This is a genomic window from Stenotrophomonas maltophilia group sp. Smal12, from assembly GCF_037079935.1.
Lineage (GTDB): Bacteria > Pseudomonadota > Gammaproteobacteria > Xanthomonadales > Xanthomonadaceae > Stenotrophomonas > Stenotrophomonas sepilia.
Genome location: NZ_JBAWUK010000004.1, coordinates 1 through 115,343 on the forward strand (window position 1 = coordinate 1; position 115,343 = coordinate 115,343).

Here is a 115,343-nt window from a genome sequence, read left to right on the forward strand (position 1 = left end):
ACCGGTTTTTTGTGGGTAGTTATTTTTGGTTTTTGGCCGAGGGGGGCGACCCGCGGGGTGTTGCTTGTGTTTTTGTGGAGGACATGGTTGTGTTTTAGGGGGCGCCGGTTGACAAAAAATTTTTTTTTGCCCGGCCGCCCGTTGAGGGGGGGGGGAAGGCCAACGTGGGGTTTGGGGCGGCGGGGGGGCGGTATAATTTTTTTGCGCGGAACCCCCGGGGCACCCGCCCCCCCGGGGGCCCCACTACCAGGCATCGCTTTGACCGGTGCCGACCAAGGCCGGCATCCACCGATGGCGGCTTTGCTATCCTTTCACCCCACGCCAGGGAGCTTCCCCGATGCCATCGCTGTCGCCCCGCCGCCCACTGGTGCTGCTGGCCCTGTTCGTCGTGATGGCGGCGATCTTCCTGATCGACACCGTCACCGATTACGCGGTTGCCGCCGCCTGCTTCTACGCGGCGGTTATCCTGGCCGCATCGCGCGTGCTGGGCGCACGCGGGTTGATCACGCTTGCCCTGGCCTGCATCGCGCTGACCGGGCTGAGCTTCTTCCTGACCCGCTTCGGCACCTACCGCATCGGCCTGGTCAATTCGGTCATTGGCATGCTGGTGATCGGTATCACCACCTACCTTGCCCTGAACATGGAAGCGGCCAAGGCCGCCGTGCAGGAAGCACAGGGCCGCCTGCTGCGGGTAGCGCGCGCCTCCACCGTGGGCGAGCTGACCACCTCCATCGCGCATGAAGTAAACCAGCCGCTGGCGGCCATCGCCAGCAGCGCCGAAGCCTGCCAGCGTTGGCTCGCGCAGGATCCACCCAACGTGGACAAGGCGCGGCAGACCGTGGCCCGCATCCTGGCCGATGCACATCGTGCCGGTGACGTGATCGCCCGCATCCGCGGCCTGACCCAGGGCGCGGCACCGCAGCGACGCGCCTTCGATCTGAACGAAGCGGTGGAGGAAATGCTGGCGCTGTCGCGCAGCGAGCTGGACCGGCATGGCGTGGCCGTGGCACTGCTGCTGGACACCGAGCTGCCACCGGTGCAGGCCGATCGCGTGCAGGTGCAGCAGGTGATCGGCAACCTGATCCTCAATGCGGTGGACGCGATGGAGACCGTGCCCACCGCCGACCGACGCTTGTCCCTGCTGACCCGGCGCAACGGCCAGCGGATCAGCCTCAGTGTGCGTGACCGCGGCGTCGGCCTGCCCGCCGACCATCCCGAACGCGTCTTCGATGCCTTCTGGACCACCAAGTCGCACGGTCTGGGGCTGGGTCTCAGCCTGAGCCGCTCGATGATCGAAGCCAACGACGGCCAGATCCGTGCCGAACGACCGGCAGGCGGCGGTGCCTGCTTTGTGTTCGACCTGCCCATTGCCACGGACGCCCACTATGCGTAAGCCGACTGCCGCCAACCCCGATCCGGCACCCATCGTCTATGTGGTCGACGACGATCCGTCGGTGCGCGCGGCACTGGAAGACCTGCTGGCCTCGATGGGCCTGCAGGTGCGGGCCTTCGCCTCCACCCAGGCCTTCCTCGAACACGCGCTGGAAGACGCACCGGCATGTCTCGTGCTGGACGTGCGCATGCCCGGCCAGAGCGGTCTTGAATTCCATCGCACGATGGGCAGCCACGGCCTGCAGCTTCCGGTGGTGTTCATCACCGGCCACGGCGACATCGCGATGGGTGTCAACGCGATCAAGGAAGGCGCCATCGAATTCCTGACCAAGCCCTTCCGTGACCAGGAGCTGCTCGATGCCATCCACAAGGGCATCGAGATCGACCGCCAGCGCCGCCGCGAGGACAAGGCGCTCGGCGCGCTGCAGCTGCGTTGGCACACCCTCAATGCCGGTGAGCGCGAGGTGGTCGATGGCGTGGTGCGCGGCCGCCTCAACAAGCAGATCGCCGCTGATCTCGGCGTCAGCGAGATCACGGTGAAGGTGCGCCGTGCGCAGGTGATGCGCAAGATGGGCGCACGCACCCTGGTTGACCTGGTGCGCATGTACGACCGCCTGCAGGCGGGTACGCCATGAACGTCCACGTCGCGCTGCTGCGCGCGGTCAATGTCGGCGGCACCGGCAAGCTGCCGATGCGCGAACTGGTGGCAATGTGCGAGGACGCAGGCTTCGCCGATGTCCGCACGTACATCGCCAGCGGCAACGTGGTGTTGCGCAGCTCGCTCGACGAAACAGGCGTGCGCCAGGCCCTCGGCCAGCGGCTCCAGGCCTATGCCGGCAAGCCGGTGGGCGTGCTGGTGCGCTCGGCCAACGAGATTGCCGGTGTGGTGGCACGCAACCCGTTTGCGCAGGCGGCCGGCAACCGTGTGGTCGCCCTGTTCCTCGACGGCAGCCTGCCTGCCGATCCGCTGGACGGCGTGACCGGCCGGCGCGACGAACAGCTTGCACTCGGCACGCGCGAGATCTTCATCCACTACGGTGCCGGCATGGCCGACTCGCGCTTGCGGGTGCCCTATGCCCAGCACGGCACCGCCCGCAATATGAACACAATCGGCAAGCTTGCAGTGATGGCCGCAGCGCTTACCTGGCCTGCCAGCAATCCGCGTGCTGGCCGGAGGCGGTAGCGTCGACCCTCAGGCACTGCGCTGCGCTCGCGCTCCGTGAAGGCTGAAGCAGTGGGCGGACCCAACGGATCACGCCCGCTGCAAGCGGCGCTTCAATCGCGTATCCAGCAGTCCCACGCCCAGCAGCACCAGGCTGGTCAGCCATCCGGCGGCCAGCAGGTGCACGTGCGCTAGCATCAGCCCCAGCACCAGCAGCGCCACCGCGCCCAGCAGATGCGAGCGCGGCGCGTGCCCATAGACCACGCGTTTGTACAGGGCACTGCCCAGCAGATAGATCAGCGGGCCTGCCACCATCACGCTGGCGTAAACCGTGGTGATGGCCACCCCCGGATGGTCCATGACCAGATCATTGCCCACCGCGGTGGCGATGATTCCGGCAATCAGCAGTGCATGCACGTAGTGGAAGTTGGCGCCCATCCGTCCGGGGTCTTCGGCGTGGGTGACGGCCTCAGTGGCATCGTGGCTGGAGATGCCGAAGTACAGCCACCACATGGCAATCGTGCCGGCGAAGGTGGCCAGCACCGCCGATACCACCTCAAGGTCCCAGTGCTCGACGTCGCTGAGCAAGCCACCGGTGGCCAGCAACGTCTCACCCAGTGCGACGATGACGAACAGCTGGCAGCGTTCGGCCAGGTGCCCCCCCTCGATGGTCCAGTCGCGGGTGTGCGAACGACCCATGCCCGGGAACGCGAAGCCGAACATCGGCGAGATGTATTCGCAGGCCACCGCCACCGCCCACAATGCCAGGCGGAGGTTGCCCTCGGCCGCCGCGCCGGCCAGCCAGAAGCAGGCCGACACGCTGACCCAGGCCAGCATGCGGCGGAAGTTCGGTGCCAACGGATGGCTCCGGCCGACCTCCAGCAGCACGAACGCGGTGCGTCCGACCTGCATCGTGGCGTACGCCCCGGCGAAGATCCAAGCACGATCGGCAAACGCCTCGGGAATGGACGAGGAGATCAACAACGCCAGCAGCATGGTGGCGAACAGCAGGCCGCGGATGCGCGGCGCCTCCGGGTCGAACCAGTTGCTGACCCAGCACGCGTACTGCCAGCCGAGCCAGACCGCGAACCACAGCACCAGCGTCTGCAGTACACCGGCCAGGTCCAGGTGGTGCAGCAGATGGTGGCTGAGCTGGGTGACCGCGAATACGTAGACCAGATCGAAGAACAGTTCTTCGTAGGTCACGCGGGCATGGTGGCCGTCGCGGTGGCGCAGCGCGGGCAAGCGCAGTCGGGTACGCATGGAACTCCTTCAGCGCGCCAAGCGCCAGTACAGGAAACCGGCCAGCAACGCCGGCGCGGCAAACACCAGCAACAGGATCGGCAACTCCTCGCGTACCGCGTAACCGGCCTTGCTGACCCCCACCCACATGTTGGCCACGGCCACCAGCAGCCAGGTAGCGATGAAGGCGATCAGCGCCGTGGGCAGCTGCGAGGTGCCCACGCTCCAGAGACGGCCAAACAGCAGGAACACGCCCAGCAGGAGCACGCCCAGCAGGAGCACGCCGCCGAGCATCACCATGAGCACATGCATGGTCCACCTCCTTGAGCCTGGGAACAGGCTAGCCCCGGCCGATTGTGCGCAACAGCCCGTGGAGATGGATTCACAGTCCAGAGCAAGCGAACAATCCCGGCATCGGCTGCGGCGAACCTTATGGCAGCCATGAGTTATTCGCGAAACGGGCCGTCCAGGGTACGTGCTAGCTTCATCCGACCCTATCCAGACCCCTCTCCGCCATGCGCCGTTGCCTGACGACCCTTGCCCTGACTGCCACACTTGCCTTTGATGTCACTGCCGCCGACACACCGCTGCCACAGCTGCAGGCCTACACCGTAGACCCATCCTGGCTGCAGCCGATGGCGCCGCTGCAGATCGCCGACCATACCTGGCAGATCGGCACTGAGGACCTGACCGCGCTACTGGTGCAAACCGCCGACGGCGCGGTGCTGCTCGACGGCGGCATGCCGCAGATGGCCAGCCACCTCATCAGCAACATGAAGGTGCGCGACGTGGCGCCGCAGGACCTGCGCTTGATCCTGCTCAGCCATGCGCATGCCGACCATGCGGGCCCGGTGGCAGAACTGAAGCGCCGTACCGGTGCGATGGTGGTAGCCAACGCCGAATCAGCGGTGCTGCTGGCGCGCGGCGGCAGCAACGACCTGCACTTTGGCGACAGCATCACCTTTCCGCCGGCCAGCACCGACCGCATCATCATGGATGGCGAAGTGGTCACGGTGGGTGGCATCGAGTTCACCGCCCACTTCATGCCCGGGCACACCCCGGGCAGCACCGCCTGGACCTGGACCGATACGCGCGATGGCAAGCCGGTGCGCATCGCCTATGCCGACAGCCTGAGCGCGCCGGGCTACCAGCTGCAGGGCAATGTCCGCTATCCCCGCCTGGTCGAGGACTACCGACGCAGCTTCGCTACGGTGCGCGGCCTGCCCTGCGACCTGTTGCTGACCCCGCATCCGGGCGCCAGCAACTGGAACTATGCTGCTGGCAGCAACGCCAGCGAGAAGGTACTGAGCTGCAAAGCCTACGCGGATGCGGCAGAGAAGAAGTTCGACGCGCAGCTGGCCAAGGAAACGGCCACGGCACGCTGATCCTGTAGAGCCGAGCCCATGCTCGGCTTGCCGGCCGACAACAGCCGAGCGTAGGCTCGGCTATCCACAGGACGCGTCGAAGAGTGCCGGTCAGGACAACCGGCACCCGCCGTCCATCAGCCACCCTGCCCGTGCTGGGCAAACGGCTCGGTGCTGCCGTCGTTGCGCACCAGCTCGACGGTGTACGGCTGCACGTAGCCATCCGGCATTTCCATGCCCGGCGAACCGGTCGGCATGCCGGGCAGTACCAGCCCACGCGCGGCCGGGCGTTCGGCCAGCAGGCGCTTGATGTCCTCGGCCGGGATGTGGCCCTCGACCACATACCCGCCGATCTCGGCGGTATGGCAGGAGGCCTTGCCGACCGGCACGCCCAGGCGAACCTTGATCGGATTCATGTCATCGGTGTCGCGCACCTCGACCTGGAAGCCGGCGGCCTTCAGGTGGTCGACCCAGATGCCACAGCAGCTACAGCTGGCAATCTTGTGCACGATGGCCACCGGCAAGACCGGATCGACCTTGGCCGGGCCGGCCTGGATCGGTGCCACCGGTGCTGCGCTGGCGATCGGTGCGGCGGCGGATTCTTCGGCGGCACGTGCACAGGCAGTCGTGGTCAGCACGGTGCCCAGCAGCAGGCCGAGGGAGAGAGTACGGTTCATTGAGTAATTCCTTTGCAGAGGCGGACAACGCGGCCCGCCGCCCGCGCATCGAAGGCGCAGGCAGAGGCGAGAAAAAGTCGAACAGTCATGGCAGGCGCTTGAGCGCCTGCAGGACATCACACGATGGGGGGACGCAACGGGTCCGGCATCGGCGGCGATGCGCGTTGCTGGGAGCGCGCGGCTACAGGCGCCTCGCGCCACGGCGAGGCGGGCGTTCCGCTCAACGTGGCCAGCATGCCAAGGCAGGCCGGCGGGCATTCGCACTCACCGCTCTGGCAGGCCGCCCGGGCCGCATCATCGCAACAGCCGGCTGCCGCCAGCGCAGCCGCGTGCGGTGCAGCGCAGTGATCCTGGTTGCCCGACCCGCCGTACGAAGACGAGGCAAGCGCCAGCGCCGGTGCATTCAGCACCAGGGCAACGAGCAGCATCCATCGCAGCAGCAGGTCAGGCAGGTTCACCCGCCGATGATAGCCGATGCGCGTCACGCAATCGCCGCCGCCATCGCCCGCATCCGCACCGGGATCGACTTCGCTGCGGGTGTGCCGCTGATCCGGTCGTAGTAGTCCAGCGGCAGCAACGGATTCAGTTCCGGGTAGTAACCGGCCAGCGCGCCGCGCGGCATCGGGTAGTCCAGCACCGTCAGGCCCTCCATGCGGCGCTGCACGCCATCGCCGCTGATCGTCTCCAGGCTGACCAGCGCCTCCTTCTCCAGCCCGCGCGCCAGCCGGTCCTCGATGTTCATGAACAGCACCATGCGATCGTTGTACACGCCGCGATAGCGATCGTTGTAGCTGTAGATGGTGGTGTTGTACTGATCATGCGAGCGCACGGTGGCCAACCGCAACATGTCCGGATCGTGCACCGGATCGTCCACGTCCAGGCCGGGCATCACCAGGATGTTGGCCTTGCCGTTGGGCGTGGGCCACACCCGGCGGCGCGGCGGAATGTCCAGGTGGAAGCCATGCGTCTGCTGGATGCGCTCGTTGAAGCCGGCGTAGATCTCCGGGTACACGGCAGCGATCAGCGCGCGGATGGAGGCATAGTCGTGCATGCAGCGCATCCAGTCGACCTTGCTGTGCGGCAGTGTGGCCATCGCCATGCGGCAGACGATCTCGACCTCGGGCAACACATCGGCACTGACCGGCTCGAGCACGCCGCGTGAGGCGGTCACGTTCGACATCGCGTCTTCGATGGTGACGAACTGCTCGCCGGCCGGCGTGACGATGCGCTCCGAGCGCGCCACCACCGGCAGGATCAGCGCATCGCGGCCATGAACCAGATGACCTCGATTGAGCTTGGTGGCGATGCCCACGGTCAGGTCCAGCCCACGCATCGCCTCGTACGCACGCGGCGTATCGGGCACCGCATGAATGAAGTTGCCCCCCAGGCCGATGAAAACCCTGGCGCTGCCCGTCAGCATCGCCTCGATCGACTCGACCACGTGGTGACCATGCTCACGCGGCGGATCGAAGCCGAACACCTGCTGCACGCGGTCCAGGTAGGCCGGCCTGGGCTTCTCGTCGATGCCGACGGTGCGGTCGCCCTGCACATTGGAATGTCCGCGGATCGGACCGATGCCGGCACCGGGCTTGCCGAAGTTGCCGCGCAACATCAGCAGGTTGGCCACCTGCTGCAGCAGGCGCGAGCCATACTGGTGCTGGGTCAGCCCCATGCCGTAGCAGATCACGGTGGCGTTGGAGCGGATGTAGATCTCTGCGCATCGGCGGATCTGCGCCTCCGAGATGCCGGACACCTGCACGATCTGGTCCCAGTCCTGCGCCATCACGTCTTCGCGCAGCGCCTCCAGGCCCACCGTGTGTTCCGACAGGAAATCATGGTCGAGCACGCGCTCGCCCTGTGCCTCACGCTCGAACATCACCTTCATCATGCCCTTGATCAGGGCCAGGTCGCCGCCGATGCGGATGTGCACGAACTCGCTGGTGATCGCGGTCGAGCCGAACGTGGCCATCTGCACCACGTCCTGCGGCTCGGCAAAGCGGATCAGCGCGCGCTCGGGCATGGGATTGACCGCCACGATCGGGATGCCGCGTTTGCGTGCTTCGACCAGGTTGCTCATCATCCGCGGCGAATTGGTGCCGGTGTTCTGGCCAATCACGAAGATGGCCTCGGCGTGCTCGAAATCCTGCAGCACGATGGTGCCCTTGCCCACCCCGATGGCCGGCGGCAGCCCGCGGCTGGTCGGCTCGTGGCACATGTTCGAGCAGTCCGGGAAATTATTGGTGCCGAACTCGCGCACGAAGATCGAATACAGGAACGCCGCTTCGTTGGGCGTGCGCCCGGAGGTGTAGAACTCGGCCTGGTGAGGACTGTCCAGCGCCTGCAGGTGGTGACCGATCAGTGCGAAGGCATCTTCCCAGCTGCACGGCACATAGTGGTCGGTGGCTGCGTCGTAGCGCATCGGCTCGGTCAGCCGGCCCTGCATCTCCAGCCAGTAGTCGGTCTGCGCCATCAGTTCGGTCACGGTGTGCCGGGCGAACAACTCGCGGCCGGCCCGGAACTCCGTAGCTTCCCAGGCCAGTGCCTTCGCGCCGTTCTCGCAGAACTCCAGCTTCCTGCGTTCGTCGGCATCGGGGAACGCACAGCTGGGGCACTTGAAGCCACCGGGCTGGTTCATCGCCAGCAGCGCCTTCGACCCCTTGCCGATCACACTCTGCTGCAGCAGCACCTTGGCGGTGGCACCAGCGGCACCCCAGCCTCCGGCCGGCTGGTTGTAGGGCTTGTAACGTGGCGGCTTCTGCTCGGACATGTTCGGGAACCTGACGGAAGGAACGCAGCAACGAACGGCACAACGCGGTCCGGCGGTGCATTCAGTGGCACGGCCAGCCGCACAGTCAAGCACGGCCCACGGCGCTTCGCAGAGGGCACAGGCTGATTTCAGCACAACCTGCCATGGCAACGGTTACAGCCGCGTCTGCGCGCGACCACTGCGCTATCCTCGAAACCGCAGGCGGTGGCCCGCCCGCGTTTCTCCCTTGTCCGGACGCGCTGCATGCCTGATTCGATCCCGCCGCACACCCCGCCTGCCGGCACCGCCCAACGCCCGTTGCAGCGCTGGCGCGGCGGCACGCAACAGCAGCGGGTCGACGTGGTGGCCGAGGAAGTGCCGGTGGCGCTGCGCTACAACGATGCCGCCTTTGCCGTGATGATGGCCACACCCTGTGATCTGGAGGACTTCGCACTCGGATTTTCGCTCAGCGAAGGCCTGATCAGCGCGCCCTCGCAGCTGCTGTCGATCGATATCCACCCACAGCTGGAAGGCATCGAGCTGCAGATGACCGTGGACGAGGCTGCGCCCGGCGCAAACCTCGACCCCGACAAGGGGCGCCTGCTGCCCGGCCGTGGTGGCTGTGGCCTGTGCGGCACGCGCCAGCTGGAAGAAGTGCTGCGCCCACTGCCGCAGATCCGCGAGCGCCGCAGCTATTCCGCCACCGCCCTGCAGCGGGCGTTGGCCACCTTGGCGCAGCACCAGCCGATGAATGCGGCAAGCGGCTCGATCCACGCCGCGGCCTGGGCCGACGCCAGTGGGCGCATCGGCTGGGTACGCGAGGACGTCGGCCGCCACAATGCACTGGACAAGCTGATCGGTGCGCTGCACCACAACGAACACGCCATCGAAGGCGGCCTGCTGGTGATTTCGAGCCGGGCCAGCTACGAAATGGTCAGCAAGGCGGTGCGCGCCGGCGCCAGCGTGCTGGCGGCAGTGTCGGCGCCGACCGCGCTGGCGATCGACCTGGCCCGCAGTGCCGGCCTGTGCCTGGTCGGGTTCGCGCGGGAGAGCGGGTTCAATGTGTATACCCATCCGGACCGGTTGCAGGCGGACGACCGGTAATCTCCGCTGCGTAGGGTCGACTATCACTCGTGGCGCGAAGTTTCCGGGCATCTGAAGGACGAGCAGTCGATTAACTGTGGACTCTACCGCAACGGCTTCCGGGCCCCTCGCCCAGCCAAGGCGAAATCGTCGTAGTCCGATAGCCAGCAATCGGCGCGCCGCGCACCATCGAGGACACTCATCATGGTCCTTTCTGGAGTTCCCCATGTCGGCTGCCCGGCAACCACGTTCACTGCTGTCGGTTTCCCTTGATGTTTCCGTGCACCGTACGTTGGCAGGTGCGCCGGCTTCCGGAAGTCGCGGAACCAAGGTAACGGATGCCCTGCCTCCCCCCACGATCCGTGCAGAAGGTCCGGCGCTCTGGCAGGCAAGGCGTGAAGAGGCCCACCTGTGGATCCTGCCCGTCCCCACCGCGCTACCCGGATCGATGCGATGCGTGACGGGCGAAGCAGGACGCATTGCCGCGGTTGCGCACACCATTCTGGGCCGGCCGAAGGTGGACATCACCGGCAGATCGGAGGGCTCGGGACTGAGCGTTGTTCACACTGGCCCGTGCGGTGTCTGAAGCCGAAACCATCCACCACAATCCCGACAACCTGACCCTGAAGGATGTTCTGCCGGCGGACGTCCATGCAGAATGGCAAGCGGCATTGAATGAGTGCGGAATCGATCCAATCGAACTGGAACGCCTGCGTCCCCACTTCGCGGCCAGAGCGCTGCGCAAGGCCGTCATGGCCAGGCATCGGCTGGATTCGCCGAAGGCATTCTGCAAGGAGCTGCGCAGGATAGGACGCGCGGGTGGAGCGCGCTACTTCGTGCCGCGCACTGAACTGGCTATCGACATCGCGGCAGCTGACGACTGCGGTAAACCGCATCCTGCACTGGATGACACGACACGGTTTGCGGTGCAGGTCGAACGACTCCGTCGCCTTCACGATACCGCCCGTGTTCAGTCCAAGGCCTGGGCGCAGGGCGATGCCCTTGGCATGTGTGGGCATGACGTGCCTATGGATATGCACGTGACAGCGACTGGCAGCAACGAGCTGGACACGCTTCGACGCGAGGCCTGGCTCAGCGCAGTGGAAACCGTAACCGCGGGAAGATCAACCACGCTTGCGATGCTCGATATTGCAGATGCGTTCGACGGGAACGGCTACATCAGAGCGCTGCGCGAACGCGGTTTCAGCTTCCAGCCGGCGTAGCCACTGAGCTGCGGGCCTGAGTCCGGGCAGCACTCTGCTGCCCGGAGCAATTGCACTCAGCGCAGCGCGACCTTCGGGAAGTCCACCGGCACGTCGAACGCCACGTTGACGTAGTTGGTGAACAGGTTGAGCGCCACATGCGCGAGGATCTCCACGATCTGCTCATCATCGAAGCCAGCCGCGCGCAGCGCCTGCACGTCGCCGTCGGCGATCTGCGCACGCTGCTCGACCACCTTCAACGCGAAGTCGAGCGCCGCCGCAGTGGCCGGGTCGCTGGACTGGCCGATCTGCGCGGCCGCCATCTGCTCGCTGCTGGCACCAGCCTTGCGGCCCAGCGCGGTGTGCGCGGCCAGGCAGTACTCGCAGGCATTGCGGTTGGCAATGGCCACGGCGATCTGCTCGCCCAGCAGCGGCGACAGGCGACCGCCGCCCAGCGCGCCGAACGAACCCCACATGCTCTGCAGGGCGGCCGGCGAGTTGGCCACGGCGCGGAACATGGCCGGGGTGGCGCCGAAAGCGGCGTGGACCTGGCCCAGCAGGGCCTGGCGGTCGGCGGTGGTGTTGGCGGCATCGATCAGGGGGACACGGGACATGGTGGATCTCCTTGGGAAAGCGCCCGGGATTGGACGACCCGCTCATCCTAGGTAGACTCGCCGGACGCATCAGTCGTAATTCGCCATACATGTTGTCCATACGTCCATGAGCATGCCCGCCGCCGCCCCTGCGCCAGATCGACTCTCCTGCCTGCTGGAACGCTTCCGGGTGCAGGCGGCGCTGTTCTACAGTGGCCCGCTGTGCGGGCGGCATGTCTTCGAGCCGCAGCCCGGTCGTGCGTTCCTGCACATCCTGCGCCAGGGTGAAATGGAAGTCCGCCATCCCGACGGCGATATCGCGCTGCCCCGGCTGAAGATCGACACACCCAGCCTGCTGCTGTACCCGCAGCCGCTGCACCATGTGTTCTTCAACGCGCCGCTGGATGGCCCGGATTTCACCTGCGCCACGCTGGATTTCGATGGCGGTGCGCGCAATCCGATCGTGCAGTCGCTGCCACCGGTGATGGTAGTACCGCTGGCGGCCATCGGCGAACTGGATGACACCCTGCAGCTGCTGTTTGCCGAGGCCGATCGCCAGCGCTGCGGTTCACGGCTGCTGACCAATCGCCTGTTCGAGGTGGCGCTGATCCAGATCCTGCGCTGGGTGGTCGACCACCCGGATGCAGCGGGCGTCAGTCACGGACTGATGCGCGGGCTGTCCGACGCGAGGCTGGCACGCACGCTGGTGGCGATGCACCAGGCACCGCAGGACGAATGGACGCTGCCCCGGATGGCCGCGACCGCCGGCATGTCGCGCAGCGCATTCGCGGCAGTGTTCAAGGAGGTGATGCAGGCGACGCCGGCCGCTTATCTGCTGGACTGGCGGCTGAGCCTGGCCTGCGCGCAGCTGCGGGCCGGCGTGGCGGTCAAGCAGGTAGCGGTCGAGGTGGGGTTTGCCGATACCGCGTCGTTGTCGAAGGCGTTCCGCAAGCGGCTGGGGGCATCGCCCAGGGCGTGGCTGGCCGCGAGCGCCACGCAGGCTCGGTAAATGGGTGAGGGGTGGAGTCGGCCGCTGGTCGACTATCGCGCGACGCGCGGGATTTTCGTTGTCTGACCGAAGGGCAGCCGACCAGCGGTCGGCTCTACCACGGGCGATCGAAGCGGCATTTCCGTGGCCTGACCGAAGGGCTGCCGACCCGCGGTCGGCTCTACCACGGGCGATGTCGGCGCGCCGGCTGGCCGCTCAACTGGACGTGCCGTCAGACTTTGCCAGCAGCCCGGCGACGCGCTCGGCCACCTGGGCACGTACGCCTTCATCCAGCTGCCCTTCGTACATCGCCTCGTAGATCCACAGGCCGTCGGCCGCCAGGCGCGCCACGAAATTGTCGAGCGTCGTCGGATCCACATTCCCGGCCTCCGGCGCGGACGGTGCCCAGCGCTGAACCGCCGGGCCCCAGGGACGCTCGCCCGCCTCCGGGTCGGCCGATTCGAGCATGAACATCAGTTCGGCACGGGTGGCGCTCTGGGCCGACACGCGCACGAAGGTCTGGTAACGCTCCAGCGCCGAGGCTTCGTCCGCACGCTTGCCCAGCAGCGTTTCCATGGACGCCTCCCAGGCCTGCGCCAGGTACTCGTCGATCCCGCGCAGCAGCGCCTCGCGCGAGGGAAAGTGGTACAGCAGGCCGCCGCGGGTCAGCCTGGCCTCGGCCGCCACCGACTCGAAGGTCACCGCACGCACGCCGTCACGATTGATCACGTTGACGGCGGCGTCGAGGATGCGGTCGCGCTTGCTGGTTCTCATGGCGTCATTTTACGCGATCGGCCGCGCCCTCACGGCTGCCGGCCCGGCCACGCAGCAGGTGCGCCAGGATCGTCGCGCCCAGCGCCAGTACCGCCGTGATCACCAGCAGCACGCTCTGGTAGCCACGGTCATATGCCGCCGCAGCCAGTGCGAACCAATCACCCTGCCCGCTCTCGCGCGCGGCATGCAGCGCTTGGGTGAAACCCTCGCGGGCAAGCGCGGGCATATCGGCCGAGACCGGCAGGAACACGCTGTACATCGCCGCGCTCAGGCTGCCCAGCATCGCCACCGCCAGCAGGCCACCTAACTCGTAGGACACTTCTTCCACGGAAGACGCCATGCCCGCGCGGTGCGTCGGCACGTTGTTGAGGATGGCCGTGGACGCCACCGAGATGGCCGAACCCATGCCGAAGCCGGTGATCGCCATGCCGGCGATCACCCAACCGAGGCCGTGCGGGAAGCCGAACGCCACCAGGCCGACGCCCAGCGCGCCCGTAGCCAGGCCACCGCAGATCAATGGGCGCAGGCCCACCCGGTGCAGGATGCTGCCGCCCAGCAGCGCACTGGGCAGGCTGCCCAGCGCCGCCACCGACACCAGCAGGCCCGCCTGTAGCGGCGTGAAACCTGCCACCAGCTGGAAGCGCTGCGTGGTGACCAGCTGCAGGCCGGCCATCGCGAACAGGGTGAACACCGCCGAAAGCGTGCCGGCCAGGAACGCCGGATTACGGAAGATAGCGAAGTCCAGCAGCGGGTACGGCAGCTGCTGCTGGCGGCGTGCGAACGCTGCGCCGCTGGTGACAGCCAACAGCAGCGCGCCCGCGCCCAGCGCATACGACGGCGGCGTAGCGATCAGCGACTTGATCGCCAGCACCAGGCCGGACAGTGCCGCCAATGCCAGCAGCGACGAAACCAGATCCCACGGCCGCGAGATGTCGCGCTGTCCTTCCGGCGCCAGCAACAGCGTGGCCACGAAGGCGACCACCGCCACCGGCACGTTGATCAGGAACACCGAGCCCCACCAGAAATGCTGCAGCAGCCAGCCGCCAATGATCGGGCCGAGCGCCGCACCGACGATGGCCACCGAACCCCAAATGGCGATGGCGATGTTGCGTTCGCGCTCTTCGTGGAAGCTTAGGCCGATCAGCGCCAGCGTCGCAGGCATCATCGCGGCCGCGCCGACCGCCAGCAACGCGCGTGCGGCAATCAGCTGCGCTGCGCTGGCTGCGAACGCCGCTGCCAGCGAGGCGACGCCGAACACCACCAGGCCGATCAGGAACATGCGGCGGTGGCCGATGCGGTCGCCCAGCGTGCCCGCCCCCAGCAGCAGGCCGGCCATCACCAGTGGATAGGCATTGATGATCCACAGCGCCTGGCCGGCGCTGGCCGAGAGTTCCCCAGTCAGTGTGGGCAGTGCGGTGTAGAGCACCGAGTTATCCAGCGTGACCAGCAGCAGGCCGGCGGCGACGGTGAACAACAGTGCCCAGCGACGGGCACGCGACAGGGCCGGAGCGCCGGCCAAGGGCTGGGACAGAGCCATGGGAGAACCTGATGGGATGAAGTACTACCGTAACTATACAGGATGTCCGGTATAGTTACAGAAACTGTACCACCGGTTCAGATTGGGGTCCGGCCAATGTTCATGTTGCCGCGCCGCGCCTGCCGAGTGTGGCCGGTGTCAGGGATCATCACCGGCAGTGTTCCGGCAGCGCGGCGATGGCTGATACCACGGCCGCCTGCATGCCCTGCCCTACGGCCATGTCCAGCTCCCCACCTGTATTCCCATGCTGGCGCCGCAGTTCGTCCTCGCACAGCCCGCGCACCCGCGCCCGGGCATTGGCGCGCAGGCTGCTGCACCGCCAATCGGTGCCACCCAGCGGCAACACCGAATACACCACGCTGTTGCAGGCATTGCCGGCCCGCTGCTGCAACGACACCCCACCAAAATCCCGTGGTTCGCTGCTGCGCTGCGGGTCGAAATAGCTGTCCGGGAACGTGCGCGCGTACTGCTCGATGTCCACCGCCAGGCTGCGCCCACCGGCCAGCGGCATCTGCAGCGGCTGGCCGCACGGCGTCGCATCAGCGCGATGCTGGATGTACTGGTAGATCGGCCGGTCCAGCGTTGGATCCTGCTGGGTCACCGCACTGACCGCCGCCAGCACCGGCAACGACGCACGATTGGCCATGCGCGCCAGCAGCCCGGCCTGCGTCGGCTGGCAGCGGTCGCGCACTGTTGCCGCGAGCAGGAACAGCACGTCATTGCGAAACGCGTGGTCATCGCCCAGGCGCTGTTCGATGCGCTGGCGGGCATCGGACGCCGGTGCCGGGAACGCGACTTCCGGCGGCGCAGCGGGTGCAGCCCGCCGCTGCCACCACACCAGCAGCACAACCGCGCCCAGCAGCACCCCGGCAGCCAGGACCCAGCGCCGCCGCATCAGTTGTGGATCGCCGTCAGCGTTGCCGCGGCGGCATCGTAGGACGCGCTGGCAATGTCCGCATCGAAGCGCTTCACCCGCAGGCGGCCGGCCAACCGGTACGGATCCCACAGATCGCCCAGCGCGATCGGCGTCGCCAGGGTCACGTGGATGATCTGGTTCGGCGGCGGTGGCGGCACGTGGATGCAGGCCCCGTAGAACGGCACGAACAGCAGTTCATCCACCAGGCCGGCGTCGTTGGTGCCGAGCGGTACCACGTAGCCATCCAGGTCCACCGCGCGGCCATCGGCAGCATCGACCACGCGCGAGGAGCCGAACTGCTTGGCGCGATCGGGGCTGGAATGGTCGATCTCCTGCCCCGGCGGCGTGCCCGAGCCGGTGTCGTCGATCAGCCCGCCCACGCCGTCCATCCCATTGCGTGACAGGCCGATCTGCGGGGGCGGGCGCTGATAGGTGACTTCGTCGGGCCGCAACGCGTCCCAACGGTCGATCGGGGCTTCGGCCGTGGCGGAGGGCGCCGGCTTGTCCTGCGGCACGACCGCCACGGCATCGCCGCCCGGCGACGTACAGCCCGCCAGCCACAGGCATCCCAGCATGAGCAAAAGGGGGCTACGGTTCATACGGCCTCAGCTCCGCATCGCGCATGGTGTACGCCGAGCCGGCCAGATCGTCATCCAGCCGTTCGGCACGCAGGGTGCCGGCCAGGAAGAACGGCGAGTACATGTCCGGCATCTCGATCGGGCGCGGCAGCACCACGTGCACGATCTGGTTCGGCGGCGGCGGCGGCACGTGGATGCAGGCGCCGTAGTACGGCACGAACAGGAATTCGGTCAGCTGCCCGTCCTGCGCATTGGCCAGCGGTACCACGTAGCCTGGCAGGCGCACCGGTCGCTGCAGGACCGTGTCCACCGTGCGGAAGGTGCCGAACTGCGGCATGCGCCGGTTGCCGTTGTGCTCGACCTCCGGGCCCTCGCCCCGCTCCAGCGCGGCCAGCTCATCCTTCGGCATCATCTGCAACCAGTCCAGCTCCTGCTCCGCAGCGCCTGCAGGGTCCTCGCGGTCGACCACCGGCGCGGGTGGCAAGGCCTGTAAGCCCGTATCCACCGGCCGCTCGCAGGCTGCCAGCGCCAGCACCATCGGCAATGACAGCATCCAGCGCATGCTCAGCCTCCCGGTGAAAGGCCATCGGCCAAGGTGCGCCGGTAGGCCAGCAATGCCGGCACCAGCCCAGCCACCGCACTGATCGCCAGCACCCCCGCCACCCACGCCAGCTCGCGGCCATCCGGCCAGACATGGGTGATCGACAGGCCGAAGGTGGCCAGTACCCAGCCGCGCCCGGCAATGCTGGCGACCACCAGCAGCGACAGGGCCAGCACGCACGCCACCGCACTGGTCGCCACCGCTTCCACCACCAGCAGGCCGGCGATGTAACCCGGCCGTGCCCCGGTGGCACGCAGGATGGCCATCTCACGCCGCCGCTCCTGCAGGGTCGAGACCAGCAGCGCCACCAGCGAAACCATGCCCAGCAGCACCACCATCGCACTGATCAGCTGCAACGCCCGCTCGGCGGTACCCAGCGACTGCCATAGCTGCTGCAGCGTCACGCCGGGCAGGATCGCCAGCATCGCCTCGTCCGGGTACTCGTTGATCCTGCGCTGCACCGAGAACGTCGCGATGCGCGAGTTCAGGCCCAGCATGAAGGCGGTGATGCTGGTCGGGGTCAGATCCAGATGACGCGCCTGCTCGGCGCTGACGCTCTGGCTGCGCAGCTGCACGCCCGAGCGCCAGTCGACATGGATCGCCTCGATGGCCGCCAGCGAGACCAGCAGCGACGAGTCGACCGGCGTGCCGGTGCGCTGCAGGATGCCGGCGACACGGAATGGCTTGTCGGCGTGCCTGGCCAGGGTGACTGCGCCGGTGCCGTGCGCCAGCACGATCTCATCACCGAGGACGACCTTCTGTGCCTGTGCCACCTCGGCACCGATCACCACGTCATACAGGTCGTCGAACGGCCGTCCGCTCGCAAATGCAAGCACGTGCCCGGCGCCGTACCGGTAGTGCTCGAAATAGGCATCGCTGGTACCGACCACGCGGTAGCCTCGCCAGGAATCGCCCAGCGAAAGCGGCACCGCCCACTTCACCTGCGGCATTGCGGACAGCGCCTGGTAGGAATGCCAGGACACGTTGTTGGTCGGGTCGCCGATATGGAACACCGAGTACAGCAGCAGGTTCACCGGCCCCGAACGCGCACCGACGATCAGGTCGGTACCGGACACGGTGCTGGCGAAGCCTTCGTGCGCCTGCGTGCGGACGCGCTCGACGCCCAGCAGCAGCACCACGCTGAGGGTGATGACCAGCACGGTCAGGCCCACGCTCAACGCACGGCTGCGCAGGCTGGCCCAGGCAAGCTCAAGCATGGCCGGCACCTGCCTGGTTGATCTGAGACAGGGCAATCGTGCGGTCGAACAACGGCTGCAGGCTGTGGTCATGGCTGACCACCAGCACCGTGGTGCCGGCCGCCTGGCACTGCGCCGACATCAGCTGCAGGAACGCGGTGGCCGCTTCACGGTCAAGCGCAGAGGTGGGCTCATCGGCCAGCAGCAACGCCGGGCGGCCGATCAGGGCGCGTGCCGCCGCCACGCGCTGCTGCTGGCCAACGCTGAGTGTGCCTGCGCGCCGCGGCATCAGCGCCGGGTCCAGCTGCAGGGCCTGCAGCAGGCGGGCGATCTCGGCATCCAACGGCCCACTGATGCGCGCGCTGCGCAGGCGCGAAAAGCGCAGGCCCAGCGCGATGTTGTCGCGCACGCTGAGGAACGGCAACAGATTGAACTGCTGGAAGATCACGCCCAGCTGGTCGGCGCGGAAGCGGTCGCGTGCGGCGCCACGCATCGTCTGCAGCGCGTGGCCGGCGACCTCGACGCTGCCCTTGCCGGGCAGCAGCACGCCCGCCAGCAGGCCCAGCAGCGTGCTTTTCCCACTGCCACTGATCCCGCGCAGCAGCACGCTGCTGCCCTGCTCGATCCACAGCCGCGGCACATCCAGCACCAGGCGCCGGCCATAGCCGAACTGCACGCCATCCAGCGCGATCACCGGTCGCAGGCTCACGGTGCCAGCACCACGCGCAGGTTGTCCGCAGTCAACACGCTGCGGTTCTGGCCGCGAGCCGTGGCGCTGTTGACGATCACTTCGTGCAGGCCCGGGAACAGTACGGGCAGGCGCACGACCATGGCCCGCAGCTCGGCCGGCCTGGCGCAGTGATACTGCAGCGTTGCGCTGAACCCCGCGTGCCGGTGCTGGCCTGGCGGCGGCGCGGCAGCCGACGCATCGAAGCCCTCGGCCTTGGCATCGTTCCCGGAAAGGCGGCAGTCCGCCGCGGTAGGCAGGGTGACCCAGCTGCCCCCCTTCAACAGCGCAGTCGCTCGCGCCAGCGCGGCCTGCTCTACCGCATTGGCCGGCGGCCGCTCGAAATCAAGGATGCCGATGCCGGGGGCCTGCAGGGCGAACTCCAGTGTCTGCTGGTCAAGCGCAACATCGACGGTGGCCTGGCCGTGCACATGCGCACCCAACTGGCGGACGTCATGGGCCTGCGCGGTGCTGGCCGTCAGCAGCAGGAAAAGAGCAGCAGAACGCTTCATGGGGATCCTCCTGTTGTTACTATGTAACCTTATGGACCATACCCCCACGACGCCCGCAAGGGCCCTTGCCCAGCCGCCACGTTCGGCACGCTGGCACCCCCGCTTCGATCTTGCCGGGGCCTGGCTGTCCCTGGCCTGCGCCGCCCACTGCATCGTCCTGCCCCTGCTGCTGGCCTTCGTGCCGGCCACGATGATGGCGCTGCGCTCGTTCCAGCATCCCGGCCATGGCGCCATGACATGGCTGCTGATGATGTCGCGCTGGGAGTGGCTGTTCGCGCTGCTGGCCTCCTCGCTGGCCTTGGCGAGTACCTTGGCCGGGGTGTATCGGCATCGGTACTGGTGCCCCCTGCGGTTGGCGTGCGTCGGCGCCATCCTGCTGTTGTCGGCCTCGCTGTACCTGCCGTTGAAGGAATCGCTGCTCTGGCACGGCGTGGCGACAGCCAGCGGTGGCGTGCTGCTGGCATGCGCGCATATCGGAAACCGGCGCGCGCTGCACAACCGCCGGTAGTGCCGGCCGCTGGCCGGCAGCGGCGGTGATCCAGCAGATGGGGAAGCCGGCCAGCGGCCGGCTCTACCGATCTTTATTCATCGAACGGGCGCTGGCCGAGCGTCTGTGTGACATGGTCGACGAAGCATGTGATGCGCGCGGCCAGCGCGGTGTTGCGGTAGTACACCGCGTTGATCGGCTGCCGCACCTCCTGCGTCTGCCTGGCCAACAGCTGCACCAGTCGGCCCTCGCGCCGGTCCTGGCCGGTCAGGAAGTCGGACAGGCAGGCGATGCCCAGCCCGGCCACCGCCATCTGCCGCAGTGTCTCGCCACTGGATGAAGCGATGGCCGGCGCGATCACGAAAGGCCCGCCATCGGCATCCTGCAGCGGCCATTCGTTCAAGGAGCTGGGCTGGGTGAAACCCAGCAGGTCGTGCTCGCGCAGTTGCTCCGCGCGCGTAGGCGTGCCGTGCCGTCGCAGGTACTCGGGGCTGGCCAGCACGCGGATGCGACTGTGGCCGATCGGCCGCGCATGCAGGGTCGAATCGCGCAAGACGCCGATGCGGAACGCCACATCGGTGCGCTTTTCGATCAGGTCGGTGATGCCCTCGTTGGAATTCAACTCCAGCTCCACCTGCGGGTAGCGCTCGCGGAAGCCCTCCAGCAGCGGCACGATCACGTGCAGCATGAACGGCGTGGCCGCGTCCACGCGCAGGCGCCCGACCGGCTGCAGCCGCCGCGCCGCCATCTGTTCCTCGGCCTCGTCAACCGTGGCCAGGATCGTGCGCGCGTACTCCAGGAACGCCGCGCCTTCCTCGGTCAATTCCAGCCGGCGCGTGGTCCGCCGCAGCAGCGTGGTCTGCAGCTTGTCCTCCAACCGCGCCAGGGTGCGGCTGGTGGCCGAGATGGTCAGCTCCAGCGCCTCGGCCGCCGCCGTGATCGAGCCACCATCGACCACCGCCACGAAGGCCTTCAGCTCATCCAGGGTGGTTTTCATTATTTACCTCGCTGCAAAAGCATTTCCCGTATACACGGCTTAATCAACAAATGTAAAGCGCCCACACTTCGCCCTGTCCCGAGCCCGCCGGCTCTCAACGAAGTCCCTGGAGTCCATCATGAGCGTTCCTTCCTTTGGCGTCGGCACCTTCCGCCTGACCGGCCAGACCGTCATCAACTCGGTGCGCAACGCCCTCGACGTCGGCTACCGTGCGGTCGACACGGCGCAGATCTACGGCAACGAAGCCGAGGTCGGCCAGGCCATCGCCGAATCCGGCGTCCGGCGCGACCAGCTGTTCCTGACCACCAAGATCTGGGTGGACAACTACGCCGTCGACAAGCTGATCCCGAGCCTGCGCGACAGCCTGGCCAAGCTGCGCACCGACTACGTCGACCTGCTGCTGATCCACTGGCCGGCGCCGGGCAATGGCGTTGAACTGCGCGAGTACATGACCGCGCTGGCCGAAGCCAAGACGCTGGGCCTGACCCGCCAGATCGGTGTGTCCAACTTCAACATCGAACTGACCCGGCAGGCCATCGAGGTGGTCGGCGCCGGCGAGATCGCCACCAACCAGATCGAACTGAGCCCCTACCTGCAGAACCCGGCACTGACTGCTTTCCTGCAGGATCAGGGCATCACCGTGACCTCCTACATGACCCTGGCCTACGGCAAGGTGCTGAAGGACCCGGTGCTGGCCGCCATCGCCGACAAGCACCAGGCCACCGTAGCCCAGGTCGCGCTGGCGTGGGCGCTGCAACGGGGCTACGCGGTCATCCCGTCCTCGACCAAGCGCGAGAACCTGGCCAGCAACCTGCTCGCCCAGGACCTGCGCCTGGATGCCGACGACATGGCCGCGATCGCCGCGCTTGACCGCAACGGCCGCGAAGTCGATCCGCCGGGCCTGGCCCCGGCCTGGGACTGAGGAGCCTCGCCATGGGGAGTGCGTTGGCGCGGCTGCAGGCCGGGGGTTTCAGCATCGGCATCGAAGCACCGCTGGACAATGACTGGACGCCGCTGGGCGAACAGGCGCGACGCGCCGCGCGACGCCTGCCCGGCCAACCGGACCTGCAGCGCCATGCGGAGCTGGCACGGCTGGCCGACCGCCTCGGCTTCCGTGCGCTGTGGGTACGCGACGTGCCGGTGTACGACCCGGCCTTCGGCGATGCGGCCCAGGTGTTCGAGGTGTTCAGCTACCTCGGCTACCTGGCCGGCATCACCGAGCAGATCCTGCTGGGCACCGGTGCGGTGGTGCTGCCGATCCGCGAGCCGCTGCTGACCCTGAAGTCGGCGCGCAGCGTGCAGCGGCTCAGCGGCGACCGCCTGCTGCTGGGCGTGGCCAGTGGCGACCGCCCGGTGGAGTACCCGCTGTTCGGCCGCGACTTCGACAGCCGTGGCAGCCGCTTCCGCGAGCAGATCGCACTGTTGCGCGAAGGCGCCGCCGCGCACCTGCCGCAGGGCCTGGATGTGCTGCCCGCGGATGGCCCGGCCCTCCCGCTGTTCGTGGCCGGCCTGGCCCAGCAGCAACCGGCGTGGATCGGCCAGCACATGGACGGCTGCCTGGCCTACCCGGGCCCGCCACAGGACCATGCGCAACGCGTGGCGGCCTGGCGCGCCGTGGCCGGCAACAAACCGTATGCCAGCTTCATCCATCTGGACCTGGTGCCCGATGCCGATGCCCCTCTGCAGCGCTGGCGCTTCGGCCTGCGCGGCGGCCGCAACGCCCTGCTGGCCGAGCTGCATGCCATGCAGGCCGCCGGTGTCGACCACATCGGCCTGCAGTTCCGCCGCAATGAACGGCCGTTGGCCGAAACCTTCCACGAAATCGCCGAGTACGTGCTGCCGCGCTTCCCGGCCCATGCCGGCGCCGCCGCGACGGCCTGACAGTTGCCGGAGCTTTGCCATGAAGATGAAGACCCTGGCCGCCCTTGCGCTGGCCACCCTGCCGCTGTCCTTCCAGGCTAGTGCCGAGGACTGGTATCCCTCTGCCTACGGTGCCAATGACGAGATCGGCGCGGCCAACCTGCTGACCGCGGACGTGGTCAAGCACGCGGTATCGCTGGTCAGGACCGGCAAGACCTATCCGCTGGCGGTGCCGGTGGACAAGAACCTGCCCGCGTTCCGCCACCGCAGCTTCCGCCTGTACAACGTGCAGGTCGGCCAGCAGGCCGGCACGTCGCTGGGCCCCAACAGGTTCACCTTCAACGATGAACTGGTGAACGCCTGGACCGGCGTTGGCACCCAGCTCAACGGCATCGGCCATATCGGCATCGACAACGTCTACTACAACGGCAACAAGGCCGCCGACTTCGTCACCGTGGACGGCGTGCGCAAGCTCGGCGTCGAGAAGGTGCCGCCAATGGTCACCCGCGGCGTGGTGCTGGACATGACCGCGTACTACGGCAAGGCGATCGTGCCCGGCGGCACCGAGTTCACCGTGGCCGACATCCAGGCCGTGCTGAAGAAGCAGGGCCTGAGCCTGCGCAAGGGCGACGTGGTGCTGTTCAACACCGGCTGGCTGGAACTGATCGGCAAGGACAACACGCAATTCCTGGCAGTGGAACCGGGTATCGGCATGGAGGCCGCGAAGTGGCTGGCCGACCAGGGCATCGTCGCCTTCGGTGGCGACACCTGGGCCTCGGAGGTCTACCCGAACCCGAACGGTGCCGAGGAATTTCCGGTCAACCAGTACATGCTGGCCAAGCGCGGCATCTACAACCTGGAGCTGATCGACAGCCGTGCCCTGGTGCGCGACAAGGCCTGGGAATTCCTGTTCGTACTCGGCCAGCCGCTGTACGTCGGCTCGACCCAGGTCAACATCAACCCGGTGGCGATTCGATGAGCGCTGCCACCGACCTGCCCGTGTTCGCTGGCCGCCGTTTCCGCGTCTGCTATGACGGCCTGGCGGCCGACAATGCCTACAGCGCCGATGGTCGCCACGTGCAGTACGCCATCGTCTCCGGCGCCTATGCCGGCGCACGTGGCGAAGCCGCCTGCGAGTGGCAACAGATCAGCGACGGGATCTATGCCATTTCGTGGCAGGAAGCCGACGGCGCCACGGTGGTGCATGTCGACGACTTCGTGGGTGGGCGTTCGCTGGCCTGGTTCACCGCCCCCGATGGGAGTTTCCATCGCATGCAGGGGCCGCTGCACGCGCTGTGATGCCGGCCAGCGGCCGGCACTACCCAAGCAATACCCCACTCTGTTTGACCGGGCCCGGTAGTGCCGGCCGCTGGCCGGCACCCTCGAACGAGTCGAACACCCCAGTCACCCAGTCGATGAACACCCGCAACCGCGGCGACGGCGTGCGATTGCGCGGGTAGACCAGGCTCAACGGACTCGGCGTCGGCGGCGCCTCCGGCAGCAGCTCCACCAGCTGCCGGCGCGCGATGTACGGGTCCATCCGGTAGCGAGGTGCCTGGATGATGCCCAGGCCTGCCAGCGCGGCACCGAGGAACGCATCCGCGCCGGACACACGCACCCGCGCCGGCAACGGCAGGTAGCGCACCTGCCCGCCCTGCTGGAACTCCAGCGGAATCAGCTGGCCGCTGGCGCTGGAGCGGTAGCCGACCATCTGGTGGCCGTCCTGCAGGGCATCGATGCTGGCCGGCACGCCCCTGGCCTGCACGTAGCCAGGCGAGGCAACCGTCACCTCGCGCAGCATCGTCAACCGGCGCGCCGCCAGATCGCTGTCGGCCAGCGTCCCCACCCGCAACGCCGCATCCACGCCTTCGCGCAACAGGTCGACATAGCGGTCGCCTTCGCTGACGTCCAGTTCGATCTCCGGGTAGCGCTGCAGGAATTCCGCCAGATGCGGAAACAGCAGGTGCCGGCCCAGCGTGCCGTGCACTTCAATGCGCAACGGGCCGCGTGGCGGCGCGTCACGGAACACGGCCTCGGCATCATCCATGTCGGCGATCAGGCGCAGGCAACGGCCATAGAAGGCCTCGCCTTCGAGCGTTGGCACCACCTGCCGCGTGCTCCGGTTCAGCAGGCGCACGCCCAGCCGCTGTTCGAGCGCCTTGATCGCGTCGGTCACCGTGGCCCGCGGCAGGCCGAGGTCCTCGGAGGCCCGGCTGAAGCTGCGGCGCTCGACGATACGGACGAAGGCTCGCATGGCCGTGAAGCGGTCCATTGTTCGGCTATCCGGATGATGTTGGCGGATTATGCAGGATTATCCGAGCGGGCAATGGCGCGAAGATGGCCCTGCGCCACTCCGGCGTGCCCACTGGAAACCACCATGACCCCCTCCCCCGTCCGCTCTGTCGCCCTGGTTACCGGCGGCTCCCGTGGCATCGGCGCCGCCATCTCCCGCCGGCTCGCCGCCGACGGCCACGCGGTCGCGATCAACTATGCGGGCCGCCGCGACGACGCCGAAGCCTTGGCGGCCGAACTCAGCGCAGCCGGCGCGCAGGCCATCGCATTGCAGGCCGATGTCGCCGATCCGCAGGCCATGCGTCAGCTGTTCGATGCCATCGAAGCCCGTTTCGGCGGTATCGACGTGGTGGTCAACAGCGCCGGTGTGCTGCAGCTGGCGCCGCTGGCCGACACCGACGACGCATTGTTCGAGCGGGTCATCGGCATCAACCTCAAGGGCGCCTTCAATGTGCTGCGCGAAAGCGCGCGCCGGGTGCGCGACAGTGGCCGCATCATCACCCTGTCCACCAGCGTGGTCGGCACCCGGCTGGAGAACTACAGCGCGTACGCCGCCAGCAAGGCGGCAGTGGAAACCATGAGCGCGATCCTCAGCAAGGAGCTGCGCGGGCGCAACATCACCGTGAATGCGGTGGCGCCGGGCCCGACCGCTACCGACCTGTTCCTGGACGGCAAGTCACCGGAACTGATCGAGCGGCTGGCGAAGATGAGCCCTCTGGAGCGGCTGGGTACGCCAGAGGACATCGCCGGTGCGGTGGCCTTCCTGGCCGGTGCCGATGGCGGATGGATCAACGGCCAGGTGCTGCGCGCCAACGGCGGAATGGTGTAGATCGCACAGATGGCATCCACGCATGGCGCGACGCCCTTGTAGAGCCGAGCCCATGCTCGGCTGCTCTTCGCGCAAAGGCCAGAAGCAGCCGGGCGTGGGCTCGGCGCTACAGGCAGGTCAGGCGCCATGGGCCTCGCGACGCCCGTGCACCCAGTAGTACAGCGTAGGCAGCACCAGCAGGGTCAGCAGCATCGCCGACAGCAGGCCACCGATCACCACCACCGCCAGCGGCTTCTGCGTCTCGGCACCAATCGCATGCGAAGTGGCCATCGGCAGCAGGCCGAACATCGCCAGCAGCGCGGTCATCAGCACCGTTCGCAGGCGCTGCAGCGAACCTTGCACCACCGCCTGCAGCAGGTCCATGCCCTGCTCGCGCAGCTGGGCGAAGCGACTGAGCATCACCACGCCGTTCAGCACTGCTTGCCCGAACAACGCGATGAAACCGATCGCCGCCGACACTGACAGCGGGATGCCAGTGAGCCACAGGGCGAGGATGCCGCCGATCATCGCCAGTGGCACGTTGGCCAGGATCAGCGCAGCGCTGCTGATGTCCTTGAAGGCATCGAACAGCAGCACGAAGATGATCAGCACCGACAGCGGAATCACCCAGCCCAGCCGCTTCATCGCACGCTGCTGGTTCTCGAACTCGCCGGACCACTCCAGCCGGTAGCCGTCCGGCAGCTGTACGCTGGCATCCACGCGCTTGCGCATGTCAGCCACCACGCTGCCCATGTCGCGGCCGGCGATGAAGATGCTCACCGCCTTCACCCGCTGTGCGTTCTCGCGCGAGATGTTGATCGCGCCGCTGGCCATGCGGAACTCGGCCACGTCGGACAGCGTCACCGTGTGGCCATCGCCAATGCCCACCGGGACCGTGCGCAACCGTTGCAGGTCACGGTCGGCGTCGTCCAGGCGCAGCGTGATCGGGAACCTGCGGTCACCTTCCCACAGTTCACCGACCTGGCGCCCGCCCAGTGCAGTCTCGATCACCTCGTCGATGTCGCGCACGTTCAGGCCATAGCGCGCCGCACGGTCGCGGTCGATGTCGATCTGCAACTGCGGCAGCGAACCATCGCGATCGATGAACGCGCTTTCCACGCCGTCCACCCCACGCACCTGGGCCAGGATCGCCTGCGCCTGCTGGTTGAGCACGTCCAGATCCGAGCCACTCACCTTGATCACCACCTGGCCCTTGATCTGCGAGATGCTCTCCAGGATGTTGTCGCGCACCGGCTGCGAGATCGAGAACTCCGGCCCCGGAATGCGCTGCTCCAGCATGCGCTGCAGGTCGCTTACCAGCTGCCGCTTGTCCACGCCCTTCGGCCATTCCTTCTCTGGTTTCAGCGCCACCAGCGCCTCGATCTGGTTGGCGCCCTTGGCGTCGGAGCCGTCCTCCGGACGCCCCAGCTTGGCCACTACCGTCGATACCTGCGGGAAGGTGCCGACCAGCCCACGGATGCGCCGCGACTGCTGCTGCGCCTCGGCCAGGCTGGTGCTCGGGTCGAGCGTGGCGGTCAGCCAGATCGATCCTTCGTCCAGCTCGGGCAGGAACTCCGAACCCAGCCGGGTGCCCAGTGCCAGCGTGCCGACCAGCAGCGCAACCGCGGTCAGTACCACTGCACGCGGGCGGGCCAGCGCCCGCTCCAGGATCGGCTTGTACCAGCCGCTCAGGCGGTCCATCAGTGGATTGCCATCACGCATGCGGTCGCGCCGCAACCACCAGTAGCAGAACAGCGGCACTACGGTCAGCGCCAGGATCAACGCACCGATCAATGCCGAGGTCACCGAGTACGCCATCGGCGCGAACATGCGGCCTTCCTGGCGCTGCAGGGTGAAGATCGGGATGTGCGCGGCGATGATGATCAGCATCGAGAAGAACGTCGGCCGCCCCACTTCGGAGGCTGCCGAGAGGACGGTCGAGAAGCGCGTTTTCCTGTCAGCGTTCGGCGGCAGCTTCGACAGCCGCGAAACGATGTGCTCGGTCACGATCACCGCGCCATCGATGATGATGCCGAAGTCCATCGCTCCCAGCGAAAGCAGGTTGGCCGGTACGCCCCACAGGTGCAGCCCGAGGAAGGTCGACAGCAGTGCCAGCGGCATCATCGCCGCCACGATCAGCGCCGCGCGGGCGTTGTACAGGAACAGCCACAGCACCAGGAACACCAGCACGGCGCCTTCCAGCAGGTTGCGGAAGACGGTTTTCAGCGTGGTCGAGACCAGCCATGAGCGGTCGTAGAACGGCTCGATGCTGACCCCGGCCGGCAGCTGGTTGGCCTCGATCTCGGCGATGCGCGCATGCAGGGCGTCGAGTACGTCGGACGGGTTCTCGCCCTTGCGCATCAGCACCATGCCGAACACCGCATCGTCATTGTCGTCGTGGCCGACCAGGCCCTGCCGGGGCAGGCCGGTATCGGCGATACCGGCAAGGTCGCGCACCAGGATTGGCGTGCCACCGCGCTGCGCCACCACCACGTTGCCAATGTCGGCCGGCGAACGCATCAGGCCCACACCACGGATCAGGAACTGCTGCTGGCCGCGTTCCACATAGCCGCCGCCCGCGTTCGAACTCCCCTTCTCCAGCGCCTCGGCGAACTCACCGAGGCTGATGCCGCGGTCACGCAGCTTGTCCAGGTCCGGCTTGACCTGGAAGGTGCGCGCAAAGCCACCGAAGCTGATCACATCGGCCACTCCAGGAACGGTGCGCAGGCTACGCTCCATCGTCCATTCCTGCACGGTGCGCAGCTGGGTCGGGGTCAGGTGCGGGCCTTTCAGCACATAGCGGTAGATCTCGCCCACCGCCGAGCTCATCGCCTCCAGCTCCGGGGTCACCCCTTCCGGCAGCTCCACGCCCTGCAGGCGCTCCAGCACCTGCTGGCGTGCGAAGTAGTCATCGGCCTTGTCGTCGAAGGTCAGGATGATCATCGACAGGCCGAACTGCGTATGCGAGAACACCCGCACCGAATGCGGAATGCCGGACAGCGCCACTTCCAGCGGCATCGTCACCTCACGCTCCACCTCTTCGGCGGCACGGCCCGGGTGCAGCGACACCACCGTCACCTGGGTGTCGGACACATCCGGGAAGGCTTCCACCGGCAGCACGCGGAACGCGGCGATGCCAGCGCCGATGAACAGCAGCAACGCCAGCATCACCATCAGCGGCTGGCGCAGGCAATAGGCAATCAGGCGATCGATCATGGGGCGGCGCGCCCCGTGCCGGTGCTGACGGCTGCCGGCGCGCTGTCCACCAGCTGTTGCAGCAGCAGGCCACCCTCGACGACCACTCTGCTGCCCCGCGCCAGGCCTTCACGCACCCACAGGCGGCCGTCACCCAGCTCCTCGGCGTGCACCGCGTGGCGCACGAAGCGGCCCTTGCCTTCCTCCACGAACACCACCTGCTTTCCGTCGATCAGCAACACCGCGGCGTCGGGCAGCGAGACACCGCCCTCGGACGGCAACGCCACCTGGGCGCGTACGTACTGCCCGGCCTTGAAGCCACGTGCGCGGTTGTCCAGCTCGGCACGCGCCTGCACCACGCGGCGCTCACTGTCGACGAAGTCATCCACGTGCTGCAGGGTCGCCTGCAGCGGCTGGCCATCGGCGCCGGGCACGCTCACCTGCATGCCGGCCTTCAACCGCCCTGCCAGGCTTTCAGGAACATCCAGCAGCAGCCACAGGCGGTCCGGATCGCCGATCACTGCCAATGGCTGCTCGCTGTCGGGACTGACCGACATGCCCGGGTTCATCCGCCGCTCCACCAGCACGCCATCGATGGGGGCGCGCAGCGGCAGGCGCTGGTCCACGCGCTGGCCATTGCCATAGGCCCGGGCGAATGCATTCGCGCGCGCATGATCGGCCTGGCTGCCCGCGAAGTTGGCCTCGGCCTCGTCCAGTTCACGGCCCGACGCCACACCCGCGGCATGCAGCTCGCGGGTACGGTCCAGTTCCCGGCGGGCCCGCTGCAGCTCGGCGCGGCCACGCACGCTGTGGGCCTGGGCCTGGCCGAACTCGGGCGAGGTGATCCAGGCAATCACCTGGCCGGCCTTCACTTTCTGCCCCGGCTGCGCCTCGATGCGCGCCACCTGACCCGGCAACGGCGTGCGCAGTGCACTGGAGCGTGTCTCGTCCCAGACCACCCGGCCCGGCAGCTGCAGGCTGGCGCTTGCGCCGGCGGTCACCGCCTCGCTGCGCAGCACGTCCAGCTGGCGGCTGCCGGCTGGAAACTGGACCTGGCCGGCACTGACCTGCGGCGCGTCCTCGGTATACGACGCCGGCTCGCGGCCGCAGCCGCCCAGCAGGGCCAGCGCCAGCAAGGCCGGCAGCACGGCATGTCGCGCCTGCGGGCGACAAACGACGATGAACTTCATCGAGACTCTCCTTCAGCAACGGATGTGGCCGCTTCCCAGCGCGCCAGGGCAATGGCATGGTTGACGCGTGCTTCGATCAGTGCGCCCTCGAAGTCGCGCCAGCTACGGCGCGCATCCAGCAGGTCGGTCAGGCTGGCGGCGCCGCGCCGGTAGGCCAGTTCGATGCCCTGCACCGCCTTGCGCGCGGCGTCGGACTGCAGTCCTTCGTAGTCGCTGCGGCGCTGCGCGGCGGACTGCACGCTGGCCTGCAGCAGGTCAAGTTCGGCGCGCGCTTCGCGCTGCAGCACCTGCAGTTCCAGCGCGGCACTATCACGGTCGGCCTCGGCACGCTGCATCGTGCCGCGTGCACGTGACGGGCCGCCGAGCGGGATGGTCAACGACACGCCCCAGGTCACACCGCTGATGTCGGTCGGCTCGCGTTCGGCTTCCACGCCCAACTGGATGTCGCGATAGCGCTCGCTGCGCGCCAGTGCCACACCGGCATCCGCCGCGGCCAGGCGCGAACGCGCCGCACGCAGATCGGCACGCTGCTGCGGATCGAACGCGCCCGTTGCGTCAACAGCTGCGGGGTCGGGCCAGGGCTCATCAGCGCTCAGGTCACCGCTGTCGTCACGGCCGAGCAGCAGCCCCAGCGCATGCCGTGCATCGCGCAGATCCAGGGCCGCCTCGCGCGCCGCGTCGGCTACGGCGAGATCGTCCACCGCCAGCCGCGCGCGATCCACCGGTGCCATCGCCCCTGTCGCGACCTGCTTGTCCGCCGCCGCCATCTGCTCGGCCGAACTCTGGCGGTTGGCGTCGGCGATCTGCGCCCGCTCCTGCGCGCCCTTCAGGCCGAAATAGGTTTCATGCAGCGCCACTTGCTGGCGGCGCCGGGTATCGAGCATCTCCAGACGGGCCACTTCCAGCAGCGCATCGGCCTGGCGAATGCGCAGGGCGCGCTTGCCACCGCGTTCCCAGGTCCAGCCCAGGCCCACGGTGCTGTCCATCCGCTTGTCCTGCCAGCGGCCCGGGCCGACGCCGTGCCTGGGGCTGAGCTTGCTGGTGCCGATCGACAGCTCGGTCGCTGGACGCAGCGCCGCCGTCTGCGCGTCGCCCTGCACGCCACGCAGCGCCAGTGCCGCCACACGCAGGTCCGGGTTGTGTGCTTCCATGGCGCGCTGCGCCTCCTGCAGGGACAGTGCCGACGCCGCAGGTGCGCACAGGAGGGCGGCCAACACAGCCGCAAGGCAAGGGGAGAAATTCATGCGCGTCACGGTAAGGTGACGCACTTGCGCCAATCTTGCCCCAACCTTGCACGAAGCTTGCAATGCGAATCCTGCTGATCGAAGACGACGCCGCCCTGGCCGATGGACTGATCCGTGCCCTGCAGGGCGCGGGTCATCTGTGCGACCACCTCTCGCGCGGGCTGCATGCACCCGCTGCACTGGCCAGCGCGCCATATGACGTGATGGTGCTCGACCTTTCATTGCCCGACGTCGATGGTCTGGACCTGCTCTCGCGCCTGCGCAACGACGGCGCCACCCTGCCGGTGCTGATCCTGACCGCACGCGATGGTGTGGAGGACCGCATCCTCGGCCTCGACCGCGGTGGCGACGATTACCTGGCCAAGCCGTTCGCACTCGGTGAGCTGGAAGCCCGCCTGCGTGCACTGTCGCGCCGCCGCAGCGATGCACCGGCTCAGAAGCGATTGGGCCGGTTGTGCTTCGACAGCATCCGCAATGAAGTGCAGGTTGAAGGCCAGCGCATCGAGTTGACCGCGCGCGAGCTGTCGCTGGTCGAGGCACTGATGCAACATCCCGGTCGCACCGTCACCAAGCAGCGCTTGTTCGATGCGCTGTACAGCTGGGACCACGAGGCCAACCTGTCGGTGATCGAGGTGCATGTCAGCCGCCTGCGCCGCAAGCTGGAACAGGCGCGCGCCGGCGTCGGCATCCGCATGCTGCGTGGACTTGGATACCGGCTGGAGGCCGGGCGTGACTGAGCGCGTGCACAGCCTGCGTGGCCTGCTGCTGCGCCGCCTGTGGCTGCCACTGCTGGTGCTGCTGCTGTGCAGCGCAGTCGGTTCATTCGCGCTGGCCCGGTTCTATGCCGGCCAGGTCTATGACCGCTGGCTGCTGGACTCGGCGATGTCGTTGTCCGAGCTGGTGAAGGTGCAGGACGGGCGTGCCTCGATCGAGATCACGCCTGCGGTGTCGCGCATGTTCACCTGGGACACCGCTGACGAAGTGCATGGCGAAGTGGTCGACGCCGCGGGCGGGCGCCTGTATGGCGACCTGCCCGAAGCGCTGCCCCGCCCCGCGATCGCTGCCGGCAGCAACGATGCCGTCTACTACGACGCGCGCCTGCGTGGGCAGCCGGTGCGCATGGTCGAAGTCGTGGTCAGCGCCGGGCCGGGCCACGATATCCGCCTGCGCGTGGCCGAGACGCTGCGCAAGCGCCACCGCCTGGAGCGCAAGCTGCTGCTGACCAGCATTCCGTTCCAGGCCGCGATCCTCGCCCTCGCGGCCTGGCTGGCCTGGTCCGGGACCGGCGCGGCTGCACGCCACGCCAACCAGGTGGCACGGCGGTTGGCCAGCCCACGCCCCGACCCGCTGGCGCCACTGGAGCCGGCGCAGGAGGCGCCGCGCGAACTGTGGCCGGCGGTGGAGGCCTACAACGCCCTGCTGCAGCGACTGGACGCCATGCAAGCCGCGCAACGGCGCTTCGTCAGCAACGCCGCGCACCAGCTGCGCACGCCGCTTGCTGCGATGCAGGTGGAGCTGGAGAGTTCATTGCGGCAACAGGATCCGCAGACCCAGCAGCTCGCGCTGTCCGGCACGCTGGCTGGGTTGGCGCGGCTGCAGCACCTGGTCAACCAACTGCTGATGCTCAGCCGCTCGGAAGATCCACAGGGCAGCGCACTGCCGCTGCAGCCGCCGGATCTGGCCGCGCTGGCGCGGGGCGTGGTCGAGCGCTACGCCGACCGTGCGTTGGCTGCAGGCGTGGACCTGGGATACGACGGACCCGACGACGGCGTGCATATACAGGGCGATCCGCAGCTGCTGCGCGAGGCGCTGGGTAACCTGCTGGACAACGCGCTGCGCTACGGCGCGGCGCCCGGTGTGATCACCCTGGGCGTTCGGCAGGAAACCGACGGCGTGCAGGTCTGGGTGGACGATGACGGCGCCGGCATCGCCGAAGCCGAACGCGCGCGCGTCACAGAACGCTTCTACCGGGCCAGCAGCGAGGGGGACGGCTGCGGGCTGGGGCTGGCGATCGTGGCCGAGATCGCGCAACGGCATGGTGCGATGTTGAAGATCGAAACGGCGCCGCTCGGTGGCGCGCGCGTGGGGCTGCGGTTCCGCTGAGCGTTGTTGAATTGCCCTTGTAGAGCCGAGCCCATGCTCGGCTGCTCCTGGCACGATGCCTGAGCCGAGCGTGGGCTCGGCTCTACAGGTTCCTGGTCACCCGTGAAGCGTGCCAACCAAGGTCGGCACCTACCAATCGTCACTGGCTCATCGAATACGGCGCCTGCGCGCCCTGCCCCGGCCAGTCCTTGTTCGGCTCGGCCTGCATGCTGAAGCGCAGTTCGCCGCCGGCCAGGATCTCGTCGTGGCGCAGGAAGGTACGCTGCAGCGGCTTGCCGTTCAACGTCACGCTGCCCACGTACGTGTGCGCGTCATCCAGCCCCTCGGCCACGATGGTGAACGTCTTGCCGTTGGGCAGGCGCATCGCGGTCTTCGGCAGGAACGGACGGCCAAGGATGTACTCGCCCGAGCCCGGGGCCACTGGATAGAAGCCCAGCGCGGTGAACACGTACCACGCCGACATCTGGCCGACATCATCGTTGCCGGCCAGGCCATCCGGGCGGTCGGCGTACTGGGTATCCATGATCTGCTTCAGGCGCGCCTGCGTGCGCCACGGCTGGCCGGCATACGAATACAGGTAGGCCACGTGGTGGCTGGGCTCATTGCCGTGGGCATACCAGCCGATCAGGCCGGTGATGTCTTCCATGTGCTCGAAGATCGACGGATCCACCTTGGCGTTGAACACCTCGTCCAGGCGCGCGAGCAGCTTGTCGCTGCCACCGTGCGCGGCCGCCAACCCGGCGACGTCCTGCGGCACGTACCACGAATACTGCCATGCGTTGCCCTCGGTATAGTCGGTGCCGTAGCCGCTGGCGCTGGGGTCGAAGGGCGTGCGGAAACTGCCGTCGCGCTTGCGTGCGCGCATGAAGCCGGTGTCCTTGTCGAAGGCATTGCGCCAGTTGCCTGCGCGCTTGTCGAAGGTCGCCGCGATATCGGCCTTGCCCATGGCCTGCGCCATGCGTGCGATGGTCCAGTCGTCGAAGGCGTATTCCAGCGTCTTGCTGGCTGCTTCGCCCTCCTCGTCGATCGGCACGTAGCCCAGCTCGCGGTACTGCGCGATGCCGTCATAGGGACCGTAATTGGCGGTCTCGACCATTGCCTTCAGCGCCTTGTCGGCGTCGAAGCCACGAATGCCCTTCACGTAGACATCGGCGATCACCGGCACGGCGTGGTAGCCGATCATGCACCAGTCTTCCAGGCCATGGAACGACCATACCGGCAGCATGCCGTACGGGCTGTGCTCATGGTGGGCAAGCATGGAATTGACGAAGTCGCTGTTGCGCTTCTCCGGCTGCACCAGCGTCAGCAACGGGTGCAGCGCACGGTAGGTGTCCCACAGCGAGAACGTGGAATAGTTCGTGTAGCCCTCGGCCTTGTGCACGGCATTGTCCGGCCCGCGGTACTGGCCATCGGCATCCATGAACAGCGTCGGCCCCAGCAGGGTGTGGTACAGCGCGGTATAGGCACTGCGCCGCGCATGCTCGGGGGCGTCGATATCGAGTACCGACAGCGCCTGCGTCCACTCCTGCTTTGCCTGCGCACGCACGCGGTCGAAATCGAAGTCGGCCACTTCGGCGTCGAGGTTGGCGATGGCGCCGGCTTCACTGACCGGCGAGATCGCCACCTTCACCACCAGCGGTGCATCCAGCTTGCCGAATGCGAACGTGCCGACCAGCTGTCGGCCCTCGATCTGGGCGCGCTGCGCGGGATCCTTCTCACCCGGCGGCGGGAAGCCCTTGTAGACGATGTCCTGCTCGGTGTTGTGCAGCTCGTGCCCGGCCAGCGGGCGCGAGAAACGCATCGCGAAATACAGCTGGCGGCCCGGCGCCCAGCCGCGGGTTTCGCGGAAGCCCGTGACCGTGCCGTCGGCGCGCACCCGTACCCGCGACCACAGCACCTTGCCCGGGTAGTCGTACATGCTGGTACGCATGTCCAGCAGCACCTTGGCGTCGGTACCCTTGGGGAAGGCATAGCGATGCACGCCCACGCGGGTACTGGTGGTCAGCTCGGCACGCACCCTGTAGTCGTCCAGGGTGACCGCGTAGTAGCCCGGCTCGGCCTTCTCGTCAGCGTGGCGGAACCGCGAGGCATAGCCGCTGCCCGGCTTCTCCGGATCGCCACGCTCCAGGCCGGGAGTGCCGGTGAACGGCATCAGCAGGATGTCGCCCAGGTCCGAATGACCGGTGCCGGAAAAATGCGTATGCGAGAAACCGACGATGCTGCTGTCGTCGTAACGGTAGCCCGCCGCCCAGCCATAGGCCTTCTCGCGCGGCTGGATGCGCGTGTCCGGGCTGAGCTGGACCATGCCGAACGGCACCGTGGCGCCGGGATAGGTGTGGCCCTCGCCACCGGTTCCGATGAAGGGATCGACGGCGGCGTAGGCGCGTTCGGCGGCGGATTTCGACGGGACCGCCAGCGCCGCCCCGGAGGCAAGCACGGCGGTCGCGGCGAAAGCGATCAGGAGACGACGGTCCAGCGTGGGCATCGGCGTTTGGATCGATTCAAGATGTTGACCGGATGCTAGCACCGGGCTTCAGGTGCCGCATGTTGCGGCGCAACTGAATGGATCTAAAGGCGACAAAAGCTGTCCGATTTCCTATGCAACTAATTGCATGGTTCGATGCCGTGGCGCTCACCACACTGTCGCCAAAGCCGAAAAGCGGGGCGAAAAAGGTGCCCTGCGGCATTCCCGGTCGCAATGCGACCGCTATTGCACTTTGCACCAGCCGGGCCGGAAAGTGCGCCGGAATCACTTCATCCTCACGCCATCACAGCGTTTCATTCACGCCAACGAAGTGATGCGGCCCGTTTCCCGAAGTTTGATACCCCGTAGGAGTACCGCCATGAAGATCGCAGTTCGTCGTTCCCTTGCCATGGCCATAGCCACCGGCATCACCCTCGCATCCACCGCCCAGGCCGGAACTCTGGGCCCTGGCCAGTCGGCCACAGTGAATGCTGGGGATGCCCCGGAGTCCTGGTCACTCGACGGCGCACAGCTGACAGGCAATCCAGGAGCACGCCTCCTGGACATCGATGCCCGAGGGACATCCAGCGTCACGGCGAACAGCGTGTCCATTGATGGGCGGATCAATCTGAACAACAGCTCACTCTCGTTGAGCGACAGCACCGTCCGGAACACCGCCGGCCGTGCCCTGAGTCTGATTACCTCCGGTGGCACTTCCGGCAGCTCCGTCGCAGTCGTCGAACGCACCACACTGGTAGGTGCCGGCATCGGTGGTAGTGCTACGCAGGGTGCCGATCTGACGCTGGACGCAAGCCGACTCGAAGGCGTGTTCAACTCCAACGGCGCTTTTGACCGCGGTATTGGATTCCTGTTGGCCGACCCGGCCCACCTGCTTGCCCGGAATGGAAGCACCATCATTGGTGATGATTCGGGCATCAATGCGAACTTTCAAATGGCCGCACCAGGTGATAGAGCCAATGTTGAGATAGACGCTTCGCGTGTTGAAGGCCGCAGCGGCGCAGGCATTCATGTTGTGCGCTTTGGTAGCAGGCCTTCTGTCCTGGCGACGTTCAATTTCCGCAACGGCAGCCAGCTGGTCGGTGGCAGCGGCACCGCGCTTCTGGTCGAGGATGCAGACGCAGAGATCGACCTGAACCTCGATGCCTCGAGCGCGACCGGTGGCATCGTTAACGCTGCCGGGGGCACTGTGAACGTCGCACTCTCGAACGGCGCCAGCATCACCGGCGCGATGACCGACGTCACTCGCGTGTCACTGGACTCTGCCACCTGGAACATGACCGGAAACTCCACGGTCGGTGCGCTAAGCCTCGGCAACGGCACCGTGTCCCTCGGCGACGGCTCCGCCTTCCACACCCTGAACGTAGCCGGCAACTTCAGCGGCGCCGATGGCACGATCATCTTCAACACCGTATTGGCCGGCGACAACGCCGCCACCGACAAGCTGATCATTGGCGGTGACACCAGCGGCACTGCCAATGTGCGCGTCAACAACGTCGGCGGTGCCGGTGCTCAGACGGACAAGGGCATCGAACTGATGCAAGTGGGCGGCACCTCCAACGGCCAGTTCAACCTCTCCGGCCGCGCAGTGGGCGGTCAGTACGAGTACTTCCTGCACAAGGGTACCGGCGCTGATGGCAACTGGTACCTGCGTTCCCAGCTGCCGACGGTTCCTGACCCCTGCGAGCCCAACCCCGGCTTGCCGCAATGCCCGCCGGTCGACCCTGTGGATCCCGTGGATCCCGTGGATCCCGTGGATCCGGTCGATCCGGAACCGGTGCTGCGCCCCGAACCCGGCGCCTACCTGGCCAACCTGCAGGCCGCGCAGACGATGTTCCGCCTGGGCTACCACGACCGCAACGCCGGCCAGAACTCCGGCCGCGCCTGGGCCCGCGTGGATGGCTCGCGTAACGGCTTCGATGCCGTCAGCCGCCAGCTCGACATCCGTGGCAACAGCCAGGCACTGACCGTCGGTGCTGATCTGTGGCGTCACGATTCGGGCAGCAGCGTGGGCGTGATGCTGTCCACCGGCAACGCCACCAGCACCTCCACCAACGCGCTGACCGGCTACTACGCCCGCGGCAAGGTGAAGGGCGAAGCGCTGGGCATCTACGGCACCTGGCGCGGCGGCAACGGTGCCGACCCGTATGCAGGCTTCTATGTGGACGGCTCGGTGCAGCGCGCGCAGTTCCGCAATCGCGTGGAAGGCATCGGCCTGGACGCGGAACGCTACGACAGCCGTGCCTGGCAGGGTGCGGTGGAAACCGGCTACGCGTTCCGTGTAGGCGGTGCCAGCAACGGCGGCATCTACCTGGAGCCGCAGCTGCAGGTGGGCTACAGCCGCTGGGACAGCAACCGCCACACCGAGGCCAACGGCACGGTGGTGAGCACCGAGAATGCCAATGGCCTGTTCGGCCGCGCGGGCCTGCGCCTGTCCGGCGTGACCCGCTGGGGCAACGGGACCGCCGAGGTGCAGCCGTACCTGACCGCCAACTGGCTGCACACCCGCGCCGAATCGCAGATCCGCATGGATGACGAGATCGCCGATGCACGCGTGCCGCGCAGCCGTGGCGAGTTCAGCGGCGGCGCATCGGTGAAGTTTGCCAACGGCGTCGGTGCCTGGGGCGGCCTGTCGCTGCAGCGGGCCAGCGGCTATCACCAGACCAGTGCGCAGGTGGGTGTCAGTTACAGCTGGTAAGCCTTGCGCATGAGAGGCAGCCAGGCTGGCGCCTCCCAGAAAATCCACATAGCCTTTCGTGAGCCGCTCGGATTGAGGCTCGCAGGAGACCTTTCATGAAGATCGTTGTTCGTCATTCCCTTGCCATGGCCATAGCCACCGGCATCACCCTCGCATCGACCGCCCAGGCCGGAACTCTGGGCCCCGGCCAGTCGGCCACTGTGAATGCTGGCGACCCTGTTGAGAGCTGGACGGCCCAGGACGCCACGCTGACGTTCAACACCGGCAGCGCCGCCACATCCGTAGGCATCAGTGAGGGGTCCACGCTCGCCATGACGGGGGCAGCAGTCATCGCCAGCCAGTCGTTTGCCGCCGTCCAGATCGCCTCCTCCAGCGCGACGATCACCGGCACCCGGATACAGAACAGCCGCGCTGCGGGATTGGCTGTAACCAATGGCTTCTCTGGTGGCGCTGCAGGCACTGCAACTGTCACTGGTTCGAGCATCGTCGGCCAAGGAATAGGAAGCTATGTTCAGGGTGGCGTGCTGGCGCTGAGCAACACAACGATTGATGGAACCGGCATCGGAGCCGGCCTCCTTCCACCCGAAATCTCGTCCGGTCTGGCAGTCTTCTCCAATTCAAATGTCAGCATCACCAACGGTTCTTCCGTCACGGGCGATGAAAACGGCATCGTTGTGAAGGACATTGGGGGAACCCCCACCAGTCCGATCAGTGACAACGTCCTCACCATCGACAAGTCACGCGTCTCCGGCCGAAATGGCTCGGGCATCGTGGTCAGCGGCGCCGGGTCGATCGCTCCTACCACGATCAACATTCTCAACGGCAGCGCCGTCAGCGGCGGCAATGGCGTGATTGCTGAAGCCGTCGATGGCGGCACTCTGAATCTGAACGCCGGCGCGTCGCAACTGCAGGGTACGCTTCGTGCCGACGCCACCTCGCAGCTGCACGCCAAGCTGTCCAATGGCGCCGTGTTGAACGGTGTCATGACGAATGTCACCAGCGCCACATTGGACTCTGCCACCTGGAACATGACCGGAAACTCCACGGTTGGTGCACTAAGCCTCGGTAACGGCACCGTGTCCCTCGGCGACGGCTCCGCCTTCCACACCCTGAACGTAGCCGGCAACTTCAGCGGCGCCGATGGCACGATCATCTTCAACACCGTACTGGCCGGCGACAATGCCGCCACCGACAAGCTGATCATCGGCGGTGACACCAGCGGCACTGCCAATGTGCGCGTCAACAACGTCGGCGGTGCCGGTGCTCAGACCGACAAGGGCATCGAACTGATCCAAGTGGGTGGCACCTCCAACGGCCAGTTCAACCTCTCCGGCCGCGCAGTGGGCGGTCAGTACGAGTACTTCCTGCACAAGGGCACTGGCGTCGACGGCAACTGGTACCTGCGTTCCCAGCTGCCGACGGTTCCTGACCCCTGCGAGGCCAACCCCGGCTTGCCGCAATGCCCGCCGGTCGACCCTGTGGATCCCGTGGATCCGGTCAATCCGGAACCGGTGCTGCGCCCCGAACCCGGCGCCTATCTGGCCAACCTGCAGGCCGCGCAGACGATGTTCCGCCTGGGCTACCACGACCGCAACGCGGGCCAGAACTCCGGCCGCGCCTGGGCCCGCGTGGATGGCTCGCGTAACGGCTTCGATGCCGTCAGCCGCCAGCTCGACATCCGTGGCAACAGCCAGGCACTGACCGTCGGTGCTGATCTGTGGCGTCACGATTCGGGCAGCAGCGTGGGCGTGATGCTGTCCACCGGCAACGCCAGCAGCACCTCCACCAATGAACTGACCGGCTACTACGCCCGCGGCAAGGTAAAGGGCGACGCGCTGGGCCTCTACGGCACCTGGCGCGGCGGCAACGGTGCCGACCCCTATGCAGGCTTCTACGTGGATGGCTCGGTGCAGCGTGCGCAGTTCCGCAATCGCGTGGAAGGCATCGGCCTGGACGCGGAACGCTACGACAGCCGTGCCTGGCAGGGTGCGGTGGAAACCGGCTACGCGTTCCGTGTAGGCGGTGCCAGCAACGGCGGCATCTACCTGGAGCCGCAGCTGCAGGTGGGCTACAGCCGCTGGGACAGCAACCGCCACACCGAGGCCAACGGCACGGTGGTGAGCACCGAGAATGCCAATGGCCTGTTCGGCCGCGCGGGCCTGCGCCTGTCCGGTGTAACCCGCCCGGGCAACGGCGCGGCGGAAGTGCAGCCGTACCTGACCGCCAACTGGCTGCACACCCGCGCCGAATCGCAGATCCGCATGGATGACGAGATCGCCGATGCACGCGTGCCGCGCAGCCGTGGCGAGTTCAGCGGCGGCGCATCGGTGAAGTTTGCCAACGGCGTCGGTGCCTGGGGCGGGATGTCGCTGCAGAAGGCCAGCGGCTATCACCAGACCAGTGCGCAGGTGGGTGTCAGTTACAGCTGGTAAAGCCTTGCGCATGGGAGGCGGCCAGGCTGGCGCCTCCCAGCCAATCCACATGAACTTTCGTAGGCCGCTGGGACGGAGGGTCGAAGGAGACTTTCCATGAAGATCGCTGTTCGCCGTTTCCTCGCACTGGCTGTGACCAGCTATCTTGCCATGGCAGCTCCGCTGCATGCCGGATCGCTGAACCCTGGGCAGTCCGCAACCGTGCAACCGGGAGACTTGCCAGAGGCGTGGTTACTCATCAATGCCCGGCTGATCGTCAATCCCGGCGGAAAGACACTCGGCATCGACGCACATGCCCAGTCCACGGCGACGCTTTCAGGTGCCGAGGTGTCTGCATCAGCAGTAAACTCCACCGCAATCCGCGTCGCAAACAGCGTACTCACGCTCACCCAGTCGACGGTAAACAACACGGGTGGACGCGGCGTGGAGCTTACCTACGCCAGCTCGCAGGGACGTCCAAACCCCGTAGCCAACATCAGCAACAGCCAGATCACCGGCCAAGGGGCCGGCATCAGCGTGATAGGCGAAACATTCAGGCGGCGCGCTGTGCTGAATCTGGACCGTACGCAAGTCATCGGCCAGCTGGTCAGCACTGCAGATCCGGCACTGGCCGGCAACGGCATCGTCGCTTTCGAGGGCTCAGACATTCACGTGGGCAACGGAAGCGTGGTAACTGGCGCACAGAACGGCATCTACGCCGTAGGAAGTTCCACCAGCCCCATCGCCTCCACGGTGGTCATCGACGCCTCCAGGGTGGAAGGCAACGCAGGTGCCGCACTGATTGTCCCCGCACCCACATTGGCGCGCATCCCAGACTCCGACGTCCGCTTCACCGCCCGCAACGGCGCGCAGCTGATCGGCAGCAACGGCAACCTGCTGGAAGTCACTGCGGCCGCTGCCACCGTTGGCTTCACCGTCGACGACTCCAACCTCTCCGGCAACATCATCAACACCGCTGGCAGCATCGTCGATGTCGGCCTGACCAATAACGCCTCGCTGCGTGGTGCCACCGAGAACATCACGTCGATGGCGGTGGACAATGCCCGTTGGCAGCTCACCGGCAGCAGCAGCACCGGCTCGGTGTCGCTGGGCAGCGGCGGCGAGATCGCGCTCGGCGACGGCTCCGCCTTCCACAGCCTCAACGTGGCCGGCAACTTCAGCGGCGCCGGTGGCACGATCATCTTCAACACCGTGTTGGCCGGCGACAGTGCCGCCACCGACAAGCTGATCATCGGCGGTGACACCAGCGGTACGGCCAACGTGCGCGTCAACAATGTCGGCGGCGCAGGTGCGCAGACCGACAAGGGCATCGAACTGATCCAGATCGGTGGCACCTCCAACGGCCGGTTCAACCTCTCCGGCCGCGCGGTGGGCGGTCAGTACGAGTACTTCCTGCACAAGGGCACCGGCACCGATGGCAACTGGTACCTGCGTTCGCAGCTGCCGACCGTGCCTGACCCGTGCGTGGCGAACCCCGACTTGCCGGAATGCCGGCCAGTCGATCCGGTCGATCCAGTAGATCCCGTGGATCCCGTCGATCCCGTCGATCCCGTCGATCCCGTGGGTCCGGTCGATCCGGAACCGGTGCTGCGCCCCGAGCCAGGCGCCTACCTGGCCAACCTGCAGGCGGCGCAGAGCATGTTCCGCGTCGGCTACCACGATCGCCACGCCGGCCAGAATGCCGGCCGCACCTGGGCACGCGTGGACGGCTCGCGTAACGGCTTCGATGCCGTCAGCCGCCAGCTCGACATCCGTGGCAACAGCCAGGCACTGACCGTCGGTGCTGATCTGTGGCGTCACGATTCGGGCAGCAGCGTGGGCGTGATGCTGTCCAGCGGCAACGCCAGCAGCACCTCGACAAATGAACTGACCGGCTACTACGCCCGCGGCAAGGTGAAGGGCGAGGCGCTGGGCCTCTACGGCACCTGGCGTGGCGGCAACGGTGTCGACCCGTATGCAGGCTTCTACGTGGATGGCTCGGTGCAGCGTGCGCAGTTCCGCAATCGCGTGGAAGGCATCGGCCTGGACGCGGAACGCTACGACAGCCGTGCCTGGCAGGGTGCGGTGGAAACCGGCTACGCGTTCCGTGTGGGCGGTGCCAGCAACGGCGGCATCTACCTGGAGCCGCAGCTGCAGATGGGCTACAGCCGCTGGGACAGCAACCGCCACACCGAGGCCAACGGCACGGTGGTGAGCACCGAGAATGCCAATGGCCTGTTCGGCCGCGCGGGCCTGCGCCTGTCCGGCGTAACCCGCCCGGGCAACGGCGCGGCGGAAGTGCAGCCGTACCTGACCGCCAACTGGCTGCACACCCGCGCCGAATCGCAGATCCGCATGGATGACGAGATCGCCGATGCACGCGTGCCGCGCAGTCGTGGCGAGTTCAGCGGCGGCGCATCGGTGAAGTTTGCCAACGGCGTCGGTGCCTGGGGCGGCCTGTCGCTGCAGCGGGCCAGCGGCTTTCACCAGACCAGTGCGCAGGTGGGTGTCAGTTACAGCTGGTAATCGGCCGCCTTCAGCCCGCGGTCGATTCGGTTGCGGGTTGATATCAAGGCGGAAGGTGTGACTGTCGGGCTGGGGTTCGCGGCCACGGCATGAAGGGCACGACAGGGATTGTCGTGCCCGACACTTGTTTGCCGGGATCTACAACGGTGAGTGATGTGACCTTTCGATTCTGCCCGTTCGGCAGACACCATCAATGAGCGTTTCACGTCGTGATGCGTACAGGATGGCGCTGCAGCGGACATCCCGCTGCCGGGATTGGAACCCCCGAAAAGAAGGACAGAGATAGCCCCTCGTATCTACGGCGGGCGCTGCGCGGCGGCCGCATGGCCCTCCGGCTTTTCTCGTAGCTCAGCCGAAGTTCCAACCTCGCACCGCCCGCCACCCTTGCGGTGGACCTCGCACCCAAGGAGTTTCCGCATGAAACACCCACGCCCGCTCAGCCCGGCCATGGAGTCGCTGTTCCAGCGCATCGAACACGCACTCAACAGCGCCGAAGGCATGGCCATCCTCATCGGCGAGCAATACGGCCCCGAGCCGAAACCTCCCGCGCCGATGGGCTACGACGCCAAGCAGATCGCCAATGCGATGGTCATGCTGAGCCAGCATGGGCGTTGCCTGCTGCAGAAGTTGCGCGCGGAAGCGGAAAAGGTGACCTATCACTAGACCGCAATGCAGCCAAGCCTGCTCGTCGCCGTGCGGGCCGCAGGCAGCGACTGCTGCCCTCAACCCGGCAACGCGCTCCGCAACGTGGCGAGGTCGGCGCTGTCGACCGGCCTCACCACCCGCGCCACTTCCTGGCCGTCATGCAGCAGCACCACTGTGGGCCACAGTTTTACCTTGAAAGCACGCCCCAGTGGCTTTCCCTTGCCATCTTCGATCTTCCAATGCACCAGATCATGGGCGTCCACAAACGCCTGGAGTGTGGGCTGCGCGCCCTGGCAATGGCCACACCAGGGTGCACCGAACTCGAGCAGCAGCCAGCCCGCCTGAGCTTCCACGTCCGCGCCGGCGGGCTCCGCCGCCGGGTAGTCACGCATGAACGGCATGGTCGTTACCCCGCCAAGGCCTTCTGGATGTCCTCCACCGGTGAATTGGTCAGATCCTTGGCAATATCGCCCAGCAGGCGCGCCTGGACCTCCTTGTGCAGCAGCGGGCGGATACGGCCCAGCGTGGTCGGGTCTGCCACCAGTACCAGGTGTGCATAGCGATTATTCAAGGCATCTTCGTTGAGCTGCTCAGCCACCTGCTTGGCGAACGTCGCTTCGTTGAGCTGAGAAATGGACATGTCCTTCGGCACCGCACCGGCCGGCCCCTGACCTGAGATACCCTGCTCGCTGATGTCCTGCAGGCGCAGTTCGCCTTCCTGCTTCAACGTCAGCTGATTTTCGTCGCCAACGTTGGTGAACACGCGGGCCGAACCACCATCGGCGACGATGATCAGCGTGCCTTCGGGAATGCGACGGGTCATGCGATGCTCCTTCTCGATTGCGTTCGGCACTACCGTAGACAGCACTGCGTGAGCGCTGCGGCCAGGGTTCGTTCAACGCGTGTCATCGCATGCGTTGCGGATGAACAGGCGCCATGGAACACAGCGTGCAGATCAGCACGCTTCTCCGCACGCTCACACCGATGCCGTTATCATGAACCGATGATCGACACGACCCACTACGTGACGGGCGCACCTGTTACGTGGGAAGCACTGCCGACCGGCGCTTCGCTTGCCACGATGGCTCCCGCCCTGCCCTTCCATCGCCTCGCGCTGGATCCCGGCGGATGACGCCCGCAGGCGCTCTGCCTGCATTCCCACGCTGACGTGACCGCTGGCCGCTGATTGCGCGGCTGCAGCGGTCTGTTTCCGCATGTCCACCGTTACGGCGGTACGTTGACGTGCGCGTGGCGTCGTGCCTGCGCACATTCTCCCTGCCCCCGATGCCCCTGCGCCACCTGCGTCTGCATCGCCGTTTCCGTTTCTCGGGACACATCACACCGTCTATCCCGCACTGTATTTACCAAACAAGGAGTCCCCATGCAGGACACCCCCGATGCACACGCCCACTTCGGCTGGTTCAAACGCCGCCGCCACCTGAAGGTCGATGAGATCACCGTCGTCGACAAGCCCATGCTCAAGCGCGCCGTCGGCGCGGCCGCACTCGGCAATGCCATGGAGTGGTTCGACTTCGGTGTCTACGGCTATCTGGCGGTCACCATCGGCCAGGTGTTCTTCCCCTCCAGCAATCCCACCGCGCAGGTGATCGCCGCGTTCGCTACCTTCACCGTGGCGTTCCTGGTGCGCCCCTTGGGCGGCCTGGTGTTCGGGCCGCTGGGTGATCGCTACGGCCGCCAGAAAGTGCTGGCGTTCACCATGATCCTGATGGCGCTGGGCACCTTTTCGATCGGCCTGATTCCCGCCTACGAGCGCATCGGCATCTGGGCGCCGGTGCTGTTGCTGCTGGCGCGCGTGGTGCAGGGCTTCTCCACCGGTGGCGAGTACGGCGGCGCGGCCACCTTCATCGCCGAGTATTCCACCGACCGCAACCGCGGCCTGATGGGCAGCTGGCTGGAGTTCGGCACGCTGGGCGGCTACATCGCCGGCGCCGGTACTGTCACCGCGCTGCACATGCTGCTGAGCAGCGAGCAGATGCTGGACTGGGGCTGGCGCATTCCGTTCCTGGTAGCCGGTCCGCTGGGCCTGCTCGGCCTGTACATGCGCATGAAACTGGAGGAAACCCCGGCTTTCCGCGCCTTCGCCGAGGAAGCCGAGAAGCGCGAGCACGATCGTCCCGGGCTGGGCGCGCTGTTCCAGGTGCACGGTCGCCAGCTGCTGGTATGTATGGGCCTGGTGCTGGTGTTCAACGTGACCGACTACATGCTGCTGACCTACATGCCCAGCTACCTCAGCGTCACCATGGGCTATGCCGAGAGCAAGGGCCTGCTGCTGATCATCATCGTGATGCTGGTGATGATGCCGCTGAACATCGTCGGCGGAGTGTTCAGTGACAAGCTGGGCCGCCGCCCGATGATCATCGGTGCCTGCATCGCACTGCTGGTGCTGGCGGTGCCGTGCCTGCTGCTGGTCGGCAGCGGCAACGACGGGCTGATCTTCCTCGGCCTGATGCTGCTGGGGCTGGCGCTGGTGTGCTTCACCAGCTCGATGCCGTCCACGCTGCCGGCACTGTTCTACACCCCGGTGCGCTACAGCGCGCTGTCGATCGCCTTCAATGTGTCGGTGTCGCTGTTCGGTGGCACCACGCCGCTGGTGACCGCGTGGCTGGTGGAGCGTACCGGCGACCCGCTGGTGCCGGCCTATTACCTGATGGGCGCGGCAGTGATCGGCCTGGTGACCATGCTGTTCGTGAAGGAGACCGCCGGCCTGCCGCTGCGCGGTTCACCGCCGGCCGTCGGCTGCAGGAAGGAAGCCGCTGCGCTGCTGCTGAGCGATGCACCGGTGACCGTGGACCGGACCCTGCCACCGCTGCCGGACGTTGCAGACCCCGAGCAGGTGAAGCCTGCGTTGTAGAGCAGAGCACGCGCTCGGCTGCCCTTCGGGGAATCAGCCGAGCATGGGCTCGGCTCTACAACGCACGCGCCCTCAATCGCGCGGACTGTTCAATTCCATCGCGCGCATCACGATGGGCTTGGCCCAGCCGGGCGTGTGCAGCAGGTCGGCTACCGCAATGGGGTACTGCAGTTCGCCTGCAGCCATGGCCAGTACCGGCAGCGGCACCACGCAGCCCTGCGCGTCGGCCGGTGCGCTGTTGTCGTAGACATGCAGCTCGGCCAGGTGTGGCAGCAGCTCCAGCAGGTTCGCGCGCGCGGAATCGAAACGCGCGCGGATCCTCTCCACCGGAATATCGTGGCCGCCAGCGGCCACCCGCGCCGCAACACGGGCGATGTGCAGCTCGACATCGGCCAGCCCACAGAACCAGATCGCCACCTGATGCCGTTCGCAGGCCTCACGCAGCAGGTGCGGAATGGTATTGCCGCCGAGTGTGGTCTCGAAGGCGAAGTCGGTGCCATCAGCCATGGCCTGGCGCAGGCGGCGGGTGCCTTCCTGCCATGCCTCCGCGTTGGCCTCCGGCAGCGGCCAGCCGGCGTCGACCAGGCGACGGGTGAACGAGTCCGGGTTGAACCAGCTCAGTCCTTCGGCGTCCAGCCAGGTGCCCAGCAGCGAACTCTTGCCGGCGCCATTGACGCCGGCCAGCGCCAGGATGCGTCCCATCGATCAGAGCGGACGGCCGAGGGTGACTTTGCGGCCGCGCCGGATCGGCTGGCCCAGTACCTTGCCCAGCCCTTCTCCGCGCTGCAGCCCGGCCAGGGTCTGGTCGAACTCGCTGCGCAGGCGCAGCAGTTCCTCGCTGCGCTCATCGGCATCGCCGCCGGCAGCCTTGGCCAGCAGCTCCTGGTAGGTGCGGATATCCACGATCACCGCTTCGGGGTGATTGTGGTTGGTGATGACCAGCGCCTGCTTTTCGCGCACGGTGCGCATCAGGCTCGGCCAGCCCCGGGTCTTCACCGACGAGGCCGGGGCCTTCTCGAGGCCAGGCAGATCCAGCGGCAGGGTCATCACACGGCTCCAGGCGGGGTGGATAAGCGACACTATACCCAATTTGGCCAAATTGGAGATAAATACCCTTTTACCCAGGCAGCCCGGTGTCCGGGGCGTCGGTCTGCAGCAGGCTGTCGCGCTCGCGCAGCGGGAAGCGGATCCAGGCATCCAGGCCTTGCGGGGCAAAGCGCAGCTCGCCGCTTCCGGCCAGTTCATAGGGCACCCGCTGCTCGATCAGGACCCGGCCCAGGCCACGTTGGCGTGGCATCTCCCACCCCGCCACCTCGGCATGGCGCTCGCACCAGTGCAGGCCCAGCCACGGCTGCCCATCCTGCACCTGCAGGTGCCAGCAGACATCGATCCGGCCGTCCTCGTGGGCCAGCGCGCCATACCGCAACGCATTGGTGGTCAGCTCATGGATGGCCAGCGACAGTACTTCGGCCGCCTTCGGTGGCAACAGCACATCCTCACCCTGCAGGTGATAGGCGGCGGCGGCCGGCGTCTGCGCCGCGATCTCCTCCTCGAGCATGCCGCGCAGGCAGACCCCTACATTGGCGCCACGGGTCAACAGGCTCTGCGTGCGCGCCAGTGACATCAGCCGCGCGCACAGGCGCTCGGCATACTCGTCCACGCTGCCGACCGATACGCGGGTCCGCCAGGCAATGGCATGGATCGTCGACATGATGTTGCGCACCCGATGCTGCAGTTCGGCCAGCAGCACCGACTGGCGCTCGGTGGCACGCTTGAGATCGTCGATGTCCACGGCGATCGCGAACACGCCACTCACCCCGCCATCGGCATCACGCAACGGTGCGGCGGCGACGCGTGTCCAGCGCGCGCGCCCGTCGTCATGGATGAACTGGAACTCCAGGCCCGGGACCATCGTCTCCCCCCGCAGGGCGCGGGCGATGGCGAAATCGTGGGGTTCGATGCGCGAGCCATCGGGATGCGTACCCTGCCACCGGTAATGGTTGGGGCGATCCGTGGAGGGCACCTTGCCGGCGGGAAGATAGGTCCGCATCTGGTCGTTGGACAGTTGCAGGTTGCCGTCGGCATCGACAATGCAGACACCCACCGGCAGCACCTTGAAGGCCAGCGCCAACCGGCGGTCGCTCTCACGGCGCTTCTGTTCCTCGCGTTCGCGGGCCGCCTGCGCGACGTGCGCCGCGGTCGTTTCGAACATGGTCACCAGTGCGCCGCGGTCGTTTCGAACATGGTCACCAGCACGCCGTTGATGCACCCGTCCTCGCCGCGGATAGGGCTGTAGGTGATGGTGAACCAGACATCCTCCAAGCGCCCCCGCCGCGCCAGCGGATAGAGCTTGTCCTCATAGGTGATGGTCTCGCCCTGCCACACACGCTGGTAGATCGGGCCGTTGATGTGCCAGACCTCGGGCCAGCACTCGCGCGTCGGTTGGCCCAGTCCGCCAGGATGCTTGTCAGCCAGGATCTCGGCATAGCCATCGTTGTAGAGCTGCACCAGCTGCTCGCCCCACAGCACAATCATCGGGAAGCCGTGCGCAAGCATCAGGTCGACGGTGGCGCGCAGGTGCGGCGGCCATTGCTCGATCGCACCCAATGGCGTGCCTGACCAGTCGTGCCGGGCAATGCGGGCGGCCATGCCGTCATGGCGCGCATGGGCCTGCAGCGACGGCGGCATGCCTGCCGGGCGCTCAACGGCCCGGAGGCCTTCGGTGCGGCGCGACATGCCGCGCAATCAGGCGATGCCCGCAGGGGCCTGCGGCGTCGCCACCAGTCCCGCCAGCTGCTGGACCAGGGCCTCGATGTGATAGGGCTTAGTGCAGCGGGGCGCATCCGCGAAGCGGCTGGGCAGGTTGTCATCGTAGCCAGAGGTCAGCATGAACGGCGTACCCACTTCGGCCAGCCGGTCGGCCAGCGGGTACACCTGTTCACCGCCCAGGTTGATGTCCAGCAGGGCCACGTCGATGGGGTTGTCATCCAGCAGCCGGCCGAGTGCCTGCAGGTCCCCGGCCGGCCCCACCACCTGCGCGCCCTTCAGCTCCAGGTAGTCCACCAGGAACATCGCGATGGCGAATTCATCTTCCGCCACCAGTACTCTCAACCCTTTCAGGCCTTCTGGTTTGTTGCCCGCTTCCAGCACGACCGGCGCTCCTCGATACACGCGGCCCACCTCCGCCGCAACGGTCGTAGGATGCGCGAACCGGGCTACAAGGGCGCGTGATGATCGATGAAGATCGCAGCCGCGGCGCATTCACTCCGGCATTGCAGCTTCCATGCCGAGCTGCGCTCGGAACGTGACGAGGATGGCCGTTTCCACGTGCACCGCGTGCTGCATGCCAGCGCCGAGCTGAGTGATGCGCAGTGGCAGCGGTTGCTGCAGGTGGTGGAGAAGACCCCGGTGACCCTGGTGATGCGCGAAGGTGCACGCATCACCAGTGAGCGCGGGGGTGCTGCGTAACCCCATCCACGCATGGCGTGGATCTACTGTAGAGCCAAGCCCATGCCCGGCTCTGCAAAAGGCTCAGCGCCGTGAATGCAGCACGGTGCGCTGGCGCATCGCGTTGAATTCCTGCTCCACCTGCTGGATATCCTCGGCCTGGAACCCGGCCGCGTCCAGCAGCTGGTCGGCGGCGGCGGCGGCCAGCGGATCATCCTCACGCTGGCGCCAGCAGCGCGCTGGCAGGAAGTAACCCACTTCGCTGCGCCCGCGCATGATCACCACCGGCCGGCCTGCATACAGCAGGAACTCCGCCAGGTGCTGGCGCAGCCCCTCCACCGAGACATAGGCCGGGCCGATGCCCAGCGATCGGCTGGACGGTTCGGAACTTTCGAACAGCTTGCGACGGCTCATCCACTCCTCCTTATGTGCAGCGCATGGTCTCCTTTCCCTAGACGGGCGCATCGCTGCGCCCCCGCCACGCACTACGTGATCCACATCACGCCGTCACTCAGAACCCGGTATTGAACTCCAGCTGGAACACGTCGATCGACAGTGGAGCACCGGACACTTCCTTGGCCGCCATCCACTTGCCGCTGATCCAGCTGCGCGCGTCCAGCGCGTAGGCGCCGCCCACGTAGTAGCCGCGGGCGTTGGTGCCCCCGAGGTGGAAGTTCGGGTCGTTGTAGGCGTCCGGCAGCGCATCGGCCTCGATGCGCTTGTAGCCCAGCAGCGCCTGCCACTGGCCCTTCTCCTTCAGGTCGGTGGCACCGAAGGTGGCCTGCACCATCCAGGCGGTGTCGCCGCTGCGGAACGTATCGATGCTGGCGGTGCCACCGGCACCGTAGTTGTTGACGATGCCGCTGTTGGCGCGGATGAACATCTTCTGCTTGTCGTAGGCCAGGTTGCGGATGTAGTCGCCATCCAGGCGCAGGCCGATGCCCTGGGCCAGCTGCGTATCCCAGCGCAGGCTCAGCGTGGCCAGGCGGAATGCCGAGGCCAGGCCGACGTACTGCGGGGTGGGCGTGTTGGCTGGATCCAGCGGGTTGCGTGCGATGTCGCGGATCAGCATCAGGGTGTTGCCCTTCTGCATGAAGGCCGGGCGCGACCAGTCGGTGTCGCAGCCGACCGCGCCTGCGTACAGCGCGCACGGCGAGGACAGGCGGCCGCTGATGTTCTTGAAATCGTAGTAGCCCAGCGCCGCGCGCAGCGCGTTGTCGTCGTTGAAACGCCAGTTCACGCCCACCTGCGCACCGGACAGCCACTTGTTCTCGTTTGGGGTCTTGACCCGGCTCTGGCTGGGCGCGCTGTCGGAGGTGTACTCCAGCGGTACCACCGCCAGGTTGGCGAACAGATCGAGGTCGCCGTCATCGAAGTCATACTTCAGGTTCGCAGCCAGGCCATCGAAGTTGAGGTCGTTGGAGAACAGCGTGTCGCTGGTCCAGAACGGATTGCCGAAGCGGCCACCTCGCACCGTCACCCAGTCCGCCGGGCTGTAGGCCAGCCAAGCCTGGTCCAGCCACACGTCCTTCTTGCTCAGGCCGCCACCCAGCTGCTCGGTGGTCGACACCGGGCCATTGCTGCTCCCGCTGGCCAGGCGCACGCCGGCCGTGGTGTGCTGGCCGATGGTTGCCTCGATGCCCAGGCGCGCGCGGATGCGCCACAGGTTACGGCGGTCCTGGCGGGTGTTCAGCAGCGGCGGCAACTGCAGGTTGGTGTTGGTGTTGGTATCGAAGCCGTTGCCGGAGTTGATCGACGACCAGTTGCTCACGATGTCGCTGTTGCGCTCGGAGTAGAAGCGCGACTCGCTGCGCACCCGCATGTCACCGGTGACCTTGATGCGCTTGGTCCACTCAGCCACTTCGTTGGGTGCCGCCCAGCCTTCGGACTTGGCCTGCGCCATCACGTCCTGGCGCACCTCGTCACGGATGCCGTCGCGCACGCTCTGCGGCACGTAGGGCACGCGCACGTCACCGGCCTCCAGGACCACACCACCGCTGGCGGCCGAAGGTGCGGTGGCTGCACCGCGCTGGGCGACCGCCGCTTCAGCCTCCGCCTGCACCAGCAATGCCTGGCCGTCTTCGGGCTTCAGCGCACCACTGGCGATCAAGCCCTTGATCAGCTTGACCATGGTGGTTTCGGCGGCCATCGCGCCGGCCGGGGCGGCCAGGCTGAGCAGCACGGCGCAGCACAGCAGCGCCCGTCGGGCCGGCCGCGGGCGGCGGGAATCGGTTCGTGCGCGGACGTGGTCGTTCATCACGGTTCTCATCGAATGAAGGGAAATCACGGAGGTCGGGGAATCAGGCCCCGGGCCGGCGGCCCTGGATCAGGACGCGGGCGGGGAAATCAAGCGACGGCGGCGGTGCCTGGTCGACCTTGCCGATGCGACGCAGTGCATCGAGCACGGCCGCGTCGGCCTCCTCGTTGCCACTGCCACGCACCAGCTCGACCTTTTCCAGGCGACCATCGCTGGCCAACCACACATTCACCTGCAACTGGAACGCCAGGCGCTTGACCTTGTCGTCGCGCGAGATCGCCTGCTGCATCAGGTAGCCGAGGTAGCGCCCATAGGTGGCGTTGCCGGCACCGCCACGACCGACACCGGACGAACCGCCACCACTGCCGGACTGGATGCCGAAGTTGTCGCCACCGGCCTGCGCGTCGGCATTCATCGTCACCGGATCGCTGTTGTCCGGGGTCGGCGTCGGCTCTTCGGCCGGCGTCGGCTGATCCAGCGGCTCCGGTTCGGGCATCGCCTCTTCCGGCGGCGTTTCCGGTTCCGGCGGTTTCTCCGGCGGCGGCGGCGGCGGGGGTGGCGGAGGCGGTGGCGGCAACGCCAGCATCGGCGGCTGCACCACCGGCCGGCGGGTGCTTGCGGTGTCCTTGAACAACAGCCACCACAGCGCGACGCCAAGCACCAGCAACGCGGCCAGCACCAGCGCGACGGTCACCAGCAACGGGCGGCCACGCATGCCGGGCTCCTGCCGAGGGGGTTGATGGGCGGTCATGCCTCAGCCCTGCGCCTTGCCGGTGACCAGGCCGACCTGGGCCAGCTCCAGGCGCCGCAGCAGGTCCAGCACCTCGACCACGCGGGCATACTGCACCTGTGCGTCGCCGCGCACGATCACCGGGAAATCCGGCGTGGTCGCGCGTTCGCTACGCAGGCGATCTTCCAGCTCGGCCATCGTCACCGGGTAGGCATCCAGGAACACCTGGCCGCTGGGGTCGATGGTGATCGCCTTGGTCTTCGGCTTCTCCAGCGCGACGCTGTTGCTCGCCTTCGGCAGGTTGACCTCGATGCCGGGGATGGAGGCGTTGCTGGTCAGGATGAAGATCACCAGCACCACCAGCAGCACGTCGACGAAGGGCGTCACGTTGATGCCCTTCTCGCGCTTCTTGATGCCGAACTTCGCCTTCTGGCCCATGGCGCGCCCCTCAGCCCTGGACCGCGGCCGGGCCGCGCCCGTCCTGCTCTTCGGCCAGGCGCGCGGCGAACTCGTCGATGAACACCGCCATGTCCGCGCCGATCGCTTCGGCACGCGCCCCCAGGTAGTTGTAGCCGAACAGCGCCGGGATCGCGACGCCGAGGCCGGCTGCGGTGCACAGCAGCGCCGCCGCCATGCCCGGGGCCACCGAGTTGATGTCCACCGCGCCGGCCATTGCCGCCACCACGAACACCAGCATGATCCCGATCACGGTGCCGAACAGGCCCACGTACGGCGCACCTTCGATGGTGGTCGACAGCCAGTTCATGCGCCGCGCCATCGCTTCCTGCTCGCGCACCATCACCGCATCCATCGAGGCGCGGATCGCGGCAATGGTGGCGCCACTGAGGTAGCCGCTGTTGCCGTCGCGCTGGTGGCGCTGCTGCATTTCGTCGATGGCCACCTGGTAGATGCGCCACAACGAGCCATCGTGCATGGCGGTCGGTGCCTTGCCCTGCCGATCCATGTCCGACAGGGTGCGCAGCGGCACGCCGGACAGCTTGCCGAAGCTCTCGGTGAACACCGCATTGGCCTTGCTGGTACGGCCGAAGTGGCGGCTCTTGGCGATCATGATCGCCCACGACAGCAGCATCATCAGGCCAAGGATGGCGACCACCACCCAGGCATCGAACGGCATCGCCTTGAGGATGAAGGCGAAGTGGCTCTGGCCGGCCGACTGCTCGTCGGCACCGTAGCTGATCAGGCGTGAATCGGCGCCCTGCGCGGTGGCGTCGGCCAGCAGCAGCGCGGCCGGGCGTGCCACCCGCGAGACGCGCAGCTCATCCAGCGCACCTTCGAAGTTGGCCAGCGGCTGCGCCGCACCCGGGGCATCGGCGCCGACCACCGGCGCGGTACCCAGCGCCGGCAGCTCGCCGCTCAGCTGGGCCACCACACGGCCGTTGAGGTACAGCTGCAACGCGCCCTTCTCTGCCGTCAGCGCAACGTGCGCCCACTGCCCTTCCGGAATCGGCTGCGCAGGCGTACTGCGCCGGCCATTGAGCTGCACGAACGGCACCCGGTTTTCGATACCCAGCACCAGCTCGTACGCGCCATCACGACGGGCGTAGATCGCCTGCGCGGCAGTGTTGCTGCCCGGCTTGATCCAGGCCGAGACGGTCAGCGGCGCACCGGCTTCCTGCGCCAGCGACGCGCTGGCGGGCAGTGGCAGCGGGCCCGCACCCAGCTGCACGCCACGACCGATCACCGCGCCTTCGGACGGCGGCACGATGGCACCGGCGTTGTTGCCGTAAGCAGTGGTGTCGCGCGCCGGCGCATTGGCCTCGGCAAAGTGGTAGACCAGCGTGTAGTCCGGATCGAACACCTGCTGGCCGTTGCCGCTGGCCGGTGCCTTCTCATTGCCGTAGTACATCCAGATCGTCTGCGGCGCGGCAGCACTGACTGCCGGTACGTCCACCCAGACCAGGGCCAAGCCCAGCTTGGGATCGAACTGTTCGATCTGGTGGGCCAGCACGGTGCGGCCATCGCCCGACACGAAACGCAGGTCGTTGCCCGCGCCCTGGGTACCGTCGAAACCGAAGTTGCCGGTATGCAGGCGCAGCAACAGCGGCGTGCGGCCCGGGTCACCGGCCAGGCCCGCGCCCTGCGGACCGGCGTCGACGGTGATCGGCTTGCGGTACTTCCATTCGGCCTGCCACCAATTGGCATCGGCCGCAGCCGCCGGCAGCGCAACCAGCGCGGCCAGCAGCAACAACACTCGGGAAAGCAAACGGTCCATGCGAAGGGTCTCCGGAGAACGCATGTTCAAGGGAAGGGTCAGTAACTGGTGCTGATGTTGAAATGCAGGCGCGGGTCGTCCTTGCGCGTGACCGGGCCATCGGCATACGGCCAGGCGTAGTCCAGGCGCAGTTGCAGGTGTTCACCCAGGCGCAGCTGCGCGCCCAGGCCGACCGAGGCCAGGTTGTACTTGTCACGCTGTTCGGGCAGCGGCTGGCGCAGGCGCAGGTAGGCTGCGTCGGCAAAGCTGTAGACACGCAGGTCGGTGCCGCGCCACAGCGACCACGCCGGGGTGCGCCATTCCAGGCTGGCCAGGCCGCCGTAGTCGCCGATCGCCTCGGCCGACAGGTAGCCGCGCACGGTGTACATGCCACCGGCGGCAAACTGCTCGGCCGACACCAGCGGCGCGTCGGTCACCTGCAGCGAGCCACGTGCGTACCACTGCCAGTCGTTGCCGAAGGTGTGGGTGTTGGCCACGTCGGCCTTGAAGGCCACGAAGCTCGGATCGGCCCAATAGCGCTTCTGGCCGAAGGCGGTGGCGTCGCTGCCGTAGCCGAACAGGCGGCGGGTGCCGGCCACCAGCTGGGTATTGATGCTCAGCTGATCCTGCTCGCCCTGGCGCACGCCCACGAAGGCCAGCGTGATAGGCGCGTACTTCAGCGGCGTCTTCAGGCTGTCCTTGCCCATCTGGGTGTCTTCCTCGGTGTCCTTGAAATCCACACCAAGGCTGAGCTGGCGCCACCACTGGCTGCTGCCCGGCAGGCGGTAGTTGAGCTTGAGGCCGATCGAATGACCGTTGCCGATCACATTGGTGCCGGTGCCGGTACCGACCTGCCCACCTGCATTCAACACGCGGCTGTCGGATCTGTAGCCGGACGCTTCCAGGCTCCACGGCGTGCCTTCGAACGGCATTGTGTACGAGGCCGAGAACACCTTGGCCTGCTTCGTATCTTCCGGCGCCAGATACACGCCAAGGTTGGCGCTGTGCCCACGCTTCCACAGGTTGTCGTAGGCCAGCGATGCACTCAGGCGCAGCTTCTCGGTGTCGGCGCCATGGTCGTTGTTGAGTGACGCACTGGCACGCCACGGCGACTTCTCCTCGACCTGAAGGTCCACATCCATCGTGCCCGGCACCTGGCCTTCGCGCACCAGCGGCATCACCTGGCGACGCCCGCCTTCGTTCAGTGCGGTCAGTTCCTTCTGGGCCTGGTCAAAGTCCGGAACCTTGCCTTCCGCCAATGCCGGCACGCGTTCACGAATGCGTTCGGGCGATTCGTGGCGGGTACCGACCACCCGCAGCTGGCCGATCGGCGTCTGCTGCACCTTCAGCAGCACCACGCCACCGCTGACCTGCTGCTCGGGCAACTCGACGTAGACCGACTGGTAGCCGGCCTGCTGGTAGAGCGCGTGGACGGCATCGCGCGCCTTTTCCACATCGGCCAGGGTCTTGCCTGGGCCGAGGAATGGTTCCACCGCGCGTTCAATCTCCCGCGGATCGAGCACCGTGTTGCCGCGCACGATGAATTCGTTGATGTTCACGCGGGGCGCGGGTGCTGCCTCCTGCGCGAGCAGCGGCAGCGGCAGCGCTGCCAGCGCCAGCATCAACGGATGCAGGCGCAGCGGAAGGCGAACGGCTCGGCACGGAACAGGATTCATCGAAGGCATCGCGTCGTATCGAAGGGAGGGGCCAGGGAGCGGCGCGTGGATCTACCAACAGGACGTGTACATCGCGTCAAAGCCGCCAACAGTTTTGTGACAGCGCCGCAACGCACGCAGGCGGGCCCTGCCTTGGCCACCCGTCTTCATTGCAGAACATCGATTGCTGCGGGAGATTCGAGATGCGTGAATCGTTGATGCCGGGCCTGCGCGCTGCGCTCGCCCTCGCCCTGCTGCTGGCGCTGCCATCGGGTCGCGCCGACGAGGTGAAGAAGCAGGAAGGAGCTACGCCCTGCATCGAAGTGCAGGTCAACGGCGAGCGGATTCCGGCCTGGGACTGCCTGCAACGCAAGCTGGCTCCTGCGACAAGGCCGGCGAAGTCGCCAGCGCTCCCCGAAGCCGAACGCCTGATGCGGCAGCCCGGCAACCAGCTGATGCAGTACAACCTGGAAGGCACGCGGCAGCGCATGGGCGATGCGTTCGGTCGCTCGGTGGTGCCGCAGCGACCTGCGCGCTGAGCCTGCGCCTCTGTAGCGCCGAGCCCATGCTCGGCTGTCTTTGTATCCGTCGGCGAGGCCAAGCTGAAACAGCCGAGCGCAGGCTCGGCTCTACAGGGCAGCCGGCACGATGCCATCGCTCGGCACCGGTGGCAGCGTGGGCACCGCCAGGCTGCGCGACTGCCCTGCCTGGTTCAGCTCCACCGTAGTGGCACTGATGCTGGCCAGCACCGTGCAGGGTCCGAGCCGTTGGCCGGGCGCATACGCTTCCGCCGGGCGTCCATCCACCGAGAGCAGGGCCAATGGCGCATGGTCACCGGCCATCACGCCCAGCACCACCACCTCGGTCTGCACTGCGCCGGGGGACAACAGGCGCACCAGCGGCAGGCTTGCCACTGCATCGAACATCGGCCGCACCGCCGCCTCGGTCTTCGCCTCGCTGGCCACAGCCGCCGGCGCTACCGCAGACAGAGTGACGCCCCAGTAGGCCACCACGGCCAGCAGCAACGTTGCCGCCAGCAGGGTCAGTATGCGATTGCGATCCCAGCGCCTGCCATCCATGTTCCGCACCATCGCCACGTTCGTCCCTGCCCACGCTAGCAGCTGCGGCTGACGCTTTTGTTTCATCATGCGGGCCTATGCTGGGAGGCATCGGCCAGCACAGGAGGCAACGTCGATGCAGCGCATGCCGCGTGGTTTCACCCTGCTGGAACTGATGGTGGTGCTGGTGACCATCGGTATCTGCACCGCGGGCATCGGGCTGGGCCTGGGCAGCCTGCTCGACCCGGGCCGGCAGCTGCGACAGGAGGCCGAACGGTTGGCACAGCGCCTGCAGGTGGCGCGCGATGAGGCGCGCATCGATGGCCGTCCGTGGCGCTGGCAGGCCGACGCCGCCGGCTACCGCTTCAGCCGCCGCGAAGGCACCCGTTGGGTGGATGTGCAGCGCGACGACCAGCTGCGACCACAGCCATGGCAGCCGGCGGGCATCGCGGTGCAGCCGAGCACGCCGATTGAACTGAGCCCCGAATGGATTGGCGTGGCGTGGGAGGTGACGCTGTCGTTGCAGGGCCGCCAGCTGCGTCTTCGTGATGATGGCAGCGGACAGTTGCAGGTCGTGCAGTGAAGCGGAACAGGCACGGGTTCACCCTGATCGAAGTGCTGATCGCATTGGCGATCGTTTCAATCGCACTGGCGGCGGTGATGCGTTCGGTGGCGGTGGCCACCGACGATCAGTCGCGCCTGCGCGATCGTCGGCTGGCACTGATGTGCGCGCAGGACCGCTGGCAGGAGCTGCGCCTGGCCGCGCAGCCGCCCAAGGATGCACGGCAGCGCTGCGTGCAGGGGCGCAGCACGTTTCTGGTGCTGCAACATGTCGGCACGGGGAGTGACGGACAGCCGCAACTGGAACTCAGCGTGGTGGCCGAAGATGCACCGCGGCAGTCGCTGGCGCGGGTGCAGCTACCGTGGACGGCAGCGCCATGAGGCACGCCGCACGTGGCTTCACTCTGATCGAGGTGATGATCGCGATCACCATCATGGGTGTGCTGGCGCTGATCTGCTGGCGTGCGCTGGACAGCGTGGCCAGCAGCGACCAGCGCCTGCGCCGGGCCGACGCCGAAACCACGACGGCGATGCGCATCCTGCAGCAGTTCCAGCGCGATATCGAAATGCGCGCGGACGACGCGCTGATGAATGGTGCAGTGCGTCCGGCCGATCAACCGCAGCGGCTGCTGCCTCCGTCCCTGGTAAGCGAACGGCACCCGGACGGCAGCTTTGCGCTGGAGATCACCCGCAGTGTCGGCAGTGATGGACTACGCTGGCAGCGGGTGCGCTGGTGGCGGCAGGGCACTACGCTGTGGCGGGCCAGTGGCGAGGCGACGGATCGATACCCCCTGCCCGCGCCTGAGCCGTCGAAAGCCATTGCGGTGGCCAGGGATGTGCAGCGGTTCGAGGTACGCGCCTGGCAGCCGGGCGCGGGGTGGGCGCTGTTGCCGAGCGAAGGCGTAGTGCTGCCGGCCACCGGGCTGGAACTGCGGTTGGGCCTGCGCGATGGGCGCGGGCCGTTGAGCTACCGGCGCGTGCTGGCGTTGTAGGATTCCTCCCAGGCAAAGCATCCACGCATGGCGTGGATCTACTGCCGAGCGGCTTCTACTGCCCGGCCTGCCCTGGTGGCTGCCGACCGTTGGTCGGCACTGATGCTGGCCCAACCATCCACGCATGGCGTGGATCTACTGCCGAGCGGCTTCTACTGCCCGGCCTGCCCTGGTGGGTGCCGACCGTTGGTCGGCACTGATGCTGGCCCAGCCATCCACGCATGGCGTGGACCTACTGCCGAGCGGCTTCTACTGCCCGGCCTGCCCTGGTGGGTGCCGACCGTTGGTCGGCACTGATGCTGGCCCAACCATCCACGCATGGCGTGGATCTACTGCCGAGTGGCTTCTACTGCCCGGCCTGCTTTGGTGGGTGCCGACCTTGGTCGGCACTGATGCTGGCCCAGCCATCCACGCATGGCGTGGATCTACTGCCGAGCGGCTTCTACTGCCCGGCCTGCTCTGGTGGGTGCCGACCGTTGGTCGGCCCTGATGCTGGCCCAGCCATCCACGCATGGCGTGGATCTACTGCCGAGCGGCTTCTACTGCCCGGCCTGCCCTGGTGGGTGCCGACCGTTGGTCGGCACTGATGCTGGCCCAACCATCCACGCATGGCGTGGACCTACTGCCGAGCCTGCCGCCGGGTGCTTTCCTGCGCCCGGCGGCGCCGTGTCGGTGGTCCTCACCGCTGAAGGCCGCTCCCTGCCCTCCGTGCCGTCCTGGCTGGGGCCGCCACCGTTCCCTGGCGGCTGGCCCGATGCTATCCGTTCTTCCTGGTCAGTCCCATCCACGCATGGCGTGGATCTACTGCCGGCCGCGATCGTGCCGACCAGGGTCGGCACCTAGCGGCGCTGCGTGCCGTCGTCGCGGCTGGCCTGCGGGAACTGGAATGCGCTGTCGGCGTCGTAGCCGGTGTTGGCGGTAGTGCCACGCGCCGGCGGCGCTACGCTGCTGGTGCCGCTGCCGAAGCCCAGGATCTGCACGCTGATCACCGACGGCTGGTTGCGCCGTGCGTCGTCCTGGCTCTTGCGCATCACGTCCTGTGCCGCCTGGCTGGCGCTGTTGGCTGCCGCACTGGCCGCGGCCAGCGCATTGACGTTGACCGATGCCAGCACCGGCAGGCCCTTGCTCTCGCCCTGTACCTGGATGTTGGCCGCGTTGAGCACCTGCAGCGCGGCCAGGTTGATGTTGCCGGAGACGCGGATACCGGCCTCGCCCGCATCGATGGTGCCCAGCGGTGCGATCAGGTCGACGTCGCCCGGCGGCACTTCGGCGATGGGGTTCAAGGTCGCGATGCCAGCACCGCTGGCCGGGGCCTGCGGCGACAGGATCACATTGCCCCACCCGTCATAGACGCGGCGCGGTGGCGTGTACAGCAACGTCGTGCGCGAACCACGACCAGCATTGATGTCACCCTGCTCCGACCACGCCAGGATGTCGCCGCCGAACGTGGTCATCACCCGCGACAGGCCCAGCAGCACGCTGTCCTGGCTGAACAGCCGGATATCGCCCTGCCCTTGGGTCACCAGTCCGGCACTGGCCGGGGGCACCACGCCCTGCACACCAATCACGATCTGCCCACCCGGCGCCATCAGCTCGATGTTGCCACCCGCTTCGGTGCGCACGCCGGAGCCACCGTACATCACGATATCGCCGGTACGGTCGATCGTCGCGCCGGTCGCAGCCTTGTCTGGCATCAGCGTGGCGATGGCCTCGCGCCCACGCAGGTAGGAGCCGAAGCGGGGCCCTTCTGCATCGGTATATTCCCGTCCACCTTCGCGCAGCTCGGCGTAATAGACCTGGCGCAGGAAGATGTGCTGCTGTTCCTGCGGCAGCGCATCGAAGGCAGCCAGCGCCCCGTCGCCGTCGGCGGCCACGCCGAAGCGCTGCTGCAGCCACTGCTTCAGTTCCTGGTCGTAGACCTTGACTGCCTTGCCCGGCTGCGACGCAAGCGATTGCGCGGGATCGGCAAGGTTGACGGGGTCCAGATAGCGGGCACGCAGGGCCGCGTAATCGATCTGCTGGTTGCCGGCCGTCAGCGCGATGCTGGCGCCGGGACGGGTGTCGCCCTGCACGATGCCACCGAGGCTGACGATGCTGCCCGCATCCTCCTGGCGCAGCTGGCGGCCGGCACTGATCTCGGTGTTGCCGGGGCCGGCGATGGTCGCGTTCAGATGCACGATGTCGCGGCCCGCCGCCGCCACCGTGATGTCGGTGGGCGCGGTGTTCAACGCGGTCATCGACACCCCGAGGATGTCCCGGCCTGCCCGCAGTTGCACGGCACCGGCGGCCTCGAACCAGTTCAGCTGCGTGCGCTGCCCCACGTTGGGATTCAGCGTGCGCCGGGCGCCGGTGGCCAGACCGATGATGTCGCCCTGCATCGCGTAGAAGCGGCTCGGCGCCAGGGCCGCAGACACGGTGGACAGCGGAGTATTCGGACCGAACGCAAACAGCGGAAGCGACGCGTCCGGCGATGCAATGTTGCCGTCGACCGACAGGTTGTGCCGCGAGCGGGTCACATTGCCGCCGGAATCCCCCTGCTGGGCCAGGAACGCGGGGTCGAAGGGTCCCGGCAGGCGCGCATCCGCACCCGAGCGCGCGATCTGGGTCGCGCCACGCTGGGCGAAGATGCTGCCACCGGCCAGGACGTCCAGCCGTCCTGTTGCCGAGGGTGCCAGCAGGATCACATCCTGCGTCCCCGGCGTGGCGCTGATCCGGTCCAGCTTGATGTCGCCCTGCGCAGCAATGGCGCTGAAGCGCGAAGGATAGAGCCAGTAATTCAGCAGATCATCACTGCCACGCACAACAAGCTGGTCCTGCTCGCGCCACAGATTGCTACCGGTCACGTTATCCGGCCCGGCGAGGCCTGGCGCGAGGTCACCACCGGCACTGAACAGATCCACGGCCGTGCTGGCGGTCCACAGGGAAAACCACGTGCTGCCTGCAGCGCGCGCGCCATCATCCTGCAGCACCGCGCTGTAGTTGGCCAGCGGCACCCGGCCTGCATCGGCGACCCCGCCGAGCACCACATCGCCCCGTGCCTGCAGCTGCGCGACCGCATCGCCCAGCACCAGCACCGGTCCGCCCATCGCGCGGGCGGCGTCGGGCGCAAACAGGTCTGCGGCGCGCTGCTGACGCAGCGTCGCGTAGTTTTCCAGGGTGGCGCCCATTGCACCGATGCGCCCGGCATCGAGCTGCAGGCTGCCACGCAGATTGCTGAAGGTACCGTTGAGGTCGAGATTCTGTCCCGCCCTGGAGGGATTGAGGCTGGAGATCGTCGCCTGCAGATTCGGATTCAGTGCGCCACCGATGCGCAACCGCAGGTCGCCGCCACCGGTCAGGTGCAGCTGGCCATTGCTGACGCGGCCGGTCGATCCCACCGCCGCGATGATCGCGCCCGAGCGCGGTGCGCTCAGCGAGCCCAGCGCGTCGCCCATCGGATCGCGGACGCCGGCATTGCGCCCGGCCTCAAGCGTCAGGTCGCCGCCACCCAAGGTGCCGAAGCCGGTGAAGCCGACCATCCGCGGAGAGGCGCCAGCGGCAGCGGACACGTTGGTGTAGGTGCCAAAGTTCACCCACCAGCTGGTCGGCACCGGCTCCACGCCGGTGGTGCTGCCGGTTCCCTGCCGCCACAGCCAATTGCCGACCGCGGCACTGGAGTACAGCGCCCAGTCGCGCTCGCTGGTGCCCGACTCCGCGCGCGCGGTCCAGGCGTCGCCGACGATATCGCGCCCGGCTTCGACCCGCAGGTTGCCACCATGATCGGGATACCAGGCCTGGTAGCCTGCGATCGCTGCGTCATAGCTGCCCGGCACCAGGTTCGGCCCCAGCAGTGCGGTGTTCCAGGGAGCCGCTGCACGGGGCGAATTGAAGGCAGCGTCGTGGCCCCCACCCAGCGCGGTGGGAGTGCCGGCGGTGTAGACACCGAAGCCTGACTTCATCACGACGTCACCGGCAGCGAGCAGTTCCATGTCACCCTTGCCGGTGCGCAGTACGCTCCACGCCGGCGTGCCCGCGCGCTTGCCGTAGGTGGTCACTTCGGTCTGCGTGCCGCCGCCGGCGCAGTAGCTGGGCGCGGTACTGCAGAACTCGTCTTCGGTCATGCCGAACATCGCGGCGAAGTCCTTCGCAGGGGTGCCCACGTAGGACTCGTCGCCCCAGTAATCCAGCGAGCCCTGCGCGGCCACCTGGCGGGGTGCCGGGCCGCAGTAGTCGGCCGACATCGCGCAGAACTCATCTTCGGTGAAGCCGAACATGTCGGCCAGCTCCGCGATCGGACGGCCCGCGTAGGACGTGTCACCGATCCAGTCCAGCGATGCCCGCTCGGTCAACGCACGATCACCCACCCAGATGATCTCGGTCTTGACCGTGCCGATCGAGCCCTGGTGGGTATCGGCCAGCACCACGCTGCCTTCGCTGCCCCAGCGCCGGCTGCGTGGATCGGCCGCCCCGGCATCGGCACCGGCAACCACGGTCAAGTCCCAGGAGCTGGTGCCCTCGGCCAGCATCGGCGCCAGCGCCCAGTTGCGCCCCTGGTTGCCGTTGGCATCGGCCGGCCGCAGATTCACCGGCCCGTCGCCGGGCAGCTCCACCTTGGTCAACGAGGGAATGTACGCGCCCACCTTGAGCGCGACTTCCCGTGCCAGGCGCAGCGCAACCGGCAGCACCGCGCCGGCGGGCCACTCCTGTGCCGCCACCTGTACCGCACTGCGCAGGCGGAAGCCGGCTCCCAGCCGCGCACCTGCCGCCAGCACCAGCGGCTCCTGCAGCACGGTGCCCGCCGCCAGCGTCTGCCCGGAGTCGGTGGTCACCGCCGCACCCAGTACGGTGCCCGCTGGCAGGCGCAGGGTCTGCGAGATCACCATCGGCGCGGGCAGCACGGTACCAACCGGAAGCGTTACCGATTCGACCGGCACGTCGTAGTTCAGGCGGGTGCCGGCCTGGAACTCGGTGCCGGGCTGCAGCTTCACTCCGTCCACCGGCACCACCAGGCCGCTGCCGAAGGGGGTGTGCCCGGCGCTGCCATTGCGACCCTCATACAGCTGCCAGCCCCCCTCATCCGGCGTGGACGGCGGCGGTGCGAACCCATCGTTGATGCTGCCGTAGACGTTGATGTTGCCTTCGGCCCGCAGCACCAGCGAGGCCGATTCGCCGAAGCCACGCCGCGATGGATCGGCGCGGTTGGCTTCGGGCCCGTAGCGGTAGCCGGACAGATCGATGTCGCCGGCAATGGTCAGGTCGCCGTCCGGGTTGGCGTCGCTGCGCCGTGCCATCACCTGCACGCCGGGACGAAGGCGGACGTCACCCAGCGCGCGCGTGCGCTGCTGCAGGTCCGGGTTGCCCAGCGCACCATCGATCCACGCCACGCTGTGCGGATCGACCACCTGGTCCAGCCACTGCTGGGTGACCAGCTGCGCGCGGTTGCCGCGCACATCAGCGGTGCTGGCCAGGGGCGCATCGTCGTAACGGCGGACGCCATTGAGCTGGATGTCGGCCGCGCCATCGATGCGCAGGCCATTGGCCGCGGCAATCGCCGCGTCGTTGCTGCCCACCCGCGGCACATCGATCTTCAGCGAGCCCCGCGCCATGCCGTCGTTCTGTCCAGGGCCGTCGCCGACGGCAACGTCGCTGCCGGCACGCAGGTCCAGGTGCGCCGCGCTGCCCAGACCCACGGCGCCTTCGGCGCTGCCCAGGGCGATCGTGGCCCGGTTCGGACTGTCGATGATCTTGCCATGGCTGTCCACGCGCAGGCCGGTACCGTGCGCGTCCAGCGTGCCATCCACCTGCAGCTGGTCGCGGGCGTACAGGCGGATGCTGCCGACCTGCTCGCCGCTGGCATCGATGCGGCCGGCCACGGTCAGGCTGCCCGCGTCGACACTGATGTCGATCCGGCGCGCCTTCACTTCGTCGCCGATCCGCAGATCGCCTTCACCAATCTGGAAGCTGCGGCCGCCGACGACACCGCCGGCGGTCAATCGCTGGTTGAGGCCGGTGAAGTCCTGCAGCTGGCGTGCCCGCAGCACAAGTTCGCCACCGTCGTAGGGCACCAGCGTGCCAGCGGCATCGTAGCGGCCACTTGCGGCTCCCTGCAGATCGCCGGCCAGATCGGCTCGGCCAGCCATTGCGGTGACCGTCAGGCGCCCGCCGCGGTTGTTGCGGGCGGAAACATCGATGCGGGAGGCCGCATCGGCGCGGATGTCACCCGTGTCGGTGGACAGCACGACATCGCCGCCCCAGCTGAACTTGTCCACGTCGTACAGCGGGACCTTGCGCCCGGCCAGATCCAGCGCCGCCCGGCTACCAAGCGCGATGCCCTCACGCGCGTTCGCAGACAGCCGTCCTGACGCCAGCGCGATCGTGCTGTCCAGCGTGATCCGGTTGGCGTCGATGCTCAGCTCACTGCCCAGTGCATCGCCACCCGCCTTGCCGGTGCCCCCCCGCAGGCGGAACTCGCCGCCAGTGCGCACGCGCAGCTGCGCGGCGGGATCGGCGGTCAACAGCGGTGTATCGATATCCAGGCTGCCTCCGCTGTACTGCCAGCCCTTGTCGGCCAGATAGTCGCCGCGCTGCTGGAACACGTCCAGCGTGCCCTGCGCGGAGAACGACAGCTGCTCCGAAGCCCTCAGGTTCAGCGCACCGAATCCGAGCACCTGCCGGTTCGCAGGTACTTCAGAGCTGGGACGGCTGAATGGCGCCCGCCCCAGCTGCAGCTGGCGGGTGACGATGTCCAGCTGCCCGGCACCGAGCCGGTCCACCATCGGATCGGCCGGCGGGACCGTCGCGTCATTGCCCGGCGCCTGGCTCGCCGCCAATGCGCCGTCCCAGACCAGCGTGTCCACCAGGATGCGCGCGCGGTCGGTCGCCGCACCGTAGCCGCGGATGGCCTGCGCACCGAGCACAAGCGTCTGCAGGCCACTGCGGCCGGTGGCACTGTCGCGCGCGTCCAGGTCGACGCTGCCGAACACGTTGACAGACTCCCGCGCGACCAGGCTCAGCGTGTCCAGCGCCGGCGCGCCGGTGGCGTCATCGCCGCGCAGCAGTTGCTGCAGCACGGACTGGTTCATGGTCATGCCACTGGGCAGCGCCCCTGCCGCTGCGGCCTGTGCGATCGCTTCGGCACTGCCGAGGTTCAGCGCCGCCATGCTCAGGCCGAGCTGACGGGTGCCATAGCTGACCGAGTCGCGCATCTGCAGCGTGCCATCGGTCGCTACCGCGATGCTGCCATCGGAAACCAGCCGGGCCTGGCCGTCGCACGCCGCCTGGCACCCCCCGATGTCGATCGCCACCGGACCGGCCTCCACGCCCGTGGTGCCGGTGATCAGGTTCAGGCGCTGGTTGGACACCGCCAGCAGGCCGCCGGAGACCTGGTAAGGCAGCGTCGCGCTGGCACCCGCGTTGGCGGTTGCGAACGGCAGTGTATCGAGGGTCGCACCGGCCTCGACCAGCACGCCGCTGCCACCGGAGGCCGCTGCCACCAGCACTTCCGGTGCGTTCAAAGTAACGCCGGAACGCACCGCCACACTGCGCGCCTGGCCGGTCACCGCCACCTGCGAGGCCTCCTGGCTGAACTGCCCGCCGATGATCATCCGCGCAGGCAGGAAGGCATTGAGCGCGTCGTCGCTGAAGGTGGCGCCGCGATCACGCGCCTGCGATTGCGCGCTGCCGTCAACGATCTCCAGTGAACCGACCGCCGGGCTCGCCAACGTGGCTGCCAGCGTGCCGCCTCGCCCCTTGTCGGTGGCGGCGCCGAACCGCGCGGTGCCGGCGAAGCGGGTGGCAGGCGTGTCTGCACGACCTGCACCTTCGCCCAGCGCAAGCGTCAACCCGAGCGCATCGATGGTCTGCCAGCCACGCGACTCGCCGCGGCGGTCGGCCACCGACTGCGCGAAGCTGTTGTAGGAGGTTTCGTTGTAGCCCGAGTGCCGGCGTACCACTGCGGCGGGCGTCAGCAGGATGTCGGTGAGCAACGGCGAGAATGCCGCGCCCAGCGCCGTGCGCTGCTGCCCGGACACACGCCAGGTGCCGGTGCCGGTCGCAATCGGTTGCACGGTGCCGGAGGTGCCGGTAGCGCCCAGCTCCACCCGGAATGCACCGGGCTGCAGCGCATAGCTTGCCGGCATCAGCGTGTAGGTACCGGCCGCCAGGCCGGGCACGCCAGCCGGCACGGTGATCTGCTGGCCCACCGCCGGAGCTGAGAATCCCTCTTCGCCGCTGGGGGCGAACGCCTCGGCGCGTCCCGGTACGATCGCGTACACCGGGTTGCCCGACGCACTGAACGCGTAGCGCGGATTGGCGTCGGCCAACGCCGTGCGCAGCACGTCGACGGAGCCGCCGCGCCCGGACACGAAGGCGGCACCGGTCAACTCACCACCGCCGGACATGTCCAGCAGTGCCCCCGGCGCCACCTCGATCGCGTTGGCCTTCAGAGTCACCCCCATCGAGGAGATGCCGGCCGGCGTCAGCGAGCTCAGGCTGCGCGTGCCTACCCGCCAGTCGACACCATCGACGGTGCCACCATAGGGCAGCGACAGGCCGGCACCGCTGGTGGAGGTAACGCTGCCTGGCAGCAGTTCCACCCGGCTGCCGATGGTTCCGTTCTGGATCAGGCCGCCCAGCTGCAGCGTGCCCATCGGCGCCTGCACGTTGCCGCCCTGCTGCACCGTGGCAGCCACCAGGCTAAGCGTGCCCAGCGCCGATTCCGGCGCCGGCTGCGTGGCCGCACCTGTGCCGTGGATTCGCAGAACGGCAGCTGGATCGGCCCAGTAATCAACAGTCTGCACGGTCTGCGCCGAAGCGCCGGCCACCAGCGTGCCGACCGCGCCTGCGGTGGGGTACAGGCGGGCGGCGGTCACGTCCATCGAACCGGCCGTCATCAACGCGCTGGTGTTGCCACTGCTGGCAATGCCGTTGGTCAGGCGCACGTCACTGCGGCTTTCCAGCGCCACGTGGTCGAACCCGGGCAGCCAGGTGACGTCGCGGATGTCGATCAGCGCGGCCTGCACCGCCAGCGCGTGATCGTCCGGCCCGGCCGAAGCGACCGCCACGGTACCCTGCAGGTTCTCGCCCGCCAGCTGGCCCCAGCGCGCCTGCGCCAGGCGGACGTAGGGCGCACTCAGCCGCAACGCCGACGACGGCCCGGCATCCACGGCCATGCCCAGGCTCGAAGTGCCCTGGCCATGGATGCGCAGGCTCTGGGCCAGGCGCAGGTCGACATCGCCGACGGCGCGGATGTCACCGAACACGGACAGGTTGTCGAAGCCGCCCGCCTGCAGCTGCTCGACCGACAACGCGGCGTGGCCATACTCCAGTGCGGCCGGCAGTGGCTGCACCGGTGCGCTGTGCTGGCTGAGGGTGATCGCACGTGCGCGCAGTACCTCCTCGCTGGCGCCACGTGCATGGATGCTGCCGCCGAAGGCCAGCCCAAGGGTGCCGCCGCGTGCGCCGGCCCCCCCCGGCGGCCGCGTCCATCCCGCCCTCCAGATACAGCGCATTGGCCGAGCGCAGCACGATCTGCCCGCCGTCGCTGTCCACGCGTACACGGCCCTGGCCGTCGATATCCAGCTCGGCCGACGCACCCCGCGCCTGCAGGCGCGCACCGCGTTCGACCACCACGAAGGCTTCCGGTGGTCGGTTGTCGACGAATGCTGTGGTTTCCCAGTCCAGCGCCCCGCCGATCTCGATGCGTCCACCCGCGCGCACCTGCCCGCGCAGGCGGCCGCTGGGATCGGGCAGCGAGATCGCGTCTGCATCGGCATCCAGCAGCGCGCCTTCGGCGAAACGCCAGGTGCGTTCGGTGCGCTGCCCCGCGTACAGCGCATTCTGCGGACGCACATCGTCGATCACGATGCGGCCGCCCTTCGCACGCAGTGTGCCTTCAACATCGATGTTGCCTGCACCCAGCAGCGAGATCGTCTGCCCTGGATCGACCGCCACTAGTGCATCCTTGCCGACCCGCAGGTCACCGCCCACGCCGTTGCGGTCCGAACGCAGGCTGATGCTCGCACCGGCGCGCTGGTTGACGCGCCCGCTCGACGGATCGGCGCTGTACAGCGGCGCATCCCATGCCGCCAGTGCGGACGCCCGATCGGTTGCCGTCTGCGCGTCCTGGGTCATGCGCAGGCCTGGCAGGGCAGCGACCAGCCGCGCGCCGTCGGCCACCTCCACGCCTTGGTGGCCGTTGATGTCGTACTGTGCGAAGCCACTGCCGAACAGGCCGGGGTCCAGTCGCAGCGACGCGCCCGCCAGGTCCGCATCGCCCACTCGAACGTGGCCACCGGTTCCCAGCGAGAAGGCACCACTGCCCTGTCCTCGGCCACTGAACCGGCTACCCTCGCCCAGTTGCACCCGGCCACTGCCGTCGGTCGTAACCGTGCTGCTGTTGGCCTGCAGGCTGACGCTGCCCCCTTTGCCGATGCGGCCCTTGCCGCGCAGGTCCAGCGCGGCGCCGGCCTCGACGTCCACCGTTGCCTCGGCGCCCACGACCACGTCATGACTGTTGCTCAGGCTCAGGCGGCCGCCATCCGTCCAGGCACCGCTGGCGTCGAGCGGCATCGCCAGTGATGCGTTGCTCCATTCACCGGAGAGATCGATCCGCGTGCCGTCGGCAATGGCGGTGCGGGCGCGGCCATCGTGCAGCAGCGCCGTCGGCCGGCCCTGGACATCCAGCAGGTTGCCCGCCGACAGCTGGCCGCCGGCAATGCCGATGTCGCCTGCCAGTTCCACCTCGCTGCCGGTCAGGTTGAGCTGTCCGCCTGCCTGAAGCCGAAGGCTGCCATCGACGCGGATGCGATCGGCGGTCGCCAGGTCGATCCGTCCCCACTGCTGGGCACTCGCCGCTGCGATATCCAGCCACACGGTGTCACGCCGGTCCTCGTCGACCGGAGCCAGCAGCGACCACGCCGCCTTCGCCGGAGCCTTGTCATCAAGGCGCACATCCGAGCCGAACACACCGCTGCGGCCCTGGCCGTCGTAGCGCCCCAGGTACAGCTGCGCATTGCGCGCCACCGCCGTCTGCGCCTGCGCATAGCCATCCAGTGCGGCCTCCGGCCTGCGGTTCTGATGCGCGCCCTGGAAGGTGGCCGTCTCAACCTTCCCATCAAGCACCGCGGTCGGTGCGGAGACGATCAGCCGTCCTGCATCGCGGCCGACCGTGTACCCGTTGTCGACACGCTGCGCCGCGAACACGATCGGATCACGGAAGGTCTGGGTGATGCCCCAGCGTTCCTGCTTCACTTCATGGCCGCTGTACAGGCCATCGAACAGTATCTCCGCCGGCGCCTCATCAAGGCGGTAGACCTGGCCGTCGACGCCGCGCACCCAGCTCTGCCGGACCACGCCGCTCTGCACATCCAGGCTGCCGCCGGCAAGGTTGATGCGTGAGCCACCGTTCGTGATCACTTCCCTGCCGCCCAGCAGGACGGTGCCTCCTTGCGCGGCCCATTCGCCGATCGAGTGCCCCTGGTTGTCGAGGTAGCCCCCCACTTCCAGCAGGCCGCCAGCAGCGTACCAGCGCTCCCCCTCGTAGCCCCCGGTTCCGGCCGGAACGTGGACCAGCCTGCGGCGGTCGACCCAGACTTCACTGCTGGTCAGCTTTCCGCTGTCGCGGTTGTCCAGGGCGTCGCGCAGTTCGTTGCCCTGCACCTTGACCTGGACATTGTTGCTCTCCATTGACACCTGCACGCCCACTGCGCCGGACACGTCCACGCGCGCGGCGTCGTCCACGTAGCTGCGGGCCGCCGCATCGGCGATGATCTGGCCGCCCGTGGCGACCGTCAGCGAATCCCTGCTGAAATGGATGTTGCCACCCGAGACGATCTCCACCCGCGACTGGTCCCGGCGATCATTGTGCTGGGACAGATTGTCGAAGGTGGCCGAGCGCGCGCCAGCGCGGACCGCGTCCTGCTCTGCCGACTCCTTGATGAGGCTGTCGCGCTGCGTATCCAGCGCCGTGGCCTTGCCGTCGTCCTCGATCAGCACCGCCGTGGTGGCTCCATCGGCGAGCGTGACGCTGCTGCCGGCATCGCTGGCCGAGGCCAGAAGATGCACGGTGCCGCGCTGTGCGAGCGTGGTGCTGGCCACGGCCACACCGGCCTGCTCGACGCTGCGCCCGGCGAGGGTCACGTCACCCTCGAGCGCGCGCAGCAGGCCGGTGTTGCGCACGCCGCCAGCCGTGCTGCCAGCGATGAAGCGCGGCGCGATCTCATTGCCCCGGGTGGTGGAGCTGGTGTTGGTGGCCGTACCCACGCCACGCCGGATCACGAAACTGTCACCCGCAGCGAGCTGCACCTGGCCCTTGCGCGCCTCGATATGGCCAGCATTCTCCACGCTGTGCCCGGCCAGCAGTACGTAGCCACCGCCGCGCGTCGCACTGGTCGGCTCATGGGTCGCGATGCGGGCGCCCTGCTCCACCGTCACCTTGCCGAATGCATCGCTGAGCGCGCTGCTGCTGGCGTCGGGGCTGTACAGGCCATTGTCGCGGAACTGCGCATCGCTGATCCGTGCTGCAGCCGCCAGCAGATTGCGTACATTGACCTGGCTGTTGTTGCCGAACACCACGCCGTTGCGGTTGGCCACGAACACCGTGCCATTGGCCTTCAGCTGGCCCAGGATCTGGCTGGGCCGCGCCTGCGGATCGTTGACGCGGTTCAGTACTGCCCAGTCAGGGCTCTGCAGGAAGTTCAGCGTAGTGTTGCCGCCGATGTTGAAGGTCTCCCAGTTCAGGATCGCCTTGTCCGCGGTCTGCTCGACCGTGACCTGCACCCGCCCGTCGCTGCCCTGCGACTGGATCGCCTCGCGCGCATTGAGCCAGCCGCGGGTCAGCGGGTTCTGGTCGACGCTCAGGCCGTCCTTGCCGAGGCCATCGGCAACAATGAAGCCAGCCTCGCGGCGCGCCTGCCGCGCCTGTTCCTGCAGGCGCTGTTGCAGGGCGATCGCCTGCGCCGCCGTGCCAAGATTGTCGATCGACTGCTGCAGCTTCTGCCGTGCTGCATCCTGCTGCTGGGCCGGCAACTGGAACTGGATCGGCACGCCGTTGGGCATGCGGCCACTCTGTGCCGCGCTGCCCTGGGCCGCGCCCCGTTCGGCGAACCAGCCCGGACTGAACGCCTGCTGCGCCTGGCTGGCCGGGGCCACCATGCTCCCCAGTGCGACTGCGATGGCCCACGCCATCGGATGATTGCGGCGCATCGACGCGGCCGGACGAACAACGGACGGGAGCGGGTGCGACATCGGAACCTCATCAACCTGGTGGGCCGCGGCTGCGGCGACGATCGGGGAGGCACGCGCAACGCATGCCCTGCCACTGATAGACGGTTCACGTGACACGAAGCCGACAGCGAAACACTGCGGCGGCGGCACCATCACGGAAATGGCGACGCCGGCCCAGAGGCCGGCGTCGCGTCAAGCAGGATTCAACCGGTACTGCGGATTACAGCGGACGACCGATGCCGGCACAGGTGCTGGGGTTGTTCAGGCCGGCCGTGCTGCTGGCCAGCACGAAGCGGTTGCGGATCGCATCGCGCCACGCCTTGGTCAGCGGGATGAAGCCGTGGTCGGTGATCGACTTCTCATACGCAACGGTGTAGGTCGCCGGATAGTGGCGGGCCAGGAAGCCGCGCAGGCTGGTGGCGACGCTCGAATCCTTGTAGCACTGGCCGATCACCAGGTTGGTGTAGCCGGCGATCGGATAGCCAGCCGACGGGTTGCCGAACACCGGCACCCAGTTGGCGGGGTTCTCAGCATCGGTGCCGGTCGGCGGAGCAACGGTGTCCAGGGTGGCCTGCACGCTCACCTGGTCCGGCGAGAAACCCTTGACCTTGGCGACCTTGGTCGCATCGGTCAGGCTCGGGATCACGTCCGGGCCGACGTAGCCGATACGGCCTTCAGCTGCGTAGACCGTGTTGTACAGCGAGGTGCCACCGGTGGCCGGGGCGGCCACCAGGAACGCCGGCAGGTTGCCGTTGGCATCGCGCTTGTACAGGTCGGCGAAGGTCGACTTGATGGCGAACTTGCCGCCCACCAGCTTCGAGGTTTCAGCGTTCTCGGCGGCACAGGCCGCGGTCAGGAAGCGGCTGAACATTTCGCTGGTACCGCTGCTTTCCGGACGGTACACCACCTGGATCGGGCCACTGCGGTTGGCATCGATGGTCGACCAGTCGCTGATCGCGCCCGAGAACACGCCGCAGATCTGCGCCACGCTCAGGTCCACCGCCGAACCGGCCTTGTTGAACGGAATGGTGACCGAGGTGGCCACGGACGGCACCTGGATCAGCGCGCCGTAGCGGTTGGCGTTGGTCGCCTGGTTGAAGTTGGTGGTGTAGTTGCTCAGCTCAGTGCTGCTCAGCACCGAATCGCTGCCGGCGAAATGCACGGTGCCGGTGGTCGAGAACAGCGCCGAGTTGTTTTCCAGGAAGGCCTTCTTGCCGGTGCCCGAACCGGTCACGGCGTAGGTGAAGTTCGCCGGCAGGATGCTGTCGGCCGAACCCTTGTAGAGGTCGGCCGGCAGCGAGGCACCGCCGCCGGTAACGGTCTGCGCCGAGGCGGCGCCCACGGTAGCGAGCAGCGCGGTGGCAACCAGCGCGGCCAGGGTCTTGTACTTGGTCATGATCTTCTCCTGAAGGGTTTACTGCGAAGGGAAACGCCAAGGGAGGAACGGTCACTACACGCCTGCTGCCGCCGAGGGCCTCCCAGCCCACTCTGCGGCGACGGGTCCATGCTGGTCCGCGCCGATGACAGGCCGCTTAAGAAACCTGTGGAAGATCGGAAAAAGGTGTGGAGGATTGTGTGGAGAAATCCAGGCACCCGTAGATCCACGCTGTGCGTGGATGGATCGAGCGACGCGCGTCCTGTCCGGTGCATCCACGCATGGCGTGGATCTACTGCACCAGCTGGTTCATTTCCATGATCGGCATCAGCACCGCCAGCACGATGGTCAGCACCACGCCGCCCATCACCAGGATCATGGTCGGCTCCAGCAACGCAGTCAGCGCCATCGCGCGACGCTCGATCTCGCGCGAGATGGTCTGTGCGGCGCGGTCCAGCAGTGGCGCCAGCGAACCGGTCTTCTCGCCGCTGGCCACCAGGTGCACCAGGATTGGCGGATACACCTTCTGCACCTTCAGCGCAGAACCAAGCGCGGCACCTTCGCGCACACGCGCGGACACGTCACCGGCACAGCGCGCCAGCAACGCATTGCCCAGGGTCTGCCGGGCAGCTTCAAGCGCACGCAGCAGCGGCACACCCGCATCCAGCAGGATCGCCAGTGTCGAGGCGAAGCGCGCGCTGTTCACACCCAGCACGAAACGCCCGACCATCGGCAGCCGCAGCAGCATCGCGTCCCAGCGCAGGCGCAACCCGGCCTTGCGCAGGGCCAACCGCCAGGCCACCACCAGCGCAGCGATGCCGAGCCCCACCCACATGCCCCGGCTGCGCACGAACGCGCTGGCGGCCAGCATCACCTGGGTCAGCATCGGCAGCGTCTGCCGCGCCTGCACGAACGCGGTCACCACCTGCGGCACCACGTAGCTGAGCAGGAAGATCACGATCGCCACCGATACCAGGCTGATCGCCGCCGGGTAGATGAAGGCGGTCAGTACCTTGGCCTGCAGCGCATTGCGTTCCTCGATGTAGTCGGCCAGGCGCTCCATCACCCGCGCCAGATCGCCGGAATCCTCACCTGCACCCACCAGCGCCCGATAGATCGGCGGGAAATCGCGCGGCCGCGCGGCCAGCGCCACGGTCAGGCGCTGGCCGGCGCGCACGTCGGCGCGCACAGCGGTGAGTGCCTGGGCCACGTGCGGGCGCTCGGCCTGCTCGATCACCGCACTCAAGGCGCCTTCCAACGGCAGGCTGGCCGCCAGCAGGCTGGCCAGCTGGCGGGTGGCCCAGGCCAACTCGCTGGCCGACAGGCGGCGAGCGCCCCAGCCACTGCCGACACTGCGCGCCGCGCTCACCTGCACAGGTGTCAGCCCGCGCCCACGCAGCAGCTGGCGCGCACCGCGCGGGCTGTCGGCATCCAGTTGACCCTTCTCGATGCGGCCCTGCGCATTGGCAGCCTGGTAATCGAACAGCGCCATGCAAGCCTCAGTCGTCGCCAGTAACGCGCAGGATCTCTTCCAGCGTGGTCACCCCGCTGTCGACCCAGCGCTGGCCGTCCTGTCGAAGGGTCCGCATGCCGGCCCGCCGTGCCGCCTCGCGTAGCGCAGGCTCACCCTGCCCTTCATGGATCAGTGCACGTACCCGGTCGTCCACCACGAACAGTTCATGGATGCCGGTGCGTCCCCGATAGCCACTGTTGGCACAGGCCGTGCAGCCCACTGCGCGCCATACGGTCCGGCCTTCGCCGTCCACCTCGGCACGCCGGCACTGCGTACACAATCGCCGCACCAGTCGCTGCGCCAGCACACCACGCAACGACGAGGCCAGCAGGAACGGTTCCACGCCCATGTCGGCCAGGCGGGTCACCGCCGAGATCGCATCGTTGGTGTGCAGCGAAGCCAGCACACCGTGCCCGGTCAGCGACGACTGCACCGCGATCTGTGCGGTCTCCAGGTCACGTATCTCGCCGATCATGATGGTGTCCGGGTCCTGGCGCAGGATCGCGCGCAGCGCGGTGCCGAAGCTCATGCCGATGCGCGCGTTGACCTGGATCTGGCCAATGCCGGCAAAGTCGTACTCCACCGGATCTTCCACGGTGAGGATATTGCTGGTGCTGCTGTCAAGCTGGCCCAGCGCGGCGTACAGCGACGTGGTCTTGCCGCTGCCGGTCGGCCCGGTCACCAGCACGATCCCGTGCGGCTGCCGGATCAATCCGGTGAACGTGGCCAGGGTGTCATCGGCCATGCCCAGGCGCTGCAGCTGCAGGCGGCCGGCATCCTTTTCGAGCAATCGCAGCACGGCGCGCTCGCCATGCCCGGTCGGTACCGTGGAAACACGGATGTCCAGCGGCCGCCCGCCCACGCGGATCGCGATGCGCCCATCCTGTGGCAGGCGCTTCTCGGCAATGTCCAGGTGGGCCATGATCTTGATGCGCGACACCAGCGCTGCGTGCAGTGCGCGCCGAGGCTGCACCATGTCGCGCAGCGTGCCGTCCACCCGGTAGCGCACCACCGAATGGGTCTCGAACGGCTCGATATGCAGATCGCTGGCACCGTCGCGTGCAGCCTGTGCCAGCAGCGCGTTGATCATGCGGATCACCGGCGCATCATCCTGCGCATCCAGCAGGTCGGTGACCTCCGGCATGTCCTGCATCAGCCGGTCCAGATCGACTTCACTTTCGGCGGCACCGACCACGGCCGCGGCATCACCGCCGTCACGGTACTGCTCACCCAACCGCTGCTGCCAGGTCGCCGCATCCAGGGCATGGAAAGGCAGCGGGCCATGCCGGCGGCGCAGCTCGGCCACGGCCCACGCCGCCGTGTCGGCCGTGCCGAGCAGCACCGGCTCGCCACCGGCTTCGGACAGCATCACGCCGTGGCTGCGCACCCACGCGTATGGCAGCGGCACAACGGCGCTCACGGCCCGATCACCAGTTCCGGCGTGTAGCCCAGCCCGCGCAGCTGCTGCAATGCCGGATCCAACTTCGCCGGATCACGCGGCAACCGCACGCGCAGGCGTTGCCCACCCTCGCCCGGCGTCGCCTCCGCGTAGGCCTGCAGGCCCAGCGCCCGCACCTGCGCCACGCCCTGGCTGGCACGGCTCGGCTCCAGCCCCTGTGCGAACTGCACCAGCTGCGCATCGCCGTCACCGGCCGGATACAACGCTGCCAGGCTGGTGTTCTGCAACGGCTGGCCGTGGCCATCGCGCGCATTGCCCTGGCCGAGTACCGACAGGTCCTGCGGTGGCAGCTGCGGCGCCGACAGCGCGGGCAAGGCCCAGCTCTGTACGGGCTGCGCGCCGGCCTGCGCATTGCGCATGTAGTCGTAGCGGTCGCGGGTCAGGCGCTGTCCGGCGGCCGGGTCGCGTACCACGTGCGGGCGCAGGAACACCATCAGGTTGGTCTTGGCGCGCTTGCGCGTGTCGCTGCGGAACAAGGCGCCCAGCACCGGGATCTTCCCCAGCCCCGGCACCGCATCACGGCCATGGCTGACGCTGTCTTCCAGCAGGCCACCGAGCACCATGATCTGGCCATCGTCCAGCAGCACGCTGGTATCGAGTGCGCGCTTGTTGGTGATGATGCCGGCCGTGCTGTTCGCGCTCTGCGCGTCGATGCTGCTGACTTCCTGGTAGATGTCCAGCTTCACCGTACCGCCCTCGGAAATCTGTGGGCGCACCCGCAGCTTCAGGCCCACGTCTTCGCGCACGATGGTCTGGAAGGGGTTGTTGCTGCCGCCGCCACCGTCGGTCACGTAGCGGCCACTGACGAACGGCACGGTCTGGCCGACCATGATGCTGGCTGCCTCGTTGTCCAGCGTCATCAGGTTCGGCGTCGACAGGATGTTGGCGCCGCCCTTGCTCTGCAGCGCAGTGGCCAGCGCCTTCATGTTGAGGATCTGGCCGACACCGGGCAGGTTGATGGTGCCGTCGATCACGCCGATCTTCAGGCCATCCTCGGGCAGCACGTCCAGCGTGGTACGCGCACCGGTATTGAGCCCGCTACCGCCGGTAGCGCCCCCGAAATGGGTGCCGCCAAACGTACGGCCATTGCCCAGCATCCACTGCACGCCCAGCTCGGCCGCGTCGGTCTGGTTGACCTCCACGATCAGGCTTTCCACCAGCACCTGCGCACGGCGCTGGTCGAGCTGGTCGATCACCCGCCGAAGGTTGCGGTACACCGGCTCCGGCGCCGAAATCAGCAGGGTGTTGGTGGCCACGTCCGCCTGTACCGAAATGCCGTTATGGCTGAAGCCGGTGCTTCCTGCATCGATCGGGTCGCGCCGGCTCGGGTCCAGCCGCTGCGATTCCAGCGCATTGCCTCCGGGCTTGGCCTGCTGCGGCTGCGACGGCTGGATGGGCGTGGAACGGTTGGCGTCACCCGGCAGCGGGGTGATGCCTTCGTTGCTGCCCATGGCCGGTGCATCGCTCTGTCCGGCCACCACGCCACGCAGCACACCGGCCAGCTGGTTGGCCTGGGCGTTGCGCAGGTAGACCACATGCAGGTTGCCGGACTCGTCCTGGGCACGGTCCAACTTCTCCACCAGCTGCCGCGCCAGGCGGGTGCGGCCTGGGCTGCTGGAACGCAGCAGCACGCTGTTGCTGCGCGGATCGGCCATCACCACCACCTTCTGGCCCGGCTCGGCGCCCTGCGCATCCAGCAGCGGCGCAACCATGGCCGCCACGTCCACCGCAATGCCCTGCTGCAGCTTCACCACATCGGTGTCCATGCCGGCGGGCGTGTCGACGCTGGCGATCACCCTCGCGATGCGCTCCAGGTTGTCGGCGTAGTCGGTGATCACCAGGGTGTTGTTGCCTGGATTGGCGGTGATCGGGTTGTCCGGGCTGATCATCGGCCGCAGCACAGCCACCAGCGCCGCCGCACTCTCATAGCGCAGCGCAAACGTACGCGTGGCGATCTCGCCCCCTGCACCACCGCTGCCCACCCGGCCACCGAGCAGCTTGGCATCGGCCTGCGGCACCACCCGGCTGACGCCGCCGTTCTCGACCACGGCGAAGCCTCTCATGCGCAGTGCGCCCAGCAGCAGCTGGTAGGCCTGGGTACGGCTGACCGGGCCATCGGAAACCACCGTCATCTTGCCGGTCACGCGTGGGTCGACCAGGAACTGGCGCCCGGTGAAGCGCGCCGCCATGCGCAGCACGCCACCGATATCGGTATCCACCAGGTTCAGCTGCACCGGCTCATCGCGGGTGTCCTGCGCCGCCACCGGCGCCGGCACGTGGGCCATGCCCACGATCAGTGCCAATGCGGCACTGCAGGCAAGGCTGCGCATCGCCCTCATGGATGGGCACCCGCAGGAGCCACCATCACGATGTTTCCGGAAATCCTTGCCGCCGGCATGTTCGCATCCCCTGTGCGTGTCAATTGCAACTGCTGCAACTCGATGGCCGGATCGGCCAGCAGCGGCAGCAGCCAGTTCCATAGCGCATCGGCGGGAACGGCCCGTACCTGCAGGTGCCAGCACCCGTCGCGCGCTTCGATATGCAGGCCGCCAGCCAGACCGGCGGACTTGATCTGGTCACGCAGCCCGGCCAGGGTCGGATGCTGGCCCTGCGCCAGCTGCTGGCGCTCACGGGCGCGTAGCAGCGGTGCCAGTGCGCGATGCTGCGCCTGCAGCCGTGGCAGTTCGGCCTGCCAGTGCGTGCGCTGCTTCAGCAGGGGCTCCAGCCAGGACGACCACAGGCCCGCCACCAGCAGCGCCACAACCATCACCCACAGCATCAGCCGGTCGCGCGGTGGCAGGCGTTGCCAGCGCTGCTGCAGGCCCGCCAGCCCCTCGCCCAGCCGCAGGGTTCGGGTCGTCACTGTCCCGCTCCGCTCACCCGCAGGCGTCCACCGGCGTCGCGCGCCAGCTGCAGCCCCTGCGCCTGCATCGCTTGCTGCCAGTGCTCAAGCCGCTGTGGATCGTCAGCCAATGCCTGGGCATCGGCGTCCAGCTCCAGGTACACCTGCCCGGGTTGGTAGTGCAGGCTGTGCACCTGCCCCGCCAGCTCCGGAACCGCATGCAGCGTGCTGGCGACCTGGCGCTGCAGCGCCGGCAACGGCGGCGCTGGCGGCGGAACCGCCAGCGCTCGCCTTGCCTGCAACACCGGGTCCACCACGTCGGTGATCTCCGGAAAGCGTGCGCTGAACTGCCGTGCCATGTCCTGCTGCAGCGCCTCACCCTCGACCCGCCAACGCGAGACCTGCCACTGCAGGCCAAGTGCAGCCAGCAGCACCGCCGCCAGTGCCAGGCCGATCGCCAGTCGCGGCGCTTGACGGCCTGCGCCGGGCAGCGGCAATGACCACCCCGGCAACGGGCCACAGGCCTGCCGTTCATGCGCGACGGCGGTGCCCGGCAGGCTGTCCGGCCACGTCGGCGGCACGCTGCCGATCCACTGCACGGCCTGCACGCCGGCCTGTTGCAGGCGGGTGGCCAACGCCTGCATCACCGCAGACGCGTCACGTCCGCCATACCATTGGACAAGTCCCCGATCGCGCCCGCTGCGCACCAGCAGATGCTCGCCGCTGACCTGCAGCGTGGCGTGGCCGTCCTGCCAAGGCAGCAGCAGTGGCGTCGGATACAACGCCTGCAGCTGCAGCGCACACGAGGCCAGCAGCTGCTGCGCCTGCGCGATGGCCTGCTGGCCGAGCCAGGCCACCGGAACCGTACCGTCTGCCGCCTGCGCACCGTGGGCCAGCGCCACCTCCTGCAGGTCATCCAGCAGCATGGCCTCCACCTCGCCCTGCAACGCCGCCTGCAGGCGGCGCCCGGACAGCGCCGGCAGCTGCAGTTCCAGCAGGATCAGGTCGTTCGGGTCAAGGCAGGCATGCACCGCCGCCCGCGGATGCCGCAGGCCCAGCGCGGCCAGCGTGTCGCGGCCGTGTGCCACTACCTCGTCCTTGTGAAGCCGCGCCCAGTCCACCGCGCTGTCGGCGCGCAGGTGCGCCAACGGCGGCAGGCGCACCCGAAGCTGCACCGTCATGCGCCGATCCTCGTCCACACCCGTTGTACACGTACCCCGTCGTCGCGGTACTCGCGCCAGAGCAGCGCGCGAAAATCAACCGCGCTGCCGTCAGCCTGCACCCGGCCCACGGCCAGGAACCACTCGCTATGGATACCCAGTGGAAGCACGGCCATCTGTTCGTTGCTCAGTTGGAGTCGGTTGGCGATGTCACCGCGGTTGAGCAGCCAGTGGCCGGCGTCGCGCTCAGCGAGCAGCGCCTGCAGCCTTGCCGGTTCCACCGCAGGCGTTACCGCCTGCAGAACGCTCAGGTCGCTGGTATTGGCGTTGACCAGGGTCTGCGCCGGCAGCACCACGGTGCGTCGCGCCAGCGCCTGCAACGCCACCGGATCGGCACCGGCCAGTGCCTGCGCGATCAGTGATTCGCGCGGCAGTGGGGCCTGTGCCTGGATGTCACCGTCGCGCAGGCGCGCCTGGATGTGGTCCGCCGCGGATGCGCAGGCACCCTGGCCAAGCCCCTGTGCAGCACACAACGCGATGAACGCGCGCCGCGCCCCGGGGTCCGGCCTGCCCTGTGCCAGCAGGTTGCGCAGGTTGAACATCGACTGCGCATCGACCAGTTGCAGCTGCACCGGCAACGGCGCCTGCAGTTGCAACGGGCGCGCCCAGCGCCCGCTGCGCACCGTGGTCAGCTGTTCCTTTACATCCTCACGCAGCTGCTGCGCCGCACGCTCCAGCGTGGCGTCCACCGCCATGCGCACCTGCGCGCGCAACTGGTCGCCGCGCAGCGCACGCAGCTGCGCCGACTGCCGGGTCAGCAGCGCGGTGGCAATCACGGCCACCAATGCCACCACCAGCAGGGCGACGATCACCGCCATGCCACGCTGGCGCGTGCACGAGACCGAACGCGTCGGGGCTGCCATCAGCACGCCTCACAGCTGCCAGGAGCCGATGTCTGCGTTCCCGGCGTCGCCACCGGGCTTGCTGTCCGCACCCAGCGAGAACACATCGATGTCGCCATGAGTGCCTGGAACCTGGTACTGGTACGGATGGCCCCACGGGTCATTCGGCAGGCGATCCAGGTACGGCGTCACCGGCAACGCACCGCTGCCCTGCGGCGGCTTCACCAGCGCCTGCAGGCCCTGTTCGGCACTGGGATAGCGCCCATTGTCCAGCTTGAACAACTTCAGCGCCTGCATCAGCGCCGCGATGTCCTGGCGCGCCGCCACCACGCGCGCCTGGTCCGGACGGTCCATCAACCGCGGCACGATCAGCGCGGCAAGGATGCCGATGATCACCACCACCACCATGATCTCGATCAGGCTGAAGCCCTGCTGCCGAGCCCTGCGACCACCTGCCTGCCTTGCCATTGTTCCGCCCTCGTCATCCTGGAAGAGACCGCTGCACCATGGTCAGCGGTGCATGTGTCAGTACGATAAACATCCGCCTGCGATTCGCTGCGCGGTTGCCTGTGCGGGCGCACGTGCAGCCGGCACGCGTGCCGCCTCGAGCAGGTGCGGCGGCACGCTGGCCAGTGTTTGGTCGATGCACTTGCGCAGCAACGGATGCACGCACGCCTGCAGCAGGCGCACGCACTGCGTCGGCGACCACGCGGTGCCGTGGTCGAGCCCGATGAACATGCGGTAGGCCTGGTGGTAGCGCAGGTCGTCGTACACACGCTGCGCACTGTTGAGGTCACGTACGTTCACCAGCAGGGCCGCACGTTGCAGCAGTCGCGCATCGGCTGCGCCAAGCGGCAGCGCGCTCATGGCCGCGTCGGGCCAGGGCCGCATCCGCAGGTCGAGGGCCTTTCGAAGTGCCGCCAGTGGATGCGCACTGCTGTCCAGTGCCGCCCAGCGCGCCGCGTCCGCCCAGGCGTCACTGGACAGCACCCAGACCCACGAGCGCCCGTAACGCTGCACGTTCAGGGGCGTGTGCCGTGCCTGCTCCAGTGACTGGCTCAGGTGGCGATCCAGCTCCAGCATGCTGATCCTGCGACTGTCTTCCATCTGCGCCGCCCGTGCTCCGCGACGCGTGGTGCGTCGTACTCTGGAGAAGACGTCAGCAAGGCAGGTGAAGCGACACCGCGAATGCAACTCTGTGCACGGGATGGCGCTTCATCGGCAACGTCATCGCAGCGTCATCCGCCTGCAGGCTTCGCGCTGCAGCCGCGGTGCGTCACCCCCACAACGGCGGGCCAGTACCGCCACGTCGCTGCGGGCAGCGAATGCGACCAGTGCATCGGTCATGTCCACGTCATCGCACCATGACGCCAGCGCGACGCGCAGCGCGGGCAGCTGCCACCCGTCCATCACCCCATGGGCGCCCGCCACGAACCAGTGCCAGAGCCGATGATGCAGCACCTGCTCATGCAGCTGCGTGAGATCGTCGATGCCATGCATGTCCGCCAACAGCAGTGCGCGTGCGAGCGCCGCAGGCGGCAGCGCCCCGGATTCGACCAAGGGCATCTCCTGCTGCTGCAACCGCAGCAGCATCGCCAAGGGGTGTGACTGCGGATTGAAGTCCAGCAGCACCGCCTGCTGCTGCCACTGCGCGTCAGACACCACGCACACCCAGGGCGAACCATAACGATGCACCATCAGGGGCCTTCGCTGGGTGGTTTCCAGCAATGCAGACAGATTGCGACGCAGATCGAGCACACCGATGGTCTCGTTGCGCATCCTTGGCTTCTCCTCGCTTGCAACAGCCCTGCGCGGCGCGCACGGCCAGCGCCTTCATCTATCCAAGGACGGCGATGCCACCCGGAAAGCGACGCAGATCCAGCGACATCGTCAGTCGCAGCTGCTCCAGCGCCGCGTCCGGATCATCGATGCGGAAGCGGCCACTGACCGGCGCGCGCGCCAATGCCGATTCACCCAGCAGTACCTTGCCCCGCCGGTAACGGTTGATCTCGTCCACCACCTCGCCCAGCGGTGCGCGGCGGAACACAAGCATGCCTTCGGTCCAGGCACTCACTTCCGAAGCTACGGCCTCGGCCACGACGCCACTGAGGCGCTCGTCGAACCGGGTCTGCTGGCCGGCCTGCAGCTGCAGGCGGCCCTGCGGGTGCTCGATACGGGCGCTACCCTGCAGGCAGGTCACCCGTACCTGCCCGTGGGTGTTGCGCACGTCCAGGCGCACCGCACCTTCATCGGCAATCACGCAACCCGGGCCCGCGAACAGTGCCAGGCGCAGGCCAGCACCGGTTTCGATCGCGGCCTGGCCCTGCACCAGCTCGAAGCCTTCGCCCTGCGCGTGCGCGCGGCGGCGCAGGCTGCTCTGCGTATCCAGTTCGATCTTGAGCTGCGGCGAGGGCGCGATCTGTAGTCGTTCACCGGTGCCGGTGTGGAAATCGGCCGCCATCGCCGTCACCGACGGCCACAATCCCAGCGGCGGGCGGAGCGCCGCCACCACCACCAGACTGGCCGGCGCCGCCACCGCAGCGCTCAGGAAGGCGCGCCGGCTCCAGCGCTGGGCCGGCGTCGGCGCGACCGGTTGGCGCGCGGCGGCGGGCAGTCGCTCGCCGGCCAGCTGCACCTGCTCCCACTGCCGGCGCGCACGGCCAAACGCTTCACGATGACGCGGGTCGGACTCGCACCATGCACGGAACCGGCGCCCATCGGCAGCGGTCGCCTCGCCCGAGGTCAGCCGCACCACCCACGCGTGGGCCTGACGCTCAACGGCATCCAGCGGGCGTTGCGGGCGGTCGTCAGGATCCATGGGAGCTCATGCCGGACCCGCACGCTGCGGGGTTCTGCTCGGCGTCAAAGTGTAGACGGATGCCGTCGCTCAGAACCGCACCTGGCGCCCCTGCCCACTGCGTTCGGCCAGGTAGTCCTGGGCTGCCTTCAGCTCCCGCTGCACCAACCGCAGCGACACACCGAGGTGGTCGGCCACGTCACGCTGCTGCAGGCCATCGACGCGGATCGCCAGCAGGATGCGACGACGACGCTCGGGCATGCGCTGCAGCAGGCCGACCATGTCTTCCAGCGCGAAGTCGAGCTCGGCCGCCTGTGCCGGCCCCGGCCCCGGGTCGGCCATGTCCATCAGCGTATCCACCTCCTCCAGGCTCAGCAGGCGGTGGTCTGCCCGTTGGCGGTCGATCACGGTGTTCATCGCCATCCGCAGCAGGTAGGCCGCAGGGTTCTGCACCGCGTCCAGGCGGTCACGTCGCGCACTCAGGCGCATCCACGTGTCCTGCAGCGCGTCGCCGGCCAGCTCTTCCGATCCGAGCTTGCGCACCAACCGGCGTTTCAGCTCGTCGTAGGCACCCAGAAGGTGGTCCATCAGATCAACCGCCCCAGCCGTACCGTTGTTCATGTCCGAATCCTTGAAGTCATGGAAGGGGCGCGCGCCGGCCACAGTCGTGGTCGGTGCCGGAAGGACGGATCTGCAGCGTCACCGGCTGTGGCAGCGCGGCGGCGTCGGCCGCCAGCACCAGGCCGTGCAGCGCCTGCAGCAGGCGTGCGTCGCGGCGATCACTGCCACTGCCGGACAGCAGCTCGGGCTCGCTCACCTGGCCCGCGCCGTCGATGCGGAAGCGCAGCGTTGCGGCATAGCGGCCGGGCGCAATCTCCGGGTCGTCACAGAACGCCGCACGCAGCCGCTGCTGCAACCCGCCGTAGCGACGCCGGCGTTCGGCCCCGGGCAGCCCCGCGCCAACATCGGGTTCCGCGGCCGAGGGCTTGCCCCGGCGCAGCACCACACGCTGCTCGCCGATCACCTCGGCCTCGATCCCGGTGTCCTGCAGCAGCGACTCCAGCGCCACAAGCGGCGCCAGGCTCCCGCGCAGCGCATGGCTGCTGCGGCCCGAAGCAAGGTCGCCGGGATACATCACCGACCACCCACTGATGACACTGAAGCGCTCGACCGCCTGTTCCAGCGGCTGCGCAGGGATGTCGTAGGCGTGAACCGCGTCCTGTGCGGCAGCGGCAAAGGACAGCAGCAGCCATGCGGCGATGGCCACCTTCCAAGTTCTGACCGCGTGGTGTCCATTCAGCCCCCTGACGTAGAACACATGACCCTCGGCAGCGACAGCAGCTGCAACGGTCGCGCACCACGACCGGAACCCCGGCCCACGCGCGACCCGCAAGCGGGCTCAAACCGTACCGGGGGCACATGTCATTGCGATGACCGCCGCCACGGCTGACGCCGGGTCAGGCCCTGCGAAGCCAGTCACGCGTCAGGAATCAATGAATCGAACAGGCATGATCATCTGCCCCAGGGGTCAAAACCCGTTGCGCAACAACGGGATCCGACCCCGACGGATCGCGGGGAACTGTCAGGGGGGGGGGGGGGGGGGGGGGGGGGGGGGGGGGGGGGGGGGGGGGGGGGGGGGGGGGGGGGGGGGGGGGCCCCCCGCCCCGGGGTTGGGGGGTGGGGTGGCGGCTCCCCCCCCCCCCGCCCCCCCCCGCCCCCCAGAGCCGGATGTTGGTTCTGTGTTATTTGGGTCCGGCGCTGCGAGAAACGCCCCCCCCCCCCCCCCCCCCCCCCCCCCCCCCCCCCCCCGCCGCCCGCCGGCGGGGCCGCGCCCCCCGCCGCGCCCCCCCCCGCCCCCCCCCCCCCCCGCCCCCCCCCCCCCCCCCCCCCCCCCCCCCCGCCCCCCCCCCCCCCCCCCCCCCCCCCCCCCCCCCCCCCCCCCCCCCCCCCGCCCCACGGAGCATCGCTGTTGCTGTTGTTGCTCCTGAGGTTGCCGGCCAGCAGCCGGCACTACCCGCGGGTGCCGGGTGCAACCCGGCCGCAAACCCCATCCCTCAAAGCGGCAGCTGGGTCGTCTGCTTGATCCGCTGCATCGGAATCTCGGTCTTGGTGTTCTGCACGCCGGCGATCCGGTTCAGGTGCTGCATCTGGAACTGCCGGTAGGCATCAAGGTCGGCCACCGCCACCCGCAGCAGGAAATCGCAGTCACCGGCCATCAGATGGCATTCCAGCACTTCCGGGAAAGACTTGATGCTGTTGATGAAGTGGTTGGTGGTGTCCTCGTCCTGCCCGCGCAGCCACACCCGCACGAACACGGTGAAGCCGCGGCCCACCTTGGCCTCGTTCAACAGCGCCACGTAGCGGTCGATGTAACCGCCCTCCTCCAGCAGCCGCACCCGGCGCAGGCAGGCCGACGGCGACAGCCCGACCAGACGGGCCAGCTCCAGGTTCTGCAGGCGGCCGTCGCGCTGCAGGGCGTCGAGGATGCGGCGATCAAGGTTGTCGAGCTGGTACTGCATGCAATTTCGTCCTGGTCGACTCTGGCCGCATGGAATATCAATCATCCAGAATCCAGTGGCATCAACGCAACCCGATTTCGTGATCGGACCGCTAGCATGGGCCACCCCCACCTCGTCGTGCCGTTCCATGGACGCCCGTACCACCCTCCCCCTGCCTAACACCTGCGATACCGCGCCGCGTGCCGAATTCCTGCGCGGCCTGTGCGCCGCCGTACCGGTGATGATCGGCTTCATTCCGTTCGCCCTGGTGCTCGGCGCGCAGGCGGCCCAGAAGGGCCTGAGCGCACTGGAAGTACCGCTGATGACCGGCCTCAACTTCGCTGGCGGTTCGGAGTTCGCCGCCGTCGAACTGTGGACCTCGCCACCGCACATCGCACTGATCGTGGCGATCACCGCGCTGGTCAACAGCCGCCACCTGCTGATGGGCGCCAGCCTGGCCCCGCTGCTGCAACACCTGCCGCGCCGCCGGGTGCTGCCGGCGCTGTTCTTCATGTGCGACGAAAGCTGGGCAATGGGCGTGGCCGATGCGTGTCGACGCGCGCTGGGCTTCAGCCTGGCCTACTACCTGGGCGTGTCGGCCGGCCTGTACACGGTCTGGGTGGCCTGCACCGCACTGGGCGCGATCGTCGGCCCGATGCTGGGCGACATCCACGCCTACGGCTTCGACATGGCCTTCCCCGCCGTGTTCCTGGTACTGCTGCGCGGCATGTGGCAAGGCATGAAGGCGGCGCGGCCGTGGCTGGTCAGCCTGGTGGTGGCCGCCGCCACCTACCTGCTGATCCCGGGCGCGTGGTACGTGGCCAGCGGCGCACTGGCCGGCCTGGCCGCCGCCTGGCTGCTGGCGGAGGACCCGGCATGATCTTCAATGGACTGATCCACTGGACCTCGGTGTTGACCATCGTGCTGATGGCCGCCGCCACCTACCTGACCCGCATTGTCGGTTTCCTCGCGCTGCGTAACCGCACGTTGAGCAAACGCGCAGTGACGGTGATGGAAGCCGCGCCGGGCTGCGTGCTGATCTCGGTGATCGCCCCGGACTTCGTCGCTGACAAGCCGGCCGACCTGGCTGCACTGGCGATCACCCTGCTGGCCGCCACGCGGCTGTCGATGCTGCCGACGGTGCTGATCGGCGTGGTCTCGGCGGGTGTGTCGCGTTATCTGATGGGGTAGCTACCGGTACGCCGGGCAACGCCCGGCGGACCGTAGTGGCGCCGCGATGCAATCAAGCGCTGCTGCTTGCCGCCAGCAGGCACAGGCTGCGCGGCGGCAGCGTCCAGGCGCCTTCCCCATCCGGCTCCAACGGCGTTTCGTCGGTCTGCAGGAGTACGCGCCGGAACGACAGGGCGTCGTCTGACACACAGAACCGCTGCGGCTGCTCCCCGGCGTTCAACAACAGGGCCAGGCTGACATGCCGCCCGGGCTCGCGCAGGCCACTGTCCGGACTGCGACCGTCCAAGATGATCAGCAGCGCACGCAGCCCTGCGTCATGCCAGTCCGCTTCCTCCATGCCGCGACCATCGGGATGCCGCCAGTCGATATCGCGCAGGCCCAGCGCCTCATCGTATTCGCCGCGCAGGAACCGGTTCCTGCGCAGCAGGCCATAGCGTCGGCGCAGCGACAGCGCCCGCCGCACGAACGCCACCTGCGCCTGGGCTGCCGGCTGCGCAGCACGCTCCCAGTCGATCCAGCTCAGCGGGTTGTCCTGGCAGTAGGCGTTGTTGTTGCCCTGCTGCGAATGGCCGAACTCATCGCCGGCCAGCAGCATGGGGGTGCCCTGCGCCAGCAGCAGCGTGGCCAGCAGGTTGCGCATCTGCCGCGCACGTACAGAGAGGATCGCCGGATCATCGGTCTCACCCTCCACGCCATGGTTGCTGGAAAGGTTGTGCGAATGGCCATCACGGTTGTCTTCGCCGTTGGCTTCGTTGTGGCGGTCGTTGTAGCTCACCAGATCATGCAGCGTGAACCCATCGTGTGCCGTTACCAGATTGATGCTGGCCGACGGCCGCCGGCCGTGGTGCTCGAACAGGTCGGCCGAGCCGGTGAAGCGCGTGGCGAACTCCGCCAGCTGGCCGCCATCGCCGCGCCACAGCGCGCGCGCCGTATCTCGGAAACGGTCATTCCATTCGGCCCAGCCCGGCGGGAACTGGCCCAGCTGGTAGCCGCCCGGGCCGATGTCCCAGGGCTCGGCGATCAGCTTCACCTGGCTCAGGATCGGGTCCTGGCGCACGGCATCAAGGAAGCTGCCCGAAGCGTCGAACCCATGCCGTTCACGGCCGAGTATGGTCGCCAGGTCGAAGCGGAAGCCGTCCACCCGCATCTCGGTCACCCAGTAGCGCAGCGAGTCCATCACCATGCGCAGTGCACCGGCATTGGTCAGGTCGAACGTGTTTCCGGTGCCGGTATCGTTGATGTAGTAGCGGCGATCATCGGCCAGGCGGTAGTAGCTGGCGTTGTCGATGCCCTTGAAGGACAGCGTAGGGCCCAGCTCATTGCCTTCGGCGGTGTGGTTGTAGACCACATCCAGGATCACTTCGATGCCAGCATTGTGCAGCCGCGCGACCATCTGCTTGAACTCGGCCACGGTGCCCAGCGACAGGTAACGCGGCTGCGGCGCGAAGAAGCCGATGGTGTTGTACCCCCAGTAGTTGCGCAGCCCGCGCTCGAGCAGCTGCTGGTCATCGACGTAGGCGTGCACCGGCAGCAGTTCGATGGCGGTCACGCCCAGATGGCTGAGGTGGTCGACCACTGCGTCATGGCGTAGGGCAGACAAGGTGCCACGCTCGGCCTGCGGAACATCGGGGTGTTGCATGGTCAGCCCGCGCACGTGCGCTTCGTAGATCACGGTCCGGTCCCAGGGCGTGGCAGGTGCCCGCTCGGCACCCCAGCTGAAGGCCGGATCGATCACGGCACAGCGCGGCATGTAGCTGGCGCTGTCGCGGCGGTCGAAGCTCAGGTCGCCATCGCGGTGGCCCAAGGTGTAGCCGAACAGGTGGGGGGCCCACTTCAGTTCGCCCACAATCTGCTTGGCGTAGGGGTCCAGCAGCAGCTTGTTGGGGTTGAAGCGATGGCCTTCCTCGGGCGCATAGGGGCCATGCACCCGGTAGCCATAGCGCTGGCCGGGCCTCACGTCCGGCAGGTAGCCATGCCAGATCTCGTTGGTGTACTCGGGCAGCGCGATGCGTTCCACTTCGCGGTTGCGTGCATCGAACAGACAGAGTTCAACCCGGGTGGCATGCCGCGAGTACAGCGCGAAGTTCACACCCAGCCCGTCCCAGGTCGCCCCCAGCGGGAAGGGCCGGCCTTCGCGCACGCGCGAGGTCTGCGTCCACTTACGGCTCGCCATCGGTGCCCTCCTCCTCGCGCGCGGCGGCGATCTCGGCCTCCACCAGCCGCTCGGCCATGTGCCAGTGCCGTTGCTGCTGATCATCCGGGCGCCCTTCTGCCTCCCAGATCTGGTGGGCCAGTGCCTCAATCCGCTGCCGTCGTTCCCTGCTGTCCATCCCTACCTGCCTCCTCGTTGATCCATATCGCCAACGGGCTGCCAGCCAGAAGCCTGGCCACGTCCGTGGTTGCGTTGAAATGTTCGATACGCCCGTCAAGGACGTTGCGCATGGGGCCTGTCGGCACCCCACGCAGCGTCACATCGCTGCCGACGTCGCGCGGCGCATGCAGGCTTGGGCCAGGCACGGCGGTGGGCGAACCACGCCGCACGACCACCAGCAGCATCTGCGCCTGATGCCTGCGCGTGAACGCCAGCCACGGTGAGCGCACCGGCGCCGACAGCGGCTGCAGCGCGCCGTGCAGGAACAGCTGCGGGTGCCTGCGGCGGCAATCCAGTAATCGCCGGAGTAGAAATGCCTTGATCCCACCGTCCCGCCAGTCCTCCAGTAGCGCGGGCCACGCGCGCGCATCACGCAGCCAGGCCTGCCGCGCTGGATAATCCACGGCGCGCCGGTTGTCCGGGTCCACCAGGCTCAGGTCCCAGCCTTCACCGCCTTGGTAAAGATCGGGCACGCCGGGAAGGCAGTGCTGCAGGCACAGCTGTGCCAAGCCGTTGCAGGCGCCCGCCGGCGCGATGCGCGCCACGAAGGTCGCCAGCGCCTCCCGCACCGGCTGCAACGGCGCTCCATCCAGCAGCGCGTGCAGCCACTGCGCGGCGCCCTCCTCCACGGCCACGTTGGGATCGGACCAGCTGCTGACCCGCTTGCCCTCGCGCAACGCCTTGGTCAGCCATTGCACCATCCTCGATGCGAAGCCTGCGCCGGGGGTACCGTGCATCGGCCACGCGGCCACGAGCGCCTGCCATAGCGCATAGGCCTCGGCACTCGGCAATGGCATTGGCGCGCCGGCGCGGGTCGCCATCCGGCCCCAGCGCCGCACCGCGTCCCGCCACTCGACCGTGCAGGTACTGAGAACCGCCAGCCGTGCCCGGCTGTCGGCCCCGCGCTTGTGATCGTGGGTCGCCAGCGCAAGCAGCGCCCTGGGATGGCGCCGCAGGCGCCCGGCTGCATGTTCCAGCAGCTCGCGCCCTTCCATGCCCAGCCGCTGCGGATCACTGCCGACTTCGTTGCGCGACAGCAGCCTGAAATAGCGATAGAACCCGGTATCTTCCACCGACTTGGCATTCAACGGCGCGGCCAGCTGCCCGAACCGTACGCGCAGCTCGGTTTCAGCCGGCGCCTGGCCGGGAAGTGCCTGCAGCAGCAGATCCAGCGCGGCGCATGCCGCACCGTCCAGCGCCTCGCGCGCAGCAGCTGCAGCGTCCACCAGCGCCTTTCGTTCACCCGCCCCCTGCAGCGAATAGGGCCGGTAGGTGCGGTAATGCCGCAGCAATGAAGCCAATGCGCGTGCCAGCGCAGCCACTCCGATATCGGCCTCGGCCAGCCGGGGCTGCAGGACCTGCTGCGCACTGCGCAGCAGCCGCTGGAAGTCTGCGTGAAGGCCCTGGCGCAACATCATGCCGCGAGCGTCCTGCTGGATCCGGTCGAAGCTGCGCGGATCACCGCCCAGCGCCTGCCACGTGCGCGAGAGCGCGGGTGCAGCCGCCGGATCGTGCAACCAGGCACCGGTCTGGTCCATGAAGTCATAGCCGGTGGTGCCGTCGCAGGCCCAGCTGTCGGGCAGCTGCTCGCCCTCGGCCAGTATCTTCTCCACATGCAGGCTCACCGCCTGCGGATCACGGCCGCCGGCCGCACAGGCTGCGTCGAGCGATTCACGAAGGCGCCGCAGGTAGGCGCCCGGGGAAGACAGGCCATCCACATGATCGATACGCAGGCCGTCCACCCATCCCTCGCGTACCAACCGCAGCGGCAGCGCATGCACCGCCTCGAACACGTCATCGCGCTCCACCCGCAGCGCGGCCAGTTCATTGATATCGAAAAAGCGCCGGTAGTTCACCTGATCGCCCGCCGTGCGCCACCAAGCCAGCCGGTAGTGCTGCCGCTGCAGCAGCGTATGCAGCCGTTCAACGCTGCGGTTGCAGCGCTCGGCCCACGCCGGCCACTGCGCGGAGTCCAGTGGATGGCTGCGCGGCGACAAGGGCAACGCCAGACCATGGTGGCGCAGCACGGGACGCGCGTTGTCCACCACCACGCGCACTACGCCATCGCGCACCGCGTCGTGCAACGGCCGGTCCAGTGCAGGCAGCCAGAGCCGGCCCTCGCAGCCCGGCGCCTCCCAGTCGATGTCAAACCATGCTGCGTGCGGGCTTCGACGCCCGTGCATCAGCACATCGTTCCACCAATGGCTGTGCGGGGACGCCGCCAGATGGTTGGGTACGATGTCGAGGATCAGGCCCATGCCGTGCGCGCGCGTCGCTGTGGCCAGTTGCCGGAAGGCTTCTTCGCCGCCCAGTTCCGGATTGATGCAGGCCGGGTCGATGCCATCGTAGCCATGCGTAGACCCAGGCAGCGCAGCGGCGATCGGCGACAGGTAAAGGTGGCTGACGCCCAGCGCGGCGTAGTACGGCAGCTGCATCGCGGCGGCCTCGAGGTCGAAGCCTGCATGCAATTGCAGGCGTACGGTGGCACGCAATGGAGTCATCGCCGCTCCCTCCGCCGCGTTGCGCTGAACCGGGCAATACGCGCGTCAACCGCGTCCTGTTCCCATGCCAGCGGTAGCCGCCGGCGCCAGTTCGGATGGCCGTTGACGGTGCCCGGCAGGTTCACCTGCGCGCGGCTCCCCAGCGCATCTTCCAGCGGGAGCAGCGCCAACCGCGAAGGCGCGTGCGCGACCAGCGACAGCGCACGCGCTTCCAGCGTCGCGCCCTCGCCTCGGGCAACGGCGGACAGTCCCTGCACCTCACTGGCGCGCGCGTGCAACGCCGCTGCAAGCCCGGTCAGCTCACCCAGGCGGGCACGCCAGCGCAGGTCGCGCCCGTGCAGCCAGCCGGACAGCGGTGGCAGATCATGGGTGGAGGGCATGGCCACCGCATCGCGGCGCCACCTTGGCGCAGGCAGGAAGTGTTCACCCTTGCGGGCGAACGGCAGCACCTCGATGCCCAGGATGCCGCGGGCTGCCAGCCGCTGGCGAATGCCCGGCGGCACCACGCCCAGGTCTTCACCGATCAGCACGCAGCGATGCCGCCACGATTCCAGAACCAGCAGGTTGATCAGATCATCGAACGGATAGCGCAGGTACACGCCCTGTCCGGCGGCTGAGCCACAGGGAAGCACCCACAGCCGCTGCAGGCCGAGGATATGGTCGATGCGCAGCCCCCCACGGCCGGCCATCACGGCGCGCAGCACGCGAATGAACGGCTCAAAGCCCTCGCGCTGCAGCGCGGAGGGTGACCAGCTGGTGATACCCCAGGCCTGGCCCAGCGGATTGAACGCATCCGGCGGCGCGCCCAGCTCAAGGCCCTGCAGCAGATGGTCGCCGCCGGTCCGGGCCTCGACGCCCTGCGGCGCGCAACCCACCGCCAGATCTGCGATCAGTCCGATCGACGCGCCGTCGTCGCGCAAGCCCGCCTGCACCTGCGCCCAGCCCTGCCGCGCCAACCACTGCGCAAACGCATGGTCGTCGGCGCTTCCAGTGAACCGGTCGGCGGCGTGCTGGCAATAGCGCAGCAGGGATTCGCCCTGCGCATCGCACCACGTCTGCATCTGTTCGTACTGAGCCGGCGCCTGCTGCCGCAGCCACTGGCGCACCTGGCGCAGCCAGCGCCACTTCAACGCCGCCGAGTGCGGCCAGTCGATGCGGCGCGCGGCAGTGGCTGCTGCAACGGCCGTCGCCAGTGCTTCGTCTTCAGCCAGCACGGCGTCGGCTGCTTCCGGCAGTACCTGCGGCAGGGAGGTCTGCAGCGGATCGAGCCAGCGCCGGTCGCTGGGCGAATAGGGGCTGTAACCGGGCCCTGGTGGCAAGCCGGCATGCAGCGGGCTCAACGCCACTGCATCGCCGCCGTGACGGTGCAGCAGTTCGCTCCATCGCGCACAGCCGGCGCTGTCACCGATGCCGGCGTCGTCGCGAGCGCGCAGGCTGTAGACCTGCGCCGACAGGCCCCAGCCGCGCAGCAAGCCCAGCGGCCACCAGGCACGCTGTGGTGCCACCGCAATCGCCTGTTGCCGTCCGCCCTGGCGCCACTGCCAGTAGCCGGGCTGATCCGGCACGCGCCAGCGCCCTTGCGCATCGGGGTGTGCCGGCAGCACTGCGCCCTGCTCATCCACCCAGCACGCTGCGCCTGCCGCCTGGGGCATCGCCAGCAGCTGTCCACAGCAAGCCGTGCGCAGGCCACCGTGCTCGGGCGCTGCATCGCCCTGCAGCGCCTCCAGCACCGCGCGCAGCACGTCCGGTGCGACCTCGCGCGCGGCACCGGCCACGTCGGTCCAGCGGACCAGCAGGCCCGCACGGCCGGCCGCTTCCCGCACCGCTGCATCCGTGCTCATGCGGCGATCCAGCAGGCCAGCACGCCGCCGCCGGCTGGCAGCATCCCGGCCGCGTCCGGCCCCACGACGCAGTCGCCGGCCGGCACCGCATGCGCCACCGGCACAGGGCCCACGTTGATCGCGATCCACCATTGGCCCGAGGGCAACTGCCAGCCCGCCTGCACCGCGCCTTGGCCCAGCACGCGCGCACCCAGCGACCGCGCCTGCAGCAGGCCCGGCTGCAGATAGCGCCTGCGCAGGCCGAGGAACTCGCCCGTGCAGCGCAGCCAGTGCTGCGACCAGGGATCATCGCCGGGCGGCGGCGTGTACGACGCCTGCAGGGTCGCCGCATCGTTCGGGTCCGGAATACGCGCGCGCGAGGCGGCGTCGGCAAAGGCGCTGAAACCAGCGAACTCGCGGCGACGCCCTTCGCGCACCGCCTCGTCCAGCGGCGGCGCGTAGTCGGTGAAGAACAGGAACGGCGATTGCGCCTGCCACGGTTCGCCCATGAACAGCAGCGGGATCATCGGCGTCAGCACGGTCAACGCCAGCGCCGCACGCAGCCGCGCCGGATCCACCAGCATCGACAAGCGCTCGCCGAAAGCACGGTTGCCTACCTGGTCGTGGTTCTGCGCGAATGCCACAAAACGCGCGGGAGACAGGTCAGCGCTGGGTTCGCCGCGGGGATCGCCGCGCAGGTCCGGTTCACCCTGCCAGGCGAATCCTTCGGCCAGGCAGCGCGCCAGCAGTGCTTCGGCGCGACCGGCATAGGCCGCGTAATAGCCCTCCTGCTCGCCGGTCAGCATCACGTGCAGCGCATTGTGGAAGTCGTCATTCCATTGCCCCTGGTAGGCGCCGCGCAACCATCGCGCCTGGTTGCGTTCGTTCTCCAGCACCAGGTGCGCGTGCGGCACCACCGCGTGTACCTCCTCGGCCAGCTGCTGCAGGAAGCGCTCATCATCGATGGCATGCACCGCATCCAGGCGCAGCCCATCGAAGCCGTAGTCGCGCAACCACATCAGCGCGTTGTCGATGAAGAAGCGCCGCACCCAGGGCTGGCGGAAGTCGATGGCCTCGCCCCAGGGAGTACTGCGGTCATCACGGAAGAACCCCCGCGCGTACTGGCGCAGATGGTTACCCTGCGGTCCGAAGTGGTTGTAGACCACGTCCAGCAACACGGAAAGCCCAGCGGCATGTGCCGCCTCGACGAAGGCATTCAGCTCTGCCGGCCCACCGTAAGCATGGGCCGGCGCATACGGGAACACGCCGTCGTAGCCCCAGTTGCGCTGGCCGGGAAACTGCGCGACCGGCATCAGCTCAATGGCGGTGATGCCAATCGCGGCCAGCATCGGCAGCTGCGCGGTCAGCGCCGCGAAGCCGCCGCCGGCCTCGATGTGTACTTCATAGATCACCAGGTCCTGCCAGGCATGCCCGCGCCACGTGGGTTGCACCATGTCCTTGTCCAGCACCACCGCGCTGTCGCCGTCGATGCCGTCCGGCTGCCAGCGCGAGGCCGGGTCGGGCACGTCCAGGCCGGAAGGAAGGCGAAAACAGTAGCGGTCGCCATGCGATGCCGGTGTTCGCAGCCAGTGGCAGCCGTCCGGGTCGCGTTGCATCGGCCGCTGCGTGCCGTGCAGGCTCAGCGCCATCGTCCTTGCGTCCGGTGCCCACACGCGGAACTCCACCCCGTCACCGGCCACAGGCCATGCGCCCAGGCGCGGCGTCACTGCCGTCATGCATCAACCTGCAGGTACAGCGTGGACAGCGGCGGCAGCGTCAGCCGCAGCGACTGGGCGTGCCCATGCATCGGCCGCGGCTCGGTATGCACCGCTCCAAGGTTGCCGCTATTGCCGCCACCGTAGTACGCGCTGTCGGTGTTGAGCCGTTCGCTCCAACGCCCCGGGTGCGGCACGCCGACCCGGTAGCCCTCGCGCCGCACCGGGGTGAAGTTGCTCACCACCAGCAGGGTGCGGCCGCTGCCGGCAGGATCCCGGCGGATGAACGCGTAAACGCTGTTGCGGTTGTCATCGGCCACGCTCCAATCGAAACCGCGTTCGTCGCGCTCGTCGCGATGCAACGCGGGTTCGGCGCGGAGCACGCCGTTGAGGTCTCGCACCAGGCGCGACAGGCCCTGGCCCTCACTGCTGGCCGCCTGTGCCCAGTCCAGTGCCGCATCGTGCGACCACTCGTGGCCCTGGCCGAACTCGCCGCCCATGAACAGCAGTTTGCTCCCGGGGTGCGCCCACATGAAGCCGAAGTACGCGCGAAGCTGGGCCAGCCGCTGCGCCGGCTCGCCCGCCATCTTGGCCAGCAGCGCTCCCTTGCCATGCACTACCTCGTCATGCGAAAGCGGCAGCACGAACCGTTCGGAAAAGGCGTAGACCAGGCCGAAGCTGATCTCGCTGTGGTGATGCGGGCGATGGATCGGGTCGCGCCCCATATACTGCAGGGTGTCGTGCATCCAGCCCATGTTCCATTTATGGGTGAAGCCAAGCCCGCCCGCTTCCACCGGCGCGGTCACGCCCGGCCACGCGGTGGATTCCTCGGCGATCACCAGCACGTCCGGAAAGCGCTCGCGCAGCGTCTGGTTCATCCGCCGCAGGAACGCGACCGCCTGCAGGTTCTCGCGCCCGCCCTGCTCGTTGGGTATCCACTCCCCCTCGGCCCGGCTGTAATCCCGGTACAGCATCGACGCCACGGCATCCACGCGCAGACCGTCGATGTGGAACCGCTCCACCCACTCCAAGGCACTGCCGATCAGGTAGGCGGCCACCTCATTGCGGCCATAGTTGTAGATCAGCGTGTCCCAGTCGGCGTGCACCCCTTCGCGCGGATCCGCATGCTCGTACAGCGCAGTCCCATCGAACCCGGCCAGGCCATGCGCATCGTTCGGGAAGTGCGCGCTCACCCAGTCCAAGATCACCCCCACGCCGGCCTGGTGGCAGCGGTCCACGAAGCGCGCGAAGGCCTGCGGCGTGCCATGGCGCGCCGTCGGCGCGTAGATGCCCAGCGGCTGATAGCCCCAGGAACCGCCAAAGGGATGCTCGCTGACCGGCAGCAGCTCGATGTGAGTAAAGCCCAGCCCGGCCACGTACGGAATCAACCGGTCGGCCAGGGCATCCCAGTCCAGCGGCGCACCCTCGTCGCTGCGCTGCCAGGAGCCCGCATGCACTTCGTAGATCGACAGCGGTGCGCAGGTTCCGGCCTGGCGTCGGGCCGCCAACCATGCGTCATCGTGCCACTGCGTCGGCGCCGCCGAAGGCACCCGCGAAGCGGTGGCCGGTGGCAGCTCGGCCCAGCGCGCCATCGGATCGAACTTGTCGGGCATCACCCGGCCGTCGGCGCCGACGATGCGGAATTTGTAGCGGGCACCGGCCTGCACGCCCGGCAGGAACAGTTCCCACACGCCGGCGGTGTGACGCAGCCGCATCGGATGGCGTCGGCCATCCCATCCATTGAAATCGCCAACCACCGCGACCCGCTGGGCATTGGGTGCCCACACCGCGAAGCGCACGCCCGCGATGCCCTGCACCTGCATCGGCACCGCCCCCAGCTGCCGCGCCGCATCGGCATCACCGGCATGGAACCGCTGCAGCAGGGCTTCGTCCAACAGTGGACCGAACGCATAGGCATCGTGCACCTGCTCCACGCCCTGTTCGAAATGCAGGGCAAGCAGCGGTATCGCCGCGTCGCCGGCCGCGCCCTCGAACAGGCCGGGCAACGGGCCGGGGGACAGGTCCCAGCGCCGCCCGTCGTCTGCGATCACCTCGACGCGCTGCGCGTGCGGCACCAGCACGCGCAGCTGGCGTCCGCCTTCTGGCTGGCGATGCGGGCCCAGCCAGGCGAATGCATCGGCCGGGCGCGCGTGGACGAGGTCCTCCAAGGCCGGCGCGATGCGCTGATCCAATCCCGTCTCCGTGATCGCTTCATCCTCCAGGGCGGCCAGATGCAGGCTGTCGTGGCTCATGCGGCCACCTGGCAGGTCTGCTGGTACAACGCCAGGTAGGCGCGCCCCGCCGCATCCCAGCCACCTGGCCGCAGCATGGCCGCGCGGCGCATGGCCTGCAGCAGGCCGGGCAGGCGGAAGGTGCGCATCGCCCGTTCCACGCAGCGGCGCAGGCCATCGGCATTGGCGCCGTGGAACAGGAATCCGGTCACGCCATCCTCGACGGTATCGACCAGCCCGCCGGTCGCGTGCGCGATGGGCAGGCAGCCGAAGCGCTGTGCGTACATCTGGCTCAGCCCGCAGGGTTCGAAGCGTGAAGGCATCAGCAGGAAATCGGCACCGGCAAACATCTGGCGGGCCAGCGCTTCCTCGAACCCGATGAAGGCGCCCACCCGCCCCGGGTAGCGGCGGGCCAGCGCCTGCACCTGGGCTTCCACCTGCGGCTCGCCACCGCCGATGATGACCAGCTGGCCGCCGGCCGCCACGATCTGGGGCGCCACGTCGCAGGTGATGTCCAGGCCCTTCTGGTGCACCAGCCGCGAGACCACCGCAAACAGCGGGCCGGTCGACGGCGCCAGGCCGAACGCCTTGCGCACCGCATGCGCGTTGGTGGCGCGCCCGGTCCACTCGCCAATGCCGAAGTGGGCCTTGAGATGGATATCGCGGCGCGGGTCCCAGCTGGCGTCGATGCCGTTGACGATGCCACTCAGGTGCCCGCCGGCTGCGCGACGCGCCAACAGGTCATGCAGCCCGCAGCCTTCATCCGGGGCGGTGATCTGCTGAGCGTAGCGAAGGCTGACCGTGTTCAGCCGCGTGGCGTTGGTGATGCCGCCCTGCAGGAACGACATCTGCCCGTGGAAGTGCAGTTCATCCAGGTGTTCGGCCGGCACGCCCAGTACCGGCGCAAGCGCGTAGGGGAACAGCCCCTGATAAGCCAGGTTGTGGATGGTCAGCAGGGTCGGCACGGCCGTCCGGTCCCAACGCACGTAGGCGGCCGCCATGGCCACCGGCCAGTCATTCAGGTGCAGCAGCTGTGGCGACCAGTCCAGCCCGGCACGCCCGGCCGCAATCTCCGCCGCCGCATGCGAAAGCGTCGCGAATCGAACCGCGTTGTCCTTCCACTCCTGCCCCTGCCCGTCCACGTAGGGCGAGCCCTCACGCTCGTACAGCTCCGGCGACAGCAGCACGTAGATCGGAAGGCCGTCGGCCTGCACCGCCATGCCGATCGTGCACGCCGGCAAGCCGGCCCGCGCGCTGACCTGCCCCACCCGCTGCAGCTGTGGCAGGCGCTGCAGTACCTCCGGGTAGCCGGGCAGCAGCACGCGCGAATCACACGCACCGCGCACCGCACGCGGCAGGGCCGCAGCGACGTCGCCCAGGCCACCGGCCTTGACGAAGTCCGCCATCTCGGTGGCAACGAACAACACGCGCTGCACCAGTTCCGGCAGATCCAACGGTTGCGAATGGCCGCGGCGGGTGCCGATCGGCACGGGCGTGACGGGAGAGATCGCAACGGGTGAAGCGGACTGGGCGGCGCGGGCCATGGGGATGATCTCGGATGCTTCAGGCAGACAGACGCCAGCGGCGCCCGGACGGGCGCTGATGCTGGGAAGGAAGTCGACGCAGGACGTGGGGGACGCCAGCGAGAGGCTCAGGACGACAATAGCCCTGCATGCGATCAATCAACCGTGAAGCCATGGCGATTTCTTTGTGACAACACGTCATGAGCTCAGTACACATGACATGCGCCCGCCTCCTGCCCGTGTCTCCTGCGATGGGGCCGAGCCCACGCCCGGCTGCTGGCAATCCCGCGTGCCGCCTGAGCCGGGCTGGGTTGATCTCTAAAGAGACTCACCCTGCGACACCCGGTCGCAGGCCTTCGCGCTACGCGCTTGACCAATGTCAAACCGCCCGCTGCCACGCGGGCGTATTCCTATGCAGAACCCGAACACGCCGGCGCTGCCGGCCTCTACAAGGACCCTGCGATGAGCTACTCCCCCGACAACGCCCAGCTCGTGAATGCGCTGCAGAACGTCATGGTGATCTCCACCACCGACCTGCAGGGCAACATCACCTACGCCAATGACCTGTTCTGCACGCTCACCGGCTTCGCCCGAGAGGAACTGATCGGCCAGCCGCACAGCATCGTGCGCCACCCGGACGTGCCCAAGGCGGTCTACAAGGACATGTGGGACACCATCAAGGCCGGCAAGACCTGGACCGGCATCGTGCCCAACCTCGGCAAGGGCGGCGTGCTCTACGTAGTCGACACCACCGTGCAACCGCTGTTCGACGGCGACGGCAACATCACCTCCTACATCAGCATCCGCCGCGTGGTGAACGACCTGATGCAGAACTACGACCTGGTCGAGTTCAGCAAGGAAAAGTTCGACGACTTCTACGAGGCCGCGTGAACGCCCTCCCGACCAGTACGCCCTTCAGCCGCCTGCTGGTGGGTTTCGCGTCCGAGTCGGGCAATGCCCGCGCCCTGGCCCAGCGCTTGGGCGCGGACCTGCAGCCGCACGCGCCGCAGGTGCTCCCGTTCAACGACATCGACGTGGCCAGTCTCGGCCACGGCGATGTGCTGCTGGCGATTTCCAGCTCGTTCGGCGATGGAGAACCGCCGGCCAATGGCGAGCGGTTCTTCGAAACCCTGCGCCAGACCCCGACGCTGAGCGGCCTGCGCTATGCGGTGTTCGGCCTGGGTGACACCGGCTACCCCAGCTTCTGTGGCTTCACCAAGGCGCTGGATGCTGCGCTGAGCGAGCGCCAGGCGCAGCCGCTGCTGCACCGCGTGGACGCCGACCTGGGCTACGAGCAGTTCTTCCAGCAATGGCGGCCCGTGCTGGGCCAGGTGCTGGAGGGCGACCTCAACGCTGGCCACGACCTGCACCTGCAGGTCACCGCCTATGGCGAAGACAATGCCTTTGCCGCCCGCATTCTCGAACGCCGCCGCTTGAACAGCAGCGACCCCGCTGCCTGGCACCTGCAGCTGGACATTGCCGGCAGTGGCATGGCCTACCGCGCGGGTGACACCCTGCACGTGGTGCCGGAGAACGATCCTTCCCTGCTGCAGGCATTGGCCACCTGGTACGGCGACAGCACCGCCGTGGCCGCCCTGCACGACCGCGAGCTGCGCCTGCTGAGCAAGGGCGTGCTGCGCGAACTGGCCAGGCTCAGCGGCAGCGAGGGATTGAAGCGCCTGTTGAAGGTCAACCAGAAGCGCGAGCTCGACGCCTACCTGCATGGCCTGGACCTGCTGGACGTGCTGCAGGACCACGCCACGCCGGACGGCGTGCCGCTGGCCCGGCTGCGCGAGCTGCTGTCACCGCGGCTGCCGCGCGCCTATTCCATCGCCTCGCACCCGTGCCACGACCAGCTGAGCCTGTGCGTGCGCGAAGTGCGCTACACCCTGCGCGGCCGCGAGCGCTTCGGCACTGCCACCGGCAGCCTGCTGCATGGCGGCGACCACGCCCGGGTGTACTGCCGTTCCAACCCTGGCTTCCACCTGCCCGATACCGGCCAGGCACCGCTGCTGCTGGTCGGCACCGGCACCGGCATCGCACCGTTGATGGGCCTGATGCAGGAACTGCAGGCCAATGCCTGCGAACGCGAAGTGCACTTGGTGTTCGGCGAGAAGCACCGCCAGCACGACTATCTGTACCGCGACCAGCTGCAGGACTGGCACACGCGTGGCGTTCTGGCTGGCCTGCATACCGCGTTCTCGCGCGATGGCGTCGAAAAGGTCTATGTGCAGCATGTGCTGCAGCAGCGTGCCGCCGAAGTGCGCGACGTGTTGGCCCGGGGCGGGCATCTGTACCTGTGCGGCAACAAGCGCCACCTGGAAGGCGCGGTGCGCGAGGCCATCGATGCCATCGGTGGCGAAGGGCGCTGGGACGCGCTGCGCAATGAAGGCCGCACGCACTGTGAACTGTATTGATCCGTAGATCCTGTAGAGCCGAGCCCACGCTCGGCTGCTTTTCGCAACACCGCCAACAGCAGCCGAGCATGGGCTCGGCTCTACAGATGCAGGTCAATCGCCGACGATACGCCCGTCCACCATGCGCGCCACCTGCTGGCCGAACATGGCCACGTCCTGCGGATCGTGGCTGATCAACAACAACGGGATGCCGGTCTTGTCCAGCACCGCCTCCAACTCCTGGCGCAGGTGCTGGCGAAGGTCATGATCCAGCGCGGAGAACGGCTCATCCAACAGCAACGCCTGCGGTTGCGTCACCAGCGCCCGCGCCAGTGCGCTGCGCTGGCGCTGCCCGCCGGAAATCTGCGAGGGCAGCAGATCACCCACGGTGTCGATGCGGAATGCCTGCAACCACTGCTCCACCGCATCGAAGCGCTGGCCCACGCGCGGATTCAACCACCCCTTCTCCAGCCCGAACGCCACGTTCTGGCGCACGCTCAGGTGCGGGAACAACGCGTAATCCTGGAACACATAGCCCAGCCGGCGGCGCTGCGGCGGCAGATCCACGCCGGTGGCCGCATCGAACAGGGTCTGCCCCTGCACGCGCACATGACCCTGGCCCGGCCGCAGCAGCCCGGCCACCGCCTTCAAGGTCAGGCTCTTGCCCGCGCCCGAAGGCCCGAACAACACCACCTGCCGCTGCGTGCACTGCAGCGATACGTCCAACACGAACTCCTGGCCGGCCGCCTGCAGGCGACGCTGCACCTGCAGGTCAAGCCACATCGCGCAGCTCCCGGCGACGCCCGCCCACCAGCCGCGCGGCCAGCAACAGGATCACGATGCAGACCACCGAGGTGAGAATCACCAGCGCATTGGCCTTGCCGTCCTGGCCGGCCTGTACCGCCTCGTAGATGGCGATCGACAACGTCTGCGTCCGGCCCGGAATGCTGCCGGCCACCATCAGCGTCGCGCCGAACTCGCCCATTGCGCGCGCAAACGCCAGCAGCAGGCCGGCGAGGATGCCGCGCCACGCCAGTGGCAGCGTGATGCGGAAAAACACCGCCACTTCGGACACACCCAGCGTGCGTGCGGCCTGCTCCAGCTGCCCGTCCACTTCCTCGAACGCCGCGCGTGCCGGCTTGAACACCAGCGGCAGCGAGGCCACCGCCGCAGCAATCACGGCCGCCTGCCAGGTGAACACCAGGTTGATGCCGAACCACGACTGCAGCCACGCACCGATCGGACCATTGCGACCGATCAACACCAGCAGGTAGTACCCCAGCACCGTCGGTGGCAGCACCATCGGCAGGGTCAGCAGCGAATCCAGCAGCTCGCGCCCGGGGAAGCGACGGCGGGCCAGCAACGCGCCCAGCGCCACGCCCAGCACCAGATTGATCGCGGTGGCCCAGCCGGCCACCTTCAGCGACAACCCCAGCGCGGTCCAGTCCAGATCCATGCCTCAGGGCTTGCCGAACCCGTGCTTGGCCAGAATCGCCTGGCCCTGTGCCGAACGCACGAAGGCAGCGAAGCGCCGTGCCTCTGCCGGCTGCGTACTGGCCCTGGTCACCGCCAGCGGATACGCAATGCGCCCGGACACCGGCACCGCGAACGCACGGCGCACCCGGTCGGGCATCGCCTGCGCATCGGTGGCATAGACGAAGCCGGCATCCACTTCACCGCGCGCCACGTAATCCAGCGACTGACGCACGTTCTGCGTGGTGATGGTCTTGCCCTGCACCGACGACCACAGGCGCGCCACTTCCAGTGCGCCCTTGGCATAGCGGCCGACCGGCACGCTGTCCGGGTTGCCCAGTGCGATGCGCTGCACACCGGCACCGGCCAGGTCCTTCAAGGTACGCGGCGCCGCCTTGGCCTGCGGTGGCACCACCACCCACAGCGCGTTCACCGCGAACACCTCGCGGGTGCCGGCCGCCAGCAGATCCTGCTGCTGGGCCTGGTCCATGGTGGTTTCGTCGGCCGAGGCGAACACATCCACCGGCGCACCGCGGCTGATCTGTTGCAGCAACACGCCGGACGCGGCGAAGTTGAAATCGACCTTGGTGCCCGGGTGCGCCTTCTCATAGGCATTGCCCAGTTCGCGGAAGCTCTCGGTCAGGCTCGATGCCGCCGAAACGGTCAGCGTGGCCGCCCAGGACGGCACCGTGGCCAGCAGGCCCAGCAACAACAGTCCAGCTCGCTTCATCGTCGGCTCCCGGCCAGGTTCAGTTCGGATCGGATTCGTCGGCCACCGCCAGCGCGGCCAGGCGCTCGGGCTGCAGCAGCAGGATCTCACGCTGCTTCACCGCGATGATCCCATCATCGCTCAGGCGGCGCAGCACGCGGCTGGCGGTTTCCGGCGCCATCCGCAGGTAGTTGGCGATCTCGGTACGCGCCATCGTCAGGTTGAAGCGCGTGGCAGAAAAACCGCGCCGCGCGTAGCGCTCGGACATGTCCAGCAGGAATGCGGCCATGCGCTCTTCGGTACGGTGGTTGGCGGCCAGCGTGGCGACCTTGCCGATCTCCGCACTGAGCAGGCTGAACAGCTTGGCCTGCAGCCCGGGCATGCGCGTGGCCAGCGAGCTCAGCTTTGGGAACGAGATGCGGCACAAATGCACCGTATCCAGCGCCACCGCATTGCAGGGGAAGCGCGAACCGTGGATCGCATTCAGGCCGATCACTTCGCCCGGCAGGCTGAAGCCCAGCACCTGCTCGTTGCCCTGGCTGTCGTCGACGAAGGTCTTGACCATGCCGGCGCGCACCGCAGCAATCGAATCAAACGACTCGCCAGCGCGGAAGATGTAGTCACCCGCATGGAACGGACCGACGTGGTCGACCAGCACGTGCAGATCGCCCAGTGCGGTCTTGTCGTAGCCCTGCGACATGCAGGCGTCGGAAAACGCGCAGGTGCTGCAGAAGTGCAGCGCGTCGCCGTCATCGGCGGCGGCGGGGTTCGGGGTGGCCTGTCCAAGGCGGCCGTGCGAAGGCGGATTCGAAGACATCTGGGCAAGACTCAAGCGATGGCGGCCGCCGGCCGGAAGCATGCGGCCATCATACGCCACAGCAGGCGCCCTTCTTCGGCCAGCCGCAGCACGCGCGCATCCCAGTGCGCCCAGCCGCGCGCCAGCAACGGTGCCAATGCTGGCAGCTGCCCGGCGAAGCATTCTTCGAACGGTTCATCGTTGCGCCATTCGAAGGCAGCCGCATCGAGCGCGTGATCGCAGGCGATACTCTGCGCCACCTCGGCCGCCAGTCGCTCGTCTTCGGACAGGATCAATCCGGCAGACACGCCCATATGCCCGGCCTGCAGCCGCGCACGCCATTCGCCCAGTTCGTCCTCCAGGCGGTAGAACACCTCGCCGATCTGGCTGCAGGCGGACAGCCCAAGCCCGATGAAATCGCTGCGGTCGCGGCGTGGCACGCCGGCCAGGTCACAATGACGCTGGCCATCGCCCGGGCCATGCGGGATCGGCAGGTCGCCGCGCTGGTAGTGGTCACCACCGATCGGTTCGTAGCCGGCTGCGCGCAGCAGGCGCCAACTCTGCAGCCATCGTGCCGCCGAGGGATGCTCTGGCAGCGCGCAAGGCGCCGGCAGCAGGATGCGCTCGGGCGCTTCGGCCAGCACCTCATGCAGTCGTTCGATGAAGCCGGTATCCGCGCTGCCGGGCACCCGCAACTGGTAGCATCGCGCGGTAAAGCCCACCTGTCGCGCATGCGCCAGCAGCGTCGGCCCCGGTGCATCGGCGCGATCGATCACGTTCAGGCGGGTGCAGCCCACCGCACGCAGTTGTGCCGGCGCCAGCGCGCTGCCCGCGTCCAGCCGCACCTCCACCTGTGGCCGCGCCACGGTGCGCAAGTACTGCGGCACGGCATCCAGCAGCTGGCCCAGCTGTGGTGGCGGCAGCGTCTCGGCCAGCCCCAACTGCAGCACCATTGCCACCACCTCGCGATCTTCAGCCAGCGCGCCGGCCTGCAGGCGCAGCGCCAGCAGCAGGGTGTCCAGATACGCCTGCGGTGGCACGTCGCGCCCGCCACGACCCGCCTGGAAGCCGAGCGTCAAACCACGCGGGATCAGGTGCTCGTTGCTGGCGCGCACGGCGGCGCGCCACCCGCTTTCGCCAAAGCCGGTACTGAACTGGTCAGCCGGCGGAAACAGCACGTGCCGTGGCTGCCGCAGCAATGCCGCCTGCAGCGCAGTGTCCTCGCTCTCGTCAACGTGGAAGCTCATGGCAGACATCTTCGGGCGTTCCTCTTCGCGTGGCCCTGATTGAAATCAAGCGTGGCGCATCTGATGGTTCCTGCCGGCCAGCGGCCGATACTACCCTTTCACCCACCACTCGGTCGTGCCGGCCGCTGGTCGGCATCACCCCTTCACCCGCCGCGTATCGTCCTGGTAGTGCCGGCCGCTGGCCGGCAGCACCCTTCACCCGCCGCGCACCCGCTCGGCGGCAGCCGCGTCGATGGCTTCGGGCAGGTCGGTTTCGCGGTCGATCTGCGGGAAGTGGCGACGTTCCATGCGGCGGATCGCGAAATGCATCCACGCCAGTGCAGCCGCCACCAGCACGAACAGCAGCATGAAGCAGCTGCTCCAGATGCCCACCGCATCGTTCAACGCGCCAAACACGATCGGCAGGACGAAGCCACCCAGGCCGCCGATCATGCCGACCACGCCGCCCACCGCGCCCACATGCCTGGGGTAATACACCGGAATGTGCTTGTAGACCGCGGCCTTGCCCAGCGACATGAAGAAGCCCAGCACGAACACCAGCACGGTGAACATCACCACGCCGATGGCCAGATGGAAATGGAGCGGCCCGTGGATACCCTTCACCACATACTCGGTATCCGGGTAGGCCAGCAGGAAGGTGCAGATGGCCGACACGCCGAAGGTCCAGTACATCACCCGGCGCGCGCCCATCCGGTCCGACATCCAGCCACCGACCACGCGGAACAGGCTGGCCGGGATCGAATAGCACGCCGCCAGCATGCCGGCGTGGCCCACGTCCATGCCATAGGCGCCAACCAGGTAGTGCGGCAGCCACAACGCCAGCGCCACGAAGCCGCCGAAGACGAAGAAGTAGTACAGCGAGAACCGCCATACCTGCAGGTTCTTCAGTGGTGCCATCTGCTCGGCGAACGGCACCGGCTTCACGCCTTCGCGGCGGCGCTGTTCCAGAGACGGGTCTTCCTTGCTGAAGAGGAAGAACAGCACCGCAGTGACCGCCAGCGCGACGGCCCAGACCTTGGCAACCATGGTCCAGCCGGCCGCCACCATCACCAGCGGCGCCAGCAGCTTGGTCACCGCCGAACCGATGTTGCCGGCACCGAAGATGCCCAGCGCAGTGCCCTGCTTGCTGGCCGGGAACCACTTCGAGACGTAGGCCACGCCCACCGAGAAGTTGCCGCCGGCGATACCCACGCACAGCGCGGCAACCAGGAACTGGCTGTAGGTCTGTGCGTAGGTCAGCATCCAGGTAGCGACTGCACCACACAGCATCACCAGCACCATCACCTTGCGGCCACCGAACTGGTCGGACCAGATGCCGAGGAAGACGCGGCTGACCGAGCCGGTCAGCACCGGCGTGGCGATCAACAGACCGAACTGGGTGTCATTCAAACCGAGCTGTTGACTGATCTGGATACCAATGATCGAGAAGATCATCCACACCGCAAAGCACACGGTGAAGGCGAACGTGCTCAGCCACAGCGCACGTTGCTGCTGCCCGGCACTGGCGGGGGCAAGGGCCTGGTTCATGAATTTTCCTCGTTCAAAGGGGTTCAGCCGATATCCGCTTCGGCTTCGATCTCATCCAGCCCGCGCACCGGGTAGCGTTCCTGCAACTGCAGCAGGTAGGCCTGCACCTCGCGCTGCCGCACCTGCAACTCCAGGTAGTCACGCAGCTGCGGCAGCACGGCCTCGAACGGCTGCGGCTGGCCTTCCTCGCGGGCATCGACGCAGACCACGTGGTAGCCCCAGCGCGATTCCACCGGGAAACCGGCCAGGCCTTCGCGCAGGCGGAACACCTGTCGGTCGAACTCCGGCGTGGTCTGCCCACGCTGCAGCCAGCCCAGGTCACCGCCTTCGCTGCTGGACGGGCAGCGTGAATGACGCAGGGCGAAATCGGCGAACAGGTGCGGCGACTCCTTCAGCAGTCCGAGCAGCCGCTCGCCCTCGGTGCGTGCAGCGAAGCGCCCGGCCACGTCGTCGGCCGGTGCGGCCAGCAGGATATGGCGCAGGCGCACACGGTCGGGGGAGCGGAAGCGCTCCGGGTTCTGCTCGAAGTAGCGCCGGCAGTCTTCATCGGTCGGCACGCGGTCTTCGATCGCGTCTTCCAGCAGCTGCTGGATCAGCACTTCCTCGTCACTTACCCGGTTACCCTCCGGCGCCTGCAGGCCCAGCCGCTGCGCTTCCAGGCGCAGCAGTTCGCGCACCACCAGTGCGCGTGCCGCTTCGGCACGTGACTGTTGCGGGCGCATCGCCCGGTGGTGCTGCATCTCGCGGGCGATGTCGGCCTCGCTGATCGCGGTCTCGTCCACGAACAGCCGGCACGGTGCCGGCTGCCCGAACGAACGCGGCCCCTGCGCCGCCGCGTCATGGTGGTGCGAATGCGCCTCGGCGGGAACCGGTGCGGCGGAGTCGATCACGGTAATCGGCAGGAATTTCGGCAGGCTGCGCATGGTTTACTCCCGCGGCCCATAGCGCAGCGTGGCCTGACGGCGGCGCACCACCTGGTAGGGCCGCCACAGGTAACTGATCGGAATGCTCCATACGTGCACCAGGCGGGTGAACGGCGCGATCAGGAACAGGGTCAGGCCCAGGAAGATATGCATCTTGTAGACCCAGCTGACGCCCTCGATGTAATAAGCGGCTCCGGCACGGAAGGTCACGATGTGCTGCGCCCACTCGGCCAGCTGCACCATCACCCCACCGTCCAGGTGACCGGACGAGACGCGGATGCTGTACAGGCCCAGGCACAGCTGCGCGAACAGCAGCACCAGCACCAGGGTGTCACCGAAGCTGCCGGTAGCCCGAACACGCGCATTGAACAGGCGGCGTACCAGCAGGATGCTGATGCCGATGAAGCACAGTGCGCCGAACACACCACCGACCACCATCGCCAGCATCTGCTTCTGCGAGGAGGTGATGAAGTGCTCGTACACCGCGTGCGGCGTCAGCAGCCCGACCAGGTGGCCGCCGAGGATGGCCAGGATACCGATGTGGAAGCAGTTGCTGCCGAGCCGCATGCCCTTGTCCGACAGCATCTGACTGGAGCCGGTGCGCCAGGTGTACATGGCCTTGTCATAGCGGGCCCAGCTGCCGATCAGCAGCACTGCCACGGCGATGTACGGGTAGTACTGGAAGGCGAATTGATGCAGGGAGTAACTCATGGCTGGACCTCACGATGCGAAGGACGGGCCGGCGAACGCACGGGCGGCTTGCAGTCTTCGGCAGGGGCTTCGGCGCCGAAGCGCACCGCCTCCTCCTCCCACAAGCGGTCCATGGCCTCGGCGGTATCGTCGCGGACTTCCTCGCTGGCACGCTGGCGCAGCGCCTGCAGATCGGCCTTGCCGTCACCGGCTTCGACCAGGATCTCGAACAGCACCCGGTGCGGCAGCTCACGCTCGGCGGCACGCGCGGCCAGCATGCCGGCGATATGGCCGATGTGGTGCAGCCACTCGCGGGCCTCGCTACCGGGGCGGTGGGCCAGGAACTCCAGCAGCAACGGCAGGTAATCCGGCAGCTCGCGGGCATCCAGTTCGAAGCCGTTGCGGCGGTAGGTTTCGACCAGATCGACCATGGCCTGGCCGCGGTCGCGCGACTCGCCATGGATGTGTTCGAAAAGCAACAGGCTCATCGAACGGCCGCGGTCGAAACTGGCCAGCCACGCCGCCTGTGCATCCAGCGCATCGGTGGCCAGCAGCTGCTGCACGAAGCTGCGCAGCTGCTGGCGGCGGGCGGGGTTCAGCGCCGGGTCGTCACAGGCGGCGAGCAGCTCCTCGCCGTGCTCCCACAGTTCCTCGCGGGGGTAGTCCAGCAACACCCCGACCAGCTTGAGCACGCTCATCACACCACCTCCTTGCGGCGCTGGTTCGGGCCTTTGTCCACCACGAAGGTGGTGGTCTTGCGCTGCCCGAACAGGTCCGCCGGGCTGTCACCATTGCAGCCGTTTCCGAAGCTGAAGCCGCAGCCGCCGCGCTCACCGAAGGCGTCGTTGGCGTACTCGCGGTGGCCGGTCGGAATCACGAAACGGTCCTCGTAGTTGGCAATGGCCAGATAGCGGTACATCTCTTCCACCTGGGCGATGCTTAGCCCGGTCTGTTCCAGCACGGCGGTGTCTTCCACGCCGTCCACGTTCTTGGCCCGGCGCCAGGCACGCATCGCCATCAGCCGCTCCAGCGCGCGTACCACCGGCGCCTCGTCACCGGCCGTCAGCAGGTTGGCCAAATAGCGCATCGGGATGCGCAGCGACGCCACGTCCGGCAGCTCGCCGCTCATGCCCACGCGGCCACGCTCGGCGGCGGACTGGATCGGCGACAGCGGCGGCACATACCAGACCATCGGCAGCGTGCGGTATTCCGGGTGCAGCGGCAGCGCCAGCTTCCAGTCGATCGCCAGCTTGTACACCGGCGACTGCTTGGCCGCATCCAGCCAGCTGTCCGGGATGCCTTCCTTGCGCGCGGCGGCGATCACTGCCGGATCGTTCGGGTCCAGGAAGATGTCCAGGTGGGCCTGGTACAGGTCCTTCTCGGCGGCTACCGAAGCGGCCTCGGCGATGCGGTCGGCGTCGTACAGCATCACGCCCAGGTAGCGGATGCGGCCCACGCAGGTTTCCGAGCACACGGTTGGCTCACCCATCTCGATGCGCGGGTAGCAGAAGATGCACTTCTCCGACTTGCCGCTCTTCCAGTTGTAGTAGATCTTCTTGTACGGGCACGCCGACACGCACATGCGCCAGCCGCGGCACTTGTCCTGGTCGATCAGCACGATGCCGTCTTCCTCGCGCTTGTAGATCGCGCCCGAGGGGCACGCCGAGACGCACGCCGGGTTCAGGCAGTGCTCGCACAGGCGCGGCAGGTACATCATGAAGGTCTTTTCGAAGGCGCCGTAGATCTCCTTCTGCACCTGGTCGAAGTTGTAGTCGCGTGAGCGCTTGCTGAACTCCGAACCGAGGATCTCCTCCCAGTTCGGGCCCCACTCAATCTTCTGCATGCGCTCGCCACTGATCAGCGAACGCGGGCGTGCGGTGGGCTGGTGCTGGCTGTCCTTGGCGGTGTGCAGGTTCTGGTAGTCGAAATCGAACGGCTCGTAGTAGTCGTCGATCTGCGGCAGGTCCGGGTTGGCGAAGATCTTGGCCAGCATGCGCCAGCGGCCACCTGCGCGTGGCACCAGCTTGCCGGCGCGGCTGCGCACCCAGCCGCCGTTCCACTTGTCCTGGTTCTCCCATTCCTTCGGGTAGCCGATGCCCGGCTTGGTTTCCACGTTGTTGAACCAGGCGTACTCGACGCCCTCGCGCGAGGTCCAGACGTTCTTGCAGGTGATCGAGCAGGTATGGCAGCCGATGCACTTGTCCAGGTTCAGCACCATCGCGATCTGTGCACGGACCTTCATCACACCACCTCCTTTACAGCTGCAGGTACTGCCTCATCGTCCAGCCAATCGATCTTGTCCATCTTTCGCACGATCACGAACTCGTCGCGGTTGGTTCCGCAGGTGCCGTAGTAGTTGAAGCCATAGGCCAGCTGCGCGTAGCCGCCGATCATGTGGGTCGGCTTGAGCACGATGCGGGTCACCGAGTTGTGGATGCCGCCGCGGGTGCCGGAAATCTCCGAGCCCGGCACATTGATGATGCGTTCCTGCGCGTGGTACATCATCGCCATGCCCGGCATCACGCGCTGGCTGACCACCGCACGCGCGGCGATCGCACCGTTGACGTTGAACAGCTCGATCCAGTCGTTGTCGACGATGCCGGCACTGCGCGCGTCGTCCTCGCTGATCCACACGATCGGACCACCGCGCGACAGCGTCTGCATGATCAGGTTGTCGCTGTAGGTGCTGTGGATGCCCCACTTCTGGTGCGGGGTGATCCAGTTCAGCACGATCTCCTTGTTGCCGTTCGGGCGCTGGTTCAGCAGCGGCTCCACCGTGCGCGTGTTGACGGGCTGGCGATAGCTCATGAAGGCCTCGCCGAAGTCGATCATCCATTCGTGGTCCTGGTAGAACTGCTGGCGACCGGTCACCGTGCGCCACGGAATCAGCTCATGCACGTTGGTATAGCCGGCGTTGTAGCTGACGTTGTCGTCTTCCAGTCCCGACCAGATCGGCGAAGAGATGATCTTGCGCGGCTGCGCCTGGATGTCACGGAAGCGGATCGCCTCGTGCTCCTTGCCCACCGCCAGATGCGTATGCTCGCGACCGGTGAAGGCGCCCAGCGATTCCCAGGCCTTCACCGCCACGTGGCCGTTGGTTTCCGGCGCCAGGTGCAGGATTACTTCGGCCGCGTCGATCGCGGTCGAGATGGCCGGGCGCCCCTGGCTTATGCCTTCTTCGTGCACGGTGTGGTTCAACTTGCCGAGGAACTCGACCTCGTGCTTCGTGTCCCAGCTCATGCCCTTGCCGCCGTTGCCCTGCTTGTCCAGCAGTGGGCCGAGCGAGGTGAACTTGCGGTACAGGTTCGGGTAGTCACGCTCCACCACCGTCATCGACGGCATGGTCTGGCCCGGAATGGCCTCGCACTCGCCCTTCTTCCAGTCGGCTACGCCGAACGGCATGCCCAGCTCGTTGGGGGTGTCGTGCAGGGTCGGCACCAGCACCAGGTCCTTCTCCACGCCCAGCACGCCCGGCGCCATCTCGCTCACGGTGCGGGCCACCTCCTTGAAGATGTCCCAGTCGCTGCGCGATTCCCACGCAGGGTCCACCGCCTTGGACAGCGGGTGGATGAACGGGTGCATGTCCGAGGTGTTGAGGTCGTCCTTCTCGTACCAGGTTGCCGTCGGCAGCACGATGTCCGAGTACAGCGCGGTGGTGCACATGCGGAAGTCGAGCGTGACCAGCAGGTCCAGCTTGCCTTCCGGCGCGTCGTCGCGCCACTTCACCTCCTGCGGCTTCACTGCGCCCATTTCGCCCAGGTCCTTGCCCTGCAGCCCGTGGCGCGTACCCAGCAGGTGCCGCAGCATGTACTCGTGGCCCTTGCCCGAGGAACCGAGCAGGTTCGAGCGCCAGATGAACATCATGCGCGGGTGGTTCTGGCTGGCGTCCGGGTCGGCGAAGGCGAAGTCCAGCGAGCCATCCTTGAACTTGCCCAGCGCGTAGTCCGCCGGGGCCACGCCGGCCGCTTCGGCCTCGCGTACCAACTGCAGCGGGTTGCGGTCCAGCTGCGGGGTGCTCGGCAGCCAGCCCATGCGCACCGCGCGCAGGTTCAGGTCGGCCAGGCTGCCGCTGTACTTGCGGGCATCGGCCAGCGGCGACAGCAGCTCGTCCACCTGCAGCTTCTCGTAACGCCACTGCCCGGTGTTGAAATAGAAGAACGAGGTGCCGTTCATGTGGCGCGGCGGCTTGCTCCAGTCCAGGCCGAACGCGAGCGGCTGCCAGCCGGTCTGCGGGCGCAGCTTCTCCTGGCCCACGTAATGCGCCCAACCGCCGCCGGTCTGGCCCACGCAACCACACATGATCAGCATGTTGATCAGGCCGCGGTAGTTCATGTCGTTGTGGAACCAGTGGTTCATGCCCGCGCCGACGATGATCATCGAGCGGCCGTGGGTCTTGTCGGCGGTACGCGCGAACTCGCGGGCGATCTCGATCACCTCGGCGCGCGACACGCCGGTGATGCGCTCCTGCC

93 protein-coding genes and 3 pseudogenes (1 of these 96 running past the window's edge) are annotated in these 115,343 nt (G+C 67.8%); 29 read left to right on the top strand and 67 right to left on the bottom strand.

The genetic code is table 11. The features are described from left to right. The first annotated feature begins 337 nt into the window (after positions 1-337). From WDC87_RS02680 to WDC87_RS02690, 3 genes are read left to right on the top strand one after another with little or no spacing between them, the layout of a single operon-like run. Positions 338-1,393 carry an ATP-binding protein gene (locus WDC87_RS02680; protein ID WP_252745020.1) on the top strand — a complete coding sequence of 352 codons (1,056 nt, stop codon included), beginning with the start codon at positions 338-340 and terminating at the stop codon, positions 1,391-1,393. Further along, positions 1,386-2,027, top strand: coding sequence for a response regulator transcription factor (locus WDC87_RS02685; protein WP_252745021.1), 642 nt, complete (start codon positions 1,386-1,388; stop codon positions 2,025-2,027). Before WDC87_RS02680 ends, WDC87_RS02685 begins: the two co-directional genes overlap by 8 nt. Beyond that, positions 2,024-2,575, top strand: a complete 552-nt coding sequence (locus WDC87_RS02690) for a DUF1697 domain-containing protein (RefSeq protein WP_134967827.1) — start codon at positions 2,024-2,026, stop codon at positions 2,573-2,575. The genes WDC87_RS02685 and WDC87_RS02690 overlap by 4 nt, the downstream gene beginning before the upstream one ends. A 69-nt stretch (positions 2,576-2,644) precedes the next feature. Here the strand turns inward: WDC87_RS02690 and WDC87_RS02695 are convergent, their stop codons facing one another. After that, the gene (locus WDC87_RS02695; protein ID WP_252745022.1) at positions 2,645-3,817 is read right to left on the bottom strand and encodes a low temperature requirement protein A; all 1,173 of its coding nucleotides are present in this window, start codon (positions 3,815-3,817) and stop codon (positions 2,645-2,647) included. Positions 3,818-3,826: 9 nt separating this feature from the next. Then, entirely contained in the window at positions 3,827-4,108 is a 282-nt protein-coding gene (locus tag WDC87_RS02700) for a hypothetical protein (protein WP_065177720.1), read from the bottom strand. A 203-nt stretch (positions 4,109-4,311) separates the two neighbouring features. On the opposite strand from WDC87_RS02700, the gene blaL1 reads away from it, so the two are divergent. Next, entirely contained in the window at positions 4,312-5,181 is an 870-nt protein-coding gene (blaL1, locus tag WDC87_RS02705) for a L1 family subclass B3 metallo-beta-lactamase (protein WP_088497549.1), read from the top strand. A gap of 116 nt (positions 5,182-5,297) precedes the next feature. Here blaL1 and WDC87_RS02710 read toward each other — a convergent pair whose 3' ends face one another. The 3 genes from WDC87_RS02710 to WDC87_RS02720 form a co-directional block, all read right to left on the bottom strand. Next, positions 5,298-5,837, bottom strand: a complete 540-nt coding sequence (locus WDC87_RS02710; protein WP_252745023.1) for a DUF411 domain-containing protein — start codon at positions 5,835-5,837, stop codon at positions 5,298-5,300. Between the two features lie 116 nt (positions 5,838-5,953). After that, the gene (locus tag WDC87_RS02715) at positions 5,954-6,295 is read right to left on the bottom strand and encodes a hypothetical protein (RefSeq protein WP_088497595.1); all 342 of its coding nucleotides are present in this window, start codon (positions 6,293-6,295) and stop codon (positions 5,954-5,956) included. Between the two features lie 23 nt (positions 6,296-6,318). Further along, the gene (locus WDC87_RS02720; RefSeq protein ID WP_252745024.1) at positions 6,319-8,604 is read right to left on the bottom strand and encodes an FdhF/YdeP family oxidoreductase; all 2,286 of its coding nucleotides are present in this window, start codon (positions 8,602-8,604) and stop codon (positions 6,319-6,321) included. Positions 8,605-8,847: 243 nt separating this feature from the next. On the opposite strand from WDC87_RS02720, the gene fdhD reads away from it, so the two are divergent. Then, the gene (gene fdhD / locus WDC87_RS02725) at positions 8,848-9,687 is read left to right on the top strand and encodes a formate dehydrogenase accessory sulfurtransferase FdhD (protein ID WP_072168795.1); all 840 of its coding nucleotides are present in this window, start codon (positions 8,848-8,850) and stop codon (positions 9,685-9,687) included. A gap of 536 nt (positions 9,688-10,223) precedes the next feature. Beyond that, entirely contained in the window at positions 10,224-10,889 is a 666-nt protein-coding gene (locus tag WDC87_RS02730) for a TraB/GumN family protein (RefSeq protein ID WP_252745025.1), read from the top strand. A 56-nt stretch (positions 10,890-10,945) separates the two neighbouring features. Here the strand turns inward: WDC87_RS02730 and WDC87_RS02735 are convergent, their stop codons facing one another. Further along, on the bottom strand, positions 10,946-11,482 hold the full coding sequence (locus WDC87_RS02735) for a peroxidase-related enzyme (protein WP_072168797.1): 537 nt from the start codon (positions 11,480-11,482) through the stop codon (positions 10,946-10,948). Positions 11,483-11,588: 106 nt separating this feature from the next. Between WDC87_RS02735 and WDC87_RS02740 the strand changes: the two genes are divergently transcribed. Further along, positions 11,589-12,470, top strand: coding sequence for an AraC family transcriptional regulator (locus tag WDC87_RS02740; protein ID WP_088497546.1), 882 nt, complete (start codon positions 11,589-11,591; stop codon positions 12,468-12,470). A 195-nt stretch (positions 12,471-12,665) separates the two neighbouring features. Here WDC87_RS02740 and WDC87_RS02745 read toward each other — a convergent pair whose 3' ends face one another. The 8 genes from WDC87_RS02745 to WDC87_RS02780 all read right to left on the bottom strand — a co-directional run bounded on the left by WDC87_RS02745 (position 12,666) and on the right by WDC87_RS02780 (position 19,290). After that, positions 12,666-13,223: a TetR/AcrR family transcriptional regulator gene (locus WDC87_RS02745; protein ID WP_252745026.1), complete on the bottom strand. Its 558-nt coding sequence runs from the start codon at positions 13,221-13,223 to the stop codon at positions 12,666-12,668. Positions 13,224-13,227: 4 nt separating this feature from the next. Beyond that, on the bottom strand, positions 13,228-14,760 hold the full coding sequence (locus WDC87_RS02750) for an MFS transporter (protein ID WP_252745027.1): 1,533 nt from the start codon (positions 14,758-14,760) through the stop codon (positions 13,228-13,230). A 148-nt stretch (positions 14,761-14,908) separates the two neighbouring features. Further along, a complete protein-coding gene (locus WDC87_RS02755) occupies positions 14,909-15,655 on the bottom strand; it encodes a hypothetical protein (RefSeq protein ID WP_072168800.1) in 747 nt (248 codons plus the stop codon). After that, the gene (locus tag WDC87_RS02760) at positions 15,655-16,275 is read right to left on the bottom strand and encodes a DUF3299 domain-containing protein (protein WP_072168801.1); all 621 of its coding nucleotides are present in this window, start codon (positions 16,273-16,275) and stop codon (positions 15,655-15,657) included. Before WDC87_RS02760 ends, WDC87_RS02755 begins: the two co-directional genes overlap by 1 nt. Further along, on the bottom strand, positions 16,265-16,816 hold the full coding sequence (locus WDC87_RS02765) for a DUF3299 domain-containing protein (RefSeq protein WP_088497543.1): 552 nt from the start codon (positions 16,814-16,816) through the stop codon (positions 16,265-16,267). The genes WDC87_RS02760 and WDC87_RS02765 overlap by 11 nt, the downstream gene beginning before the upstream one ends. Before the next feature lie 2 nt (positions 16,817-16,818). Further along, on the bottom strand, positions 16,819-18,072 hold the full coding sequence (locus WDC87_RS02770; RefSeq protein WP_252745028.1) for an ABC transporter permease: 1,254 nt from the start codon (positions 18,070-18,072) through the stop codon (positions 16,819-16,821). Beyond that, the gene (locus WDC87_RS02775) at positions 18,065-18,760 is read right to left on the bottom strand and encodes an ATP-binding cassette domain-containing protein (protein WP_252745029.1); all 696 of its coding nucleotides are present in this window, start codon (positions 18,758-18,760) and stop codon (positions 18,065-18,067) included. Before WDC87_RS02775 ends, WDC87_RS02770 begins: the two co-directional genes overlap by 8 nt. After that, a complete protein-coding gene (locus tag WDC87_RS02780) occupies positions 18,757-19,290 on the bottom strand; it encodes a DUF2796 domain-containing protein (protein ID WP_252745030.1) in 534 nt (177 codons plus the stop codon). Before WDC87_RS02780 ends, WDC87_RS02775 begins: the two co-directional genes overlap by 4 nt. A gap of 31 nt (positions 19,291-19,321) precedes the next feature. On the opposite strand from WDC87_RS02780, the gene WDC87_RS02785 reads away from it, so the two are divergent. Continuing rightward, complete coding sequence (locus tag WDC87_RS02785) at positions 19,322-19,798, top strand: MerC domain-containing protein (protein ID WP_111007772.1); 477 nt, start codon at positions 19,322-19,324, stop codon at positions 19,796-19,798. Between the two features lie 73 nt (positions 19,799-19,871). Here WDC87_RS02785 and WDC87_RS02790 read toward each other — a convergent pair whose 3' ends face one another. After that, positions 19,872-20,774, bottom strand: a complete 903-nt coding sequence (locus WDC87_RS02790) for a LysR family transcriptional regulator (protein ID WP_111007773.1) — start codon at positions 20,772-20,774, stop codon at positions 19,872-19,874. 118 nt (positions 20,775-20,892) lie between these two features. Between WDC87_RS02790 and dkgB the strand changes: the two genes are divergently transcribed. Genes dkgB through WDC87_RS02810 form a run of 4 tightly spaced genes read left to right on the top strand, consistent with a single transcriptional unit; the run spans position 20,893 to position 23,933 of the window. Continuing rightward, complete coding sequence (gene dkgB, locus WDC87_RS02795) at positions 20,893-21,696, top strand: 2,5-didehydrogluconate reductase DkgB (RefSeq protein ID WP_252745031.1); 804 nt, start codon at positions 20,893-20,895, stop codon at positions 21,694-21,696. 11 nt (positions 21,697-21,707) lie between these two features. Then, on the top strand, positions 21,708-22,655 hold the full coding sequence (locus tag WDC87_RS02800; protein WP_252745032.1) for a TIGR03571 family LLM class oxidoreductase: 948 nt from the start codon (positions 21,708-21,710) through the stop codon (positions 22,653-22,655). A gap of 19 nt (positions 22,656-22,674) precedes the next feature. Then, a complete protein-coding gene (locus tag WDC87_RS02805; protein ID WP_252745033.1) occupies positions 22,675-23,613 on the top strand; it encodes a cyclase family protein in 939 nt (312 codons plus the stop codon). Next, positions 23,610-23,933, top strand: coding sequence for an adenylate cyclase (locus WDC87_RS02810; RefSeq protein ID WP_252745034.1), 324 nt, complete (start codon positions 23,610-23,612; stop codon positions 23,931-23,933). Before WDC87_RS02805 ends, WDC87_RS02810 begins: the two co-directional genes overlap by 4 nt. Positions 23,934-23,952: 19 nt before the next feature. Here the strand turns inward: WDC87_RS02810 and WDC87_RS02815 are convergent, their stop codons facing one another. Further along, positions 23,953-24,906 carry a LysR family transcriptional regulator gene (locus tag WDC87_RS02815; protein WP_252745035.1) on the bottom strand — a complete coding sequence of 318 codons (954 nt, stop codon included), beginning with the start codon at positions 24,904-24,906 and terminating at the stop codon, positions 23,953-23,955. Between the two features lie 105 nt (positions 24,907-25,011). Here WDC87_RS02815 and WDC87_RS02820 point away from each other — a divergent pair, with 105 nt between their 5' ends. Continuing rightward, a complete protein-coding gene (locus WDC87_RS02820; RefSeq protein ID WP_072168811.1) occupies positions 25,012-25,755 on the top strand; it encodes an SDR family oxidoreductase in 744 nt (247 codons plus the stop codon). A gap of 117 nt (positions 25,756-25,872) precedes the next feature. Here WDC87_RS02820 and WDC87_RS02825 read toward each other — a convergent pair whose 3' ends face one another. From WDC87_RS02825 to WDC87_RS02835, 3 genes are read right to left on the bottom strand one after another with little or no spacing between them, the layout of a single operon-like run. Beyond that, positions 25,873-28,950, bottom strand: coding sequence for a CusA/CzcA family heavy metal efflux RND transporter (locus WDC87_RS02825; protein ID WP_252745036.1), 3,078 nt, complete (start codon positions 28,948-28,950; stop codon positions 25,873-25,875). Further along, positions 28,947-30,119, bottom strand: coding sequence for an efflux RND transporter periplasmic adaptor subunit (locus WDC87_RS02830; protein ID WP_111007781.1), 1,173 nt, complete (start codon positions 30,117-30,119; stop codon positions 28,947-28,949). The genes WDC87_RS02825 and WDC87_RS02830 overlap by 4 nt, the downstream gene beginning before the upstream one ends. Then, positions 30,116-31,363 (bottom strand): TolC family protein, encoded by a 1,248-nt coding sequence (locus WDC87_RS02835; protein WP_289852686.1) that lies wholly within the window; start codon positions 31,361-31,363, stop codon positions 30,116-30,118. Before WDC87_RS02835 ends, WDC87_RS02830 begins: the two co-directional genes overlap by 4 nt. 62 nt (positions 31,364-31,425) lie before the next feature. On the opposite strand from WDC87_RS02835, the gene WDC87_RS02840 reads away from it, so the two are divergent. Continuing rightward, positions 31,426-32,100, top strand: coding sequence for a response regulator (locus tag WDC87_RS02840; protein WP_088496254.1), 675 nt, complete (start codon positions 31,426-31,428; stop codon positions 32,098-32,100). Beyond that, complete coding sequence (locus WDC87_RS02845) at positions 32,093-33,466, top strand: sensor histidine kinase (protein WP_088496253.1); 1,374 nt, start codon at positions 32,093-32,095, stop codon at positions 33,464-33,466. The genes WDC87_RS02840 and WDC87_RS02845 overlap by 8 nt, the downstream gene beginning before the upstream one ends. Before the next feature lie 139 nt (positions 33,467-33,605). Here WDC87_RS02845 and WDC87_RS02850 read toward each other — a convergent pair whose 3' ends face one another. Continuing rightward, positions 33,606-35,951, bottom strand: coding sequence for a GH92 family glycosyl hydrolase (locus WDC87_RS02850; protein WP_227836774.1), 2,346 nt, complete (start codon positions 35,949-35,951; stop codon positions 33,606-33,608). A gap of 619 nt (positions 35,952-36,570) precedes the next feature. Continuing rightward, positions 36,571-36,960 carry a hypothetical protein gene (locus tag WDC87_RS02855; protein ID WP_146260233.1) on the bottom strand — a complete coding sequence of 130 codons (390 nt, stop codon included), beginning with the start codon at positions 36,958-36,960 and terminating at the stop codon, positions 36,571-36,573. A gap of 3 nt (positions 36,961-36,963) precedes the next feature. Here WDC87_RS02855 and WDC87_RS02860 point away from each other — a divergent pair, with 3 nt between their 5' ends. From WDC87_RS02860 to WDC87_RS02875, 4 genes are all read left to right on the top strand, one after another. Beyond that, entirely contained in the window at positions 36,964-38,646 is a 1,683-nt protein-coding gene (locus tag WDC87_RS02860; protein WP_336331275.1) for an autotransporter outer membrane beta-barrel domain-containing protein, read from the top strand. 95 nt (positions 38,647-38,741) lie between these two features. Then, positions 38,742-41,078: an autotransporter outer membrane beta-barrel domain-containing protein gene (locus WDC87_RS02865; protein ID WP_336331276.1), complete on the top strand. Its 2,337-nt coding sequence runs from the start codon at positions 38,742-38,744 to the stop codon at positions 41,076-41,078. Positions 41,079-41,174: 96 nt separating this feature from the next. Then, complete coding sequence (locus WDC87_RS02870; protein WP_289852630.1) at positions 41,175-43,583, top strand: autotransporter outer membrane beta-barrel domain-containing protein; 2,409 nt, start codon at positions 41,175-41,177, stop codon at positions 43,581-43,583. Between the two features lie 417 nt (positions 43,584-44,000). After that, on the top strand, positions 44,001-44,246 hold the full coding sequence (locus WDC87_RS02875) for a hypothetical protein (protein WP_088496249.1): 246 nt from the start codon (positions 44,001-44,003) through the stop codon (positions 44,244-44,246). 59 nt (positions 44,247-44,305) lie between these two features. Here the strand turns inward: WDC87_RS02875 and WDC87_RS02880 are convergent, their stop codons facing one another. Further along, entirely contained in the window at positions 44,306-44,629 is a 324-nt protein-coding gene (locus tag WDC87_RS02880) for a thioredoxin family protein (protein WP_072168822.1), read from the bottom strand. 5 nt (positions 44,630-44,634) lie between these two features. After that, positions 44,635-45,051, bottom strand: a complete 417-nt coding sequence (locus tag WDC87_RS02885; protein ID WP_111200942.1) for a host attachment family protein — start codon at positions 45,049-45,051, stop codon at positions 44,635-44,637. Positions 45,052-45,609: 558 nt separating this feature from the next. Here WDC87_RS02885 and proP point away from each other — a divergent pair. Then, positions 45,610-47,100 carry a glycine betaine/L-proline transporter ProP gene (gene proP / locus WDC87_RS02890; RefSeq protein ID WP_252744386.1) on the top strand — a complete coding sequence of 497 codons (1,491 nt, stop codon included), beginning with the start codon at positions 45,610-45,612 and terminating at the stop codon, positions 47,098-47,100. A 72-nt stretch (positions 47,101-47,172) separates the two neighbouring features. Here the strand turns inward: proP and WDC87_RS02895 are convergent, their stop codons facing one another. From WDC87_RS02895 to WDC87_RS02910, 4 genes and pseudogenes are all read right to left on the bottom strand, one after another. Next, entirely contained in the window at positions 47,173-47,802 is a 630-nt protein-coding gene (locus WDC87_RS02895; RefSeq protein WP_072168825.1) for a hypothetical protein, read from the bottom strand. Between the two features lie 3 nt (positions 47,803-47,805). Next, positions 47,806-48,147, bottom strand: coding sequence for a type II toxin-antitoxin system prevent-host-death family antitoxin (locus tag WDC87_RS02900; protein WP_057496078.1), 342 nt, complete (start codon positions 48,145-48,147; stop codon positions 47,806-47,808). A 70-nt stretch (positions 48,148-48,217) separates the two neighbouring features. Beyond that, positions 48,218-49,836 (bottom strand): annotated as a pseudogene (locus WDC87_RS02905) (PAS domain-containing protein). A gap of 9 nt (positions 49,837-49,845) precedes the next feature. Then, entirely contained in the window at positions 49,846-50,250 is a 405-nt protein-coding gene (locus WDC87_RS02910) for a response regulator (protein ID WP_252744388.1), read from the bottom strand. Positions 50,251-50,379: 129 nt separating this feature from the next. Between WDC87_RS02910 and WDC87_RS02915 the strand changes: the two are divergent. After that, positions 50,380-50,568 (top strand): annotated as a pseudogene (locus tag WDC87_RS02915) (OsmC family peroxiredoxin); the annotation flags it as partial. Between the two features lie 63 nt (positions 50,569-50,631). On the opposite strand, the gene WDC87_RS02920 reads toward WDC87_RS02915, so the two are convergent. The 6 genes from WDC87_RS02920 to WDC87_RS02945 form a co-directional block, all read right to left on the bottom strand. Further along, on the bottom strand, positions 50,632-50,961 hold the full coding sequence (locus WDC87_RS02920; protein ID WP_065196391.1) for a hypothetical protein: 330 nt from the start codon (positions 50,959-50,961) through the stop codon (positions 50,632-50,634). A 97-nt stretch (positions 50,962-51,058) separates the two neighbouring features. Further along, the gene (locus tag WDC87_RS02925; protein ID WP_252744385.1) at positions 51,059-52,804 is read right to left on the bottom strand and encodes a putative porin; all 1,746 of its coding nucleotides are present in this window, start codon (positions 52,802-52,804) and stop codon (positions 51,059-51,061) included. Positions 52,805-52,847: 43 nt separating this feature from the next. Beyond that, complete coding sequence (locus WDC87_RS02930; RefSeq protein ID WP_336331277.1) at positions 52,848-53,519, bottom strand: cell envelope integrity protein TolA; 672 nt, start codon at positions 53,517-53,519, stop codon at positions 52,848-52,850. A gap of 39 nt (positions 53,520-53,558) precedes the next feature. Continuing rightward, positions 53,559-53,972, bottom strand: a complete 414-nt coding sequence (locus WDC87_RS02935) for a biopolymer transporter ExbD (protein WP_252744488.1) — start codon at positions 53,970-53,972, stop codon at positions 53,559-53,561. A 10-nt stretch (positions 53,973-53,982) separates the two neighbouring features. After that, on the bottom strand, positions 53,983-55,767 hold the full coding sequence (locus WDC87_RS02940) for a MotA/TolQ/ExbB proton channel family protein (RefSeq protein ID WP_252744489.1): 1,785 nt from the start codon (positions 55,765-55,767) through the stop codon (positions 53,983-53,985). A gap of 38 nt (positions 55,768-55,805) precedes the next feature. Next, positions 55,806-57,422, bottom strand: a complete 1,617-nt coding sequence (locus tag WDC87_RS02945) for a ShlB/FhaC/HecB family hemolysin secretion/activation protein (protein WP_252744490.1) — start codon at positions 57,420-57,422, stop codon at positions 55,806-55,808. A 182-nt stretch (positions 57,423-57,604) separates the two neighbouring features. On the opposite strand from WDC87_RS02945, the gene WDC87_RS02950 reads away from it, so the two are divergent. After that, complete coding sequence (locus WDC87_RS02950; RefSeq protein WP_072168832.1) at positions 57,605-57,940, top strand: hypothetical protein; 336 nt, start codon at positions 57,605-57,607, stop codon at positions 57,938-57,940. 90 nt (positions 57,941-58,030) lie between these two features. On the opposite strand, the gene WDC87_RS02955 is transcribed toward WDC87_RS02950, so the two are convergent. Then, positions 58,031-58,492: a general secretion pathway protein gene (locus tag WDC87_RS02955; RefSeq protein ID WP_172412099.1), complete on the bottom strand. Its 462-nt coding sequence runs from the start codon at positions 58,490-58,492 to the stop codon at positions 58,031-58,033. 103 nt (positions 58,493-58,595) lie between these two features. Here WDC87_RS02955 and gspH point away from each other — a divergent pair, with 103 nt between their 5' ends. From gspH to WDC87_RS02970, 3 genes are read left to right on the top strand one after another with little or no spacing between them, the layout of a single operon-like run. Next, entirely contained in the window at positions 58,596-59,042 is a 447-nt protein-coding gene (gene gspH / locus WDC87_RS02960; RefSeq protein ID WP_088496237.1) for a type II secretion system minor pseudopilin GspH, read from the top strand. After that, a complete protein-coding gene (gspI, locus tag WDC87_RS02965; RefSeq protein WP_072168834.1) occupies positions 59,039-59,401 on the top strand; it encodes a type II secretion system minor pseudopilin GspI in 363 nt (120 codons plus the stop codon). The genes gspH and gspI overlap by 4 nt, the downstream gene beginning before the upstream one ends. After that, complete coding sequence (locus tag WDC87_RS02970) at positions 59,398-60,012, top strand: prepilin-type N-terminal cleavage/methylation domain-containing protein (RefSeq protein WP_252744491.1); 615 nt, start codon at positions 59,398-59,400, stop codon at positions 60,010-60,012. The genes gspI and WDC87_RS02970 overlap by 4 nt, the downstream gene beginning before the upstream one ends. An 839-nt stretch (positions 60,013-60,851) precedes the next feature. On the opposite strand, the pseudogene WDC87_RS02975 reads toward WDC87_RS02970, so the two are convergent. From WDC87_RS02975 to WDC87_RS03045, 15 genes and pseudogenes are all read right to left on the bottom strand, one after another. Next, positions 60,852-73,236 (bottom strand): annotated as a pseudogene (locus WDC87_RS02975) (filamentous haemagglutinin family protein). Positions 73,237-73,435: 199 nt separating this feature from the next. Then, complete coding sequence (locus tag WDC87_RS02980; protein WP_072168837.1) at positions 73,436-74,611, bottom strand: substrate-binding domain-containing protein; 1,176 nt, start codon at positions 74,609-74,611, stop codon at positions 73,436-73,438. 271 nt (positions 74,612-74,882) lie between these two features. Further along, positions 74,883-76,082 carry a type II secretion system inner membrane protein GspF gene (gspF, locus tag WDC87_RS02985; RefSeq protein ID WP_252744494.1) on the bottom strand — a complete coding sequence of 400 codons (1,200 nt, stop codon included), beginning with the start codon at positions 76,080-76,082 and terminating at the stop codon, positions 74,883-74,885. Positions 76,083-76,089: 7 nt separating this feature from the next. Continuing rightward, a complete protein-coding gene (gene gspE, locus WDC87_RS02990; protein WP_072168839.1) occupies positions 76,090-77,523 on the bottom strand; it encodes a type II secretion system ATPase GspE in 1,434 nt (477 codons plus the stop codon). Further along, on the bottom strand, positions 77,520-79,901 hold the full coding sequence (gene gspD / locus WDC87_RS02995; RefSeq protein ID WP_252744495.1) for a type II secretion system secretin GspD: 2,382 nt from the start codon (positions 79,899-79,901) through the stop codon (positions 77,520-77,522). The genes gspE and gspD overlap by 4 nt, the downstream gene beginning before the upstream one ends. Next, the gene (gene gspM, locus WDC87_RS03000; protein WP_072168841.1) at positions 79,898-80,425 is read right to left on the bottom strand and encodes a type II secretion system protein GspM; all 528 of its coding nucleotides are present in this window, start codon (positions 80,423-80,425) and stop codon (positions 79,898-79,900) included. The genes gspD and gspM overlap by 4 nt, the downstream gene beginning before the upstream one ends. Beyond that, positions 80,422-81,585, bottom strand: coding sequence for a type II secretion system protein GspL (gene gspL, locus WDC87_RS03005; protein WP_252744496.1), 1,164 nt, complete (start codon positions 81,583-81,585; stop codon positions 80,422-80,424). Before gspL ends, gspM begins: the two co-directional genes overlap by 4 nt. Further along, positions 81,582-82,487, bottom strand: coding sequence for a type II secretion system minor pseudopilin GspK (gene gspK, locus WDC87_RS03010; protein ID WP_252744497.1), 906 nt, complete (start codon positions 82,485-82,487; stop codon positions 81,582-81,584). The genes gspL and gspK overlap by 4 nt, the downstream gene beginning before the upstream one ends. A gap of 9 nt (positions 82,488-82,496) precedes the next feature. Next, positions 82,497-82,934 carry a type II secretion system major pseudopilin GspG gene (gspG, locus tag WDC87_RS03015; protein ID WP_005416799.1) on the bottom strand — a complete coding sequence of 146 codons (438 nt, stop codon included), beginning with the start codon at positions 82,932-82,934 and terminating at the stop codon, positions 82,497-82,499. Between the two features lie 57 nt (positions 82,935-82,991). Continuing rightward, the gene (locus WDC87_RS03020) at positions 82,992-83,573 is read right to left on the bottom strand and encodes a hypothetical protein (RefSeq protein WP_111008417.1); all 582 of its coding nucleotides are present in this window, start codon (positions 83,571-83,573) and stop codon (positions 82,992-82,994) included. 120 nt (positions 83,574-83,693) lie between these two features. Further along, on the bottom strand, positions 83,694-84,245 hold the full coding sequence (locus tag WDC87_RS03025) for a hypothetical protein (RefSeq protein WP_072168844.1): 552 nt from the start codon (positions 84,243-84,245) through the stop codon (positions 83,694-83,696). A gap of 58 nt (positions 84,246-84,303) precedes the next feature. After that, positions 84,304-85,284, bottom strand: a complete 981-nt coding sequence (locus WDC87_RS03030; RefSeq protein ID WP_252744498.1) for a DUF4880 domain-containing protein — start codon at positions 85,282-85,284, stop codon at positions 84,304-84,306. Between the two features lie 69 nt (positions 85,285-85,353). Continuing rightward, positions 85,354-85,884: a sigma-70 family RNA polymerase sigma factor gene (locus WDC87_RS03035; RefSeq protein WP_061479455.1), complete on the bottom strand. Its 531-nt coding sequence runs from the start codon at positions 85,882-85,884 to the stop codon at positions 85,354-85,356. Positions 85,885-85,900: 16 nt separating this feature from the next. Next, positions 85,901-86,581 carry a TonB-dependent receptor gene (locus tag WDC87_RS03040; protein WP_336331278.1) on the bottom strand — a complete coding sequence of 227 codons (681 nt, stop codon included), beginning with the start codon at positions 86,579-86,581 and terminating at the stop codon, positions 85,901-85,903. Between the two features lie 736 nt (positions 86,582-87,317). Beyond that, a complete protein-coding gene (locus tag WDC87_RS03045) occupies positions 87,318-87,782 on the bottom strand; it encodes an Lrp/AsnC family transcriptional regulator (protein WP_005413654.1) in 465 nt (154 codons plus the stop codon). Positions 87,783-87,909: 127 nt separating this feature from the next. On the opposite strand from WDC87_RS03045, the gene WDC87_RS03050 reads away from it, so the two are divergent. After that, positions 87,910-88,641 (top strand): AzlC family ABC transporter permease, encoded by a 732-nt coding sequence (locus tag WDC87_RS03050; RefSeq protein ID WP_252744352.1) that lies wholly within the window; start codon positions 87,910-87,912, stop codon positions 88,639-88,641. Further along, positions 88,638-88,952 (top strand): AzlD family protein, encoded by a 315-nt coding sequence (locus WDC87_RS03055; protein WP_301655317.1) that lies wholly within the window; start codon positions 88,638-88,640, stop codon positions 88,950-88,952. Before WDC87_RS03050 ends, WDC87_RS03055 begins: the two co-directional genes overlap by 4 nt. A gap of 52 nt (positions 88,953-89,004) precedes the next feature. Here the strand turns inward: WDC87_RS03055 and glgX are convergent, their stop codons facing one another. The 7 genes from glgX to glgA are packed head-to-tail and all read right to left on the bottom strand — an operon-like array spanning position 89,005 to position 101,134. After that, positions 89,005-91,125, bottom strand: a complete 2,121-nt coding sequence (gene glgX / locus WDC87_RS03060) for a glycogen debranching protein GlgX (protein ID WP_301655316.1) — start codon at positions 91,123-91,125, stop codon at positions 89,005-89,007. Beyond that, on the bottom strand, positions 91,112-91,282 hold the full coding sequence (locus WDC87_RS03065) for a DUF2934 domain-containing protein (protein ID WP_072167575.1): 171 nt from the start codon (positions 91,280-91,282) through the stop codon (positions 91,112-91,114). The genes glgX and WDC87_RS03065 overlap by 14 nt, the downstream gene beginning before the upstream one ends. Beyond that, positions 91,251-93,824 carry a malto-oligosyltrehalose synthase gene (gene treY, locus WDC87_RS03070; protein ID WP_252745096.1) on the bottom strand — a complete coding sequence of 858 codons (2,574 nt, stop codon included), beginning with the start codon at positions 93,822-93,824 and terminating at the stop codon, positions 91,251-91,253. Before treY ends, WDC87_RS03065 begins: the two co-directional genes overlap by 32 nt. Further along, positions 93,821-95,665 (bottom strand): 4-alpha-glucanotransferase, encoded by a 1,845-nt coding sequence (locus WDC87_RS03075; RefSeq protein ID WP_252745097.1) that lies wholly within the window; start codon positions 95,663-95,665, stop codon positions 93,821-93,823. Before WDC87_RS03075 ends, treY begins: the two co-directional genes overlap by 4 nt. Next, complete coding sequence (gene treZ / locus WDC87_RS03080; RefSeq protein ID WP_072167572.1) at positions 95,662-97,380, bottom strand: malto-oligosyltrehalose trehalohydrolase; 1,719 nt, start codon at positions 97,378-97,380, stop codon at positions 95,662-95,664. Before treZ ends, WDC87_RS03075 begins: the two co-directional genes overlap by 4 nt. After that, the gene (locus tag WDC87_RS03085; RefSeq protein WP_188240914.1) at positions 97,377-99,611 is read right to left on the bottom strand and encodes a 1,4-alpha-glucan branching enzyme; all 2,235 of its coding nucleotides are present in this window, start codon (positions 99,609-99,611) and stop codon (positions 97,377-97,379) included. Before WDC87_RS03085 ends, treZ begins: the two co-directional genes overlap by 4 nt. Further along, complete coding sequence (gene glgA / locus WDC87_RS03090; RefSeq protein WP_080376923.1) at positions 99,608-101,134, bottom strand: glycogen synthase GlgA; 1,527 nt, start codon at positions 101,132-101,134, stop codon at positions 99,608-99,610. The genes WDC87_RS03085 and glgA overlap by 4 nt, the downstream gene beginning before the upstream one ends. Positions 101,135-101,575: 441 nt before the next feature. Here glgA and WDC87_RS03095 point away from each other — a divergent pair, with 441 nt between their 5' ends. Both WDC87_RS03095 and WDC87_RS03100 read left to right on the top strand, forming a co-directional pair. Continuing rightward, the gene (locus WDC87_RS03095) at positions 101,576-102,004 is read left to right on the top strand and encodes a PAS domain-containing protein (protein ID WP_069138376.1); all 429 of its coding nucleotides are present in this window, start codon (positions 101,576-101,578) and stop codon (positions 102,002-102,004) included. Then, positions 102,001-103,530, top strand: a complete 1,530-nt coding sequence (locus WDC87_RS03100) for a sulfite reductase flavoprotein subunit alpha (RefSeq protein ID WP_252745203.1) — start codon at positions 102,001-102,003, stop codon at positions 103,528-103,530. Before WDC87_RS03095 ends, WDC87_RS03100 begins: the two co-directional genes overlap by 4 nt. Positions 103,531-103,623: 93 nt before the next feature. On the opposite strand, the gene WDC87_RS03105 is transcribed toward WDC87_RS03100, so the two are convergent. The 11 genes from WDC87_RS03105 to WDC87_RS03155 all read right to left on the bottom strand — a co-directional run. Next, entirely contained in the window at positions 103,624-104,292 is a 669-nt protein-coding gene (locus tag WDC87_RS03105; protein ID WP_072167567.1) for an ATP-binding cassette domain-containing protein, read from the bottom strand. Then, positions 104,282-104,965, bottom strand: a complete 684-nt coding sequence (gene modB, locus WDC87_RS03110) for a molybdate ABC transporter permease subunit (protein WP_065177657.1) — start codon at positions 104,963-104,965, stop codon at positions 104,282-104,284. Before modB ends, WDC87_RS03105 begins: the two co-directional genes overlap by 11 nt. Before the next feature lie 3 nt (positions 104,966-104,968). After that, on the bottom strand, positions 104,969-105,712 hold the full coding sequence (gene modA / locus WDC87_RS03115; RefSeq protein ID WP_252745204.1) for a molybdate ABC transporter substrate-binding protein: 744 nt from the start codon (positions 105,710-105,712) through the stop codon (positions 104,969-104,971). Positions 105,713-105,731: 19 nt separating this feature from the next. Beyond that, complete coding sequence (locus tag WDC87_RS03120) at positions 105,732-106,508, bottom strand: helix-turn-helix domain-containing protein (protein WP_005416832.1); 777 nt, start codon at positions 106,506-106,508, stop codon at positions 105,732-105,734. Positions 106,509-106,519: 11 nt separating this feature from the next. Then, positions 106,520-107,734 carry a coproporphyrinogen III oxidase gene (locus tag WDC87_RS03125; RefSeq protein ID WP_072167566.1) on the bottom strand — a complete coding sequence of 405 codons (1,215 nt, stop codon included), beginning with the start codon at positions 107,732-107,734 and terminating at the stop codon, positions 106,520-106,522. A gap of 195 nt (positions 107,735-107,929) precedes the next feature. Further along, positions 107,930-109,261, bottom strand: coding sequence for a nitrate/nitrite transporter (locus WDC87_RS03130; protein ID WP_005416836.1), 1,332 nt, complete (start codon positions 109,259-109,261; stop codon positions 107,930-107,932). 23 nt (positions 109,262-109,284) lie between these two features. After that, positions 109,285-110,184, bottom strand: a complete 900-nt coding sequence (locus tag WDC87_RS03135; RefSeq protein ID WP_252745205.1) for a peptidylprolyl isomerase — start codon at positions 110,182-110,184, stop codon at positions 109,285-109,287. A 3-nt stretch (positions 110,185-110,187) separates the two neighbouring features. Beyond that, on the bottom strand, positions 110,188-110,895 hold the full coding sequence (gene narI / locus WDC87_RS03140) for a respiratory nitrate reductase subunit gamma (protein ID WP_072167565.1): 708 nt from the start codon (positions 110,893-110,895) through the stop codon (positions 110,188-110,190). Beyond that, positions 110,892-111,572 (bottom strand): nitrate reductase molybdenum cofactor assembly chaperone, encoded by a 681-nt coding sequence (gene narJ, locus WDC87_RS03145; RefSeq protein ID WP_005416842.1) that lies wholly within the window; start codon positions 111,570-111,572, stop codon positions 110,892-110,894. Before narJ ends, narI begins: the two co-directional genes overlap by 4 nt. Further along, on the bottom strand, positions 111,572-113,116 hold the full coding sequence (gene narH / locus WDC87_RS03150; RefSeq protein ID WP_065177652.1) for a nitrate reductase subunit beta: 1,545 nt from the start codon (positions 113,114-113,116) through the stop codon (positions 111,572-111,574). Before narH ends, narJ begins: the two co-directional genes overlap by 1 nt. After that, positions 113,116-115,343, bottom strand: the 3' portion of a protein-coding gene (locus WDC87_RS03155) for a nitrate reductase subunit alpha (protein ID WP_301655256.1). The gene runs 1,516 nt beyond the window's last position; the window shows 2,228 of its 3,744 coding nt (coding positions 1,517-3,744); the start codon falls outside the window, past its right edge; the stop codon is at positions 113,116-113,118. The genes narH and WDC87_RS03155 overlap by 1 nt, the downstream gene beginning before the upstream one ends.

Bases quoted from the DNA above. Each gene is read 5' to 3' on its own strand.
- WDC87_RS02855 (WP_146260233.1), bottom strand. From the start codon at position 36,960: ATGAATGCCTGCGCCGCTGCGGCCTTCAACACGCGAAGCGTCTATCTC.
- glgA (WP_080376923.1), bottom strand. From the start codon at position 101,134: ATGGCCCGCGCCGCCCAGTCCGCTTCACCCGTTGCGATCTCTCCCGTC.
- WDC87_RS03035 (WP_061479455.1), bottom strand. From the start codon at position 85,884: ATGAACAACGGTACGGCTGGGGCGGTTGATCTGATGGACCACCTTCTG.
- WDC87_RS02850 (WP_227836774.1), bottom strand. From the start codon at position 35,951: ATGCCCACGCTGGACCGTCGTCTCCTGATCGCTTTCGCCGCGACCGCC.
- WDC87_RS03030 (WP_252744498.1), bottom strand. From the start codon at position 85,284: ATGGATCCTGACGACCGCCCGCAACGCCCGCTGGATGCCGTTGAGCGT.
- WDC87_RS02710 (WP_252745023.1), bottom strand. From the start codon at position 5,837: ATGAACCGTACTCTCTCCCTCGGCCTGCTGCTGGGCACCGTGCTGACC.
- proP (WP_252744386.1), top strand. From the start codon at position 45,610: ATGCAGGACACCCCCGATGCACACGCCCACTTCGGCTGGTTCAAACGC.
- WDC87_RS02755 (WP_072168800.1), bottom strand. From the start codon at position 15,655: ATGCGGCGGCGCTGGGTCCTGGCTGCCGGGGTGCTGCTGGGCGCGGTT.
- WDC87_RS02740 (WP_088497546.1), top strand. From the start codon at position 11,589: ATGAGCATGCCCGCCGCCGCCCCTGCGCCAGATCGACTCTCCTGCCTG.
- WDC87_RS02700 (WP_065177720.1), bottom strand. From the start codon at position 4,108: ATGCATGTGCTCATGGTGATGCTCGGCGGCGTGCTCCTGCTGGGCGTG.
- WDC87_RS02685 (WP_252745021.1), top strand. From the start codon at position 1,386: ATGCGTAAGCCGACTGCCGCCAACCCCGATCCGGCACCCATCGTCTAT.
- treY (WP_252745096.1), bottom strand. From the start codon at position 93,824: ATGACTCCATTGCGTGCCACCGTACGCCTGCAATTGCATGCAGGCTTC.
- WDC87_RS02745 (WP_252745026.1), bottom strand. From the start codon at position 13,223: ATGAGAACCAGCAAGCGCGACCGCATCCTCGACGCCGCCGTCAACGTG.
- WDC87_RS02750 (WP_252745027.1), bottom strand. From the start codon at position 14,760: ATGGCTCTGTCCCAGCCCTTGGCCGGCGCTCCGGCCCTGTCGCGTGCC.
- WDC87_RS02920 (WP_065196391.1), bottom strand. From the start codon at position 50,961: ATGAGCCGTCGCAAGCTGTTCGAAAGTTCCGAACCGTCCAGCCGATCG.
- WDC87_RS02785 (WP_111007772.1), top strand. From the start codon at position 19,322: ATGGACCATACCCCCACGACGCCCGCAAGGGCCCTTGCCCAGCCGCCA.
- WDC87_RS02805 (WP_252745033.1), top strand. From the start codon at position 22,675: ATGAAGATGAAGACCCTGGCCGCCCTTGCGCTGGCCACCCTGCCGCTG.
- WDC87_RS02955 (WP_172412099.1), bottom strand. From the start codon at position 58,492: ATGGTGCGGAACATGGATGGCAGGCGCTGGGATCGCAATCGCATACTG.
- WDC87_RS02940 (WP_252744489.1), bottom strand. From the start codon at position 55,767: ATGGACCGTTTGCTTTCCCGAGTGTTGTTGCTGCTGGCCGCGCTGGTT.
- WDC87_RS02825 (WP_252745036.1), bottom strand. From the start codon at position 28,950: ATGATCGATCGCCTGATTGCCTATTGCCTGCGCCAGCCGCTGATGGTG.
- treZ (WP_072167572.1), bottom strand. From the start codon at position 97,380: ATGACGGCAGTGACGCCGCGCCTGGGCGCATGGCCTGTGGCCGGTGAC.
- fdhD (WP_072168795.1), top strand. From the start codon at position 8,848: ATGCCTGATTCGATCCCGCCGCACACCCCGCCTGCCGGCACCGCCCAA.
- WDC87_RS03125 (WP_072167566.1), bottom strand. From the start codon at position 107,734: ATGAGCTTCCACGTTGACGAGAGCGAGGACACTGCGCTGCAGGCGGCA.
- WDC87_RS02695 (WP_252745022.1), bottom strand. From the start codon at position 3,817: ATGCGTACCCGACTGCGCTTGCCCGCGCTGCGCCACCGCGACGGCCAC.
- WDC87_RS02690 (WP_134967827.1), top strand. From the start codon at position 2,024: ATGAACGTCCACGTCGCGCTGCTGCGCGCGGTCAATGTCGGCGGCACC.
- WDC87_RS02885 (WP_111200942.1), bottom strand. From the start codon at position 45,051: ATGACCCGTCGCATTCCCGAAGGCACGCTGATCATCGTCGCCGATGGT.
- WDC87_RS02935 (WP_252744488.1), bottom strand. From the start codon at position 53,972: ATGGGCCAGAAGGCGAAGTTCGGCATCAAGAAGCGCGAGAAGGGCATC.
- WDC87_RS02790 (WP_111007773.1), bottom strand. From the start codon at position 20,774: ATGAAAACCACCCTGGATGAGCTGAAGGCCTTCGTGGCGGTGGTCGAT.
- WDC87_RS03135 (WP_252745205.1), bottom strand. From the start codon at position 110,184: ATGCGCAGCCTGCCGAAATTCCTGCCGATTACCGTGATCGACTCCGCC.
- gspG (WP_005416799.1), bottom strand. From the start codon at position 82,934: ATGGCAAGGCAGGCAGGTGGTCGCAGGGCTCGGCAGCAGGGCTTCAGC.
- narJ (WP_005416842.1), bottom strand. From the start codon at position 111,572: ATGAGCGTGCTCAAGCTGGTCGGGGTGTTGCTGGACTACCCCCGCGAG.
- WDC87_RS02720 (WP_252745024.1), bottom strand. From the start codon at position 8,604: ATGTCCGAGCAGAAGCCGCCACGTTACAAGCCCTACAACCAGCCGGCC.
- WDC87_RS02770 (WP_252745028.1), bottom strand. From the start codon at position 18,072: ATGCTTGAGCTTGCCTGGGCCAGCCTGCGCAGCCGTGCGTTGAGCGTG.
- WDC87_RS03065 (WP_072167575.1), bottom strand. From the start codon at position 91,282: ATGGACAGCAGGGAACGACGGCAGCGGATTGAGGCACTGGCCCACCAG.
- WDC87_RS02945 (WP_252744490.1), bottom strand. From the start codon at position 57,422: ATGAATCCTGTTCCGTGCCGAGCCGTTCGCCTTCCGCTGCGCCTGCAT.
- WDC87_RS02980 (WP_072168837.1), bottom strand. From the start codon at position 74,611: ATGACCAAGTACAAGACCCTGGCCGCGCTGGTTGCCACCGCGCTGCTC.
- WDC87_RS03095 (WP_069138376.1), top strand. From the start codon at position 101,576: ATGAGCTACTCCCCCGACAACGCCCAGCTCGTGAATGCGCTGCAGAAC.
- WDC87_RS02735 (WP_072168797.1), bottom strand. From the start codon at position 11,482: ATGTCCCGTGTCCCCCTGATCGATGCCGCCAACACCACCGCCGACCGC.
- gspK (WP_252744497.1), bottom strand. From the start codon at position 82,487: ATGGCAGCCCCGACGCGTTCGGTCTCGTGCACGCGCCAGCGTGGCATG.
- blaL1 (WP_088497549.1), top strand. From the start codon at position 4,312: ATGCGCCGTTGCCTGACGACCCTTGCCCTGACTGCCACACTTGCCTTT.
- WDC87_RS02680 (WP_252745020.1), top strand. From the start codon at position 338: ATGCCATCGCTGTCGCCCCGCCGCCCACTGGTGCTGCTGGCCCTGTTC.
- WDC87_RS02865 (WP_336331276.1), top strand. From the start codon at position 38,742: ATGAAGATCGTTGTTCGTCATTCCCTTGCCATGGCCATAGCCACCGGC.
- gspF (WP_252744494.1), bottom strand. From the start codon at position 76,082: ATGGCGCTGTTCGATTACCAGGCTGCCAATGCGCAGGGCCGCATCGAG.
- WDC87_RS02900 (WP_057496078.1), bottom strand. From the start codon at position 48,147: ATGACCCTGCCGCTGGATCTGCCTGGCCTCGAGAAGGCCCCGGCCTCG.
- WDC87_RS02835 (WP_289852686.1), bottom strand. From the start codon at position 31,363: ATGAATTTCTCCCCTTGCCTTGCGGCTGTGTTGGCCGCCCTCCTGTGC.
- gspH (WP_088496237.1), top strand. From the start codon at position 58,596: ATGCAGCGCATGCCGCGTGGTTTCACCCTGCTGGAACTGATGGTGGTG.
- dkgB (WP_252745031.1), top strand. From the start codon at position 20,893: ATGAGCGTTCCTTCCTTTGGCGTCGGCACCTTCCGCCTGACCGGCCAG.
- modA (WP_252745204.1), bottom strand. From the start codon at position 105,712: ATGAAGCGAGCTGGACTGTTGTTGCTGGGCCTGCTGGCCACGGTGCCG.
- WDC87_RS02780 (WP_252745030.1), bottom strand. From the start codon at position 19,290: ATGAAGCGTTCTGCTGCTCTTTTCCTGCTGCTGACGGCCAGCACCGCG.
- WDC87_RS03055 (WP_301655317.1), top strand. From the start codon at position 88,638: ATGATCTTCAATGGACTGATCCACTGGACCTCGGTGTTGACCATCGTG.
- WDC87_RS02800 (WP_252745032.1), top strand. From the start codon at position 21,708: ATGGGGAGTGCGTTGGCGCGGCTGCAGGCCGGGGGTTTCAGCATCGGC.
- WDC87_RS03020 (WP_111008417.1), bottom strand. From the start codon at position 83,573: ATGGAAGACAGTCGCAGGATCAGCATGCTGGAGCTGGATCGCCACCTG.
- modB (WP_065177657.1), bottom strand. From the start codon at position 104,965: ATGGATCTGGACTGGACCGCGCTGGGGTTGTCGCTGAAGGTGGCCGGC.
- WDC87_RS03045 (WP_005413654.1), bottom strand. From the start codon at position 87,782: ATGCAGTACCAGCTCGACAACCTTGATCGCCGCATCCTCGACGCCCTG.
- WDC87_RS02840 (WP_088496254.1), top strand. From the start codon at position 31,426: ATGCGAATCCTGCTGATCGAAGACGACGCCGCCCTGGCCGATGGACTG.
- WDC87_RS03025 (WP_072168844.1), bottom strand. From the start codon at position 84,245: ATGCGCAACGAGACCATCGGTGTGCTCGATCTGCGTCGCAATCTGTCT.
- WDC87_RS02880 (WP_072168822.1), bottom strand. From the start codon at position 44,629: ATGCCGTTCATGCGTGACTACCCGGCGGCGGAGCCCGCCGGCGCGGAC.
- WDC87_RS02820 (WP_072168811.1), top strand. From the start codon at position 25,012: ATGACCCCCTCCCCCGTCCGCTCTGTCGCCCTGGTTACCGGCGGCTCC.
- WDC87_RS03075 (WP_252745097.1), bottom strand. From the start codon at position 95,665: ATGAGCACGGATGCAGCGGTGCGGGAAGCGGCCGGCCGTGCGGGCCTG.
- WDC87_RS02765 (WP_088497543.1), bottom strand. From the start codon at position 16,816: ATGCGCTGGATGCTGTCATTGCCGATGGTGCTGGCGCTGGCAGCCTGC.
- WDC87_RS03050 (WP_252744352.1), top strand. From the start codon at position 87,910: ATGGACGCCCGTACCACCCTCCCCCTGCCTAACACCTGCGATACCGCG.
- glgX (WP_301655316.1), bottom strand. From the start codon at position 91,125: ATGGCGAGCCGTAAGTGGACGCAGACCTCGCGCGTGCGCGAAGGCCGG.
- WDC87_RS02925 (WP_252744385.1), bottom strand. From the start codon at position 52,804: ATGAACGACCACGTCCGCGCACGAACCGATTCCCGCCGCCCGCGGCCG.
- WDC87_RS03105 (WP_072167567.1), bottom strand. From the start codon at position 104,292: ATGTGGCTTGACCTGCAGGTGCAGCGTCGCCTGCAGGCGGCCGGCCAG.
- WDC87_RS02895 (WP_072168825.1), bottom strand. From the start codon at position 47,802: ATGGGACGCATCCTGGCGCTGGCCGGCGTCAATGGCGCCGGCAAGAGT.
- WDC87_RS03085 (WP_188240914.1), bottom strand. From the start codon at position 99,611: ATGAGCCACGACAGCCTGCATCTGGCCGCCCTGGAGGATGAAGCGATC.
- WDC87_RS03130 (WP_005416836.1), bottom strand. From the start codon at position 109,261: ATGAACCAGGCCCTTGCCCCCGCCAGTGCCGGGCAGCAGCAACGTGCG.
- WDC87_RS02950 (WP_072168832.1), top strand. From the start codon at position 57,605: ATGCGTGAATCGTTGATGCCGGGCCTGCGCGCTGCGCTCGCCCTCGCC.
- WDC87_RS02970 (WP_252744491.1), top strand. From the start codon at position 59,398: ATGAGGCACGCCGCACGTGGCTTCACTCTGATCGAGGTGATGATCGCG.
- gspL (WP_252744496.1), bottom strand. From the start codon at position 81,585: ATGACGGTGCAGCTTCGGGTGCGCCTGCCGCCGTTGGCGCACCTGCGC.
- WDC87_RS03120 (WP_005416832.1), bottom strand. From the start codon at position 106,508: ATGTCTTCGAATCCGCCTTCGCACGGCCGCCTTGGACAGGCCACCCCG.
- narI (WP_072167565.1), bottom strand. From the start codon at position 110,895: ATGAGTTACTCCCTGCATCAATTCGCCTTCCAGTACTACCCGTACATC.
- gspD (WP_252744495.1), bottom strand. From the start codon at position 79,901: ATGAGGGCGATGCGCAGCCTTGCCTGCAGTGCCGCATTGGCACTGATC.
- narH (WP_065177652.1), bottom strand. From the start codon at position 113,116: ATGAAGGTCCGTGCACAGATCGCGATGGTGCTGAACCTGGACAAGTGC.
- WDC87_RS02930 (WP_336331277.1), bottom strand. From the start codon at position 53,519: ATGCGTGGCCGCCCGTTGCTGGTGACCGTCGCGCTGGTGCTGGCCGCG.
- WDC87_RS02760 (WP_072168801.1), bottom strand. From the start codon at position 16,275: ATGAACCGTAGCCCCCTTTTGCTCATGCTGGGATGCCTGTGGCTGGCG.
- WDC87_RS02810 (WP_252745034.1), top strand. From the start codon at position 23,610: ATGAGCGCTGCCACCGACCTGCCCGTGTTCGCTGGCCGCCGTTTCCGC.
- WDC87_RS02875 (WP_088496249.1), top strand. From the start codon at position 44,001: ATGAAACACCCACGCCCGCTCAGCCCGGCCATGGAGTCGCTGTTCCAG.
- WDC87_RS02870 (WP_289852630.1), top strand. From the start codon at position 41,175: ATGAAGATCGCTGTTCGCCGTTTCCTCGCACTGGCTGTGACCAGCTAT.
- WDC87_RS02830 (WP_111007781.1), bottom strand. From the start codon at position 30,119: ATGAAGTTCATCGTCGTTTGTCGCCCGCAGGCGCGACATGCCGTGCTG.
- WDC87_RS02815 (WP_252745035.1), bottom strand. From the start codon at position 24,906: ATGGACCGCTTCACGGCCATGCGAGCCTTCGTCCGTATCGTCGAGCGC.